At 58.9% G+C, this 114,494-nt stretch carries 103 protein-coding genes (1 of these 103 running past the window's edge); 49 read left to right on the top strand and 54 right to left on the bottom strand.

Features of this window, described 5'->3' with window-relative positions; translation table 11 throughout:
- The 3 genes in view from ACYJRZ_RS23880 to ACYJRZ_RS23870 are tightly spaced (each overlapping or abutting the next) and all read left to right on the top strand, a layout consistent with a single transcriptional unit that may run on beyond the window.
- On the top strand, positions 1-1,130 hold the 3' portion of the coding sequence (locus tag ACYJRZ_RS23880; RefSeq protein ID WP_459463196.1) for an ABC transporter ATP-binding protein. Its footprint begins 394 nt before the window's first position; the window shows 1,130 of its 1,524 coding nt (coding positions 395-1,524); the start codon falls outside the window, past its left edge; its stop codon occupies positions 1,128-1,130.
- Complete coding sequence (locus tag ACYJRZ_RS23875; RefSeq protein WP_459463194.1) at positions 1,127-2,227, top strand: ABC transporter permease; 1,101 nt, start codon at positions 1,127-1,129, stop codon at positions 2,225-2,227. Before ACYJRZ_RS23880 ends, ACYJRZ_RS23875 begins: the two co-directional genes overlap by 4 nt.
- Positions 2,224-3,135 (top strand): ABC transporter permease, encoded by a 912-nt coding sequence (locus tag ACYJRZ_RS23870; protein WP_459463192.1) that lies wholly within the window; start codon positions 2,224-2,226, stop codon positions 3,133-3,135. Before ACYJRZ_RS23875 ends, ACYJRZ_RS23870 begins: the two co-directional genes overlap by 4 nt.
- 166 nt (positions 3,136-3,301) lie before the next feature.
- Here the strand turns inward: ACYJRZ_RS23870 and ACYJRZ_RS23865 are convergent, their stop codons facing one another.
- The 4 genes from ACYJRZ_RS23865 to ACYJRZ_RS23850 all read right to left on the bottom strand — a co-directional run bounded on the left by ACYJRZ_RS23865 (position 3,302) and on the right by ACYJRZ_RS23850 (position 7,035).
- Positions 3,302-4,075: an ABC transporter permease gene (locus ACYJRZ_RS23865; RefSeq protein ID WP_459463190.1), complete on the bottom strand. Its 774-nt coding sequence runs from the start codon at positions 4,073-4,075 to the stop codon at positions 3,302-3,304.
- Entirely contained in the window at positions 4,059-4,829 is a 771-nt protein-coding gene (locus tag ACYJRZ_RS23860; RefSeq protein WP_459463353.1) for an ABC transporter ATP-binding protein, read from the bottom strand. Before ACYJRZ_RS23860 ends, ACYJRZ_RS23865 begins: the two co-directional genes overlap by 17 nt.
- Before the next feature lie 74 nt (positions 4,830-4,903).
- Positions 4,904-5,905 carry an ABC transporter substrate-binding protein gene (locus tag ACYJRZ_RS23855; protein ID WP_459463188.1) on the bottom strand — a complete coding sequence of 334 codons (1,002 nt, stop codon included), beginning with the start codon at positions 5,903-5,905 and terminating at the stop codon, positions 4,904-4,906.
- 47 nt (positions 5,906-5,952) lie between these two features.
- Entirely contained in the window at positions 5,953-7,035 is a 1,083-nt protein-coding gene (locus ACYJRZ_RS23850; protein ID WP_459463186.1) for a 4-oxalomesaconate tautomerase, read from the bottom strand.
- Positions 7,036-7,145: 110 nt separating this feature from the next.
- Between ACYJRZ_RS23850 and ACYJRZ_RS23845 the strand changes: the two genes are divergently transcribed.
- Complete coding sequence (locus ACYJRZ_RS23845) at positions 7,146-8,039, top strand: LysR family transcriptional regulator (protein ID WP_459463184.1); 894 nt, start codon at positions 7,146-7,148, stop codon at positions 8,037-8,039.
- A 63-nt stretch (positions 8,040-8,102) separates the two neighbouring features.
- Here the strand turns inward: ACYJRZ_RS23845 and ACYJRZ_RS23840 are convergent, their stop codons facing one another.
- From ACYJRZ_RS23840 to ACYJRZ_RS23830, 3 genes are all read right to left on the bottom strand, one after another.
- Positions 8,103-8,747: a glutathione S-transferase family protein gene (locus tag ACYJRZ_RS23840; RefSeq protein ID WP_459463182.1), complete on the bottom strand. Its 645-nt coding sequence runs from the start codon at positions 8,745-8,747 to the stop codon at positions 8,103-8,105.
- A 174-nt stretch (positions 8,748-8,921) separates the two neighbouring features.
- Positions 8,922-9,500: a flavodoxin family protein gene (locus tag ACYJRZ_RS23835; RefSeq protein ID WP_459463180.1), complete on the bottom strand. Its 579-nt coding sequence runs from the start codon at positions 9,498-9,500 to the stop codon at positions 8,922-8,924.
- A 186-nt stretch (positions 9,501-9,686) separates the two neighbouring features.
- A complete protein-coding gene (locus ACYJRZ_RS23830) occupies positions 9,687-10,052 on the bottom strand; it encodes a DoxX family protein (protein ID WP_459463178.1) in 366 nt (121 codons plus the stop codon).
- Between the two features lie 142 nt (positions 10,053-10,194).
- Between ACYJRZ_RS23830 and ACYJRZ_RS23825 the strand changes: the two genes are divergently transcribed.
- Positions 10,195-10,773 carry a TetR/AcrR family transcriptional regulator gene (locus ACYJRZ_RS23825; RefSeq protein WP_459463177.1) on the top strand — a complete coding sequence of 193 codons (579 nt, stop codon included), beginning with the start codon at positions 10,195-10,197 and terminating at the stop codon, positions 10,771-10,773.
- Between the two features lie 19 nt (positions 10,774-10,792).
- Here the strand turns inward: ACYJRZ_RS23825 and ACYJRZ_RS23820 are convergent, their stop codons facing one another.
- Complete coding sequence (locus ACYJRZ_RS23820) at positions 10,793-12,226, bottom strand: MFS transporter (protein WP_459463175.1); 1,434 nt, start codon at positions 12,224-12,226, stop codon at positions 10,793-10,795.
- Positions 12,227-12,326: 100 nt separating this feature from the next.
- On the opposite strand from ACYJRZ_RS23820, the gene ACYJRZ_RS23815 reads away from it, so the two are divergent.
- Positions 12,327-12,929 (top strand): TetR/AcrR family transcriptional regulator, encoded by a 603-nt coding sequence (locus tag ACYJRZ_RS23815; RefSeq protein WP_459463173.1) that lies wholly within the window; start codon positions 12,327-12,329, stop codon positions 12,927-12,929.
- Positions 12,930-12,979: 50 nt separating this feature from the next.
- On the opposite strand, the gene ACYJRZ_RS23810 is transcribed toward ACYJRZ_RS23815, so the two are convergent.
- Positions 12,980-13,960 carry an AraC family transcriptional regulator gene (locus ACYJRZ_RS23810; protein ID WP_459463171.1) on the bottom strand — a complete coding sequence of 327 codons (981 nt, stop codon included), beginning with the start codon at positions 13,958-13,960 and terminating at the stop codon, positions 12,980-12,982.
- Positions 13,961-14,059: 99 nt separating this feature from the next.
- Between ACYJRZ_RS23810 and ACYJRZ_RS23805 the strand changes: the two genes are divergently transcribed.
- Positions 14,060-15,283: an MFS transporter gene (locus ACYJRZ_RS23805; protein WP_459463169.1), complete on the top strand. Its 1,224-nt coding sequence runs from the start codon at positions 14,060-14,062 to the stop codon at positions 15,281-15,283.
- A 165-nt stretch (positions 15,284-15,448) separates the two neighbouring features.
- On the opposite strand, the gene ACYJRZ_RS23800 is transcribed toward ACYJRZ_RS23805, so the two are convergent.
- The gene (locus ACYJRZ_RS23800) at positions 15,449-16,339 is read right to left on the bottom strand and encodes a LysR family transcriptional regulator (protein WP_459463167.1); all 891 of its coding nucleotides are present in this window, start codon (positions 16,337-16,339) and stop codon (positions 15,449-15,451) included.
- A gap of 106 nt (positions 16,340-16,445) precedes the next feature.
- Here ACYJRZ_RS23800 and ACYJRZ_RS23795 point away from each other — a divergent pair, with 106 nt between their 5' ends.
- From ACYJRZ_RS23795 to ACYJRZ_RS23785, 3 genes are all read left to right on the top strand, one after another.
- On the top strand, positions 16,446-17,315 hold the full coding sequence (locus tag ACYJRZ_RS23795; RefSeq protein WP_459463165.1) for an SDR family oxidoreductase: 870 nt from the start codon (positions 16,446-16,448) through the stop codon (positions 17,313-17,315).
- A 458-nt stretch (positions 17,316-17,773) separates the two neighbouring features.
- Entirely contained in the window at positions 17,774-18,898 is a 1,125-nt protein-coding gene (locus ACYJRZ_RS23790; RefSeq protein ID WP_459463163.1) for a LysM peptidoglycan-binding domain-containing protein, read from the top strand.
- Entirely contained in the window at positions 18,895-19,719 is an 825-nt protein-coding gene (locus ACYJRZ_RS23785) for a hypothetical protein (RefSeq protein WP_459463161.1), read from the top strand. Before ACYJRZ_RS23790 ends, ACYJRZ_RS23785 begins: the two co-directional genes overlap by 4 nt.
- A 114-nt stretch (positions 19,720-19,833) precedes the next feature.
- Here the strand turns inward: ACYJRZ_RS23785 and ACYJRZ_RS23780 are convergent, their stop codons facing one another.
- The 10 genes from ACYJRZ_RS23780 to ACYJRZ_RS23735 all read right to left on the bottom strand — a co-directional run bounded on the left by ACYJRZ_RS23780 (position 19,834) and on the right by ACYJRZ_RS23735 (position 30,237).
- Positions 19,834-20,259, bottom strand: a complete 426-nt coding sequence (locus tag ACYJRZ_RS23780) for a DUF4168 domain-containing protein (protein WP_459463159.1) — start codon at positions 20,257-20,259, stop codon at positions 19,834-19,836.
- A gap of 388 nt (positions 20,260-20,647) precedes the next feature.
- Entirely contained in the window at positions 20,648-21,556 is a 909-nt protein-coding gene (kdgD, locus tag ACYJRZ_RS23775) for a 5-dehydro-4-deoxyglucarate dehydratase (protein WP_459463157.1), read from the bottom strand.
- A 38-nt stretch (positions 21,557-21,594) separates the two neighbouring features.
- Positions 21,595-22,569 (bottom strand): mannonate dehydratase, encoded by a 975-nt coding sequence (locus ACYJRZ_RS23770; RefSeq protein WP_459463155.1) that lies wholly within the window; start codon positions 22,567-22,569, stop codon positions 21,595-21,597.
- A gap of 391 nt (positions 22,570-22,960) precedes the next feature.
- Positions 22,961-23,758 carry a glycerophosphodiester phosphodiesterase gene (locus ACYJRZ_RS23765; protein WP_459463153.1) on the bottom strand — a complete coding sequence of 266 codons (798 nt, stop codon included), beginning with the start codon at positions 23,756-23,758 and terminating at the stop codon, positions 22,961-22,963.
- Between the two features lie 39 nt (positions 23,759-23,797).
- Entirely contained in the window at positions 23,798-24,688 is an 891-nt protein-coding gene (locus tag ACYJRZ_RS23760) for an ABC transporter permease (protein ID WP_459463151.1), read from the bottom strand.
- A 25-nt stretch (positions 24,689-24,713) separates the two neighbouring features.
- Positions 24,714-25,640, bottom strand: a complete 927-nt coding sequence (locus ACYJRZ_RS23755; protein ID WP_459463149.1) for an ABC transporter permease — start codon at positions 25,638-25,640, stop codon at positions 24,714-24,716.
- Positions 25,641-25,651: 11 nt separating this feature from the next.
- Positions 25,652-26,518: an ATP-binding cassette domain-containing protein gene (locus tag ACYJRZ_RS23750; RefSeq protein WP_459463147.1), complete on the bottom strand. Its 867-nt coding sequence runs from the start codon at positions 26,516-26,518 to the stop codon at positions 25,652-25,654.
- Positions 26,511-27,479 (bottom strand): ABC transporter ATP-binding protein, encoded by a 969-nt coding sequence (locus ACYJRZ_RS23745; protein ID WP_459463145.1) that lies wholly within the window; start codon positions 27,477-27,479, stop codon positions 26,511-26,513. The genes ACYJRZ_RS23750 and ACYJRZ_RS23745 overlap by 8 nt, the downstream gene beginning before the upstream one ends.
- A gap of 10 nt (positions 27,480-27,489) precedes the next feature.
- Positions 27,490-29,097, bottom strand: a complete 1,608-nt coding sequence (locus ACYJRZ_RS23740; RefSeq protein ID WP_459463143.1) for an ABC transporter substrate-binding protein — start codon at positions 29,095-29,097, stop codon at positions 27,490-27,492.
- A 93-nt stretch (positions 29,098-29,190) separates the two neighbouring features.
- Positions 29,191-30,237: a LacI family DNA-binding transcriptional regulator gene (locus ACYJRZ_RS23735; protein ID WP_459463142.1), complete on the bottom strand. Its 1,047-nt coding sequence runs from the start codon at positions 30,235-30,237 to the stop codon at positions 29,191-29,193.
- A 327-nt stretch (positions 30,238-30,564) separates the two neighbouring features.
- On the opposite strand from ACYJRZ_RS23735, the gene ACYJRZ_RS23730 reads away from it, so the two are divergent.
- Both ACYJRZ_RS23730 and ACYJRZ_RS23725 read left to right on the top strand, forming a co-directional pair.
- Positions 30,565-31,239 carry a DUF2278 family protein gene (locus tag ACYJRZ_RS23730; RefSeq protein ID WP_459463141.1) on the top strand — a complete coding sequence of 225 codons (675 nt, stop codon included), beginning with the start codon at positions 30,565-30,567 and terminating at the stop codon, positions 31,237-31,239.
- A 98-nt stretch (positions 31,240-31,337) separates the two neighbouring features.
- Positions 31,338-33,071 (top strand): phospholipase D-like domain-containing protein, encoded by a 1,734-nt coding sequence (locus tag ACYJRZ_RS23725; RefSeq protein WP_459463140.1) that lies wholly within the window; start codon positions 31,338-31,340, stop codon positions 33,069-33,071.
- A gap of 789 nt (positions 33,072-33,860) precedes the next feature.
- Here the strand turns inward: ACYJRZ_RS23725 and ACYJRZ_RS23720 are convergent.
- On the bottom strand, positions 33,861-35,501 hold the full coding sequence (locus ACYJRZ_RS23720) for an FAD-binding dehydrogenase (RefSeq protein ID WP_459463139.1): 1,641 nt from the start codon (positions 35,499-35,501) through the stop codon (positions 33,861-33,863).
- A gap of 288 nt (positions 35,502-35,789) precedes the next feature.
- Between ACYJRZ_RS23720 and ACYJRZ_RS23715 the strand changes: the two genes are divergently transcribed.
- From ACYJRZ_RS23715 to ACYJRZ_RS23700, 4 genes are all read left to right on the top strand, one after another.
- Positions 35,790-36,014, top strand: a complete 225-nt coding sequence (locus ACYJRZ_RS23715) for a hypothetical protein (RefSeq protein ID WP_459463137.1) — start codon at positions 35,790-35,792, stop codon at positions 36,012-36,014.
- A gap of 204 nt (positions 36,015-36,218) precedes the next feature.
- A complete protein-coding gene (locus tag ACYJRZ_RS23710) occupies positions 36,219-36,596 on the top strand; it encodes a hypothetical protein (protein ID WP_459463135.1) in 378 nt (125 codons plus the stop codon).
- A 113-nt stretch (positions 36,597-36,709) separates the two neighbouring features.
- Entirely contained in the window at positions 36,710-37,882 is a 1,173-nt protein-coding gene (locus ACYJRZ_RS23705; RefSeq protein ID WP_459463134.1) for an acetate/propionate family kinase, read from the top strand.
- 19 nt (positions 37,883-37,901) lie between these two features.
- Positions 37,902-40,277: a phosphoketolase family protein gene (locus ACYJRZ_RS23700; protein WP_459463132.1), complete on the top strand. Its 2,376-nt coding sequence runs from the start codon at positions 37,902-37,904 to the stop codon at positions 40,275-40,277.
- Between the two features lie 49 nt (positions 40,278-40,326).
- On the opposite strand, the gene ACYJRZ_RS23695 is transcribed toward ACYJRZ_RS23700, so the two are convergent.
- Positions 40,327-40,515 (bottom strand): DUF3008 family protein, encoded by a 189-nt coding sequence (locus ACYJRZ_RS23695; protein WP_459463130.1) that lies wholly within the window; start codon positions 40,513-40,515, stop codon positions 40,327-40,329.
- 23 nt (positions 40,516-40,538) lie between these two features.
- On the opposite strand from ACYJRZ_RS23695, the gene ACYJRZ_RS23690 reads away from it, so the two are divergent.
- Positions 40,539-40,790 (top strand): hypothetical protein, encoded by a 252-nt coding sequence (locus ACYJRZ_RS23690; RefSeq protein WP_459463128.1) that lies wholly within the window; start codon positions 40,539-40,541, stop codon positions 40,788-40,790.
- On the opposite strand, the gene ACYJRZ_RS23685 is transcribed toward ACYJRZ_RS23690, so the two are convergent.
- On the bottom strand, positions 40,778-41,239 hold the full coding sequence (locus ACYJRZ_RS23685) for a YbhB/YbcL family Raf kinase inhibitor-like protein (RefSeq protein ID WP_459463126.1): 462 nt from the start codon (positions 41,237-41,239) through the stop codon (positions 40,778-40,780). The two genes, ACYJRZ_RS23690 and ACYJRZ_RS23685, sit on opposite strands and share 13 nt — an antisense overlap.
- Positions 41,240-41,379: 140 nt before the next feature.
- Here ACYJRZ_RS23685 and ACYJRZ_RS23680 point away from each other — a divergent pair, with 140 nt between their 5' ends.
- Complete coding sequence (locus ACYJRZ_RS23680; RefSeq protein WP_459463124.1) at positions 41,380-41,637, top strand: DUF2934 domain-containing protein; 258 nt, start codon at positions 41,380-41,382, stop codon at positions 41,635-41,637.
- Between the two features lie 37 nt (positions 41,638-41,674).
- Here ACYJRZ_RS23680 and ACYJRZ_RS23675 read toward each other — a convergent pair whose 3' ends face one another.
- Positions 41,675-42,031 (bottom strand): hypothetical protein, encoded by a 357-nt coding sequence (locus tag ACYJRZ_RS23675; RefSeq protein ID WP_459463122.1) that lies wholly within the window; start codon positions 42,029-42,031, stop codon positions 41,675-41,677.
- Between the two features lie 271 nt (positions 42,032-42,302).
- On the opposite strand from ACYJRZ_RS23675, the gene ACYJRZ_RS23670 reads away from it, so the two are divergent.
- The gene (locus ACYJRZ_RS23670; RefSeq protein ID WP_459463120.1) at positions 42,303-42,731 is read left to right on the top strand and encodes a hypothetical protein; all 429 of its coding nucleotides are present in this window, start codon (positions 42,303-42,305) and stop codon (positions 42,729-42,731) included.
- 166 nt (positions 42,732-42,897) lie between these two features.
- Here the strand turns inward: ACYJRZ_RS23670 and ACYJRZ_RS23665 are convergent, their stop codons facing one another.
- The 3 genes from ACYJRZ_RS23665 to ACYJRZ_RS23655 form a co-directional block, all read right to left on the bottom strand.
- Positions 42,898-43,446 (bottom strand): BON domain-containing protein, encoded by a 549-nt coding sequence (locus ACYJRZ_RS23665; protein WP_459463118.1) that lies wholly within the window; start codon positions 43,444-43,446, stop codon positions 42,898-42,900.
- Between the two features lie 69 nt (positions 43,447-43,515).
- On the bottom strand, positions 43,516-44,244 hold the full coding sequence (locus tag ACYJRZ_RS23660; RefSeq protein ID WP_459463117.1) for an MgtC/SapB family protein: 729 nt from the start codon (positions 44,242-44,244) through the stop codon (positions 43,516-43,518).
- 242 nt (positions 44,245-44,486) lie between these two features.
- Positions 44,487-45,116, bottom strand: coding sequence for a hypothetical protein (locus ACYJRZ_RS23655; protein ID WP_459463115.1), 630 nt, complete (start codon positions 45,114-45,116; stop codon positions 44,487-44,489).
- Between the two features lie 612 nt (positions 45,117-45,728).
- On the opposite strand from ACYJRZ_RS23655, the gene ACYJRZ_RS23650 reads away from it, so the two are divergent.
- From ACYJRZ_RS23650 to ACYJRZ_RS23590, 13 genes are all read left to right on the top strand, one after another.
- Complete coding sequence (locus ACYJRZ_RS23650; protein ID WP_459463113.1) at positions 45,729-47,426, top strand: putative bifunctional diguanylate cyclase/phosphodiesterase; 1,698 nt, start codon at positions 45,729-45,731, stop codon at positions 47,424-47,426.
- Positions 47,427-47,474: 48 nt separating this feature from the next.
- Positions 47,475-47,975, top strand: coding sequence for a ubiquinone biosynthesis methyltransferase UbiE (locus tag ACYJRZ_RS23645; protein ID WP_459463351.1), 501 nt, complete (start codon positions 47,475-47,477; stop codon positions 47,973-47,975).
- A complete protein-coding gene (locus ACYJRZ_RS23640) occupies positions 47,972-49,147 on the top strand; it encodes a methyltransferase domain-containing protein (protein WP_459463111.1) in 1,176 nt (391 codons plus the stop codon). The genes ACYJRZ_RS23645 and ACYJRZ_RS23640 overlap by 4 nt, the downstream gene beginning before the upstream one ends.
- A complete protein-coding gene (locus tag ACYJRZ_RS23635) occupies positions 49,144-51,504 on the top strand; it encodes a SpoIIE family protein phosphatase (RefSeq protein WP_459463109.1) in 2,361 nt (786 codons plus the stop codon). The genes ACYJRZ_RS23640 and ACYJRZ_RS23635 overlap by 4 nt, the downstream gene beginning before the upstream one ends.
- Positions 51,505-51,507: 3 nt before the next feature.
- Positions 51,508-52,062, top strand: coding sequence for a slr1658 superfamily regulator (locus ACYJRZ_RS23630; protein ID WP_459463107.1), 555 nt, complete (start codon positions 51,508-51,510; stop codon positions 52,060-52,062).
- 18 nt (positions 52,063-52,080) lie between these two features.
- Positions 52,081-52,419 (top strand): slr1659 superfamily regulator, encoded by a 339-nt coding sequence (locus ACYJRZ_RS23625; protein WP_459463105.1) that lies wholly within the window; start codon positions 52,081-52,083, stop codon positions 52,417-52,419.
- A gap of 462 nt (positions 52,420-52,881) precedes the next feature.
- Entirely contained in the window at positions 52,882-53,895 is a 1,014-nt protein-coding gene (locus tag ACYJRZ_RS23620; RefSeq protein ID WP_459463103.1) for a UDP-glucuronic acid decarboxylase family protein, read from the top strand.
- A complete protein-coding gene (gene galE, locus ACYJRZ_RS23615) occupies positions 53,895-54,881 on the top strand; it encodes a UDP-glucose 4-epimerase GalE (RefSeq protein ID WP_459463101.1) in 987 nt (328 codons plus the stop codon). Before ACYJRZ_RS23620 ends, galE begins: the two co-directional genes overlap by 1 nt.
- A complete protein-coding gene (locus ACYJRZ_RS23610) occupies positions 54,878-56,710 on the top strand; it encodes a glycosyltransferase family 2 protein (RefSeq protein WP_459463099.1) in 1,833 nt (610 codons plus the stop codon). Before galE ends, ACYJRZ_RS23610 begins: the two co-directional genes overlap by 4 nt.
- Before the next feature lie 32 nt (positions 56,711-56,742).
- Complete coding sequence (locus ACYJRZ_RS23605) at positions 56,743-56,898, top strand: hypothetical protein (protein ID WP_459463097.1); 156 nt, start codon at positions 56,743-56,745, stop codon at positions 56,896-56,898.
- A 1-nt stretch (position 56,899) separates the two neighbouring features.
- On the top strand, positions 56,900-57,439 hold the full coding sequence (locus tag ACYJRZ_RS23600; protein ID WP_459463096.1) for a DUF995 domain-containing protein: 540 nt from the start codon (positions 56,900-56,902) through the stop codon (positions 57,437-57,439).
- A 17-nt stretch (positions 57,440-57,456) separates the two neighbouring features.
- Positions 57,457-58,404, top strand: a complete 948-nt coding sequence (locus tag ACYJRZ_RS23595) for a glycoside hydrolase family 26 protein (RefSeq protein ID WP_459463094.1) — start codon at positions 57,457-57,459, stop codon at positions 58,402-58,404.
- Positions 58,405-58,434: 30 nt separating this feature from the next.
- Positions 58,435-58,932 (top strand): DUF995 domain-containing protein, encoded by a 498-nt coding sequence (locus ACYJRZ_RS23590; protein ID WP_459463092.1) that lies wholly within the window; start codon positions 58,435-58,437, stop codon positions 58,930-58,932.
- 132 nt (positions 58,933-59,064) lie between these two features.
- On the opposite strand, the gene ACYJRZ_RS23585 is transcribed toward ACYJRZ_RS23590, so the two are convergent.
- Entirely contained in the window at positions 59,065-59,385 is a 321-nt protein-coding gene (locus ACYJRZ_RS23585) for a hypothetical protein (protein ID WP_459463090.1), read from the bottom strand.
- A gap of 504 nt (positions 59,386-59,889) precedes the next feature.
- Here ACYJRZ_RS23585 and ACYJRZ_RS23580 point away from each other — a divergent pair.
- The gene (locus ACYJRZ_RS23580; RefSeq protein WP_459463088.1) at positions 59,890-61,020 is read left to right on the top strand and encodes a helix-turn-helix domain-containing protein; all 1,131 of its coding nucleotides are present in this window, start codon (positions 59,890-59,892) and stop codon (positions 61,018-61,020) included.
- Between the two features lie 139 nt (positions 61,021-61,159).
- Here ACYJRZ_RS23580 and ACYJRZ_RS23575 read toward each other — a convergent pair whose 3' ends face one another.
- Positions 61,160-62,167, bottom strand: coding sequence for a LacI family DNA-binding transcriptional regulator (locus ACYJRZ_RS23575; RefSeq protein ID WP_459463086.1), 1,008 nt, complete (start codon positions 62,165-62,167; stop codon positions 61,160-61,162).
- 325 nt (positions 62,168-62,492) lie between these two features.
- On the opposite strand from ACYJRZ_RS23575, the gene ACYJRZ_RS23570 reads away from it, so the two are divergent.
- The 3 genes from ACYJRZ_RS23570 to ACYJRZ_RS23560 all read left to right on the top strand — a co-directional run bounded on the left by ACYJRZ_RS23570 (position 62,493) and on the right by ACYJRZ_RS23560 (position 66,172).
- Entirely contained in the window at positions 62,493-63,479 is a 987-nt protein-coding gene (locus ACYJRZ_RS23570; protein WP_459463084.1) for a substrate-binding domain-containing protein, read from the top strand.
- A gap of 160 nt (positions 63,480-63,639) precedes the next feature.
- Positions 63,640-65,166 carry a sugar ABC transporter ATP-binding protein gene (locus ACYJRZ_RS23565; RefSeq protein WP_459463349.1) on the top strand — a complete coding sequence of 509 codons (1,527 nt, stop codon included), beginning with the start codon at positions 63,640-63,642 and terminating at the stop codon, positions 65,164-65,166.
- Positions 65,150-66,172 (top strand): ABC transporter permease, encoded by a 1,023-nt coding sequence (locus ACYJRZ_RS23560; RefSeq protein ID WP_459463082.1) that lies wholly within the window; start codon positions 65,150-65,152, stop codon positions 66,170-66,172. The genes ACYJRZ_RS23565 and ACYJRZ_RS23560 overlap by 17 nt, the downstream gene beginning before the upstream one ends.
- A gap of 56 nt (positions 66,173-66,228) precedes the next feature.
- Here ACYJRZ_RS23560 and ACYJRZ_RS23555 read toward each other — a convergent pair whose 3' ends face one another.
- The 5 genes from ACYJRZ_RS23555 to ACYJRZ_RS23535 form a co-directional block, all read right to left on the bottom strand.
- On the bottom strand, positions 66,229-69,255 hold the full coding sequence (locus tag ACYJRZ_RS23555) for an alpha-mannosidase (protein WP_459463080.1): 3,027 nt from the start codon (positions 69,253-69,255) through the stop codon (positions 66,229-66,231).
- Between the two features lie 416 nt (positions 69,256-69,671).
- Positions 69,672-69,887 (bottom strand): hypothetical protein, encoded by a 216-nt coding sequence (locus tag ACYJRZ_RS23550; RefSeq protein WP_459463079.1) that lies wholly within the window; start codon positions 69,885-69,887, stop codon positions 69,672-69,674.
- A 175-nt stretch (positions 69,888-70,062) separates the two neighbouring features.
- A complete protein-coding gene (locus tag ACYJRZ_RS23545; RefSeq protein WP_459463347.1) occupies positions 70,063-70,959 on the bottom strand; it encodes a sensor domain-containing diguanylate cyclase in 897 nt (298 codons plus the stop codon).
- A 263-nt stretch (positions 70,960-71,222) separates the two neighbouring features.
- Positions 71,223-71,753: a chromate transporter gene (locus tag ACYJRZ_RS23540; protein WP_459463077.1), complete on the bottom strand. Its 531-nt coding sequence runs from the start codon at positions 71,751-71,753 to the stop codon at positions 71,223-71,225.
- On the bottom strand, positions 71,750-72,316 hold the full coding sequence (locus ACYJRZ_RS23535; protein ID WP_459463075.1) for a chromate transporter: 567 nt from the start codon (positions 72,314-72,316) through the stop codon (positions 71,750-71,752). The genes ACYJRZ_RS23540 and ACYJRZ_RS23535 overlap by 4 nt, the downstream gene beginning before the upstream one ends.
- A gap of 104 nt (positions 72,317-72,420) precedes the next feature.
- On the opposite strand from ACYJRZ_RS23535, the gene ACYJRZ_RS23530 reads away from it, so the two are divergent.
- On the top strand, positions 72,421-73,347 hold the full coding sequence (locus ACYJRZ_RS23530; RefSeq protein WP_459463073.1) for a LysR family transcriptional regulator: 927 nt from the start codon (positions 72,421-72,423) through the stop codon (positions 73,345-73,347).
- A 200-nt stretch (positions 73,348-73,547) separates the two neighbouring features.
- Entirely contained in the window at positions 73,548-74,426 is an 879-nt protein-coding gene (locus ACYJRZ_RS23525) for a hypothetical protein (protein ID WP_459463071.1), read from the top strand.
- A gap of 59 nt (positions 74,427-74,485) precedes the next feature.
- On the opposite strand, the gene ACYJRZ_RS23520 is transcribed toward ACYJRZ_RS23525, so the two are convergent.
- Together ACYJRZ_RS23520 and ACYJRZ_RS23515 are read right to left on the bottom strand one after the other, a co-directional pair.
- The gene (locus ACYJRZ_RS23520) at positions 74,486-75,226 is read right to left on the bottom strand and encodes an ROK family protein (RefSeq protein WP_459463069.1); all 741 of its coding nucleotides are present in this window, start codon (positions 75,224-75,226) and stop codon (positions 74,486-74,488) included.
- A 39-nt stretch (positions 75,227-75,265) separates the two neighbouring features.
- Complete coding sequence (locus tag ACYJRZ_RS23515) at positions 75,266-77,686, bottom strand: glucan 1,4-alpha-glucosidase (RefSeq protein WP_459463067.1); 2,421 nt, start codon at positions 77,684-77,686, stop codon at positions 75,266-75,268.
- 129 nt (positions 77,687-77,815) lie between these two features.
- Between ACYJRZ_RS23515 and ACYJRZ_RS23510 the strand changes: the two genes are divergently transcribed.
- From ACYJRZ_RS23510 to ACYJRZ_RS23495, 4 genes are all read left to right on the top strand, one after another.
- Positions 77,816-78,814: a LacI family DNA-binding transcriptional regulator gene (locus ACYJRZ_RS23510; RefSeq protein WP_459463065.1), complete on the top strand. Its 999-nt coding sequence runs from the start codon at positions 77,816-77,818 to the stop codon at positions 78,812-78,814.
- Positions 78,804-80,582, top strand: coding sequence for an adenine deaminase (locus tag ACYJRZ_RS23505; protein ID WP_459463063.1), 1,779 nt, complete (start codon positions 78,804-78,806; stop codon positions 80,580-80,582). Before ACYJRZ_RS23510 ends, ACYJRZ_RS23505 begins: the two co-directional genes overlap by 11 nt.
- A 131-nt stretch (positions 80,583-80,713) precedes the next feature.
- Positions 80,714-83,071: an Orn/Lys/Arg family decarboxylase gene (locus ACYJRZ_RS23500; protein WP_459463061.1), complete on the top strand. Its 2,358-nt coding sequence runs from the start codon at positions 80,714-80,716 to the stop codon at positions 83,069-83,071.
- Between the two features lie 21 nt (positions 83,072-83,092).
- The gene (locus ACYJRZ_RS23495; protein ID WP_459463059.1) at positions 83,093-83,653 is read left to right on the top strand and encodes an N-acetyltransferase family protein; all 561 of its coding nucleotides are present in this window, start codon (positions 83,093-83,095) and stop codon (positions 83,651-83,653) included.
- A 38-nt stretch (positions 83,654-83,691) separates the two neighbouring features.
- Here the strand turns inward: ACYJRZ_RS23495 and ACYJRZ_RS23490 are convergent, their stop codons facing one another.
- Complete coding sequence (locus tag ACYJRZ_RS23490) at positions 83,692-84,015, bottom strand: hypothetical protein (protein WP_459463057.1); 324 nt, start codon at positions 84,013-84,015, stop codon at positions 83,692-83,694.
- Between the two features lie 385 nt (positions 84,016-84,400).
- On the opposite strand from ACYJRZ_RS23490, the gene dinB reads away from it, so the two are divergent.
- Positions 84,401-85,498: a DNA polymerase IV gene (gene dinB / locus ACYJRZ_RS23485; RefSeq protein WP_459463055.1), complete on the top strand. Its 1,098-nt coding sequence runs from the start codon at positions 84,401-84,403 to the stop codon at positions 85,496-85,498.
- A 129-nt stretch (positions 85,499-85,627) separates the two neighbouring features.
- On the opposite strand, the gene ACYJRZ_RS23480 is transcribed toward dinB, so the two are convergent.
- Entirely contained in the window at positions 85,628-86,503 is an 876-nt protein-coding gene (locus ACYJRZ_RS23480) for a helix-turn-helix transcriptional regulator (protein ID WP_459463053.1), read from the bottom strand.
- Between the two features lie 112 nt (positions 86,504-86,615).
- On the opposite strand from ACYJRZ_RS23480, the gene ACYJRZ_RS23475 reads away from it, so the two are divergent.
- Positions 86,616-88,067, top strand: a complete 1,452-nt coding sequence (locus ACYJRZ_RS23475) for an MFS transporter (RefSeq protein ID WP_459463051.1) — start codon at positions 86,616-86,618, stop codon at positions 88,065-88,067.
- A gap of 93 nt (positions 88,068-88,160) precedes the next feature.
- On the opposite strand, the gene ACYJRZ_RS23470 is transcribed toward ACYJRZ_RS23475, so the two are convergent.
- The gene (locus ACYJRZ_RS23470; protein ID WP_459463049.1) at positions 88,161-89,945 is read right to left on the bottom strand and encodes an APC family permease; all 1,785 of its coding nucleotides are present in this window, start codon (positions 89,943-89,945) and stop codon (positions 88,161-88,163) included.
- A 240-nt stretch (positions 89,946-90,185) separates the two neighbouring features.
- On the opposite strand from ACYJRZ_RS23470, the gene ACYJRZ_RS23465 reads away from it, so the two are divergent.
- Positions 90,186-92,555: a DUF1989 domain-containing protein gene (locus ACYJRZ_RS23465; RefSeq protein WP_459463047.1), complete on the top strand. Its 2,370-nt coding sequence runs from the start codon at positions 90,186-90,188 to the stop codon at positions 92,553-92,555.
- Here the strand turns inward: ACYJRZ_RS23465 and ACYJRZ_RS23460 are convergent.
- From ACYJRZ_RS23460 to ACYJRZ_RS23395, 14 genes are all read right to left on the bottom strand, one after another.
- The gene (locus ACYJRZ_RS23460; RefSeq protein WP_459463045.1) at positions 92,552-93,151 is read right to left on the bottom strand and encodes a PAS domain-containing protein; all 600 of its coding nucleotides are present in this window, start codon (positions 93,149-93,151) and stop codon (positions 92,552-92,554) included. The genes ACYJRZ_RS23465 and ACYJRZ_RS23460 overlap by 4 nt on opposite strands.
- A 115-nt stretch (positions 93,152-93,266) precedes the next feature.
- Positions 93,267-94,604, bottom strand: coding sequence for an NAD(P)-binding domain-containing protein (locus ACYJRZ_RS23455; RefSeq protein ID WP_459463043.1), 1,338 nt, complete (start codon positions 94,602-94,604; stop codon positions 93,267-93,269).
- 67 nt (positions 94,605-94,671) lie between these two features.
- Positions 94,672-95,712 (bottom strand): heme-dependent oxidative N-demethylase family protein, encoded by a 1,041-nt coding sequence (locus ACYJRZ_RS23450; protein WP_459463041.1) that lies wholly within the window; start codon positions 95,710-95,712, stop codon positions 94,672-94,674.
- Between the two features lie 29 nt (positions 95,713-95,741).
- Entirely contained in the window at positions 95,742-96,707 is a 966-nt protein-coding gene (locus ACYJRZ_RS23445) for a PDR/VanB family oxidoreductase (RefSeq protein WP_459463039.1), read from the bottom strand.
- Positions 96,704-97,309: a dimethylamine monooxygenase subunit DmmA family protein gene (locus ACYJRZ_RS23440; protein ID WP_459463037.1), complete on the bottom strand. Its 606-nt coding sequence runs from the start codon at positions 97,307-97,309 to the stop codon at positions 96,704-96,706. Before ACYJRZ_RS23440 ends, ACYJRZ_RS23445 begins: the two co-directional genes overlap by 4 nt.
- A gap of 10 nt (positions 97,310-97,319) precedes the next feature.
- On the bottom strand, positions 97,320-98,453 hold the full coding sequence (locus ACYJRZ_RS23435; protein WP_459463035.1) for an aminomethyltransferase family protein: 1,134 nt from the start codon (positions 98,451-98,453) through the stop codon (positions 97,320-97,322).
- A 114-nt stretch (positions 98,454-98,567) separates the two neighbouring features.
- Positions 98,568-99,473 carry a bifunctional methylenetetrahydrofolate dehydrogenase/methenyltetrahydrofolate cyclohydrolase FolD gene (gene folD, locus ACYJRZ_RS23430; protein WP_459463033.1) on the bottom strand — a complete coding sequence of 302 codons (906 nt, stop codon included), beginning with the start codon at positions 99,471-99,473 and terminating at the stop codon, positions 98,568-98,570.
- A 3-nt stretch (positions 99,474-99,476) separates the two neighbouring features.
- Positions 99,477-100,361 carry a formyltetrahydrofolate deformylase gene (purU, locus tag ACYJRZ_RS23425; RefSeq protein ID WP_459457200.1) on the bottom strand — a complete coding sequence of 295 codons (885 nt, stop codon included), beginning with the start codon at positions 100,359-100,361 and terminating at the stop codon, positions 99,477-99,479.
- Positions 100,362-100,460: 99 nt separating this feature from the next.
- Positions 100,461-101,768: a type III glutamate--ammonia ligase gene (gene glnT, locus ACYJRZ_RS23420; protein ID WP_145645782.1), complete on the bottom strand. Its 1,308-nt coding sequence runs from the start codon at positions 101,766-101,768 to the stop codon at positions 100,461-100,463.
- Positions 101,769-101,846: 78 nt separating this feature from the next.
- Entirely contained in the window at positions 101,847-103,175 is a 1,329-nt protein-coding gene (locus tag ACYJRZ_RS23415; protein ID WP_112724650.1) for an FMN-binding glutamate synthase family protein, read from the bottom strand.
- A 15-nt stretch (positions 103,176-103,190) separates the two neighbouring features.
- Complete coding sequence (locus tag ACYJRZ_RS23410) at positions 103,191-103,877, bottom strand: GltB/FmdC/FwdC-like GXGXG domain-containing protein (protein WP_112724649.1); 687 nt, start codon at positions 103,875-103,877, stop codon at positions 103,191-103,193.
- Positions 103,878-103,908: 31 nt separating this feature from the next.
- A complete protein-coding gene (locus ACYJRZ_RS23405) occupies positions 103,909-104,817 on the bottom strand; it encodes a class II glutamine amidotransferase (protein WP_459463030.1) in 909 nt (302 codons plus the stop codon).
- A gap of 92 nt (positions 104,818-104,909) precedes the next feature.
- Positions 104,910-105,593: a helix-turn-helix domain-containing protein gene (locus ACYJRZ_RS23400; RefSeq protein ID WP_459463028.1), complete on the bottom strand. Its 684-nt coding sequence runs from the start codon at positions 105,591-105,593 to the stop codon at positions 104,910-104,912.
- Between the two features lie 79 nt (positions 105,594-105,672).
- Positions 105,673-106,632, bottom strand: a complete 960-nt coding sequence (locus ACYJRZ_RS23395) for a GlxA family transcriptional regulator (RefSeq protein WP_459463026.1) — start codon at positions 106,630-106,632, stop codon at positions 105,673-105,675.
- Positions 106,633-106,720: 88 nt separating this feature from the next.
- Here ACYJRZ_RS23395 and ACYJRZ_RS23390 point away from each other — a divergent pair, with 88 nt between their 5' ends.
- The 4 genes from ACYJRZ_RS23390 to ACYJRZ_RS23375 are packed head-to-tail and all read left to right on the top strand — an operon-like array spanning position 106,721 to position 111,745.
- Positions 106,721-107,971, top strand: coding sequence for a sarcosine oxidase subunit beta family protein (locus ACYJRZ_RS23390; protein WP_459463024.1), 1,251 nt, complete (start codon positions 106,721-106,723; stop codon positions 107,969-107,971).
- A 12-nt stretch (positions 107,972-107,983) separates the two neighbouring features.
- A complete protein-coding gene (locus ACYJRZ_RS23385; protein WP_459463022.1) occupies positions 107,984-108,262 on the top strand; it encodes a sarcosine oxidase subunit delta in 279 nt (92 codons plus the stop codon).
- On the top strand, positions 108,259-111,189 hold the full coding sequence (locus tag ACYJRZ_RS23380) for a sarcosine oxidase subunit alpha family protein (protein ID WP_459463020.1): 2,931 nt from the start codon (positions 108,259-108,261) through the stop codon (positions 111,187-111,189). The genes ACYJRZ_RS23385 and ACYJRZ_RS23380 overlap by 4 nt, the downstream gene beginning before the upstream one ends.
- The gene (locus ACYJRZ_RS23375) at positions 111,182-111,745 is read left to right on the top strand and encodes a sarcosine oxidase subunit gamma (RefSeq protein WP_459463018.1); all 564 of its coding nucleotides are present in this window, start codon (positions 111,182-111,184) and stop codon (positions 111,743-111,745) included. The genes ACYJRZ_RS23380 and ACYJRZ_RS23375 overlap by 8 nt, the downstream gene beginning before the upstream one ends.
- Positions 111,746-111,917: 172 nt before the next feature.
- Here the strand turns inward: ACYJRZ_RS23375 and ACYJRZ_RS23370 are convergent, their stop codons facing one another.
- Positions 111,918-113,693: a thiamine pyrophosphate-dependent enzyme gene (locus tag ACYJRZ_RS23370; RefSeq protein WP_459463016.1), complete on the bottom strand. Its 1,776-nt coding sequence runs from the start codon at positions 113,691-113,693 to the stop codon at positions 111,918-111,920.
- Between the last annotated feature and the right edge of the window lie 801 nt (positions 113,694-114,494).

The following is a 114,494-nucleotide window of genomic DNA, read 5'->3' as shown; positions in this document are numbered from 1 at the left end:
ATGTGCACGAACTGTCGGTCGGCGAGCGGCAGCGGGTGGAAATCATCCGCTGCCTGATGACCGATCCGAAGCTGTTGATCCTCGACGAGCCGACGTCGGTGCTGCCGCCGCAGGCTGTCGGGAAGCTGTTCGAGACGCTGCGCCGGCTGCGCGACGGCGGCGTCTCGATCCTCTTCATCTCGCACAAGCTGGAAGAGATCCAATCCCTGTGCGACCGCGCCACCATCCTGCGTGCCGGACATGTGACCGGGCATGTGGATCCGCGCGAGCATGACGCCCATGACCTCGCCCGCATGATGATCGGCCGCGACATGCCGGAAGCAATCCCTGCATTGCCCATGGCCGAAGGCGGAAAGCGCCTGGAACTCATCGGGCTCGACTACCGACCGGACGATCCTTTCGCAGTGCCACTCTCCACCATCAGCCTGAGCGTACGCAGCGGCGAGATTCTGGGCATTGCCGGTATTTCCGGCAACGGACAAAAGGAACTGGCAGCGCTGATTTCGGGGGAAACCACTCTGCCTCGGGACAAGCGCGATCAGATCTTCATGATGGGGCACGACGTGGGTAGTCTCGATGCGGCGAGCCGTCGGAAGCTCGGCTTTGCCTTCGTCCCGGAAGACCGGCTGGGGCATGGCGCGGTGCCGGAAATGTCGCTAACGCTGAACGGCCTGCTGACGGCTCATCCCTTGAAGCTCGTGCGACATGGCCTTCTCGACAGCGCGAAGGCGACCGCTTTCGCAAACGAATGCATCCGGGATTATGACGTGCGTACGCCCGGGCCAGATGCGGAGGCAGGCTCGCTTTCCGGCGGAAACCTGCAGAAGTTCATCGTCGGGCGCGAAATCATGCTGGCGCCAAAATTGCTGTTCCTTGCGCAACCAACTTGGGGAGTCGATGTCGGCGCGGCCTCCGCCATTCGCAAGCGGCTGATCGAACTGCGCAATCAAGGCATGGCCATTCTCGTCATATCGGAAGAACTCGAAGAGCTGTTCGAACTCAGCGATTTTATCCAGGTCCTATATCACGGCACGCTGAGCCCGCCGCTCGTCACGCGCGACACCCACCCGGAAGAGATCGGTCGATACATGATCGGCGTACAGCCCCAACGCGAGAAAGCGCCCGCATGAGCAGTTCCTTCTCAGCCGTCCTGCCCACCCTGGTCCGCAGGGAGCGAGCCTCGCTGACTGCGAAATTGCTCGCGCCGCCGATTGCTCTCATCGTTACCATCGCCCTCAATCTTGGCCTCTACATTGCGATAGGCCGCAACCCGGCAGCGGTGATCTACGCCATGCTCATCGAGCCGTTCGTCTCATGGGCATCCTTCTCGGAAGTGTTGCTGAAGACCGGTCCGCTGCTCCTGATCGCGCAGGGTCTGGCGATCGGCTTTCGAACGAAGGTCTTCAACATCGGTGCAGAGGGCCAGTTCATTCTCGGGGCAATCTTCGCGTCCTCCATACCCATCTGGATGCCGCAGGCAACGGGCCAATGGATCTGGCCGGCGATGCTGTTGCTCGGCACGCTCGGCGGCGCTCTATGGGCGTCTCTCACCGCCTTTTGGCGTGCCAGGCTCAATGCCAACGAGATCCTCGTCTCGCTGATGCTGAGCTTCGTCGCCGCGCAATTGCTCAACTATCTGCTTCTCGGGCCATGGAAAGATCCGAACGGCTTCAATTTCCCGCAGTCGGTCATGTTCCAGTACGACGCGATGGTGCCTATCCTTTTCGAGGGAACGCGCGTCAATGTTTCGTTCGTCTTTGCTGTCGCTCTATCGATCGCGGCTTGGATCTTCATGCAGAAGAGCTTCGCCGGCTATAAGTTGCAGGTCGGCGGACTGGCGCCCCGGGCGGCGAGCTATGCCGGCTTCAAGGAGAGCTGGGCAATCTGGCTCTCGCTGATCATTGGCGGAGCGGCAGCCGGTCTTGCCGGTGCTGCCGAGGTTGCCGGCCCGCTTGGCCAGCTGCAGCGTTCGATCTCGACCGGATATGGCTACGCCGCAATCATCGTCGCTTATCTTGGCGGTCTCAATCCGATCGGCATCGTCGTTTCCTCGATCGTCATGGCAGCGCTCTATATCGGCGGCGACAATGCCATGGTTTCCGCCAATCTGCCCATTGCTGCGGTTCGCGTATTCCAAGGCAGTCTGCTCCTTATCTATCTGATCGCGGTGGCCTTTGTGCGATATCGTATCGTATGGCGCCCGACATCCGCACGGAGCGCATCATGAGTGCCGTCGAATTCATTCTCGCGGGCATGCTGGCAGCTGCAACGCCCTTTCTGCTGGCGGCCCTCGGTGAACTCGTCGCGGAGCGCGCCGGCGTTCTCAACCTCGGTGTCGAAGGATTGATGGCGCTTGGTGCCGCCATCGCCTTCATTGTCGTTTATCACGGAGGCGGCCATTTTCTCGCCTTTCTCGCCGCAGGTGTCGGAAGCGCTCTCCTTTCGATGATCTTTGCCGGGATCATTCTAGGTTTAAACGCAAACCAGGTCGCGGCCGGCCTTGCTCTCGGGATTTTCGGCCAGGGCCTCTCGGCGCTGTTCGGCAAGAGCTATGAGAGTCTCACCGTCACGACGCTGCCGAAGATCGCGATCCCCGGGCTGTCGGGCATTCCGGTTATCGGCGGCCTCTTCAATCAGGATATCGTCGTCTGGATTTCGCTTGTCGTGACGATCGCCATATGGATGCTGTTTGCCTATAGCAAGGTTGGCCTCATCCTGCGCGCCGTCGGTGAAAACCCGAAGGCCGCGCATGCGATCGGCTATCCCATCATTGCAATCCGTTTCGCCGCGGTTGCCTTCGGCGGAATGATGGCAGGCTTCGCCGGCGCTTACGCCTCCACGATCTATACACCGCTCTGGGCGGACGGCATGATCGCCGGGCGCGGCTGGATTGCCATCGCTCTCGTCGTATTCGGAACCTGGTTGACCGGGAGAATATTCCTAGGCGCGTGCCTCTTTGGTGCCGTATCGCTTATGGGACTTGCCGCCCAGGCGACCGGATTTGCTGTCCCCTCGCAACTCCTGGCGTGCCTTCCCTATCTCGTGACGATCATCGTGCTCGGCATTATCTCGGCCGATCGTCGCCTGCTCAAGCTCAACGGTGTCGCCTCTCTCGGCGAGCCATTTGAGCGTTAACGAGATGATTGCTTGCGACTTTTATCCGATGTTCATGTCTCAGTAATTGGATGGCGAGCAACGTAGATCACGGCCGAGCCAGCCGAAACTTTATAAGCTGCAGAATTCGAAAGCCCCCGTTCTGCGACGGGGGCTTTTCAGAGCATCACAAGATTTGCAGGCGCAATCAGGTGGTCCGTTCCGCCGCGCGCGGACGCCACTTGATCAGACGAGCCTCGACGAAATCCAGGACGAGATCGATCAGCAGGACGAACACGGCCAGGATGAAGATCCCCGCGAAGACGCCCACGGCATCAAAGTTACCTTCAGCTTGCGCGATGAGATATCCAAGGCCCGCCGACGCACCCAGATATTCACCGATGATGGCGCCAACGACCGCAAAACCCACGGATGTCCGAAGCGAAGACAGAATCCAACTCGCCGCAGCCGGGAAATAGACGTGACGCAGCAGTTCGGACTTCTTCGCGCCGAGAATGCGGGCATTGGACAGTACCACGGGGTTGACTTCACGCACGCCCTGCATCGCGTTGAAGAAGGTTACGAAGAACACCAGCGTGACGGCGAGGGCAACCTTGGACCACAGACCCAGACCGAGCCACAGGACAAAGATCGGAGCAAGAACCACGCGCGGAATGGCGTTCAGGCCCTTGATGAACGGATCGAGGATTCGGGCCGCCGAGCGTGACAGTCCAAGCCATACGCCAGCAGCAACGCCGAGAGCGGTGCCGATAACATAGCCGAGCACCGTTTCGGTCAGGGTGATGGTCACATGCTTGAAGAAGCCTGGATCGGTGACCCATGTGAATACCTGTTTCAAAATATCGACAGGAGAGGGAAAGAAGAAGACATCGACCACGCCCAGGCTTACGCCGATCTCCCAACCGCCGACAATGACGAGCAGCAATACCAGTTGGGTAAGTCTCTCAGTCATGGCGTTCATAGCTTTTCTCCACTTCACCGCGCAGGGAAGCCCAAATATTGCGATAGAGGTCAGTAAAGCGGGGATCGAGCTTGATCTCCGCGACATCGCGAGGACGCTCCAGATCGACAGGGAAACTGTCGATGACGCGCGACCGGGGACCCGAGGCCAGAACCACAACACGATCCCCCAGAGCAATCGCTTCCTCAAGATCATGCGTAATCAGAACCACGGCCCGCTGCTCTTCCTGCCATAGGCGAAGCAGCTCATTCTGCATCAAATGCCGGGTGTGAATGTCGAGCGCGGAGAAAGGTTCATCCATGAGGATCACCTTCGGCCCCGTTATCAGTGCCTGCGCCATTTGCACACGCTTACGCTGACCGCCGGAAAGCTGGTGCGGATAGCGGTCCTCGAAACCTTTGAGGCCGACCTTCGCCAGCCATTTAAGAGCCCGCTCCCGGCGCTCGCCCGCGCCGACACCTTGGAACAAGGGGCCGAGTTCCACATTTTCGATCGCGGTTTTCCACGGGAGCAGGGCATCCTGCTGAAACAGATAGCCGATGTTATTTTGGATGCCGGAGACCGCGCTGCCGTCAATCGACACCGAACCCTTTGCCGGCTTCAAAAGGCCTGCGATCGCATTCAGGATCGTACTTTTGCCACAGCCGGTCGGCCCGACGATAGCGACGAATTCGCCATCGGCCACCGCCAGATTTACATCCTGGACCGCGACAAAGGAGCCAAAGGCCATGGTGACATTTTCGATTGCCACCATCGCCTTGGACGCCGCCGCTGCATGAGGTGTCTGTGTTGCCGGCTTTAAGGCTGTCACGGACATCTTAACCTCCCTCAGTTCGATGCCGTCCCCGGCACCTTAGCTACAAATTCGTTGGTATAGGTCTTGGAAAGGTCGATCTTGGCAGCCTTGACCTTGTCGTTGAACGACGTCAGGACATCGAGAGGCGTCTTGATATCTTTTTCGTCCAGCAGCCCATCCGTGGAAAAGATCTGCCGCGCGTTTTCGACTGCCTTGATATAGGTCTCCTTGTCGCCCGAAATGAATTCCGGCGGGAGCTTTTCAACGATCTCTGAGGCGCTGTGCGTCTTCATCCACTGAAGCGCCTTTACCGTTGCATTGGTGACCTTCTGAATGGTCTCCGGATTTTTGGAGATGTAGTCCTGCGTGGCGTAAAGCACCGATGTCGGATAGATGCCGCCATAGATTTCCTTGGCGCCATCATCGTTGCGGGCATCGACCAGGATCTTTCCGACACCCTTTTCGACCACGAACGTCGCCGCGGGATCGTAATTTACGAGCAGATCGATCTTGCCTTGCTGAAGAGCCGCCACTGCCGCGGCGCCCGATCCGACGCCGATGATCGAAACGTCGTTCGCCGAGAGCTTATGCCGCTGAAGATAGTAGCGAATGAAGAAGTCCGAGGATGAGCCCGGAGCGGTGATTCCGATCTTGGCGCCCTTGATCGTTTCAGGATTTTTCGGGTCGAATTTCGCGTCCTTGCCGCCGGCCAGAACGAGTCCGGAATTGCGCCCAAGCTCCACGAAGGCAACAACGTGCTTGTTCTGCGACTGCATCTGAATCGTATGGTCATAAAAGCCGACAGCAACGTCCGTCGAGCCGGCAACCAGCGCCTGCAAGGTCTTCGAGCCACCCGACGCGAAGTTTTCGACTGTGACCTCCAGCCCCTCTTTCTCATAAAGACCCAAACCCTGCGCGACCGGGAAAGGCAGGTTATTGAGGTTGTAGGAACCGACGCTTATGCGAACAGGTTCCGCCAAAGCCGTTCCGGACAGCGCTGCCGCTGCCGCGAATGCGAGAATAAGCTTTTTCATTTGATCTCCTCCATTTTGGCACCCTCCCGGCACCATAGGTTGATTGATTATGCTGCACAAACCAGCGTTTTAGCAGGCTTTGCAAAGACATGGCCCTCGAACAGCCTGCGCGCCGTGCGAAGAATCCCGGCGACGAGCTTCCCATCCCGCAACTGCAACTTCACGTCCAGATGGCCGCTCGGATGTTCAATGGAAAGCACAACAGGCGGTGTTTGAACGCCGATAAGGCGGGATGCCACAGTGTTTTCGCTCACACAGGCCGTTGCAATCCCGACAGCACCTGTCGTCGCCAGCGACGGATGGCATTCATTCGGCATGAAGTAGCGAACATTCAACGCGCCGCCTTGCCTGGCGGGAGAGATGAGAACCGGCTTCGGAGTGACTTGACTGCGAACGTCGCCCATTCCCATTTTCTCGCCGGCGAGGATGCGAAGATCCTCTAGCCGTTCGATCAACGAATGATTGCCGTTCAGTTCAGCAGCGCTCTCGTATCCGGTCACACCAAGCGAGGCGGCTTCGATCAGCAGCATCGGCATCGCGCAATCGATACAGGTCACATCGATGCCGGCAATCGTCTCTATCGATTTGCCGCTTGGAAAAAGCTGGCCCGTTCGCGCACCCGCCGCATCTTTGAACGTGAGCGCGATCGGAGCGGCCTGGCCGGGTACGCCATCAATTCTTGCGTCGCCGAGATAGGCGACCGCACCATTCGGCGTCGGCACCTCGGCTTCGATCATCTTGCCGGTGTTGACGTTGAAGATCTTGACGAGGGTGATGTCTCCGGCGACCGGCACAAGCCCCGCCTCTATCGCGAACGGCCCAACAGCCGCCAGCATGTTCCCGCAATTGGGTGAGGTATCGACAATCTGCCTGTCGACGCGAACCTGCGCGAACAGATAGTCCACATCCGCGCTGGGCACTGTTCCCGGACCACAGATGGCAACTTTGCTGGTAACCGGATTTCCCCCTCCGATACCATCGATCTGAAGCGGATGCCCTGAGCCCATCACGGACAAAAGCACCTGATCTCGCTCGGCCGGGTCCTGCGGCAGGTCCGACGCCAGAAAGAACGGGCCTTTCGAGGTGCCGCCCCGCATCAGTACACACGGTATGGAGAGTAAATCATTCATGCGTTTTTCTCGCCAGATGATGTGATTATCGTATTAATCCGCTTTGTTATTGCTATTATGGAATTAATGATTGATATGTGAAATGCTAAAATCGAGGACATTGATACGAAATGAACATCAATTGTGAAATCCTTGACCTTAGAGCCTTCCTCGCCGTGGTCGAGCTGCAAGGCTTTCATCGCGCCGCAGATCAGCTCAACATGTCGCAACCGGCGCTCAGCCGGCGCATCCAAAAGCTGGAGCAGGCGATCGGCGCGCCACTGCTGGAAAGAACGACGCGCCACGTCGCGGCCACAGCTCTTGGAACCGAACTCGTGCCCCTGGTGCAGCGTATGCTCGAAGAGTTCGACGGTTCGCTGTTTTCGATGCGGGAACTGGGAGCCAAGCGCGGGGGCTTGGTAACGATTGCCTGCCTGCCGACAGCAGCATTTTATTTCCTGCCGTCCGTCATTCGCCAGTTCAACCAGGAGTATCCGAATATTCGGCTTCGGATTCTCGACCTTACGGCCACAGATGCATTACAGGCTGTCGCGCGCGGCGAAGTCGAGTTCGGGATCAACATCATGGGAAGCTCCGACAGCGACCTAGTCTTCGAGAGGCTGGCCGAGGATCCCTTTGTCCTGGCAGCCAAGCGCGATCATCCGCTAGCGGAAAAGAGAGAGGTCCGATGGCAGGATCTCGAGCCCTATCCGCTGATCACGGTTCATCGCTCCAGCGCGAACAGGACATTGCTTGACGCGGCCCTCGCCAGGTCGAACATCAAGCTCAACTGGTTTTACGAAGTGACCCATCTTTCCACATCGCTCGGTCTTGTGGAAGCGGGGCTCGGAATCTCCGTGCTGCCGAAAATGGCGACCCCACAGGGGGAGCATCCCTTCCTGATCACACGCCCGATCCGAAACCCTGAAATCTCGCGCACCATCGGCGTTGTCCGCCGTCGCGGTGGGACATTGTCCCCCGCTGCCGAGCATTTCATGCGAATGCTGATCGGGGCGTGGACATAAAACTAAATGGTAGGCACAGCCACCGCCACGCTCCGGAGGGACAACGTCAGTTCAAAATCGCAATCAGCCGCCCGATACGGCTGTAAAGACCGCCAACTGCGCGTCAAAAGCACGCTTGAAGGCAGGCCGCGCCTCGCCGCGGCTGACATAGGCGTGAAGCTTTGGATATTCGTTCAAAATGCCCGATGCCTGCAACCTGCGCAGCACCGATACCATCATCAGGTCGCCGGCGCTGAATGCACCGTCGAGCCAGTCGGCGTCGCCAAGGCGAGCTGAAAGATCACCCAGTCGATCGCGGATGCCTTCTTCGATGAGCGGACGGCGCTGTTCGTACCAGGGCTCATGGACGCCGCGGTTGATGATTGGTGGCTCTACGGTACTGAGGGCAGCGAACATCCAGGCGATGGCGCGGGCACGACCGTTCGCGTCATCCGGCAGCAGGCCCGAGTGATGTTCTGCGATATGAAACACGATCGCCCCCGATTCGAAGAGAACGAGGTCGCCTCGCTCATAGGTCGGGATTTGCCCGAAGGGCTGACGCGCGCGATGTGCGGGCTCCTTCATCTCTTTGAACGACACAAGGCGAACCTCGTAAGGCTCTCCCACTTCTTCAAGTGCCCAGCGAACCGGCATATCTCGCGCCAGTCCCCGGCCACGGTCTGGCGATCGTTCAAAGACGGTGATGATGGTTTGTATCTCGTTGCTCATCGTCCTCTCCATTCATGGCGCGCTATTCCAGGGACGATTGAAGCCGGATCCATCCGACACCGGGTCGACAAAATTTTCCACCAGGGACGGGGGAAGAGGGTGTCGGCATGCAAGAAACGGCCGCCTGCCCATAGGATCCAGCGGCCGTTTACGCCTTGAGAACCGGCGCTGATATCAAGCCGCTTGAGCCGACGCGAGCCGCAGCGCAATCCGTGCGACGCGTTCGCCGTAAGCGCGGGCGGTTGCGAGATCGCCGACCGACATTTCGCTCGGGGCTGCATCGGCGTCGGACTGGGCCATGGGCGCGATATACGATCCCATCCTATTGGCATCGTCACGCTTGGACGCCTTCACGTTTGCCGGCTTCATACCCAGGCTGACCCACAGACCGCCGTGCTGTCCCGCCAGAAGGACGAAATATTCGAGGGTGTTGAGCTTGTCACCGTTCAAACTGGCGCTGTTGGTGAAGCCTCCGAAGACCTTGTCCTGCCATTTGTTGGCAAACCAGGCCTTCGAGGACGTGTCGGCAAATTTCTTAAACTGCCAGCTTGGACCACCCATGTAGGTCGGCGATCCGAAGATGATGGCGTCGGCAGCATCCAATGCAGCCCAGGCCTCGTCTGAAAGGTTGCCGTCGGCGTCAATAGCGTAAAGCGTACCGCCCGCCCCTTCTGCGACGGCCTCCGCCATCCTCTGAGTGTGGCCGTAGCCGGAATGATAGACGACGGCTGTATTTGCTATGCGATGTGACATGATGATCTGGCCTCCTTGGGGCCGTGGCTTTGCGCAGTCCGGAGGCGGTTTCGCTCCGTACGGCGGCTTCTTTCAGAAGAGGTTGATTGCGAGAGCTCGGGTGACGTCGAGCGCCTGGTGACGGAAGGTTTTTCGGCCAGTCACGCGGGAGCTCTCAGGGTGATGAACACTTGTGCCGCGAAATGCTCAAGCATGGCCGCTGGCGCCGGCCAGCATCAGCAGCAGCAGCAGGAACAGCATCGGCGGCGGTAGCTCGCGATAGTTCCGGATACGGACAATGGCCGCAACCGCCGCGAACATGATGCAGGCGCCCAACGCAACCCCGATATATCGACCGCCGGCTGTAACGAGCAGCACTGCGGTTAGGAGTTCGAGTGCGCCCGTGACCCAGCACCACCAGAATGGAAATCCGAGCTGCACGAAGCCCGCGCGGACTTTCGAATGGCCGCTCATATTGACCATGGCCCCGACGAGAAACGCGGCTGCGGACAGCCACACCAGGACGGTGTTGAGCACCGTTGTGCCCGTGAAAATTTGAACTGGAATATCCATCGCTATTCACTTCTCCAGCGAGCCATATCGCAACGAGTTCTTATAGCGATGTCATATAATCTAGCGTTGCTAGTTTGTCAATCGACGTTCCTTTTGATAGCTTCAACGTCAGAGAAATCGACGAATGAAAGCGGGAGCCAAGGTGGGTATCAGTGAACGCAAGGCCCGGGAAAGGGAGGAACGCGGCCGCAGGATCGTTGTCGCTGCGAGGACGATTGCCGAACGAGACGGCTGGGCTTCGGTCACGATCCGGCGCCTTGCCGACGAGATCGAATACAGCCAGCCGGTTCTCTATTCGCATTTCCAAAATCGCGATGAAATCGTCGGAGCAGTCGCGCTCGAAGGTTTCGGCGAGCTGGCGGGGATACTCCGAGCCGCGATCCGGCCGTCGTCCACGCCCGAGGAGGCCGTGGAGAGTGTCGCGACCGCCTATCTCGATTTCGCCTTCGCCCGACCGGCGATGTACGAGGCGATGTTTATCCTCCCCACCGGTTTGCGCTTCGCCAGATCCGATACACCACCGCAGCTCCGTGCGGGCTTTGGAGCCATGGCGACGGTGATCGCGCCATTCGCCCAGGATGTGGATACCGCTACAGAGACTTTCTGGGCTGCGCTCCACGGACTGGCAGAGCTCGAGCGCCACGGCAGAATAAGGCCCGCTTTTCGGTCCCCGCGCATCGCCCTTATCACGCGCATGGTGTCGGGTCAGTTCGAGCGATAGCTCCGTCATCTGCTAGCCGCTACTGCGATTGTCGCGGTCGGATCAACGCTGCCACGGCAATAGCCGTGGCGATGACGCCACCCGCCGCGCAAAGCCAAAAGGCGAGACGAACGCCACTCGCGAGGTCGTCGGCAGTCACCCTGCCTCCTGCGAAACCGGCATAAGCATTGGCAAAGCCCACAAGGACGGCAAGGCCAACAGCATTGCCGATGTTCATCGTGGTCGACGCCATCCCTGATGCAACGCCTTGTTCGTGATCGGGCACTCCGGAACCGGCAATTATCCACATCGCCGTCCACACGACACCCTGACCGATCCCCGAGACGAGCAGACCCGGAACGATGGCTGCATAGCTGCTTTCAGGCCACGCCCCGGCCACCATGATGACCGTACCCGCCGCCCCTACCAGCATTCCTGCGATCAGTGTCGATCGGGCCGAAAAGCGTGATGCATAACGCTCGCCGATTTGAGTGCCGGCAGCAATGGCGAGTGAGGGAACGAGGAAGGCAAGACCTGTCTCCGAGGCTGTGAAGTGATGGATGTCCTGAAAGAGCACCGTCAGGAAATACGGCAGGGCTCCAAACGTACCCATGCAGAGAAAGGTGATGGCCATGCTCGCCACCAGCATGCGGTTGCCGAACAGCCTGAGAGGCATCAATGGATCGCGACTTTTAGACTCGATGATCATGAATGCCAGGAGCAGAAGCGCCGATAGACCGAAGGCCCAGAGAATAGGTGCGGCATTCCACCCGAACACTGGCCCCTGGACGAGCGCAAACACCAGCAGAGTAGCGCCTCCGGTAACCGTCAGCGCTCCCGGCAAGTCGAAGGAGCGGCCATGAGACACACGAGGATCTCGCGGGATGACGAAAAAAGCTGCGACGATTGCAATCAAGGCAAGGAAGACATTGACGAAAAACACCGACGGCCAGCCGAAAGCGCTCGTTAGAAAACCGCCGGCAAGCGATCCGATCGTAAGACCGCTGGCACCCGCACCTCCCCAGACTGCTAAGGCCCGGTTTCGCGCTGCCCCCTCTGCAAACAGTCGGTTGACGAGGGAGAGCGTCGCAGGAAAGAGAAAAGCGCCGCCAATGCCTTGGATAGCTCGCGCCGCGATGATGATTGCGGGCTCCCAGGCCAATCCCCCCACCAATGAGGATGCCGCATAGAGCCCGAGCGCCGTGATAAACAACCGGCGTTGGCCGATAAGGTCCGCCGCACGCCCGCCGAATAGCAGAAAACCGCCACAAAAGACCGTGTAGGCACTGACGACCCACTGCAGCGTCTGACCCGAGAAGCTGAGGCCCTCGCCGATTTTAGGCAAGGCGACGAAGACGATGTTGATATCGAGCGAGATAATCAACTGTGCAAACGCGAGGAGCGCCAGCGCAGCCGTTCGGTTGAAATTCGCCGCGCCTGCCCCGACTGATGGTCTTTCTGCAATGTGGTCCATTACCCTCTCCGTCAATTCTTTGTCGATCAACAAATAATGTGAAGCTTGCATAGCCGAGTCAAGACTATTATTTGTTGAATGACAAAGATTGAGGTCAGGCATGGCTGGAAGACCGCGGGAATTCGATCGTGATGAGGCGCTGGCCAAAGCCCGCGACCTCTTCTGGGAACGAGGCTACGAAGGCGTCTCGATGGCCGACCTCGTCGACGCCATGGGCATAGCGTCGGCGCGCATCTACGCCGCTTTCGAATCGAAAGAGGCCTTGTTCCATGAAGCGGTCACGCTGTACGCCTCCGGCGACGGCGGATTTGCCACTCGTGCCCTCACTGAGGAACCGAATGTTCTCAATGCCTTCGAGCGGCTTCTGCGGGATGCAGTCTTGCTCTATACGCGCCCCAATCACCCACACGGCTGCATGATCGTGATGGCGGCCACCAACTATACGATCAATAACCGGGCCGTCCGTACGCGGCTCGGCCGATACCGGAGGGACCGCGCTGCGTCCCTATACGAGCGTCTGAAGAAGGCGTCGGAGGCCGGCGAGTTGAAACCCGATGCCGACCCCCGCGCATTGGCGGAATTCTACGCCGCTTTTCTTCACGGCCTATCGGTGCAGGCGGCCGATGGCGTGCCAAGAAACGTCCTGCTGTCTACATTGTCCCACGCGCTATTGCCGTTGAAGAGCGCGTTATCGGACGGCTGACGATCTCAGAACCGATTTCAGCCGCATCGCACTGTGCTGTGGTGAGAACTTCAATCCACAGGGAGCGAATTCGTTTCAACTCCGCTGCCCTTGCGAAACTGGCTTGGGGGAGCACCTATAATGCGCTTGAAGGCACGGCTGAACGATGCTTCTGCGTCATAGCCCAATCTCTGCGCAACCACGGACACACGCATTCCATTGCGCAGCCATTGAAGGGCTTGATACATGCGGACCCTCGCCACGTAGCGCGCCGGCGTTTCGCCCACGACTTTCAGGAACCGCTCCGCAAAGCCCGAGCGTGAGATGCCCATCAGGTTTGCAAGTGCCGCCAAGCTCCAGTCACGGTCCGGCTCGAGGTGAATTGCAGCCAGCACCCGGCCGATCTCCGGGTTACGCACCGCGGCAATCCAGCCGGTGGTATCGCCGCAGCCATGTTCAACCCAGGTCCTGATCAATGTTGCGGTCAAGACATCGGCAAGCCTCGCCAGTATGCCACCCGCGCCGACCCGATCCATCTGCACTTCACGCGTCATGGCGTCGAGCAAATGCGGAATCGCCGGCTCTTTCTTGGCCAGATCGCTGGTGAGCATGATGTCGGGCATTAACCGCAGCAGCGGATGAAGGTTGTCGATATTGAAGCGCATCGCCGCGGTCAAAGCCACCGTTCCCCCACACGCATCCTGGCACTGGAGATCGAAGACATCCCGGCAGACTTCCTTGCGGTCAAATTGCTCGAAAGGCACGGGCGGAATGCCTGGCTCGCTTGCAATCATATGCGCGTTGCCACGCGGCAGAAGCGCAGCATCGCCGGGTCCCAATGGAAGCCAATCGCCTGAAGGCGCCTGAAGCCAGGCGGAGCCGGATGAAATGAAATGCAATCTCGCCGACGACTGCGGCGCAAAATAGGTTGCCCACGGCTCTGAGAGCCGACAGCGCCCATATTCAACACCATCAAGCCGCAAGCCCCTCAGCATCTCGCTCAGAGCATCATGAGTCTCACCAGCATTGTCTTTGGACGAATAGTCAAGCATCTCGGATTTCCTAGCATGGAAAGTACAGACTGTCACCACTACCTTTTGCTCGATGGCAGCAACAGCAAGCCAAGACATCTTAATATAGGACCGCCCGCCATGGCAGACAGCGATTTCAAGCCAATTTCATCTCCTCACAGCCAGCCGGCGGTGGAGGCATCCCACCGACCCAGATGGGATGCCGTCGTCGCCCTGGCTCTCGGCGTGTTCGGTCTCGTTACGGCGGAATTTCTCCCTGCCAGTCTGCTAACCCCAATCTCTTCCGACTTAGGTCTCTCTGCCGGGGAAACCGGCCAAACAGTCACGGCAACGGCTGTCGTCGCCGCATTTGCAGGCCCGGGTATCGTCATAGCCACTCGAAGCTTCGACCGACGCCGTGTGCTCTTTGGCTTGACCGCTCTTCTGATTCTTTCCTGCATTCTGGCGGCAACCGCCAACAATTTGATTTCGCTCCTCGTATCACGAGTTCTGCTTGGTGTCGGGCTCGGCGGTTTCTGGGCAATGGCCGGTGCGCTTGCAATGCGGCTGGTCCCGATTGAACATCTTCCCCGGGCGATGGCAATGATCTTTACCGGCGTCTCCCTCGCCACCGTCACGGCAGCCCCGCTCGGCTCCTATGTGGGGTCGACCCTTGGATGGAGAGCGTCCTTCGTCCTGGCCGGAGCTGTCGGTGTGCTGGCATTGATTGCCCAGGCTGTCACCGTGCCGTCACTGCCACCGGCAGGTCACGCAGGTTTGTCAACGCTCGGAGCCGTTCTGACCCGGCCTAAGATCCGGGTGGGTCTGCTCACGACACTTCTCGTCGTTGCAGGCCATTTTGCAGGTTTCACTTATATCCGCCCCTATCTGGAGGGTATCGCCCACCTCAAGGTCGAGATGGTGTCGCTGGTGCTCCTCGCCTACGGCGTCAGTGGTTTCTTCGGCAATGTTGTCGGTGGCATGATCGCGGAGCGCAGTGCTGCTGTTGGTACCGTCTTCTCGTCGAGCCTGATCGCCGTTGCTGGCGCTATCTTCGTAACCGTGGGCGCGTCCGAGCTCGCGGCAATTGTCGGAGTTGCTATTTGGGGGTTTGCCTTCGGCGCATTTCCTGTCTCCATCCAGAGCTACATCACCCGTGCTGCTCCCGACGAAGCTGAAAGCGCAGGAGCATTGCTTCTGACCGCTTTCCAGGTCGCTATTTCGAGCGGAGCGGTCTTAGGCGGCGTATTGATCGATCTGCAGGGGCCGCTGGGCGTCATGTCGTTCCTCGGCGTCGCATGCCTTGCGGGAACCATCGTGATGGCAGCGCGAGGCGGCAAGCAGACCGCGCTCGCCCAGAGCTGAACGCCAAGGTTGCGCGGTTACCACCGAGAAACGAGGGTGGCTTCCGACCCGCAGATAGGCGGCGGTCGGAAGCAACCTTAGGTGCGCCGCGCAATCGAAGCACTCGCTCGCGCGGCAGCGATCGAGATAGCCCAGTCTGGGCCAACATCCTTTCGCAACACGCCATCATTCCATATAGGCCGCAAGCTCCTCAGGCGTTCCTGCGGGAAAAGCTTCCTTTAGATAGTCCAGAAAAGCAGACACACGGGCGCTGAGCAACCGCCGTGTCGGGTATAGCGCCCAAAGCGCAGTCTGAAATCCTTCCACCTCGCCCCAGCTCACCAGCCTGCCAGCGGCCAAATCCGGAATGGCGAGCGATAGGGGTAGACGCGCCGCTCCTGCTCCCGCTCGAACGGCATCGCGAACCATGATGAAGGACGAGACGCTCAGAACCGGCTGCGCCGCGACTAGCAATTTTCCCGACGACGACGTCACCTCCCACGATTCAGCCTGGTTCATCGGCCCACGGGTGACGGCGGGAACGGCATCGCTGCCTGCCGGGCGCGGCAGGTTGGGACTTGCCACGACGACCAGCCGATCGCGCAGGAAGACACGGCCGACAAGACTTTCATCCGGCTCCGGATTCACGCGAATAACTACATCATAGGCTTCTTCGATCATGTCGACGGCCCGGTCTTCCGTCGTGATCTCCAGCTGAACTTCGGGATATTTCCGAACGAATCCTGCTGCGAGCTTTCCCAATGCCGTCTGCGAGAAGAGCAAGGGTGCGCTGATCCGCAACCGGCCGCGGGGGCTGTGTCCACCTGAAGCGATCGCCTTCGCCGTCTCGTCGAGCTCGGTCAACAGTGCGCCGGTTCGCTCGAAGAGTGCCCGCCCCTCCTCCGTCAGCTTCAGTACCCGTGCGCCGCGCTCGAACAGCCGCAGGTCGAGACTTGCCTCCAGCTCGGCCACGCGCCGGGACAAGGTTGCCTTCGGTCTGCCGGCTGCGCGAGCGGCTTTGCCGAACCCGCCATGGCGGGCGACCAGATTGAAATCGGCGAGAGCAAGCAAATCCATGTGTTTCACCAGCGAGACAGTAAGTCCAAATACAGCGTCTACCGGGATAAATGTGGATCATTAAATTGATGACTGTCAACTGAACACCCCAACCGGAGTAACCACAATGACCATTCTCGTTACAGGCGCCACCGGCCGTGTCGGCCATCACGTCGTCGATCAACTCGTCAAGCGCGGCGCAAAGGTCCGCGTGCTGACCCGTAACCCTTCGAAGGCCAATGTCCCGGCTGGCGTCGAAGTCGCTCAGGGCGACCTGCTCGACATCGATGCCTTGCGCAGCGCCTTCCATGGCATAAGCACCCTCTTCCTGCTGAATGCCGTTACCGGCGATGAATTCACCCAGGCGATCATCACGCTCAACATCGCCCGCGAGGCAGGTGTCGAACGGGTCGTCTATCTCTCCGTGTTCGAAGCCGATCGCGCGGTGAACGTGCCGCATTTCGCCGTCAAGTTCGGCGCCGAGCGCATGCTCGTACAGATGGGCTTCAGCGCCACCATCTTGCGCCCGACCTACTTCATCGACAACGAGCTGATGATCAAGGACGTAATCCTCAATCACGGCGTCTATCCGATGCCGATCGGCAGCAAGGGAGTTGCCATGGTAGACGCCCGCGACATCGCCGAAGTCGCTACCATCGAGCTGATCCGCCGCGATGAGGCTCCCGGCAAGCTGCCGATCGAGACGATCAACCTTGTCGGCCCCGACACGCTGACCGGCCCGGATATAGCCAAGATCTGGTCGGACCTGCTCGGCAGGCCGGTTGTCTACGGCGGAGACGATCCCACCGGGTTCGAGCAGAACATGGCAAGCTTCATGCCGAAATGGACCGCCTATGAGATGCGCCTGATGGCGGAACGCTACGTCAGCGACGGCATGATCCCCGAGGCCGGCGACGTCGAACGGCTGACCACAATCCTCGGCCGCCCGCTGCACAGCTATCGTGACTTTGCAACGGCGATTGCGGACGCAGCATAGCGCTGGCCGCTCACCTCGATTTCGCCCTTGTGTATCGGTCCTGATTTATTCAGCTGCCACCGTGCCGGTTCACTCACGGACGAGGTTCCGCCGATGCCCGATAGTGAGCAACGTCCCATACAGCGCATCCAAAAGGTGCGCTGTATCATTATTCGATGCACATCACGTGTCACCAGGGCCTGTTTATCGGCCGTCACGCCGGTAATGAAAAGGCACTTGAGCCGGTGACGTAACGTCTTCTTTTTGCACGGCCGAGCCTTATGCGGCTTCGTCTCAGATAAACGTTCTGGATGCCCTTGAAAGGCTTTGCGAGGACGATAGGTAATCGAACCATCTCGGATAAGGTCCACTATGATTAGCAAACTTATTGTCACATGAGGATAGCGAAAAACTGATAGGGCGTTGACTGGTGTTTCAGCCAACTATCTATTGCGCTACGCAATCCATGGGGGAAATTGATGCTCGGCACACGATATCAAATCAAGGCGGGCGACACGCTCTGGTCTATCGCCCACGAACATCTTGGCCACGGCGCACAGTGGCCACGTATTTGGCGCTACAATAATCGCCGCGACGTCATCCGCGCTACAGGTCATGGAATTCCTGATCCGGATCTGATCCACGCCGGCAGCACAATTCTTATTCCTATTCTGCCGGGCCAGCGCGACCATCGCAGCAGTGTCCATCACGATACCCATCGCACCCCTCAGCATACTAATCCCTCGACCTCCGCCGCGCAGGCGCCGCATTCTCCATCGCCGCAGCCGCTGCGCGCCGGCAATCCGGCTACGGAGTTGAAAAGGGAATTGCCGCACATTTATTCGCCGATCTCGATCAAGTACCGCTTGAACGATCTGACAATGCCGGTCATCGAGACGCCGACCGCAACGATCGAGTTCCGCATGACGGGCGATATCGTGCTGATGACGGACAAGCGCTACCCGGCAACCTATGTCAGCAATGGCGGGCGGCTGGAGACGCAGATCTCGCAGCAGGCCAACGTTGCCTTCGGCCAGCTCATCGGCGACACGCGCTTCATCTATGATTCGAAGAAAAAAGAAGTGACGGTGCGCTCCATGCTCGTCAGCCAAAGCACGACGCCGAATGCGCCAGCAACCGCTGTTGGCGTCGAGTTCGGCTCCAGCAGCCCGGTTCCGAAGCTGCGCGCCGAGGTGCGTTTTCCCAAGCTTGAGGGCAGAATCGGCCCGTTCCACTACGTTGCAATGAGTGTAGCCTTCGTCATCCTGATCACGCCAAAGGCTCACATCCCTCCGTCGGCCCCCTCACCTCAGGCTGTGCGCGACGCGGTACGCGTCCGCGAGCCTGACGAGGGTACGAACTGGGGTCGTGTCATTGGCACCGGCCTGGTTATTGGCGCTGGCGTCATCGTTGTCGGGACCCTCGTAGAAGACTTCTTCTCCGGCGGTGTCGGCGTTGCCGATGATCCGGCCTCTTTTGCAGCCGCTGGCGCTTCGCTGACACGCGGCCTTGCTATGCTTCGCGGCGCGGCCACCACAGCCCTGCCACGCGCAGCGGTTCCAGCCGCCGTGCATGTCGGCGCCCGTGTTGGGCTTGCACATTGATCATTTCGAGGCGTCTTCTTCTTGGGGCAGCGGTGGTTCTGGCCGGGAGCGGTTCCTACCTTCTCGGCCGGTCCAAGCCGCAAGAGGAGACGATCGCCGATCCTGACGCATATGCGGCCGAGCTTGGCCGGCAACAAGGCGTGAAGATCGGCTTCGGCGATCCCTCGACCTTCTATGTGGCGCCTTATCTGCCCGCTGATGCACCGGTAGAGGGCGTGGCTTTGAGCTCGGCCGACCCCACGGTGGTGAAAGATGCACTGAGCGGCATCGCCAAGGCCTTCGAAGCCTATCCGGAACAATGTCTCGGGCGGATCATCAAGGCAATCTTCATCGCCGGCAAGATTTTGATCGACGGCGCCGAAGCGGGCGGCACCTATGGGCTCGACTGGATTTTCCTCGCCGCCCCCTCCAACGTCTCCGCCGAGACGCGGCGCCTCACCGCGGAGCTCGGCGTACACCACGAAACAAGCTCCTTCGTCTGGCTGCGCAACGATGCCCTGCAGCGAAATTTCGCCGCGCTCGAACCAGCCGGTTGGCAATTTCAGAACAGCGCTACCGATCAAATCGCTCAAAACGGCCAAACCGCGCCACCGGTGGAAACTGGCTTTCTTTCCGCCTATGGCGCAACAACCTCGGAAAATGATTTCAATACCTATGCCGAGATCGTCTTTTCCGATCCGGAGCGCCTGATAAAACTCGCCGAAACCGTACCACTGATCGCAAAGAAACTCGCGCTGACGCTCGATTCCTACATCGCCATTGACGAGCGGCTGCGGGAGACTTTCGCTCGAAACGGCCTGTTGAAAGCTGTGGGGCGGTAAGCCCGGACAAGCGCTTTCAAACAATCGTATAAAAGACAACCGCCGCCGCGCAAAGATCGAAGCTTCTTGGCGCAGCGGCGGCATAAACTCGATTCACCTGAAGATCGTGGCCGCCTATTGCTGTGCGGGCGCGGCTTTCTGAATCTTGTCCTGGACCTTTTTCACAAGCGCCGGATCGTTCTTTGCGGCTGTCAGAATGGCGTTATATTCGTTCACTGACATGCCCGGCGAGGTCTGAACGGCCTGCACCATCTGCTTGCTTGCCTCGGTTTTCAGCTGTTGCTTTGCAGTTGGATCCTGGGTCGCGCCGATCTTGGCCGAGTATTCCTGCCTGATCTTGTCCACCTGGAGATAAGCAACAGCAAAGGCCTCTATTTTCTGGTCGCTGACGGGTGCAGCCGCCGCATTGCTGTCGGGCTGCTGTGCTGGCGCAGGTGGCTGCTCCTGTGTGGCTTGCTGTGCGAAGGCCTGATTGCCGAGAAGCATCAAGCTCAAGACTGCGGCGGTCAACGATGCAGAGCGGATATGACGAACAATCATCTCAATTCCTCTTCAGTCGTGCTGGGGAAACACCTCTTTGATGGCGTAGAGCGAAGGGTGGCATATCGTTTCGATATCACCGCCGGTTAGGTTTCAGGAGGGATCCGGCGGCAATGTGGCCCTCAGACGTTTTCTATGGGGTCATAGAACGGCGACGCGTTGGCCATAGAGCGGCAGCTTTATGGCAGCAGTTCCGCTTCAGCGCGGGCTCCTGCGAAGGACACAAGTGCCACCGAGCCGCAGCCACTGTTGTTGAGCAACCATCCCGCCATGCAGGACGGCGGGATGGCAGCGATCTTTACTTTTCGTCAGGGAAGAATGACGACCTCAACCCCCTTCGCACTTCAATCGCCGAAATAACGGTCGCATGTACCGTTCACCTTGGGGTTCAAGCGGCCTTGGCTATCTCGATAATCTTGGCGAGTGCTGACAGCTCCTCCGGCGTCAGATCGGTCAGGGGCGGACGCACCGGGCCGGGGTCTTTGCCGAGAACCTGCAGACCGGCCTTTATGATCGAAACAGCATAACCTTTTTTTCGATTGCGTAGAGCGACGAAGGGGAAGAAAAAGCCGGTAAGGATTTCATCCACCGTTGCCTGGTCTGCGCTCCGCAACGCGCTGTAAAAGCGCTGGGCAAGTGCGGGAATGAAATTGAAGACGGCCGAGGAGTAGGTCGTGACGCCGGCAGCGAAATAGGCCTGGGCATAGACCTCGTGCGTCGGCATGCCGCCGACATAGACGAGGCGGTCCTTGAGGGTGGTCGTGATCTCGATCACCTTATCGACATCGCCAACGCCATCCTTGCAGCCGATAAGGTTGGGGCACTCATCGGCAAGCCGCGCGATGCTGTCGGCGCTGAGCACCGCATTGTCCCGATTATAGATAATGACACCGATCCCGATGGATTGGCAGACCGCCTTGACATGGGCGATCAGACCGGCCTGTTCCGAAGACATGAGGTAAGGCGGCAAAAGCAGCACCCCATCGGCTCCGGCCTTCTCAGCCGACTTGGCGATCTCGATGGCGAGCGACGTGCCGTAGCCTGTTCCGGAGATGATCGGCGTATTGCCGGCGGATGCCTTCGCGGCGCGGACAACCTGCGGAATTTCTGCCGGATTGAGGGAGAAGAATTCACCCGTTCCGCCGGCCGCAAAAAGGGCTGCAGCCTCATAGCCCGCCAGCCATTCGACGTGGCGGCGGTATTTCGCCTCGTCGAATTTAAGGTCGCTGTCGAAATGGGTGACGGGGAAGGACAGCAGGCCGCTGCCAACCGCCTCTTTCAGTTCAATGGGGTCCATCTTGGAATCCTATCGTCGATTGGCGTGAGCAACGGCTTTCAGGCGCCCTCGAGCGACTGAACGAGGGCGGCGATGTAGCCGTAGCAGAAGGCGAAGGCGACGCCGGTTGGGTCCCTGCCGCTGATCGTCGGCACATGATCGGGCATCAGCATGTATTGATAGCCGACTTCCTTGTAGATCTTTGCAGAGCGTACCATGTCCATGTCGCCCTCATCCGGGAAAGTCTCCATGAAGGAGAGCTTGCCGCCGCGAATGTTGCGGAAATGGACGTTGAAGAGTTTGCCCCGGGTGCCGAACCAGCGGATGATATCGTCGATCTCCTCCCTCGGATTGTCGAGCATCTCGCCGACCGATCCCTGGCAGAAGTTCAGCCCGTGATAAGGGCTTTCGCGCATCAGCACGAATTTCTTCAAGCCTTCGACTGAGCCGAGCACACGGGTAACGCCGCGATAGCCCGGCGGTGTATAAGGATCATGCGGATGGCAGGCGAGGCGGACGCGATTGCTCTCCGCCACGGGGACAACCCGCTCCAGGAAATAATCGATGCGCTCCCAATTCTCATCTTCCGACAGGACGCCGGCAAGGCCGGGGGCGACCTGATGGTCTGCCTTGTCCCAACGGAAGCTCGCATTCATCGAACCGCCGCGGCCGGGCTCTTCCGGCGTGCGTGGAATACCGATGAGATTGAGGTTGTATTTCGCCGCGGGAATGCCGGCAGCCGCGACATCTTCGATGAGCTTGCAGACTGCATCGATCTGGCGATCGCGATCCGGTCCGGCAAGCAGAATATCGGGATATGTCGCCTTCTCGATCGGCTGAGACGGCAAAGGAAGCTGGATCATGTCCAGAATCAGTCCGAAACTCTCGACCTTGTCACGTAAGCGCTCGAGATCGGACAGGGTCCAGCTCTCCGGCTTTCCCGGCGGGTCCGCGCATATATGTTTCACCCCCAATTGGGCGAAAACGCAATAGTCGTCATCATCCCGCGCCTCGACCTGCGTTCCTACATACACGGAGCGTCTCTCCCACGAGATTAATCAATGTCATATGACATAATATGAATTTCGGAGGGAGTCGAGCATTATTGCCCCGTGCAGCTGAACATCATATGTGCCCTCAAACTGCAGCGCAGCGAAGGCCAGTCAGGATCAGGGCCATTCCAAAAGAGTTCAAAATGAAGCCAATCCCTCCAACATCATAATATGACATCGATGTAGATTTTATGGTGGCCAGAGACGCCAACGGACCCTTCGAATTTCATGAGAATTGCGCGGGTGCCTTGACCTGCACAGACCCAAACACAAAAGCCGAAGCGGGGAACGGCACCACGATATGCCGCATCAGAAAGCAATAGAAGGCTACCCTTGTCTGAACGATAGCCACCTGCCTGCGACGCTCTCTTCCTTAGGCGCTCGCGCCCAGCATGCGGAGGAAATCGACGTCGTCGCCGATAAGAGCATCGAGCAACCGATCCCGAATGCAGCTTCGGATCATGGGAAGCAGATCCCGGCCGCCCTGCCAGAACATAGCGAGCTTTTCCGGTAGCGGCAGGCTCAAACGCACGGCAATGCCTGCTTCCTGCAGTGCTTCGGCATCGGCGCGATGAAAGCGGTTCAGTTCCAGCGAGACGCCATCAATGCCGCCGGCGCGCATCGAGGCGACAATGTCCACGGGGCGATGGTGGAGGATCGCTTCCGTCTGCAGGCGCGGCTCGAGCTCCTTCACGCGCAGCAGATCGAGATGATCGAAGGAGGATATGGCAACATGGTCGAAAGCATCGAGCTCCTGCAGTGTCGCAATCATGAGATCGATGAGGCGCTCGGCGCGCTCGGGCTCCTTCATCTCGATTGCGAGACGGGTATCCGTTTGCTTGGCCCACAGCAGGGTATCGGCAAGCGTCGGTACGCGGGTCCCTGCGAAGCGCGGATCGAATTTCGCGCCGGCATCGAGCGAAAGAATGTGCTTGAGATCGTGATCGGCAACGAAGCCGAAGCCGCTGGTCGTGCGATCAAGCGTTCTGTCGTGGATCACAACGATCTGTTCGTCACGCGTCAGCATGAGGTCGATTTCGCACTCGTTGGCGCCCGCGTTCACACCCTCCTGGAACGCGAGAATAGTGTTTTCCGGGAAGCGCCGGCTGAAGCCGCGATGAGCGGCAATGCGGAGCGAACCATGACGAGCGGCGTGAAGGGGCAGAGGCAAAGCAAGTCTCCTCGGAGTCGATTCTTTAGCGGGAGTAACCTAGTGAAGCGTCGGATCGAGAACGTCGCGCAGATAATCGCCGATCAGGCTGATCGACAGCGACAGGATGAAGATCACGATGCCGGGGAGGATCGCGATCCACCACTCGGTCATCACATAGTCGCGGCCCGCTCCCACCATGCTGCCAAGGCTGACGAGCGGCGGTTGGATGCCGAGGCCCAAAAAGCTCAGCGCCGATTCCTGCAGCAGGATTTCCGGCAGGACGATCGTCAGATTGACGAGGACGACGGAAAGCGTGTTGGGCAAAACATGCAGGAAGGCGATGCGCGCCGTTCCAGCGCCGTTGCGCCTCAGTGCTGCGACGTAGCCTCGCTCCAGTTCCAGCCCCGCCATGGCTCGCACCAGCCGCGCGTAGCGTTCCCAGCCATAGAGGCCGAGCAATGCCATGAACAGCCAGAGATTGTCACCAAAGAAGGCGAGAACGGCGAGTGCGATGATGAGGAAAGGCATCGAAGCCTGAAAATCGACGGCGACGCGGATCAGCATATCGGCAAACCCGCGGCCGAAAGCGGCAAGCAGCCCCAGCACGGTGCCCAGCGCCAGGCTGATCGCCGACGCGCCGAGCGCGATCAGCAGGCTGGTGCGCAAGCCATAGAAGATGCGGCTCAGAATATCGCGGCCAAGCTCGTCCGTGCCGAGAATATGCTTGAAGGAGCCGCCAAACAGGATCGGCGGCGCCTTGCGGGCATGAAGATCGATCTGTGCGAAGCCATGGGGCGCAAGCACATTTGCAAAGATCGCAACTATGATGAAGGCCACAAGGATAATGGCGCAAATGGCCGTCATCAGATCGAACCGAAACCCCGACCGAGAAAATCGCTCCGATCTGGTCTTCAAGGGAGCATCGACACCGGTCGCTGCATTCGCCATGGCTTTTACCTTTCGAGACGGCCGATCAGGCCGATGCGCGATGCCGCAGACGCGGATCGGCGAGAATATAGAGACAATCGATGAGGAGATTGGCCGTCACCATCGTCGCCGTGATGAGCAGGACGATGGTCTGCACGATGTTCAGATCGCGCTGCGCCACAGAGGAGACGAGAAAGCGGCCGACACCCGGCCAGGCATAGACGCTCTCGACCACGGCCGCGCCGCCAATCATGCCGCCGACGAGGAAGCCAAGCATGGTCAGAAGCGGCAAGGCCGCATTCGGCATGATATGCCGCCACAGAAGGGCACTTTCGCCGATGCGTTTGGCGCGCGCTGCCAATATGAAACGCTGGCCCAGGACCTCCAGCACGCTCGAGCGGACGAAGCGGGCGATGATGCCGGCATTGTAAAGGCCAATGACCAGAACGGGCATAACGAGATGCGCCATCGTCGATCCCCCACCGCTCGGCAATATCCGCAGGGAAACGGCGAAAAGCTGGATGAGCAGGATGCCGATCAGGAAGTTGGGAAGCGAATGCATCAGCACCGCAAGCGCCATGACAAAGCGGTCGATCAGGCCGCCGCGGTTGCGTGCAGCCAGAATGCCGAAGGGAACGCCGGCGCCGAACGCCAATATCAAGGCAGCGCCCATCAATTCCAACGTCGCGGGAACCTTCGATAGAACCAGCGCCAGAGCATCCTGACCGTTCAGCAGCGACGTGCCGAAATCACCGCGCAGAAGATGGCCGAGATAGGCGAAATACTGGATGTACAGCGGCTGATCGAGACCCCATTGCTGGCGCATCAGCGCCACCACTTCCGGCGGCGTCTCAATGGGCAACAGCGAATGCAGCGGGTCGCCGCTGACGCGCAGGATGACGAAGGTGAAGGTCATTGCCAGGAACAGAGTCACAAGCGCCCTCAGAAACGCCCGCAGGATGGATTGAAGCATTGCCTGTTCCTTCACAGCGTTTCAAGCATGGCCGCTGCCTGCCGAACTCTACTGCGCCGCCCGCGAGGGACAGCCGATAGGAGCTTGGCGGTATAGGGGTGGACCGGGTTTGCAAAGACATCCTCGGTCTGGCCGGTTTCCACGATCTGGCCAGCCTCCATGATGGCGACGCGGTGCGAGACATGCCGAACCACCCGCACGTCGTGGCTGATGAAAAGCAGCGACAGTCCGCGGGCTCGCTGCAATTCGAGCAAGAGGTTCAGCACCTGCGCCTGCACGGAAACGTCGAGTGCCGAGACCGGCTCGTCGCAGAGCAGGATTTGCGGTTCGACCACGAGAGCACGGGCGATGGCAACGCGTTGGCGCTGGCCGCCGGAGAGCTGATGGGGAAATTTCTGCAAGGCGGAGATTGGCAGGCTGACTGCCTTGAATGCCTCCGCAGCACGATCGAGCCGGCTTGCCGGATAGCCTATGCCGTGGATCGTCAGCGTTTCCACCATCTGATGACCGACGCTCCGGCGCGGGTCGAGCGCGCCCATCGTGTCCTGCGAAATGACCTGCAGATGTTTTGCGAGACCACGCCGGTTCGGCTTCATCAAGTTTTTGAAAGGCTGGCCGAACAACGTAATTTCGCCTGAGGTCGGCTCACGATCACCGCAGAGCAGCGAGGCGAGCGTGGATTTGCCGCAACCGGACTCGCCGACAAGACCCAATGTTTCGCCAGGCCTCAGTTCCAGGCTCACATCCTTAATGGCGTGAAATCCCTTCGCGCGTCCCGGCCAAAGGGAAAAGCCCGGCGCATAGGAAAATTGCAGATCGCAGGCGGCAAGTGCCGCGCCGGCAATTTGTGCATCGGTTGGCATCTGCTTGTCAGGCATTTTGAGGGCTCCATGGATTGAAGCAGGCAAGGGCTGCCGTACCGGCAATCAACGGCGGAACCATCGTCGCGCAATTCGGCTCCGCCCGCGGACAACGGGGTGCGAAGGCGCAGGCCTGCGGCCGGTCATCATGCAGCTTCAGCTCGCCAGGAATGTCGGCAAGCTTCTCCAGCGGCTTACCCCGTCCTGGCATGGCCTCCAGCAACAGGCGCGTGTAGGGATGGCGGGGATTGTCGTAGAGATCGTCCGTGCGATTGATCTCGACCAGCGAGCCCGCATACATGACCGCGATACGGTCGCAGACCTCCGAGACGAGATCGAGATCGTGGCTGATGAAGATCATGGGGATGCCACGCTCGCGCACCGCCTTGACCAGAAGAGCGACGACCTGCGCCTGCACCGTCACATCAAGAGCCGTGGTCGGCTCGTCGGCGATGATCAATCGCGGCTGCATGGCAAGCGCCGTGGCAATCATCACGCGCTGGCACATGCCGCCGGAAAATTGTGCGGGATAGGCGTCGTAGCGCGTCTCGGGTTGCGGGATAGCGACTTCCGCCAGAAGCCGTAGTGCTTCGTCCCTGGCTTCCTTTGCCGACATGCCGGCACTGACGGCCGCCTCGGCGATCTGGGAGCCGATCGTGCGGACCGGATCGAGGCAGGAGACGGGCTCCTGAAAGATCAGCCCGATGGGCGGCAGCTTTACCCGCGACCGCGGGCCGAGCTCAGCCGCGTCATACATGGCATCCTGGAAGGAGATATAGCCCGTGGCACTGGCGCTCGGCCCGAGAAGACCCGCAAGCGCCAGGCAGGTGAGGCTCTTTCCCGAGCCGCTCTCGCCGACGATGCCAAGGATTTCGCCCTCGGCAAGGTCGAAAGATACGTTGTTGACTGGATGAAACCGGCCGGCGCCCGTTCTGAACGAGATACTCAAATTGTCGACCGAAAGAACGGGCGTCATCATGACCAGCCACTCAGCTCTTCTGCTCTTCGAAGGAAAGGCTACCGGCGCCGAGATCCATCTGGAAGGCCGGCAGCGGCTGCCACTTGATACCCTTGCGGATGCCGAAGAAGACGGCATTCTGATGCAGGACGGTGACGCCCGGATCTTCCCATTCGATCAGATGCAGCATGTCGCGGAAGATCTTGGCGCGGTCGGCCGGATCGACCGCCTGCTCCATCTTGGCGCCAAGCGCATCGAAATCGGCATTCTGCCAGATCTTGAACGAACTCAGATTGCCGGCCGAACTGAACTGCGTGAAGAAGGAGATATAGGGGTCGGGGACTTGGCCGGTGCTGGACCAGTTGCCGGTCGCGCGGGTCGACGAGGCCTCAAACAATTTGCCTGATTCCACGAACTTCATCTTGGCATTGACGCCGACGGCCTGCCACATGGCGACAACGGCCTGGGTGACCGGATTTTCCGCCGTGTAGTAATTATTCTGCGAACGGACCTCGATCTCCTCGCCATTATAGCCGGCATCCTTCAGGAGTTGCATGGCCTGATCCGGATCATATTTGTAAGCAGGATAATCCTTGAGATACACCGGACCGTAGAGCTCGAACTGCAGGCCGTTCGGTACCTTCGTGCGACCGTTCCAGATCGTGTCGACGATCGCCTGGCGATCGATGGCGAGGATGAGTGCCTGGCGGACGCGCGGATCCTTCAGCGCCGGATTGTTCTTGTCGAAGAACAGAATGCGGTTGTTCGGAACCGGACCGCCGACGATCTCGTGATCGGTGCTGGCGGTAACGACCGAGAGCTGATCCGGCGGCAGGTCCGTCGCAATGTCGTAATCGCCGGCCAGCAGGCCGGCAATGCGCGAGGAAACCTCCGGCACGATGCGCAAGGTTACGCGCTTGGCGGCGGGCTTGCCGCGATAGGCCTGATCATGAGCGGCGAGAACGACGCTCTCATTCGCCGTATAGCTTTCGACCTTATAGGGACCCGCGCCGACCGGCTTTTGCCGCCAGGTCGTCCAGTTGCCGCCATTCTTCTGCCAGGCATCCTTGCTGATGACGACAGCCGCGTAAGATGCAAGGCGCTGCAGGAAAATCGGGTCCTGGAACTTGGTGACGAAGCGAACCGTCAGCGGATCGACTACTTCGACGTGGTCGAGGCTGGTGAAATTGGTGCGATAGGTCGGATAGCCCGGCGCGTCCTTGTTAAGGAGCCGCTCAGGCCCGAAGGAGAAGGCGACATCATCGGCGGTCATCTCGCGGCCGTCATGGAAGATCACGCCGGGGCGCAGCTTCATTTCGAGGACGGTCGGCGAAATCCACGTCCAGGACGTCGCGAGATTGGGCTTGACGGAAAAATCGCCGCGCATGTCGAGCGCAAGCACAGTCTCGTGGATGGAAAAGTTATTGCGAAAGGCGACATTGCTGGCGGCATCGACCGGCTCCTGCGACACCGGATTCATCTGAACGGCGATGCGCAGTTCAGTCCGCTTGTCGGCGCCATCAGCGGCCGAGGCGGACAACGCCGGGACAAAAGCCGAGAGGCCGGCTGCGGCTCCCATCAGAAGGGTTGTGCGGCGGGTTACCGGGCTATTAAAGCCGCTGGTCAGATAATCGGACATCGGCACACTTCCTGTTAAAATAATTTATAAATCGCTGCACAAACGTTTGCGCATATGAAAAACGACCACTTGCGCTCAAGACCGTCTCTTCTTTTACGCAAGGGAAAGTGGCCGCAAACTAGGCGCGCTCGATGACGCACGTATGACAAGTTCGGGGGTAACGAACCGTATCGGACGCTTTGCAACGCGTGCGTCCATCTGAAGGTTCGATAGCTCAACCAGAAGATCGAGCGAGGCTTCGCATAGCGCATCCGTCGGCTGTGCGACTGTCGTCAGCGGTGGCGCCCAATAGGCGGTGTCGGGCACGTTGTCATAGCCGACGACGGAAATATCTGTGGGGATCTGCAGGCCGAGATCACGCAGGAAGGCGACAACCTCGATGGCAATACCGTCACTGCCGCAGATAAGAGCCGTCGGGCGTTCCGGCGATGCCAGGAGATCGGCAAGGAGCTTGCGGTCGTGCTCGCCCCTCTCAAAGGAAATGACATCGCCGGCAATCAAGCCGGCACTGCCGGCAACCGCGTCCTGAAAAATCGACATCCGGTCGCGAAGCGCGCTGCGGCTGACGCGGTAGACGAAGGAAATGCGGCGGTGGCCGAGCTCTACAAGGTGATCGAACAGCAGTCCAATGCCAAGCCGATCATCGGTCAGAACCGCAGGAAGCGGGCCCGTCAACCCTGCACCAAGTGTCACATGGGCCTTACCCATGAGATCGAGATGATCGCAGAGCGCCTGCTGGCCCGGAAGGTCGCTCACCATAATGACGCCGTCAAAAAAATCCTGCTGAAACAGGCGCAACTGGCCAGCGATTTCGCCAGCCTCGCCCTTGGCCTGCGCGACCAGCAATTCCACGCCACGCCGTTGCGCCACGATTTGAAGGCGGCTTGTCAGATGCGGCTGATAATGGCCGGAGAGGCTATTGACGATCGCCCCGAACACACCGGTCTTATGTGTTCTAAGCGACGTTGCCAGACGGTTGACAACATAGCCGAGGTTGCTCGCCGCCGCCCTGACACGATCCTGCGTCTCCAGGCTGATGCGGCTGTCGGCCTGGCCATTCAGGACACGCGAAACCGTCGTAGCCGACACGCCAGCCAGCCGAGCGACGTCCAGAATCCCGATTCTTTTGGGTATTTTCATAGAGCCTGCCGAAATTTCCGCGCCGCGCCGCTCGGGCATCGAGAGGCCCCGGAACTCTTGCCTCACTTGCTTTCGGACGCAAGATCACAATCCAGTCCTGAGGAAAATTTTCATAGGCGGCTATGGACACATAACTCCTTAGCGATTTCGGAAAGTTGTAAAGCCCAAATCGCGCCGCGCCCGTCCTGCGTGTGCAAGGCAATTCATGAGATCGTCATGGCCATGACGCAAAGTGCAATAAAGCTACTTAGCTGGCAGCTCAAAGTCGCACTCGTTATTGGCGAATAAGCAGGCAAGCATTTTTCCAGCTCCACTAAGGGTCCTTTCATGACACGCGAACGTCGCAAACCCAAGAATACCAAGCGCACCTACGGAGTCCTGGTCGGAAAGGTCGCCGATGGCACGATAAAACCGTCTGGATCTTCGCCGCATTATGAGATCTGGGTCAAAGCAGGCGACGAGGATTTCCGGATCGCCGTCAATGTCCAATCCGTCGATGGCAGCGAGGTGATGGTTCATTACGATCCGGATTTCAAGGACAATAGCGGCCACGATATTGCCGGCCTTGCCCAAAGCCCAGCAGGCTTCAAGGCCCTGCAGACCGGACCGGAGGGCGAAGGTCTCGACTATATTCGCGACACGCTTTTCCCGATCGATGACATGACCGCGATTCCGGCAGAAGGCGCACAGTTATCGCTCGCCAACATGCTCGACGGACAGATCGAGCGCGCGAAAGCGGACGCGAGCGCTGTCATTATCGCCTTTGGAGAGTATTTTCAGGATCCGGGAAGCGACGAAACTTTTCATTTCAGTCCGGAACGGGGCGTGCACGATATCCACTTCATGCAAGGCAACTCCGGCAGTTTCTCCGACGACAATCGCGTCCATGGCGATGGCGGGCTGTTCATCCGTTTTATCGGCGGCGAGACCATAGCCTTATTCGTGCGCTTCAGCGTCCAGGCGCTAAAGACCGACGACCAGACAGGAGCGCCGCTTAGCTGACACGCTCGACCAAGGCTTAGCAGAGTCAGCGTATCGGCGCAAATCCGATACGCCGCCGCAATGAGAGGAACGGAAGCAATAATCCAGGGAGAGGGCAAATGAACATTAGTCTGATCGTGCATCCCGGTGTCGATAGTGCTCTTATCGCGTGGCGCAGCGATTTCATCGCCCAGTGCCGTGGCTTTGCTTTGCGGCGGAAGATCAAGCGGGCGGCCGGAAGCCCGCAAAGCCCGAATACGGTTTCCGATGTCGATGCCGAAGGTTTTCATGAGGAGATCGTCGCAAGCTGGGTCGGCTTCGCCGACGGACCGCCCGTGGAGGAAGGCACGCGCAAGCCGACGACGGAATGGCCGATCCAGAAATATCTCTGGTCCGATTTCGCCGTCAATCCGGGCGATATCGTCGCTTACCGGGTGTCCGCCATGGTCGGGACCGAGACGGCACTGCAGGAATCGGCCGATCATGTATCGGACTGGAGCGATGCCATGCAAATCGGAGCTGAAACCAGCGGCCATGTCAGCTGCTATTTCAACCGGGGCATCGTCGCCAGCCAATGGCTTGCCCGCCTATTGCCGGAAGAGGCACCTACCACCAAACTCAAGAAGGCAATTGCCAATCCGGAAGACCCGATCCGCCAATTCCTTGCGGGGCCGATTCGCGACAAGCTGGTATCGCTCTTCAAGGATGCTCGCTCGAATGGCGGACATATCTATGCCGCCCTGTTCGAGTTGGACGATCCTGAGCTCATTCCCCTGTTGCAGAGCTTCAAGAAACGCGCCCATATCGTGCTTGGCAATGGTAGCGTCAAGAAAAAGGGCGATGATGAAAACGAAGACGCCCGATCCGAGCTATCCTCCTGCGATGTCAGGGATCGCATGAGCGCGCCGCGGGCGCTGGCGCACAACAAATTCCTGGTCATATGCGACGCAGGCAAATCGCCACAGGCCGTTTGGACCGGCAGCACGAACTGGACGATGACCGGCCTTTGCACGCAGGCCAACAATGCGCTTCTGATCGACAACCCGGCCGTCGCGCAATTCTACCTTGATCAGTGGAAGACGCTTGCTGCCGACGGCAACGATTCTCCGCCCGCCCTCTATCAAAGCAATGCCGAGCCCAGAACAACGTCCAAGGCCAAGAATACGACGGTCTGGTTCACGCCCATGCACGAAGGGCTTGATCTCGAACAGGCCGGCGAGCTGATCCGCGGTGCGCAGCAAGGCATCCTGTTCGCCATGTTCAATCCGGGTCCTCGCGGTACGCTTCTCAACGACATCATCGAGCTTGCCTCTCCCTCGAGCCCTTCGTTCAAGCCCGATCTCTACATCCAGGGCGTAGTCAACCAGAACCCCGGCACGGCAAAAAACCCTGTCGTGCTATTCAACAGAGGTGAACGGATCGACGCCAATGCCGATGTCGTGCTGCCCGCCGCAATCCCCGGCCGTTTTTCCTATTGGCAGAAGGAAGTTCTGAAGCTGCCGACGGCCCACGCCATGGTCCATAGCAAGGTGGTTATCGTCGATCCATATGGTCCCAATCCCGTTGTGATGACGGGCTCCCACAATATGGGTCCGAAGGCGAGCGGCGTGAACGACGAGAACCTGGTGATCATCACCGGCAATGGCGATCTTGCCAGCCAATATGCCGGCAAGATCATGGAAATCTATGCCCAGTACCGTTGGCGGCAGTCCGTCCAAAGACAGGGCGGCGCGCCGAAGTGGACCGGCCTAGCCGATGATGACAGTTGGCAGATCAAATCGCCGGACCAGCCCTATGACAAGCGCCGCATACGCGAGCTCGACTTCTGGTTCGGCAAGAATGACAGCGTCTAATGCCTGCCCAGGCATCGCGTAGAGGTCGATCCGCGATCGCAGATAACCTCCTGTCATCCTCATTGCGGGCACGGCTCGACTTGCTTGTGCATGTGTAATGCCAACGCAATCTTCAGCTTCTAGTGGCTTGGCAACAATCTGGATTCCCGAATGTTGCCTCGCTGCCCTCTTTCCATGCTTCTCTTTCTCGGCGCTTTGGCGCTTACAGTGTGGGCTTCCTTCGTGGTCACAACCCATATGGACGGGTCAAGCGAGATGGTTGGGCAATATCACGGGAGGCTCGCTGGTGTGCATCGCCCCATCCCCGCCGGGCAGTTCACTTCAGGGCACGAGATTGCCGGCAACGCCGAGCCGCCCGGCTTCGCCAGCGAGCTCGGTCAGGTTTCATTGCACGACGATAGCAGCTCGCCTCCGACGCGCGGCTATTTCGAAAGGGCGAGGATGCTTCTATACCTTCTGCGTTTGCGCCACTGGCGGAAAGCGGCTCATAACGACACTTCGCAAGCCAACTACCGGACATGAATAATTCCGCGGCGTTTGCTGGGATGAGATGACGCCGATAGGGGAGCGCCGATTGTTCTTCATGCGCACAAGCTGCTGGTTTCCTCGCCGCCAAGGTTTCCAGCCGTCCATTCGGGTAGGTTAAATAAACCTCTGGTAGATGCTATGACTTACTCTACCGGCTTGGATGCCACCCCCGAGCCGGCCATTACAGCGTCCGACGAGACTGCATGCCCTCGCAGTGTCGTCGGACACCCTCTCCTAAGAATAGTGTCCATTTCGACCGGTTCATGCTGCCCGTCCCGCTTGGCGGCCGGAGAAAATGCATCCTCCGAGGAATGTGCCCTCCAACGCGTTGTAACCGTGATATCCACCACCGCCAAAGCCTGCCGCCTCACCGCAGGCATACAATCCCGGTATGAGCGCGCCGCTCTGCCCAAGCGCCTGACTATTCAGATCGGTTTCAAGCCCGCCCAGAGATTTGCGTGTGAGAATGTTGAGGCGCACTGCAATCAATGGTCCGGCTTTCGCATCCAATATGCGATGCGGTGGGGCCGTGCGCATGAATCGATCGCCGAGATAGCCGCGCGCCTGTCGTAAGGCAACGATCTGGGCATCTTTGGCAAAGGGATTGTCCAACTCGCGGTCGCGAGCTTCGATCTGGGTACGTAGATGTGCAAGATCGAGCGGGTGGTCGCCGATACGGTTCATGCCGGCGACCAGCTCTTCCAGCGTTTCGGCAACAACGAAATCCTTGCCATTCGCCTTGAAGGCTTCCACCGGAGGCGGAGCCGACCGCCCCAGGCGGCTGCGCAGAAGGAGCCCCATGTCGCGCCCCGTAAGATCCGGATTCTGCTCGGAACCCGAAAGAGCGAACTCCTTCTTGACGATCTTCTGTGTGGTTACGAACCAGCTGTAACTATGACCGAGCTTGCAGATATGCTGCAGCGTCGCAAGACTGTCGAAGCCCGGCATGTAAGGTGCGGGCATGCGATTGCCATTGGCGTCGAACCAGAGCGACGACGGGCCTGGCAGGATGCGGATACCGTGGTTCGGCCAAATCGGGTCCCAGTTGGCAATCCCTTCGGTATAGTGCCACATTCGGTCGCCATTGATCGGCCGAGCGCCGGCTGCTTCGGCATGACCGATCATTAAGCCATCCACGTGATGGGGCACGCCGCTCAGCATCCGCTCCGGTGGTGCGCCAAGACGTTCGACGGGCCAGGCGCGGCGAACCAGTTCCGGATTGCCGCCGATGCCGCCGCTCGCCACGATCACGGCGCCCTCGATGCAGAAGTCCCCGACGACATCACGGTTCGATTGCTGACCACGAGGGATATCATCCTCCTCCAGAAGCTCGCCCTCCACGCCGGTTATGCCATTGTGATCGCCGATCAGCCGCGTCACCCGCCGACGGAACAACAGCTCGAGCTTACCTTCCCTCTCCGCCGCCAGAACTCGCTTTAGGAATGGATCGAGAACGCCAGGACCCGTACCCCAGGTCACATGGAAGCGCGGTACGGAATTGCCGTGCCCGTCGGCAAGGCCTCCGCCGCGTTCTGCCCAGCCGACAACGGGAAACCAGCGCATGCCAAGCCCATGCAGCCAGCTGCGCATCTCGCCGGCGGCAAAATTGAGATAGGCGTCCGCCCAGGCACGTGGCCAGAAATCTTCGGCACGGTCGAAACCTGCCGCCCCCAACCAATCCTGACGAGCGAGATCGAAACTGTCGCGAATTCGCATCCGCCTCTGTTCCGGCGTATCGATCATGAACAGGCCGCCGAGCGACCAGAAGGCCTGACCACCGAGACTAGCGCGGGGCTCCTGATCGACAAGGATCACTCGCCGTCCGCGCTCTATCAGTTCGCAGGCGGCAACAAGGCCCGAGAGGCCGGCTCCGACGATGACGACATCTGCACGATCGCTCATTCCTTCTCCCCAAGCGAACAGCATATTCAAACGAAGCTTAATGAAGCTTACGTAAAAGTAAAATAGATAACGGACCTAAAGATGTCAGGAACCGGTCCACCAAGCCTGCATCTCGCCTCCACAAAATCTGCATGAAACTCATGTTGTCTTCCGCTGCTGACGGCGACCCATCATCCATTTTGCTGATGAGACAGCCGCTGTCGCCACGAAAGGACTCTCAGGCGGGCAGCGGCTCGGAGGGAACGGGGATGGTAACGAACGACGTCACCAGCCCTCAAAGGAAACATCATGTATAAACAGAAGACGCCCACACTTATCGATTGGCTTTCGATGTTGGCACGTCTGGCACCGATCATCATGGTTTACCTATGGCCGACAATCCTCCGCTTTATTCTAGGCGCTGTCTTTTTTGTCGCGCTTGCTGCGCTCATGTATCACTTGGTTGACTTGGAACCGGCCTTTTTGGTGCAGGATTCACCTCAACTAGCGGCTCCGCTTACTAGCGAGCGATAACCTTTACCTTCGGAGCAGAGAACTCTCCCCATTGTCGCGCCAGGATGGCATCCCTTCGGCAAAACGAAAGCCTCGTTTCACAATTGACTGCTAGAGAGAAATCACGACAGAGTAGACGCCTACACGGCCTTCTCCCTCGCATCGGCTTGCCTGACATCGGAAAAGGCAAACAACCGATTGCTTAACAGGAGAAGAGCAGCAGCCATGGGCAAGCTTCCCGACATGACGAAACATCGCGGCTTTCCTTCCGGCATGCCGGGTACAGGCGTGCAGTTCACCATTCGCCGCGCCAATCCCAAAGGCGTGACACCGATCAAGAAACTGCCGCGCCGCGCGCGGCCGGGAACGCAGGAACACCGGATCGATGCCGCATTCCTGCACGCGCTCTGGCATCATTTCGGAGCCGAGCCCTTCGAGCGCGGCAATCTGGATGCTGCGCGGCTGAACCTCCTCTTTGGGCGCGAGGTGCTGCCCGCAGACAAGGATTTCGATCCGCTGTCCTACGAAGCCATGCTCGTCATCAACGAGAAAGTGGCGCGCGAAAGCTTCCCCGAGGCGTTCGAGGATGTGATGGAGATCTGACGACGCACGGAAGTGCACAGCCCTATCGATAAGGATGGCATGCGGCCTATACCCGGTTGCCTCCGAGGACAAGCGCGCTAGCTAACGGTAGTCGACACCCTCCAGAGGCTGACATGACCGACGATGTCTTGCTGACATTCAACGCCGGCTCCTCGACCTTGAAAATCGGGGTCTTCGAGCTGACGGCAAAGGAACCGAGAAATGTCGGCCGCGGCAAGATCGATTTCGATCAGAGCCCGTTGATGCTTCGCTATTCGATAGGCGAGGATCGTTACGAGAAGGCGATCCGGGGGGACAACGACGCGCAATTCACTTCCGTCATTTCCGAAACGCTGGATCATTTGCTGACCCATCTTCCCGGCAGGCTCCGCGCGGTTGCTCATCGCGTCGTCCATGGCGGCATGACGTTTCAAGAGGCTACTCTCTTGAATGACGCTGCAATCGAGCGGATCGAGAAGCTTGTGCCCCTTGCGCCTCTGCACCAGCCCCAGGCCCTGCGCGCCATTCGGTCGATGCAAACGCTGCGGCCGGACATCACGCAGGCCGCCTCATTCGACACAGCCTTCCATTCGTCGCAAGCCGACATCGTGCGGCGGCTGGCGATACCGCGCGCCCTGCATGACGACGGCGTGCGCCGCTACGGCTTTCACGGGCTCTCCTACAAATACATCGCCGCGAAGCTTCGAGAGATTGATCCGGAAGCAGCAAAGGGCAAGGTCGTCGCCTGCCATCTCGGCAGCGGCGCCAGCCTGTGCGCAATGGAAAATGGCATCAGCCGCGACACGAGCATGGGTTTCTCAGCGCTTGACGGCATCCCGATGGCGACGCGTCCCGGCTGGCTGGATCCCGGCGCCCTGCTCTATCTCATGAGGACGGGAATGCCGCAGCCCGAACGGATCGAGGATTTCCTCTACCATAAATGCGGCCTGCTCGGCGTCTCCGGCATCAGTGGCGACACACGGGTTCTGCTTGAAGACAAGAGCCCGGAAGCGGCCGAGGCCATAGACCTGTTCTGCCTGCGCATATCGGGCGAGATCGGGCGATTATGCGCGACACTCGGCGGCATCGACGTCGTCGTCTTCACCGCCGGCATCGGCGAGAACCAGCCTGAGATCAGGGCGCGCGTCGCACGAAGATTGCAGTGGCTGGGTATCGAGATCGATGAAGATTCTAACGACGGCAATTTGACCTCGATCAACGCGGCATCCAGCCGCGTGAAGCTATTCGTGATCCCGACCGATGAGGAACGGGCGATCGCCGAGGAGGCGGTCGCCCTCATCGCCTGACGAAAACGAGGAGACGCAGATGAATGCCGTGACCACACCGCTTTCGCCCGAGGACCTCTCCCTGATCGACCGCTACTGGAAAGCGGCCAATTATCTATCGGTCGGCCAGATCTATCTGATGGACAATCCGCTGCTGCGCGAACCGCTGAAACCGGAGCATATCAAGCCGAGGCTGCTCGGCCACTGGGGCACGACGCCGGGACTGAACTTCATCTACGCCCATCTCAACCGCATCATCAAGGCGCGTGATCTCGACGTCATCTATATATGCGGCCCCGGACATGGCGGCCCCGGCATGGTCGCCAACACCTATCTCGAGGGCACCTATAGCGAGATCTATCCGAATATTGCCGAGACGACGGAGGGGATGCAAAGGCTGTTTAAGCAGTTTTCCTTCCCCGGCGGCATTCCGAGTCATGCCGCTCCCGAGACGCCGGGTTCCATCCATGAGGGCGGTGAACTGGGCTATGCACTGGTGCATGCCTATGGCGCCGCCTTCGACAATCCCGATCTTATCGTTGCCTGCGTCGTCGGCGATGGCGAGGCCGAAACCGGGCCTCTGGCGGCAAGCTGGCATTCCAACAAGTTCTTCAATCCGGCGCGCGATGGCGCGGTCCTGCCCATCCTCCACCTCAACGGCTACAAGATCGCCAATCCGACGATCCTTGGCCGGACAAGCGACGACGATCTCCGCAAGCTGTTCTGGGGCTATGGCTATGAACCCTTCTTTGTCGAAGGGCATGAGCCGAGCGCCATGCATCAGGCAATGGCCGAGACATTCGACCGCGTCTTTGATCGCATCCGCGACATCCAGAAAACCGCCCGCGAAAAGACCTCGCCAGACCCGATGCCGCGCTGGCCCATGATCGTGCTGCGAAGCCCCAAGGGCTGGACCGGCCCCAAGCAGGTCGATGGCAAGAAGGTCGAAGGTTTCTGGCGAGCGCATCAGGTGCCGGTCGCCAATTGCCGCGGCGACGAGGGTCATCGCAAGATTCTGGAAGACTGGATGCGCAGCTATGATCCGGATGATCTCTTCGATCGCGAAGGGCGGCTGAAACCCGAGCTGCAGGCGCTGGCGCCGCGCGGCGACAGGCGCATGGGCGCCAATCCGCATGCCAATGGCGGCCTGCTGCGCCGGGAGCTTCTGGTGCCCTCCATCAAGGACTATGCCATTGAAATCGGCGAGCGCGGCAGCAACCAGGTGCAGTCCACCGAAATCCTCGGCCACTATCTCCGCGACACGCTGAAGCTCAATGATGCCAAGCAGAGTTTCCGCATCTTCGGTCCCGACGAGACGGAATCGAACCGGCTCGGCAGCGTCTTTGAGGCTACGGATCGCGTTTGGATGGAGGAGATCGAAGACTACGACGTCCATCTGGCCCGCGACGGGCGAGTGATGGAGGTGCTCAGCGAACATCTATGCCAGGGCTGGCTGGAAGGCTATCTGCTCACGGGGCGGCATGGTCTCTTTTCGTGCTATGAAGCCTTCATCCATATCGTCGATTCTATGTTCAACCAGCATGCCAAATGGCTGAAGGTTTCGCGCGAATTGCCATGGCGCAAACCGATCTCGTCGCTTAACTATCTCTTGACGTCGCATGTCTGGCGACAGGATCATAATGGCTTTTCCCACCAGGATCCGGGCTTTGTCGATCTCGTCGCCAACAAGAAGGCCGATATCGTGCGCATCTATCTGCCGCCGGACGCCAATACGCTGCTGTGGGTCGGTGATCATTGCCTCAGAACCTATGACCGGATCAATGTCATCGTTGCCGGCAAGCAGCCGGAATCGCAGTGGCTCACCATCGATGAAGCGGCCGCCCATTGCAAGGCGGGCGTCGGCATTTGGGATTGGGCGAGCTACGAAGACGATACGATTGCTCCCGATGTCGTCATGGCCTGCGCCGGCGATGTTCCCACCATGGAGACGCTCGCCGCCGTCATGCTGCTGCACGAGGCGATCCCCGATCTCAAGATTCGCACGGTCAACGTGGTCGATCTCCTGGCTCTGCAGGACCCGCAGCAGCATCCGCACGGCCTGGATCATCAGGCATTCGACCAGATCTTCACCACGGATAAACCTGTGATCTTCGCCTATCACGGCTATCCCTATCTGATCCACCGCCTGACCTATCGGCGGACCAACCACGAGAACATCCATGTTCGCGGCTTCATCGAAGAGGGCACGACGACCACGCCATTCGACATGGCCGTGCTGAACGAGCTGGACCGCTATCATCTTGCCTTGGAGGCAATCAACCGCATTCCCGGCCTATCGGAAAATGTGCCGGAGGTCGTGGATGGCCTGAAGGTAAAGCTTATCAGGCATCATGACTATGTCCGGCAGCACGGCGAGGATATGCCGGAAGTCGCAAATTGGCGGTGGAAGCGATAGAGCCGACGGCGAAATTCAGCTGGAAGCACCGCCGTGCAGCGACCAAACCTCAGGATTTGGACGCGTGTTTCGGCTTTCCCTTTTGCTTGGTTGACGCCATGTCGTGAAGCTCCTTCTCACTCATGGAATCGACCATGCTCTTCGACGCACCCTTCAGTTCGCTCTTCTTTCTTTCGCCGCGTTTGGCGGCGAGCGCCGCACCGGCGGCCATTTGCTGTGATTTCGATTTTGCTGGCATGATGACGCCTCCTTTGGACTGCATTGAAATTTGCCGCTCTATCCGGCAAACCGCACCAGCAGGATCAGGAGCACCATCGCGGCGAGCCCGCCGATGAATACGAGGCGCTGCCACCGCCGCCTCAGGATGATTTCGCCCTGACGCGCGTCTTCTGCGGAAAAGGTGCGCGGCTCCTGTTTGTGCGATCCGTCTCGGTCTCGTCTGCTGATTGCAACCATCCCTCGGCGGCGGCCGCCGATCGTGTCTGCTTGCAAGGCGCGGCTTACGACTGGTAGCTGCCGGTAAGGCTTGCTTCTGCAAGCGTATGTTTCTTCACTTTCTGCCACATGGCTTCGGCGCCAGCGGCCTCGGGAAGCGTCACCCTCGGTACATCAAGGGCGGCAAGCCGGAAAATATACCGATGGGGTGGATCGCCGGCCGGCGGCCGCGGACCGTCATAACGGGCATTGCCGAAATCGTTCTTGTAGAAACGCAGCGCCTGCTCCTGCCTAGCGTCTACGTTTTCAACAAGGCCGCTCCATTGCGCCGGGATATTGGCGATGCCGCAGTGACAGAATGTGCCGCTCGGCGCATCCGGATCCTCGATGATCAGCGCAAAGCTTTGGGTTTTCTCCGGTGCGCCACCCCAGACGAGAGGCGGGAATATATTTTCCCCCTCCAGGGCATATTTGCTCGGTATGGGCGCGCCCTCGGCAAAGGCCTTGCTGATCAATGTCAAAGCCATTTCATCCTCCTCTCCTTGTTACGAATTCATGAGTTTGTGAACTTCCGAATTTAAGGTGGAACACATCAGAATCACTATTGTTCCCCGATGGGAACCATCGCTCGTCCCAGTTGTTCGAAGCATCTACGAAGGAGGAAAAGATGGCGGATGAACGGTTCGAGTGGATCAGCAGGCGGGCCTATGCCATATGGGAAGCGGCCGGACGCCCTTGGGGCTGCAGCGAGCATCATTGGGAGCAGGCAGTCAAGGAACGTGAGATCATGGAGAGAACGCGAGCATCGGCAGATGGCGCGGAAATCCTCGCAAGATTCAGAAAAACCCCTGCGAAGCACCAGGCTGATGACGACGGTCAGGAACCTGAGGAAAAAACGCAGTCCGAGGCCCGCCGTTTCGGATAGAAGACATCCGCAATTTCGAAAGCCGCCCTTAATTCTGCTAATTCTGCGTTCCATCGCGGTTCGGCTGGGCCGGCGTGCTCTTCGTGCCCTGCTGATTGTTTTCGGTGCGATCGGTCGGAGCTGGCTGGGCCGTTTGACCGGCTGACGGCGTGTTGTCTACAGTGCCGGCCTGCGGTCGCCCGCTGGAAGAGCTAATCGTCGGCGAGGGATTCTGAGGTTTGCCTGGTTCGATATAGCGACCCCAGATTTCCACGCCAGCCCATACGATTGCCGCCAGAACCAATGCTGTTACCAGGACGGTGAACAGATGCGTCCCGCGGACACCCTGGCGGGCCTCTGTCGCGGATAATGGTTTCCGCTCCTCCCGCGGCTTATTCCGTTCGTCGAACGCCATGGCAGCCTCCATCTATTTCAAATCCCACATGGGTCTAACCGATCACCGGAGCGATGGTTCCATTGATGAACGCCAATGGGATGGGGATTGGATCGGAACAACAGGCAGAGCCCGGCGTTAGCCTTATGAGGTTGCAGACCGTGCCAAGCGGACGCGATGGTGCTGAAGAATATGGAGATTTTTCCGCTTTCTCTCCATAGCCAACGAAACGGCAGTTGAGCTTCCTATCCATCCGATCTGCAACCCCTCCAACACTTAAGGAGGGTGAACAATGCCCAGGAATATCGTCAACGCGGTGACGCCGCAGAAATTGCCGACCCTCGCGGTGTACTCTCGCCTGAGGGCCGATCGACCGCGCCAGTGGAGCGGTCACGCCCTGACTGAAAGCGGTCGCTTGCTGTTGATTGCGACGATAACGGCTGCCATGTCCTGGAATGTTGCCGTCGCGCAGCAATCGAATGATGATGGCTGCAAAGCGGAAGAAACCAACCGGCAGACTGAGGGCAAGCAGGTGCAAGGCGAACAGGCGCCGCCAGCTAAGAATAATCCCAGCCGGAAACTATCCGACTGTGGCGGCGTCCTGAAACCGCCGACAGTCGGCGACAGCAAGATGGAAAAGCCAGCGCCGCAAGTCGGCAACACTCCCGTCATCAAGCCCGGCGATACGCAACAGCAGAATAATCAAGAGCCGGGCAAATGATGCTGATCCGTCAGGGTTTGGGTTCGGGCTGCTCAATAGGACCGTTCTTGACGGCGCCGCTATCTCGGCCGTCACTTGACGTAAACGGCTTAATGACAAGAATTCCCAGAACGGACGCGACCATCAGACCGAAAATAACGAGCAACAGCATCCGCATCTGGAAGCCTCAGCCCCGATCCGTTTTGCGAACAGCAAGGTTGCTGTCGTGCCCGATAATGCCTCCAGCCTGCCGGGAGATCGCTTCTGCACGCTGCTTGGCCTCGTGATTTTCTACGGAACCGTCAATAACGACGCGCCCGTGACTGACGGCCACGAAGATGCTGGTCTCGTCGAGCAGGTGATCGGCTTTTAGCCTACTCTCGATTTCCGTTCGTATTTCGACGTCCGTTCTCTCCGGCGTCGATGCGTAAGGGGCTTCGGACTGTGTAGCTCCGTCGATCACTTCTGATCCGGAAGCGCCCTTCACGTTTGAGATTTTACCGGAAATTTCATCAGCCATCTCTTTGCGCAATACATCATAGGTAGCCGAATCTTCACAGCGCGCATCGTCAGTACCATTTTCGGGCCGTAAATCCGTCAGCGAGACCTCCCCTGTCCGCTGTTCGGATCCGATATCCCCGGACCCTCCGGCTGCCTGATCGAGTGCCTGAACCGTGCGTGTGTCGCCACGATGCGGGGAGCCTCTTGGATTTGTCCTATCGCTGATTTTGGTCATGGTTTTTCTCCCTGTTCGATGAGGGCTTAACCTTTCCCACTCCGGAATGTTCCGCTCTCCAGGCTTGCATCAAGCTCCTGTTGTCAGCATGTCGAAGGACACCACCTTGTAACGCTCCTCAAGGGACGCAAGCAGTTCCGCACCGCCACTTTCAGGCCCAGCCTGGCGCCATCGGACCTCGTACGAAATATGCGCCGTCGCGTCGTTAGGCCCGGTCGCCCTCCCCACAAACGAGAAGGCATATCCGAGCGGTTCCAGCGCTGCTTGTACATCGGCGATCGCAACGCCGGCATCGCGAGGCAGTTCGATCACGACACGCGCCTTCTGCCGGCGTGGTATCAGCCTGTCGAATTGTTTGAACGGCGACAGCACGATGAACGCGATAATGGCTCCGGCTGAACCCACGATCACCTGACCGCCACCAATACACAGGCCGACTGCTGTCATAATCCACAAGGTCGCCGCCGTCGTGACCCCGGTGATCAGGTCGCCACGCTTGAGAATGGCGCCACCTCCGATGAAACCGACACCCGTCAGCACGCCGAGCGGAAAGCGCAGCACATCCATCGAAGCGAATGATTGTGACGTCTTCCCTAGCGTGGATAGAAGCAGATTGGCCTGTATCATGGACAGGCATGCGACAAGTCCGACCAGGATCGTCGTACGAAACCCGGCGGCATGACCGCCCATTTCCCGATTGATCCCGATCAGCCCTCCGGCTGCGACGACCAGCAGCAAACGAAGGGCAATATCCAGCCAATCCGCATCTATTGGCATAGTGTCGGTCAGGTCAGGCACGATGTCCTCCCCAAAGGAGTGTCACCAGCAGGATTCAGTTGGGGAACATCGCAAACGGCGTTTCGTTCCATCTTCGATGGAGTTGCTTGTGAAAAATATAATGGAAGCAGTACGATACTCTACTGCTCCCTTGTTACCTCGGGAGAAGCACTTGAGGCAGAAGGCGGCTTATGGCGTTGCACCGCCAATCCTTCCCGCACGTCAGTCCTTTGCTTTTCCGCCCTAACGCATCGCGAAATATATTACATTATCCGTGAAGACCGGCGAGCAGCACGCTGCCTGCGGTTCGCTTCCAACGCGCGCCGAAAATCCAGGTCGGTTCGCGCGTGGTGACCGAGGTCATCGAGAAAACGAGAGATATCGTCGAGCGTATCGACAACGACATATCGCAGACCACCGCCGGCATCGATCAGATCGTGGCCGATGCTGACACCGAAGCCGCCGGCGGCCCTGCGAAACCAGGCCGAACGCCAGCGCCTGAAACCATCGGGGTTCTGCTGAAACTCCGCAAGCAGCATCTTTTGCTGATCAAGCCGTGCAAGGAATGTCTCAACCACATCCTGTGAGCCGACCTTCGGCCTTTCCGCCTTCCTTGCCAACCATTTTTCAAGAAGCTGAGAGCTGGGCTGCGGCAATGTCGCCTCATCACGATCCATGAGAGTTGCGGCATCAACATTCGGGCACTCCGCTCCATCCTTTTGCGAGGCCTCATGCGGCAGCGAACCTGTCTGTGTCTCCTGCTCCATAGCCAAGGTCTGCTTGAGGTCGGCGGCAAGCTCTCCCCAGATGGATCTCGGTGCTTCGGATGATCTTGCTTTCATCCGGCGGGCGGCTTTGATTTCGATGATAAAGGGCTTTGTCTGTTTAACCATGATACTTCGATGTGTGCCCGATGACGGAGCGCAGTTAATGGACGATCAATATGGATGAGAGGCTGGCATTCTCTGAGAGCTACGACCGCGACATGGCGATCGTCCGCGGATATTGTAGTCGAGGCCCTACACCAAACCGCTTGATGAAGCAATCTCGCCGGCCCTTTCGTTCAAAATAGGCATCGATACTTTGCGCCCAGCTCTACATCACGAGGTGGAAAGGCATTGGCGCTGTTCAAGACGATCACCGCGCAGAAGCCTCGGCGGCAGACATGCAGTGCGAATCAGTGATCGAACGATCGCGACGACTCAACGCGCGCCACAACCACCGCAGCTTTTCCACTAGAGCAATACAATCTGCCTGCATTCAAAATGAAACAGATTACGCTGCGGCGGTCCATTTTATCTGCATATGTCTTAGCAATCATTGCTAAATATGAAGATCTCGTAATATATTCACTTAAAGCGGCTGCCACGCTCTGGTAAGTTACGACTTGCGCGCGTGCTCGATGAGATTGCGATCCTTGACACGTGTGCCCCGATGCGAACGAACCAGTTTAAGCTGCACAATGGCCGGATATTGCACGGCCAGCTTGGGGAGGACGAGGCCATATGCCCGAAAACCGAGTGGATCGGCCGCAGCAAACTCTCTATGGGGCCGAATCCGACAACGGTTCAGAGACGACGGTTTCGCTTTGGGATATCGATTTCAAGCTGCTCGATTCCTCGAAGCGATTCAAAGAGCATATAGGTCTGTCGTCCCGGCACGAGGTATCATTGTGGGAGGCTTATCCCGCGTTTGCAAAACCGGCCCTTGCCGAGCTCGTTCGCCACGTCATCGATACGAGTGAACCTCGCACGATCCAACTCGACGATCCAATGCAGGGAAAACGCAATTTCCTCCTCTCCCGTATTCGCGTGGGGCTCCTGATCGTCGAAACCAATGGAGCAGATGAAGCCCTTTCGCCCGAAGATAATGAAAAAGCGCGGCTCATCCATCAGGCAACGCACGATGCCCTGACCGGACTTCCCAATCGTCGCCAATTCAGCGCGGCTCTGATGAAACTGCTTCCGGCAACCGGCAAGATCGGACCGGCGCTGATGCAGCTCGACCTCGATGACTTCAAGCCCGTCAACGACACACTCGGCCACGGCGCCGGCGACATCGTCCTGAAACTCGCCGCCGAGAGAATCACGGGAGCACTCGGCCGCGGCGGAACGGCCTACCGTCTCGCCGGCGACGAATTCGCCATCATCCAGGTTGGGCCGCAGCGGGCTTTGGAGGCAGAGCGGCTGGCAGAAGCGTTGGTGGCCGAATTTAAAAAGCCGTTCACGGTCAACGGCATCTCCCTCTTCGTTGGCGTCAGCGTAGGAATCGCAATTGCGCCTCGCGACGGAAATGAGGGAGAACAACTGATGAAGGCTGCCGATGTCGCCCTTTATGCCGCTAAGAAAGAAGGGCGACGACGGGCGCGGACGTTCGATCCAGCCATGCTGATCGTGGTCGAGCAAAGGGAACTGCTGCGGCGCAGCCTGCGCGTGGCACTGCAGCGCGACGAGTTCTTCATCGAATATCAGCCGCTGGCGGAACCTCCGTCCAATGTGGTTGGTTTCGAGGCGCTGCTGCGCTGGCAGCATCCGACCCTCGGGATCATTCCGCCGGCCGCTTTCATTCCGATGGCCGAAGCCGACGGTCTGATGCGTGAGATCGGCCAGTGGATGCTCGAAGAAGCCTGTCGGGAGGCCTTGACGTGGCCAGAGCATTATACGCTTGCCGTCAATCTTTCTCCGGCGGAGTTCCTGACACCGGGCCTCACCGATCGCATCTCTCAAACACTCGATATCGTCGGATTTCCAGCCGAGCGCCTGGAATTGGAAATCACCGAAGGCGTGCTTCTTGAGCGGACGATTAACAATCTCGATACGCTGAATACGCTGAACGTGCTCGGCATCCAGATTTCCCTCGATGATTTCGGCACGGAATATTCCTCGCTCAGCTACCTCAAGAATTTCCCCTTCGATACGATCAAGATCGATCGTTATTTCATCAGGGATCTTTTGCAGGACGACAAAAGCCAAGCTATTGTGCGCTCCGTCATTGGCCTTGCCCATGGCCTGGGCATGCGAGTGACCGCAGAGGGCGTAGAAACGCAGCAGCAGGCGTCCTGGCTCCAGCAGGAAGGCTGCGATCGCCTGCAGGGCTACTGCATCAGTCCTCCGCTCAGCACAGACAAGCTTGAAGGTTTCATAAGGCAGGGTGCCCGCACTCAATCCGCCGGGACATTCGATGAATTTCACGCCAGCCAATGACTTCTGAAGCGCATTTCGTCGGGAATTTCTCGAGAAGGTACCATGCAGATGCAAGTAGACACGGCTTTCGAGCCATTGCTTGAACTGGAGATGGAGATGGCGACGCTGGTGGCGGACTGGGCGCATTGCGACCAATGTGCTGCTTACGTCGCACGCATGATCAGCCACGATCGCCACGATCCCATCCGCCATGCCAATCTGCTTTCGGCGGCCCTGAACGAGCTTTTCGAGATGTCGTTCCACACCAGGGAAAGCGGCGGTGCCCTTACCTTCCGCGTCTATCGGAATGCCTCGATCGAACGGATCGAACTGACCTTTCCCTGCTCGGCCGAGCAGCGCAATTCATATGAGGCCATCGTTAAGCGCATTAGAAACGGCCAGGCGCTCGCAAACTATCTCGATGTCATCACCGATGATGCCGCGCGTGCAGAGCACGCGATCCTTCTCGGCCTTGCCGTTAATTACGACGCCAACATCGAGCTGTCCGTTCAGGATAAGGGAACAACGACTTTCGTGGTCGACCTCGCGCTCGAAAGGCTACTCAATTGAGCAATCCCTCCCCTGGCCGCTTCACGGCGCAATTCGATGCCAACAATCAGGAATTCTCCCTTTTCGGAGTCCTGAGACCGCGTTCGGTCACGGAACTCGCCGATGATCTCGCCCTGCTGCGCAACGGTATCGAGACGGTGAGCGGCGTCTGCTACATCAATCTCAAGCGCGTCACCCACATGAACAATACGGCGTTCCGCGCCCTGACGCATGTCCTGCTCGATGCCACGCGATCAAGGCCGGATCTCAAACTGACGGTCGTCGCTTCGAGCGTCGTTGCATGGGCGTCGCGATTGTTTCGGCATTTGAGCGATCTGTCACCCAACATCATCGTCGAGATCTATGATTCCGCCTTCTATCCCGGGCAGACATTCGTGGAGAATCAGAGCTTCATTCCGATCCTCCGAACCCAGACGAAAATGACCTGGCGGCACGAGCGCGAGATATTGCCGCGGCACGGCCTTCGCGAGGGCTTGCATATCGCCGACATCTGCTGCGGCATCGGCGATTTCGCCATGCTGCTTCGAAAGGATTTCAAACCGGCGCGGATTGTTGCCCTCGACCATTCTATCCCCAGCCTGGAATATGCCCGCAAGGTCGCAGAAGACTTCGATGTCCACGACATCGAATATACCTATGGCGATGCATCCCAGATGCTGTTCGAGAGCGACCAGTTCGATTTCGTAACCTGCAGGCACTCGCTGCAGATCTTCGACCGCCCGGATGTTCTGCTTCGCGAGCTCTATCGCATATGCAGGCCGGGCGGCAGGGTCTACATCACCAACGAGAAGAACTCCCATTGTCTCGGCGAGCCCAGAGCCGACAGTATCCAATGGACCTATAACGAAGTCGCCAAACTGTTCGCTCATTTCGATATGGATGTCGAAATGGGCCCGAAGGGACGTCGCATGCTGCTGGATGCCGGTTTCAAGGATGTGCGGATGGAAAGCTTCATGGTCACGAATCTCGACGGCGATCCTCAGGATTTTGCCGACATCATCACGGCATGGCAGAATGTCTATGCCGATGAAATGGCGGTCAGAAGAGGGGATTCGGCCGCATTCATCGAGCGATTCAAGCAAGGTTTCGCCGATCATATCTTTGCCGCGCTCCATCCAAGAGGCTATGCCGGCTGGCCAATCTGGGCTTCTTCGGGACAGAAACCGCTATGACAGACGCGCCAATCGCCAAGCAACGGCTGGGACTGCGCTCATTTCGCGCCAAATTTCTCCTCGTCGTCGGCGGAGCCGTTCTCTTCGACCTGCTCGTCAGCGGCGGCCTTGCTTTATGGAATGTCCAGCGCCTATCGCGCAACGCCACGACGGAAGTGGGACTAGGCCTGGAGAAAGCGAGCCAGGATTATATCGGCTCCTATGCGGATTCGACCGCCGCAGAGGTCGGTTTGCTGCTCAACCAGGTCCATTCCGATGTGAAAGCGCTGGCGGGCGTGCTGCAGGGACAGATTGACAATCCGGCGCGGAGCGTCGATGTCGGTGCTGCCATGAGCAGAGCGTCTCCAGGCGCCGTAACGGTGACCTACGACCCGGCTGGCCAGTGGTCGCAAAATCTGCCTGGCACGCCTTCGGTCGTTAGCGTATGGGGTTACTTGCTCGATAAGGATCACCATCCATTGCCTCAGGTGCAGGCAGACATAGAATGGAGCGCTGTGCTCGATCTGGTTGCTCCTTCCTTGTTGCATAACGGCGCGTCGAAGCTGCAGATGTACTATATCGGCCCGCGGGAGCGTCCCATTTTTCGCACTGCTCCCTATACGACGCAGGCGCAGACCTTTGATCGCCTCTATCCGGGCCACAACAGTTCGGATTTTTGGACATTCTTCTTTCCTGGCCTATACGAATCCTGGCAGCAATGGGCCGCCAACCCCTCATCTCGCCCCGTTGCCGATTACATCACTCAGACGGCCCCCTATACCGACGCCATTACCGGCAAGCTGATCGTCAGCTTTTTCCATCCGCTCTGGACACCCGATCGGCATCAGGTGGCCGGTGCGGCCGGTGCGGATATTACACTCACACAACTTGCCGAAATCGTCGAACATGTGAAAGTCGCCCAAACCGGCTTCGGCTTCCTCGCCATGTCGAATGGAAACGTCGTCGCAATCAACCCCGTGGGCGAGAAGATCATCGGCTTGCGCGCCGCCAACGATGCCGCCGCCAAGGGAGTTACGGGTCTCGACCGATCCTTACGCAACAGCACGCAAGCCGCCGTCACCAAACTACCGCTCGATGCCGACGGCGTGATCCAGCACATCAGTCTCCGCGAACAGGGGGAAGACGTTCCCTATCTCGCGGTCGTCAAGCAATTGCGCCCGACCAATCTCTGGGTGGACGGACCGGTCAAGAGCGAGGTCATGTCGCTCGGGATCGTGGTGCCCGAGCGCGAGATCTATGCCTCGCTCATCGCCGCCAAGGACGAGATATCGCGGGCGACCAACCGCATCTTGCTCTATCAGATCATGGCGGTTCTCGTGTCCCTGATGATCGTCACGGCTGCGGTCTTTGCCGCCTCGAAACGCGTTACCAGCGGCATCAGCGCTCTGGCCAGCGCTGCCAAGCGCATACAGGCGAAGGATTATTCGGTCAGGGTCGATATTTCGACCAGGGACGAGGTGGCGGATGCCGGCCTCGCATTCAACAGGATGGCGGAGGATATCAGCTTCCACACCGAAAACCTCGAAAAGCTCGTGTCGGACCGGACTAGGGAGATCGAGGCGGCCAAGGAGGAGATATCAACCCTCAATAGTCAATTGAAGAACGAAAACCTGCGGCTGGCCGCGGAGCTCAATGTCGCCAGGCAGATCCAGCTCATGGTTCTGCCACGGGCCAAGGAACTGACGGCATTCAAGAATCTGGAGATCGCCGCCTACATGCGCCCGGCCGATGAAGTCGGCGGCGACTACTATGATGTTCTGCAGAACGGAAACAACCTGAAGATCGGCATCGGCGACGTGACTGGCCATGGGCTTGAGAGCGGTGTGCTGATGCTGATGGTGCAATCCATTGCCCGCGCCCTGCAAGAGGCGGGTGAGATGGACCCGGCAAAATTCCTGACCGATCTCAACCGCGCGATCTTCAAGAACATCGAACGGACCCGGACCGACAAGCATCTTACCTTGTCGTTTCTCGATTATGACGGCGAGAGGTTGACGATATCCGGTCAACACGAGGATATGATCATTATTCGCCAAGATGGCAAAGTGGAACGCATAGATACGGGCGATCTAGGCCTTCCGGTCGGTCTCGAGCCCGATATCGCTCCCTTTATCGATACACGGCAGATATCCTTCGAGAAAGGCGACATGGTTGTCCTACACACCGATGGAGTCACGGAAGCGGAGAATTCAAAGGGCGAATTGTTCGGCTTCGATAGGCTTTTGGAGGATGCCCGCCGCCTGCATGGCGGAACCGCGGAAGAAGTCGTCGAGGGCATACTCGACGATTTGATGGCTTACATCGGGACCCACAAGATCCATGACGACATTACCCTTGTGGTGATGCGGCACAGGTGACAAATGACGACAGCAATTTTCGGCGAGGAACGTCTGGTTTCCTTCGACGCCACAAACGCCCTTCGCATACGCCTATACGATGGGCCGCTTCATCTGGCGTGGCGCCACTCGGCCATGACATCCGACTTCATTGCGGAGACGATAGCACTCGATTTCCGCCCTTCCGAGCGCCAATACAAGACAGTGCGGCACGACATCGGTTATCTGACCAACGAACTCATCGAAAATTCCATCAAATTCCGCGCCTCGGGCGAGATCCTTATCGAGGCATTGAGGGATGGACATTGTTTCCGGATGCGGACCGTAAACTTAATCGACCGCGAGGCGATGACGCGCTTCCAACAATTATTATTGAAAGTTACCGCTGGCGATCCCGGCGATCTCCTCATAGAACACATCGAAGCAAGCGTTCTTGCCGGCGACAATGCGTCCGGGCTCGGACTGTTGACATTGATGAGCGACTACCAGGTTCAATTGGCCTGGCATTTCGATGAGAGTGATCCGCAAAAGCGGATCAAGCTCCAAACCTATGCCGCCATGGCGATTTCATCGGCGTGAACCCGCGAGAGGCCCTTTATGGAAATCAAGGAAGAAGCATTCCGCGTCTGGTCCGAAGGCAATACCCTATATTTTGACGGCACCATGCGCCTGGCTGGTCCCGATGCCTATGCGCCGGTCTATGAGCTGGCCAGGTCAGTCCTTCATGGGAGCGGAGGCAAAGCGACTTTCGATCTGACCGGCCTGCAGTTCTTGAATTCTTCGGGCATCAACCTGCTCGCCAAACTGACGATAGAAGCACGCAAGCATCCGGATATTCATCTTACCGTATGCGGTTCCTCGCAAATTCCCTGGCAGATGAAATCGTTGCCGAACCTGAAAAAACTGCATCCGCGCCTAGATTTGCGCCTGACCTAGCATATGCGACACGCTTTAGCGATCAAGCCTCGCTACCGGGCGTTCTAAGGCGGGGTTCGAATGCGCGCTGCGACGAGCCGCGCCATCACAGAAATATTGCGAGGCTCTGTTAGCAGGCGAACTCGGTTAGCTCTCCCTTACGCCTACGGACTTTTTCATCTATGCAATAAAATAGAAACTTGAAGCCAATGGTAAATCATTAAGTAAATATCAACTAAAATAATACCTTAAGCAATAACGCGCGGTATCTTAGTTAATCTTCGCATTTATTTTCCGTGTCATAAAAATGTACAGAATGCAAAGCTTCTGCATTCGGTGATAACGACAGCATTGTTAATTATCGGTAAAATATAACCGTAAATTGTAGCAATAATTCCTTGTTGTAAGAAGCCTTGCGCAAGGGAAAAGGCTTTGCTTTTTCCTGAATACTTGGCTGCGTGTCTAGTTTACCGGGAGGGTTTGATGGGCATAGCGTTCAAATCTACAAGTATATCGTTGAAAAATACAAAGAGGCGTACAATCCTTGTCGCGGGAGGCGCAGGATTCCTCGGCTCACATCTTTGCGACCGACTTCTGCAGGATGGTCACGAAGTCATTTGTGTGGACGATTTTTCAACCGGACGGATGGACAATCTCTGGCATCTGCTTCGTTACGAGACGTTCAGCTTCATCCGTCACGACGTCATCTCATCGCTCGATCTGCCTGTCGATGAAATCTACAATTTGGCCTGCCCGGCGTCGCCGCCGCATTATCAGGCCGATCCGATCCGTACGATGAAAACATGTGTTTTCGGCGCGCTCAACTTGCTGGAGCTTGCCACATATCATCAAGCGCGCATTTTCCAAGCCTCGACCTCGGAGATCTATGGCGACCCCCAGGTGCATCCGCAGCCGGAAAACTATTGGGGTAACGTCAATTCCTTCGGCCCTCGCTCGTGCTACGATGAAGGCAAACGCTCCGCCGAAACGCTTTTCCGTGACTTTCACGCCCGTCATGGCGTCGATATCAGGATCGCGCGCATCTTCAACACCTATGGACCGCGCATGCGTCCCGACGACGGCCGCGTTGTTTCCAATTTCATCGTACAGGCGCTCAAGGGTGAGGATATCACCGTCTATGGCGACGGTTCTCAGACGCGCTCCTTCTGCTATGTCGCCGACCTGATCGAAGGCTTCATTCGCCTGATGGCCGACAAAACGACGATCCATACGCCCGTCAATCTCGGCAATCCGGCGGAGTTTACCGTGCGCGATCTTGCCGAGCAGGTCATCGCGATTACCGCCTCCAAGTCGAAGATAATCCATAAACCCTTGCCGATCGACGATCCCCGCCAGCGCCGGCCCGATATCACGGTCGCGAAACGCGAACTGGGTTGGGAACCGTCCATCGCCCTGGCGGATGGATTGAAGTCCACCATCGCGTACTTCGAACGTCAGTTGGTACGTGCGAGCAGCGAGCTTTTCGAGGTTGCGTGATGGGCAAGCAAAAAATACTCGTCGTGGGTGGCGCCGGCTTCATCGGCAGCCACACCGCGAAGCTCCTGCATCGACAAGGCTTCGAGCCGGTCGTCTATGACAACCTCTCGACGGGCCATCAGACCTCCGTGCGCTGGGGACCTTTTGTGGAAGGAGATATTCTCGACACATCCCGCCTTGCCGGGGCGATCGAGGAACACGGGCCTGCGGCAATCATACATTTCGCCGCCTCGGCCTATGTCGGCGAGTCCGTTGAAAATCCTGCTAAATATTATGCCAACAATGTCAGTGGCACGCTGTCGGTTCTGGAGGCATGCCGCCGCACGGAAGCGGATAAGCTGATCTTTTCATCGAGCTGCGCGATATACGGAATTCCCGCGCATCTGCCGATCCGCGAATGCGAGACGCCTCAGCCGATAAATCCCTACGGCAGAACCAAGCTGATTGCCGAACATATGCTGGCCGACTATTCGGCGGCCTATGGCCTTTCCTATGTGGCGCTGCGTTACTTCAACGCCTCCGGCGCCGATCCAGAACAGGAACTCGGCGAATGGCATGACCCCGAAACACATCTCATTCCCCGCGCATTGCTGGCGGCGGCCGGCACGACCGAGACCCTGGAAGTCTACGGCGACGATTACGACACGCCGGACGGCACCTGTGTGCGCGACTATATCCATGTGCTGGATCTTGCCAAGGCGCATGTCCTGGCGGTCGAGTATCTGCTGGCCGGCGGAAACAATCTCGCAGTCAATCTGGGAAGCGGCCGCGGCACGTCGATCAAGGAGATCGTCGGCGCGATCGAGCGCGTTTGCGGCCGTCGGGTTCCTGTTGCCATGCATAGCCGGCGGCCGGGCGATCCGCCTGCCCTTTATGCCGCTTCGGATCTCGCTGCCGAGAAACTCGGCTTCCGCGCTCTGCACTCGGACATCGAAACGATTATCCGGACCGCAGCTCCCTTCTTCGGGCTGGAGATGCGGGGATGACATCGATCCGGACACGAGCTGAAACAATGAGGGCCCGGGCGTTGATGACGCCGGTGCTGCAAGGCCGTAAACGCGCGGAATATGTCGTTTGTGCCGCGTTGTGGCTTGCAGCACTCGGCTATTTCTGGAGCTGGTGGTTCGCGCCAGCGCACCATGTGGACGCGATGGGATCGATCTTGGTGACCTTGGTGCTCGGCTGGGTGACGATCATCCCAGCCTATTTCATCGTCGTCTTCTTCCGCGCCGAAAAGCCGACAGGGGAATTGCGGCTTCCTGCCGGCAGCCGCATCGCAATGGTGGTGACCAAAGCACCGTCGGAGCCCTTCTCGGTGGTGGCCCGGACGTTGGATGCCATGCTGGCGCAGGAGGTGACGCACGACACCTGGCTTGCAGATGAAGATCCATCACCCTCGACGCAAGATTGGTGCCGCAAATATGGCGTCCGGATTTCCACCCGGAAGGGGCGCGAAGATTATCACCGCCAGACGTGGCCGCGGCGCACCCGTTGCAAGGAAGGCAACCTCGCCTTCTTCTACGATCACTACGGCTATGAAGGCTATGATTTCGTCGTGCAGCTCGATGCCGACCATGTGCCCGAACAAGGTTATCTTTTCCAGATGCTTCGGCCCTTTGCCGATCCAGCGGTCGGCTATGTGTCAGCGCCGAGCATTTGCGACCAGAATGCAAATGAGAGCTGGGCAGCTCGCGGCCGCCTCTATGCGGAAGCCAGCATGCACGGATCGCTTCAGGTTGGGTTCAATCATGGACTGTCGCCGCTTTGCATCGGTTCGCACTATGCCGTTCGTACCAAGGCCCTCAGGAGCGTTGGCGGGTTGGGGCCTGAACTGGCGGAAGACCACTCAACCACACTGATGATGAATGCATATGGCTGGCGCGGCATTCATGCGCTCGACGCCATCGCCCATGGCGACGGTCCGCGCACGTTCGCCGATCTCGTCACCCAGGAGTTTCAATGGTCACGCAGCCTGATGATGATCCTGCTGCAATATTCGCCAAGTTTAATCAAACGGCTGCCGCCACGCCTCAAGATCCAGTTCTTGTTTTCGCAGCTCTGGTATTCTCTCTTTTCGCTCTTCATGGCGCTTATGTTCATTATGCCGATCATCGCGCTTATCAGAGGGAAGACCTTCGTCGATGTATCTTATCCCGACTTTCTAATGCATTTCGCGCCACAATCTATCCTACTGATCCTATTTGCCTATCGCTGGCGCAGTACACATACGTTCAGACCAGTCGATGCGAGTATCTTGAGCTGGGAGATGACGCTGTTCCTGTTTGCTCGCTGGCCATGGGCACTCATGGGTTCGCTGGCTGCCATTCGCGATTGGACGGCTGGAACATTCGTGGACTTCCGTGTCACTCCGAAGGGAACGTCGGAGGTCGACCCTCTGCCATTCAGAGTTCTCGCACCTTATGCAATACTCTCTTTTATCTCCATCTTACCGGTTCTGTCCGTCACAGCTGCGGAAGAGAGCAGCGGTTTCTATATCTTCGCAACGATGAATGCCGCCATCTACACTTTGCTGCTGCTGGTTATCATCGTTCAGCATGCGCGTGAGAATACGCTCAGCACGAGCAGCCGCTTTTACCGGCCGGCGCTCGCCAGCGGCCTGATTGCTCTGACTGCCCTGCCATTTGTCGGCATCATGGAGCACGGCCGCGCCGGAGCACAATCACTGATTTGGGACACCGACGGCTACGTATTGTTCGATACGCGCTTTTCGGTGGCAGGTGCTGGAATTGGCGGTCGCGGATTACACAGAATGGTGCTCAATCCGCACTGGCACGTGAGCGACACAGACGATTGAGTTGCATACAGGGACGCTATGGCGGAACGCAGATGAAGATGACTGTGATGGAAACCGAGCAGGATCTCAACGCGCTGGCGGAACGACGCCATGCACGCCAGATCGGCGCTCGCATCTGCGCCATAGGTAAGTCGGTAAGCACACATGGTAGCGGCGCCAAAGCGCCAATCACGATACGGGAGAAATAATATGAAACCATCAAAGAGACAGACCTCCCCGCTTGCCGCAGCATCGCTGGCATGTGCGATCGTTCTGGGGCTTGCGACGGCAAGCAATGCGGCCGTAACCGCGACCACGACCAAGGTGCCGGATGGCGCAAGGCCTATGACGGCAGCTGAACTTTACATGCTCTATCACGACAAGAGCTGGCGCTGGCCTGATGGCGCCGGCCGAATGCAGAATACCGACCGCCGGTTTTCAGCCTGGGTCGACGGAACGGGCGGGCAATCCTGGGCTGAGGGCCGCTGGGCTGTAACGGACACCGGCCGGCTGTGTCTGGAGGCAACCTGGCATGCCGCAAACGGCCAGTTTCCGGCGAAGACCTGTTTTGTCCATCGCATCTTCGATGGAACGATCTATCAGAAACGCGAGACTGGCGGAGCATGGATTGTGTTTCGCCATCCCACTACAGAGAAAACCGATGAGGCGACAAACCTCATCGCCGATGATCTGGTTTCACAACGACTGGAGGCCTTGAAGACCTCTTTAACCGTCCGCAAGACCGAATAGAGGAAGGAGGCAATGCGATGAAAACTCTATCGAAACTAACGACGGCTTTGCTTGCGGCTGGCGCCCTCTGCGGGGGCGTCTATGCTGCCAGCAACGGCTTGGATGCAAGGGCCGAGACCCGGCCGCTCTTCAACGACAAGAGACCGATCATCACTCCCCAATCGTTGCCAGGGGGTGCCTATGATCCCAACGGGGACTTTTCCAATGACCCCAATCCGAAGATCGAGCATCTCTTCCTACCCTGGGAGGATGTCGATCTGTCGACGCTGAGCACGGCAGACGATTATGCCCGCAAGCGCGGGCGCGCGCTGCTGATTACGATCGAGCCTTGGTCATGGGCCCGTAACTGGCGGGTCACGCCAACCGATCTCCTCAATGGAATTCTGGCGGGTCACTATGATTCCAACATGACGGCGATCTGCTCCGCGGCCGCCAAACTCAATGCACCCGTTACCATTCGCTGGGCTCAGGAAATGGACGAGAAGAACGGGCAGTTCACCTGGGCCTACTGGAACGCGCAGGAATATGTGAAGGCCTACAGACACGCCGTCACCGTCTGCCGCAAGAGCCTTCCCACGGCAAAGTACATGTGGTCGCCGATGGGTAAGGAGGGGCTCGAAGCCTACTATCCCGGTGACTCATTCGTTGATGTCGTAGGTTTGTCGGTGTTCGGTTACCAACCGTTCGATCTGCGAAAACTCGGGCGGGATTCGACCTTCGTGGAGGCGACCAAACCCGGATACGACCGTGTGAAGCGCTTCAAGAAGCCGATCGTGATCGCGGAATTGGGCTATCAGGGCAACGAAGCCTATGTTCACGCATGGGCCGAGGAAGCCAATAAGCCTCACTCCGAATTCCCCGACCTGCAATCGGTGGTTTATTTCAACGATCGTGAAGTCTACCCCTGGCCGGACGGTCTGGGCAGGCCGGACTGGCGGGTCGCCACACCGCCCCTGCTAAACTGACCGCGATGATGAAGGGTGGAGGAGAAATATATGTCCTGGTTCCGTTTCATCATTCTGAACACCATGTTCGCGATGCTGCTGGCCGGCACCGCGAACGCGGCAACGCATCGTCATATCGATCGAATGACGGCGCATGCGGCCCACCAAGCCATGCCGATGAGTGCTAAGGAGCTCAAAAGGCTCTACGCGGGACACTCCTGGATATGGAAAGACGGGGCCGGTTTCTTCTCCCGCCACCACCGCCGATTTACGGCCTGGTCGCACACGGGCGCACAAAAATCTTATGCAAAGGGCACCTGGTATGCGACCGATCGCGGTAGACTCTGCATGAGCGCTATCTGGCACAGCAAGAAAAGTGCAGCACCCAATGTATCCTGCTTCCTGCATCGCGAGAAGGCCGGGATCATCTATCAGAAACGAGCATCAGGCGGCAAATGGTATGTGTTCCGTCATAATCCGATCAAACATGATGACGAAGTTCTGAAACTGCGACCGGGCGACTATGTTCGCAAGCATCTGCCCGGTTGAAGTCGAATACTCACATAGGGGCTTTTTCTTGGACAGCGGACGGCACGCGTCCCCACTTGTTCCGTCGAACCGCAATCCAGGGAATGCCCCTATTCTTTCTCGCACGCGCCGCGCGACATTTACTGGGTCGCCTTAAAATGCACCGCGGTTGTAGCAATGCGACGTTTTTCCAAATCCGCTTGGCGTGCAGATATAGGGGGAACCTTTGAAGTACTCCTCAGCAGAAACCGAGGTCGTCTTGGCAAGCGATCTTCCGCTGTAGAAGACGACGTCGTTCTTCTGATACTTCTTCATATACAGCTGGACGGTCTTATTCTTCACGTGCTGACCATCGGCTGCGTTTGCGTTCGCAGCCATACCTGCAGAAAATGCAATTGCAAGTATTACCGAAATTGAAATACCAATTCTTGGATTACTGTTGGTGATATTGTAGGACTTTTTCCCAAAACGCATAAGTTCACTCTCCTTTGCAAGTTTCGTTCGTGTATTACAGCGGAAAACATTTAAGCAACTTCTATAAATATCTTGAAAAGATTAATGAAATCTGCTTAATTTTCCCTACGGCCTTTCGGCGGGGAACTGCAACAATGCTGCCTGCAATGAATATAACTTGGCGCGATATTCGATGGATGCACAGAGCCTTGACTGAGACATCCACAGACTTCTTTGGTTCGCTGATCAAGCCGCATCGCAGCACAGAATCGTTCTCTCAAGACATGATGCAATCATGTCTCTTACGTCAGTCCGCCAACCGGCGGACGCTCGGATGGACTGAAATTCGGGCTGTTTTGCGACGATCGGGGAAATCTTGGATATACAAGGCCTCCATTACCCCCGTGGTCCATTTCGGCCCATCATCGTTCGCCTCTATGGACATCAATCCTTTCATTCGCCTGCGACAAGGACAGTGCGGCGATCGCCAGCCGATCTGGCAAGCTCCTTCGAAAGGTTAGCGCGATGATACAGGATAAAACCGAAACTACCTCCGAACAGCCAAGCCTTATCGAAAGACGCCGCTGGCCTCGCATTTCCGAAGTTCCCCTGCGCGGCAGTACCGAAGACCAGCCAACACTCGTGTCGCTGCCGTTTTCCACCGCCAATGAAGCTCCTCCCCAGCAATTCCTGGCATGGCGGAAACATATGGAGCCGTTGATCGATGCTTATCTTCCCGAAGGCGCTCAGCCCGCCGATGGTTTTGCTGCAAGCCAGACCATCTGGAATCTGGAAGGGGCACTTCTCATCCAGCAAAAAACGCCAGCCTACCGTTACGAGCGCCCTGCAGAAAAAGTACGCTTCAGCGCCATAGATCATTGGCAGATCACCTTCCTGCGCACGGGCAGGACATGGACCAGCGTCAACGGCCATGTGGTCGAAAACGAGCCTGGCATGATGGAAATTCGAGCACTTGGCTGCCCGTTTTACGGCCGCACTATAAGCGCGCAATCCGTCGCTCTCATCCTGCCGTGCGATCTATTTGCCGACCACGGCGGGCTGCCTGGAGCAAGCAACAACATTGTTCTGGGAGGGGCGCGCGTCAAGCTGCTGGCTGACTACATTGCTTTTCTCGAAGCAAACCTCGACGGCTTGACAAAAGACGACCTGCACGGCGTACGCAACCAACTGCAGGAGATGATATTTCATAGTGTCGCACCGCTGGTTGAGGGCCATACGACCGGTGACCGCAGCTCCGAGATCGGCCTGATGACGAAAGCTCGTCGCTTTATCCAGAACAATCTCGGATCAGCGGACCTAACTCCGGAAGCATTGAGCCGGGAATTGGCAATCTCGCGAACCCGGCTTTATGGGCTGTTCCAGACATCGGGCGGTGTCTTGAACTACGTTCGTAGAAGACGGCTTCTGGCAGCACGTGCGGCACTTGCCGATCTGAGCAATGGTCAGAAAATCGCAGATATAGCCGGTAATCTCGGCTTTGAATCTGCAGCTAACTTCAGCCGGGCCTTCGCACACGAATTCGGCTACAGCCCAAGCGAGGTGCGCAGGCATTCAGGCGAATGCAAGATAGAGCATCAACCGCAGATGACGGAGACATCTACCTTCAGCGACTGGCTTAACACGCTTGGTATTTGATCGGTATAAAGCTACACAGTAACACCTAAGTTCCGCCATAGAAGTTCAGATATTACTGCAGATAATCCGCCGAACGACACAAATTCAGTTGATCAATATGCAGCTGTAACGCCAGCTGCGATCGCGGCATCACCAGATTTCAATCCGGCTGCGGTGAAGATGTCGTTTCACCCTCGGAGATTTCGCAAGGCAACAAGAGGGGTTTGCCGAGTTCCGGGGCACCCTGCCTGTTCAATAAGACCGCGACCGCTGCCGCTGCTATTTCCTGAATAGGCTGCTTCACGGTGGTCAGGCGTGGGATCGTCATGCTTGCAAGCGGAATGCCATCAAAGCCGACGATGGAAAGGGCCGCCGGGATCGGTATTCCCAGATCATGTGCTGCCCGCATGCAGCCGATCGCCTGCTGGTCGGAGCTTGCGAATATAGCGGTTGGGCGCTCATGGCGAGCGCGTGCGAGAAGATAGTTTCCGGCAGACCTTCCGCTTTCATAGTCGAAAGCGGCTTCGGCGATCAGCGGCGCTACATTCTGCCTGCCTTCGCCGACGAGCTCCATCGCCTCGATATAGCCCTTGAGACGATCGTTCGCAGGAACAGAGCCTTTGGGGCCGGAAATGAAGCCGATACGACGATGACCCAGCTTCACAAGATGTTCGACACCGAGGCGCACCCCGCTGCGATGATCGGCAGCAATGCCGGAATATCCCGGCAGCAGACGGTCGACGATGACGATCGGCAGCCCCTTCGGCAGCTTGAGCGTATGGAAATCATTGCTCGGAACAAGGATGATGCCATCCACCTTCCGGCTTGTGAGCTGGCCGATCCGATCGGCTTCCTTGGCCGCGTGATCGAAGGAGGTCATGACGATAATGTTATAGCCATGCCGTGCCGCCGCCTGTTCGGCGGATTGCACAAGTTCCGAAAAGAAAGGGTTGGTCAGGTCGGGAATGACGATGCCGATGAGACGGCTGACCTTGCTGCGCATGCTTCTGGCAGACGGATCGGGCATATAGCCGAGCTGCTCGATAATGCCCCTGACCCGCACCCTCAATTCATCCGTCACGGAGGGATGATCATTCAAAACCCTTGAAACGGTTCCGGTAGAAACTCCGGCCAGCTTGGCAACGTCTCGAATTCCGACCTTTGGCATAACGGAACCAACATCCCTTCATTTAACCCAAGACACCTTGGAGGCGCCTCATCCGGGCTCTCAGCTAATGGTCTCTCCCGCCTTGGTCAAAGGGCTTCATGTCAAGCCTATCCTCCACGACGCAAGGAGAATATCGCGCAAGATGGAAACGGTTCATCATACCTATCTTACAAGTCTCGTAAAGTTGCAATTTCAGCCGATTTTCAGCACCAGATTTGGCGCCTTGACAATTCTCAATGGCATGCTACCCAATATGCGTGGAAACGGTTCATTGTCGCAGACAACTCAGATGGAGCTGAGCCCAGGACCGTTCGGGAGGAGAGAAATGTCCAATTCTACAAAGCGTGAATCCGTCTTCATCAATGCGCAGCGGCGCTCTGCGCTGAAACTCGGGCTGGCCGGCACTCTCGTGCTTGCGCTGTCCTGCGGGGTGTCGCCCGCCTTTGCGGCCGGCAAGCCGAAGGTCGGCCTGATCATGAAATCCCTGTCCAATGAATTCTTCAAGCAGATGAAGGCCGGAGCGGACAAATATGCCGCCGAAAACAAGGACAAGTTCGACTTCAAGGCCGTAGGCATGAAGGACGAGCGGGACTTCGCAGCCCAAGTCGATGCCGTCGAGAATTTCGTGACCCAGAAATACGACATCATCGTCGTCGCGCCGGCTGATTCCAAGGCCATGGCCACGCCGCTTGCCAAGGCAGTGAAAGCCGGGGTCAAGGTCATCAACATCGACGTACCGCTCGATGCCGACGCCAAGAAAGCAGCAGGTATCGACCTCGCCTTCTTCGGTCCTGACAACGCTGCAGGCGCCAAGCTTGCCGGCGATGCGCTTGCCAAGGATCTGGGTCCCGGCGCAAAGGTCGTGATCCTCGAAGGCAATCCCGAAGCCGACAACGCCAAGGAGCGCAAGGCAGGCTTCATGGACTCCATCAAGAACGGCAAGCTCGAGCTTCTCGACAGCAAGACCGCACATTGGGAGACCGAAGAAGCCAACACCGTCATGACGAATTTCCTGACCAAGTATAAGGATATTCAGGGCGTCATGGCTGCGAACGACTCCATGGCCCTCGGCGTGGTCAAGGCTCTGGACGCATCTGGCCAGGCGGGCAAGATCAAGGTCGTCGGCTTCGACAACATCCCCTCCGTCAAGCCGTTGATCAAGGACGGCAAGATGCTTGCCACGGTCGAACAATATGGCGCGGAAATGGCTGCCATGGGCATCAAGTATGGCCTTCGCGAATATGCCGGCGAAAAATTCACCGGCTGGGTGAAGACGGATGTGACGCTCGTCACCGCCAAGGATCTGAAATAGACGATAAACAAAGGTCTTATGGGCGAGGATGCGCCGGCAGCTTACCGGCGCATCCGCTTCGCGGTCGATCTTCCATTCACTTAGCGTGAAATCTTGAAGCGTGCCGGCGAGGCAGTGCGAGAAGATCGCAATAAGCAGTTCAAAGTTGAAACACGCAGAGGTGGACGTGCCAGAGACAGTAGATGATGCCATCCTGAAGCTGGAAGGAATAGGCAAGCGCTTCCCGGGCGTCGTGGCCCTGAAGGATGTCTCGATAGAGATCGGTCGCGGCAAGGGTCACATTCTTCTCGGCGAAAATGGCGCCGGCAAATCGACCCTGATCAATTTGCTCGGCGGCGTCTTCAAGCCGGATGATGGCCGCATTCTGTTCGACGGCAAAGCCTATCATCCGTCCTCTCCGCTGGAAGCGTTCCAGGCGGGCATCCGGGTCATTCACCAGGAGCTGCACCCGCTTTCCAATCTTACCGTCGCCGAAAATCTGCTCTTTGAGCATCTGCCACGCCGATATGGCTTGGTAAATTATAAGCAGATGAACGCCAGGGCGGCGGAACTGCTGGCGGAAGTCGGCCTTAACGTGGCACCGACGACGCTTGCCAGCAGCTTGAGCGTCGCCCAGCTTCAGTTGCTCGAAATCGCCAAGGCGCTTTCCAACGAAAGCAAGCTTCTCGTCCTCGATGAACCGACGGCGACCCTAACCTCCAAGGAAGTCGACCGTCTTTTTGAGATTCTGAAGCGGCTGAAGGCGCGAGGCGTCACCACGCTCTACATATCGCATAGGCTCGAAGAGATCTTCGAGGTGGGCGACGACGTGACCATCCTGCGCGACGGGCAGCATGTGATTACGCGGCCACTCGAAGGGCTTGGAATTCCGAAAATTGTCGAACTCATGGTCGGGCGCGAACTTGCGCAACACGACGCCTTCCGCGGCGACAGCACCATCTCCGGCGAGGCGCTCGGCGTCTCCGGCCTCAAAGTGACGAGCCATAGCCCGGAGCTGTCATTTTCCGTCGCCAAGGGAGAAATCGTCGGCATTGCCGGGCTTGTGGGCAGCGGCCGCACCGAGGCGGTCCGGGCCATATTCGGCGCCGACGCCAAGGTCGCAGGCGAAATCCGCATAGATGGCCAGCCGGTTGAGATCAACTCGCCCAAGGACGCTGTGACCGCCGGACTATGTCTCGCGACCGAAGACCGCAAGATTCAAGGTCTCATGCTCGATATGAGCTGTGCGCAAAACACCACCATCACCAATCTTACCAAGGTCTCCCGCAACGGATTGATCTTGCGCAAGGCGGAGGACGATTCCGCACAGCGCCTCGTACGTGAATTGCGGATAAAGACACCATCCATCCATCAAGCCGTCAGGACATTTTCGGGTGGCAACCAGCAGAAGGTCGTCATCGCCAAATGGCTGTTTCGCGGCCCTAAGGTGCTGATCTTCGACGAGCCGACCCGCGGCATCGATGTCGGTGCCAAGGCGGAAATCTACGAGCTTCTCTGGAAATTTGCCGCTGAGGGAAAAGGCGTTCTTGTCGTGTCTTCGGACCTGCCGGAACTCATGAGCATTTGCCATCGCATCATCGTCTTCTCGGACGGCAAGATAGCCGGCGAAATACCCCGGGATCAATTTGACGAGAGCAGGATCCTCTCGCTCGCTTACAAGGAGTACAGTCGTGTCCGGCAACATTGAAAAGAGGATCGACGCGAAAGAGGCCACCGTCTGGGACAAGCTCATCCGGATCTCGATGAAAGAGGCCGGCGTTGCCATCGCCCTCGTCCTGATCTTGATTTTCTTCTCGCTGACGGCGCCCTATTTCGCGACGCCGGAGAACTTCCTGAAGATCTTCGTGCAGATCGCCATCAATACGGTGCTCGCCGCCGGCATGACCTTCGTCATTCTCACGGGCGGCATCGACCTTTCCGTCGGATCGCTGCTTGCGCTTTGCACTGTCATCGGCGCAACGATCATGATCGACCCAAGGTTTTCTCCCTGGCAGGCGATTGCCCTCGCATCGCTCGCCTCGATGGGGGCCGGCGCGATCCTGGGCGCCATCAATGGATGGATCTGCGAGAAGTGGAAACTTCCATCCTTCATCGTCACGCTCGGCATGCTCAACGTCGCAAGCGGCCTTGCCCGCGTCGTCAGTGACAACTCCACCATTACCGGCCTGCCGCAGCCCTTCGTCGATTTCGGCAATCTGATTTTCTGGGGCGTTCTTCCATCGATCTTTCTGATTGCGATCGTCGTCGTCCTCATCGGCTGGTTCGTGCTGCGCTACACCGTATTCGGACGTTTCGTCTTCGCGATCGGCACCAACGAGGAGGCGGTGCGCCTCTCAGGCCATGAGCCGAAGAAATACAAGATTGCGGTCTTCACCATCTCCGGACTGACCGCCGGCATTGCCGCCATGGTCTATCTGCTCCGCCTCAATGTCGGCAGTCCGGTTGCCGGCATCGGCTATGAATTGAACGCGATCGCGGCCGTCATCATCGGCGGAACCAGCCTTTCGGGCGGCAAAGGATCGATTATCGGAACGCTGGTTGGAGCCTGTATTCTGCAGGTGCTATCCACCGGGCTGCAGCTCCTGGGTGCCGATGACAACATCAAGCCGATCGTCATCGGCGCCGTTATCGTGCTGGCAGTCATTCTCGACAGCTATCGCGGCCGGCTGATGCGGATATTGGAGAGCCGCTGACAAGGCGGCTCTCTTGACTGGAGCGAGACGGCAGTCTGTCGAAACCGGATTTGCCTTCAGGCCCGTTGCAACTTCCAGGTACGGATTTCAAACGGCATGATGTCGGCAGAGCCCGAGCGCTCCATCGGCTCTTCGAGGATATTCAGCGGCCCCGATGCCTGCCATCCCGACGGCAGGGTCAGCGACAGACGGCCGCGCCGGCCGGCCGGTTCGTAAAGCCGCAAGATGAGCCCCTCCCCTTCCTCGGCCAGCTTCAAGCCGGAGAAGGCGACTGGTGTGCCTTCGATGCCAAGCGGCGATAAGGAGCCGACCGCAAGACCACTTGCTTCCATGCTGACCAGCGGCTGATTGAGATCGATCGCCTCCGATAAGACGCCGCCTTCATACCAGGCGCCCTCATGCGGCATCAGCGCATAGGTGAAACTCTGCTGCCCTTCATCGGCGAGCGGGTCGGGATAGATCGGCGAGCGCACGAGGCTCATGCCGATGACATTGCCGCGGGCGCTATGACCATATTTAGCGTTATTGAGCAACGCAACGCCGAAGCCGGGTTCACTGAGATCGACGAACCGATGCGCCGCCGCCTCGAACATCGCCTGCTCCCAAGAGGTGTTGGTATGCGTCTGCCGCTCCACGACACCGAAGGCGCATTCGAAAGTGGCGGTGCGCGACCGCACGGCGACCGGATTGAGGGTTCTGAGTAGCGTTCGCCGATCATGCCAGTCGACGGTCGTTTCGATATCCAGCCTCCGGGTATTGGCCGTCAGAACATACAACAGGGTCACGGTCGAGTTGCGATATCGATAGACAACTTGGATCGCGGCGCGGTGCGGCCCCTCCTCGACCAGGCGGATGCTCTCGGGCCGATCCAGGCGGATGCCTTTCTCGGCATAATCGGCATCCACATCCCAGGCATCCCAGTTGCGCGGCTTGTCGGCGGGATAGACCCAGAGCTGGTTGGCAGCGCCTTCGATCGCTTCTCGTCCCGTCGCCTTGTGGATAAGGCTTGATACTGCTCCATCCTTGCCGATGACGACAGACAAATGCTCGTTTTCGAGATGATGGCTATCGGCTTTCAGAAGCCCGGCCGGCCTAATCGCCTTTCGATCGAAGACCGCGACGGAAAGAGGTGCGACGGAATCGGCGGAGGCTAATACCGTTCCATCTGATAGGGTTGCGGTGAGCGGGCGCGACGAAAGGCAGGGGTTGACGACAACAAGCGCATCCGTGACCCCGCCGGCCGGAAGACGGGCCGACAACGCCTTCAAAGCGCTTGCCTGCTCTGCCTTGGCATTACCGATCACCCCGTCAAGCTCCCGCTCGGCATCGACATAGACCTCGCGGATACTCGATCCCGGCAGGATGTCGTGAAACTCGTTCTTCAGGACGACGCGCCAATCTGTCTCCAGGTTCCGAGGTTTGCCGGCGCCCAGCATATGGGCAAGCGAAGCCAGCGTCTCCGCCGTTATCAGGGCGCGTTCGGCCTGACGGTGCTTGCGCTTGACACCGCTTTGCGTGGTCAGCGTCGCGCGGTGCAGTTCGAGGTAAATTTCTCCATCCCAGACCGGGAGTTCCTTTGCCGCCGCAGTGCGGTGCGCCCTTTCGTAAAAGCCTTTCACGGTGCCCCAGCGTGCCCTCGGAATTGCCGGGAAGTCCCGCAGCTGCACTTCGCGCTCGACCATTTCCGGCGTGACGCCGCCGCCGCCGTCGCCATAGCCAACCGCTAGCAGCGACGTATCATGCTGCGTCTTGCCGCGGAAATTCCTCCAGGTCGGTACGAAGCAATCCGGCTGCACGAAGCCGTTATAACCTTGCATGGGATTGTCGAAAGTGTGGGTCAGAACCTTGCTGCCGTCGAGCCCCTTCCACCAGAAGAGATCGGACGGAATGTGATTGCTTTCACTCCAGTTCACCTTGATCGTAAAAAAGCTATCGATGCCTCCAAGCCGCAGGATCTGCGGCAGGGCGCCTGAAAAGCCGAAACAATCGGGCAGCCAGCAGACGCCATGACGCAGGCCGAAATGCTTTTCGAAATAGCGCTGGCCATAGAGAACCTGACGCACGAGGCTCTCGCCGGTCGGCATGTTGGTATCAGGCTCGACCCACATGCCGCCGACCGTTTCCCACTTGCCTTCGGCAACCTTCTTCTTGATCCGCTCGAGCAGTTCCGGATCATCTTCCTCCATTTGCGCATAGTATTGTGCGGTCGATTGGTTGAAGCGGAAGTCGTCGGAGCGTTCCATCAACGAGAGCGCAGTGTTGAAGGTGCGGCGCATCTTGCGACGCGTCTCGGCATAGGGCCAAAGCCATGCCAGATCGATGTGGGCATGGCCGGTCAGCAGCAGTTCACCATTCTGGGGGAAGCGCTTTTGAAGTTCTTTCAGTTGCGCTAGCAATTCGTCATAGGCAGCTGCGGCGGAAACACTCTGCGCTTCGCTGAGACCTGCCGGATTGTCCTGAAGCTCCGGCAGTTCCCAGATCTTCTGCTGCATCGCCGCCCCTGAGATGCGCGAGATATAGGCCGATGTGTCGGACGGCCAGTCGAGGCTTCGCAACGCCCGTTCGGCCGCATCGATCAGATGCGGCACGACTTCATGGCCCTCAAGAATATCGGCCGCCTCGCCAATCTGCCGCAACAGGAGCTGCAGCCGGTGGACGGCCTCATCCAGCCAGATCAATCGTGCCTTGTTCAGCTTCGGTGCCCGGTTCGGCTCCCCGAACGGAAAACGCGCGACACTTTCGGTCGCGATCTGGAAGTCGCGACCCTTGATCGGAAATTCCTGGTGATAGGGGTCGAGACCGAAGGTCTCAGCTTCGCCATCAGGATAACGCAGCGTCAGCAAGCTTTCGCCGCCAAGATCGAGCTGCAGGCGGATCTGCTCGAGCGGCCAGTCCCGCGGCGCTGTTGCCTTGGCGGCGAAGCGAACCGTCCCGTTGCGATGCGGCCAGTCCTGATGATGTACGATTGGCTCTCCATCGAAGGTCCAGCCGTCGATCGCATGGTTTTGCCTGTCGCGCCAATGCACAAGCTCTGCAGTGCGGACTTTCAGGCGATCAAGGCGTTGGGCAATAGTGAGAGGCATGGCGAATCCTATCGGAAAATCGGCAACTGATGGCGGAGGAGAAAATATATCAGCGCGAATGGGTCGCCGGCCCCGCGCCCCATCTCCTCCTAACGGACCGCACAGCGAGAATTTAGATTAGGTACGTTTGTTTTGGCGTCAAGGCGCACAGGAATAAGTTGCGAGAGCTTTGTCCATGATACACAAGCGTGAAGATATACAAGGAAATCGAAGATCCAATGCGTGAGGAAGGGTCGCCCTGACGTCTTACGGCGCTCGACGGAAACGATCTCCTGCGTGTTTCGTGAACGGATCAGAGCCGCCCCGGGTGCTTTGCTGCAACATCGCACCTGTCGATGAGTCCTTTCATCTGTTTGATGAAAGCGGACAGTGCATCGCTGGCACACGCTCGAAATTCATTTGAGGTGAGATGTTTATTACCTGTGCGAAGCCGTTCGTAGCGGTGCAACAGAAGCCGTCTTGCGAATGGTAATTTCAATGCCGCCCATGGACTTGCCGTCATCGGTTACATCCGGTACGCGAATGTAAAGGACCTCTGAATAGTTGCGGAACGTGCCGCCGATTAGCTCATATATTGCTAGCGCGGTATTCTCGGGAAGCTCTTCGACCGATACGCTTTTTCGCTGCTGCATGGGATGCTCTTCCAAAAGTCGGGGCGCCTTCAAATAGGAAGTCGACTACCGATACATTAGCCCTGATTTGTCGCAAAGATATCCCAGGAATCACGAAAGCTCTCACAAATGCGTGAGGTTCGTTTTCAGGAAATCACTGCGGCACGATGCTCGGCGGCCGAATGGCGGGCTCAATCTAAAGAGCGGCCTCGCATGAAGACCATGAACGTGGTGCGATACGGAAGCCATTCTTTCCCGACGATTTCACTTCATACAAACCACGATCCGCTTTCGCGAATATGTCCTTGGACGAATGCCCGGGCACGATTATCGCCGCGCCGACGGAGGTTGCGATGCGAATGCTCTTCGTCGGTGTGGAGACGGTCCAGTTCAATTCGCGGACAATGCGATTGGCGATTTTTGCAAGATCCTCGGTCGAAAGGCATTCGTGAATGACGGCGAACTCGTCGCCACCAATTCGCGCTACCATATTGGCCTGCGGGACGGCGCGCGAAAGCCGGCGCCCTGCCGCCTTGAGACAATCATCCCCCGCCTGATGTCCGAGACTATCGTTCACGGATTTGAAGCCGTCGAGATCCACGAGAAGGAGCGCTCTGCCGGTTCGGCCCCCGGCTGTGCATATTTCATTGAAAAATGCCTCGAATCTGGTGCGGGACGTCAGCCCGGTAAGCATATCGTACTCGGCCAACTGACGAAGCTGCTCGACCATCGTCTTCTCGGCGGTGACATCCTGCTTCATCCCGAAAATTCTGGTTGCAGCTCCGTTCGCGAATTCGACGCAGGCAGTTATTCTGATCCATCGCCGATTGCCCGTTGCGGTAATAATCTCAGCATCCAAGCTGAAACCCTCGCCGGTGCGAATTGCCTTCTCGCGCACCTCATCGAGACACTTTCGGGCCTCTGGGGTATAAAGCTTAAGGATCTCCTCCCTCGTGAGCGGCGTTTGCGGCGCAAGATCAAAGAGCTCGTAGACCGTATCCGTCCAGCTGAGCGTCTGGTCGGGAAGGCTGCATTCCCATACCCCGATGCGGGCGGCCTTGAACGATCGATCAAACAATTCACGCAAATGCATGAACTGGCGGGAGGCGATTGCCTGAGGATCGAGTATTCCATTTCCATCGCAGGACACTGGGGCCTCACCAGCTGATCAAAAGAACCTCACCAGCTTTATCGCCGGTAATCTTTCCCAGTGGAATGATTACATTGATTGTTTGCATATTGGTTTCCAAATGCAAGAGCGCTGCGATTATCGTTCATCTCAACGGCGTTATTTGGAGACCGGCCTCAAGGGCAAGAAGGGTGTCTGCCCCAAACCTGATACTGAACAACTCCGGCTCACGCCTGGCCGATGCCGCTCAAGCCGATCAACGCGCCGATGCCCAGAACGATGAGCGGATGTACGCGCGTCGTCGAAAGGACAAGCGCACCCGCGGCAGCAATTGCCGCCAGAATCCACCCTTGCGTTGATGCCTCGGTGATGACGGCCGCACTTGCGGTGACAAGCCCGGCGGTCATCGGCACCAATCCCGCCTGGACGATCTTTCGCCATGGCTTATCCTTGAAACGGTTCCACAGATGGAGCACCAGATAGGTCAGGACCGAAGAAGGCCCGAACTTTGCAGCTGATGTGACCAGCATACCCGCCCATCCGGCAACGTGCCAGCCAACCAGGGGCACGACCATCAGGTTCGGACCGGGAGCCGCCTGCGCCAAGGCGAACAGCGCGCCGAATTGCTGTGCCGTCATCCAATGCTGCACATCAACGACTTGCCGGTGCATTTCGGGAAGAATGGAGTTGCCGCCGCCGAAGGCCAGCAGCGAAAGCTGAGTGAAGATGATTGCGAGAGAAATGAGGGTCGCGGTCATGCTTCCAGCTTCCAGGTGGCGATAATGCTGAGCGGCGCCAGAACCAGCATGGTCGGCAGCAAGGGCAGCCCGGCTATGGCGATGGCCGCAAAGCAGATGGCTGCAATGACAAGGGTGACCGGCTTGCGGCGCAGCGGTAGGACGATCTTGATAGCCATCGAGATGAGCAGGCCGGCCGCGGCTGCAGCAAGGCCTGCAAACATATGCTGGATATGCGGATCGCTGTTGAACTGATCGTAAATGACGCCGAGGCCGATGACGATCGCCGTTGGCGCGACAATCAGGCCGAGAAGAGCCGAAAATGCCCCCGCCACGCCCTGAAACTTCGAGCCGATCGCAACCGCCATATTGATGATGTTGCCTCCCGGTAGAAACTGACAGAGCCCGAGCAGTTCGGTGAATTCCTCCCCCGTCAGCCATTTGCAATCCTCGACCACCATGCGGCGTGCGAGCGGCAGAACCCCGCCAAAACCGATGATGCCGAGTCTGAAAAAACCGAAAAAGAGCTCCGCGACCGTTGGTCCTTCGCGTTGAGCAGCACTGGAATGAGAAATGGCATCCATATCGTGGCCCGTGTGTTTATGTCGAACAGGCCGTTAAAATAAGCTTTTAGCGATTATGCGTCCAATATATGGATTAAGCGTTATTCATATTTTTAGGATATGCCATGATCGAGCTCCGACATCTCCGTTATGCTGTAACCGTTGCCGATGAGGGCCATATGACCCGCGCTGCCGAAAGGCTCGGCATCCAGCAACCGCCGCTTAGCCAGCAGATAGCCAAGCTGGAGGCCATCGTCGGTGCGTCGCTCTTCAAACGCCTGCCGAGAGGCGTCGAGCTGACGGATGCCGGGCGAACCTTCGTGGAGAGGGCGAGGACCATTCTCCATGATGTCGATCTTGCTATAGAGGCGACAAAGCGCAATGCCCGCGGCGAGGAAGGAAGCCTCGCCATCGGCTTTACCAGTTCAGCGGCGTTTCATCCGCTGGTCAGCTCAGCCGTCCGCTCGCTCGGCGAGATATCGCCGGATGTGGCGCTCAAGCTTGAGGAAGCCAGTACACCCGATTTGATCGCCATGCTGCGTTCCGGCTTTCTCGACGTTGCGCTCGTGCGCTCACCCGTCGCACAGTCGGGCGGCCTTGTGATTTCCCGAATTCTCGATGAGGAGATGCTGGTCGCTCTTCCGGATCGTCATCCCTTTGCGATGACAAAAGGAGAGAAGCCTCGGCCCATTCAATTGTCGGAGCTCGCCAACGAGGCCTTCATACTTTACCGTCGTCCGTCGGGACCGGGGCTATATGACAGTATCATAGCGGCGTGCCTTGGGGCGGGCTTCAGCCCGAAAATACGGCATGAAGCTCCCCGGTTGCTGTCGACGCTCAGCCTGGTCGCCGCCGGCCTCGGAATCTCCATCATTCCAGGATCCATCGCCCGGCTGGAGACCAACGGCATCACTTATCTGAGGCTTCACCCAAGCGCCAATCTCGTGGCGCCGCTTTATCTGGCGCAAAAAAATGAGCAGCCTAGCGGAGCGCTGCGGCTTTTTGCCGACATCGTTGATCAGGAGAAAGTAACATTGAAATACAGTCCGTGAGCCGGCTACCCACATTTGCGAGAGCACGAGGATCGCGCGGCCTATGAAACTTCGCGCTACACTCTTGAACTGGAAGATGCGCCGATGAAATGGCGAAAAAGTCGGGTTGCAACGAAAGGAAACCGAATGCGATATGGTACGCGTAGTCCGTCGTTGTGAATGCTTTCGATTCCGTCGATATGAATCCTGAGGAGACCGGAATGAATTCGATGCGGCGCGGCATTCTTGCTTTCTTCGGTAGCCTCATTCTGAGTAGACCATCTCCCAGCCGGGCCGTGAGCCAGCCGCCGGCGTTTGCAGCCTCTCGCTCCAGCTACAAACCGCGGCATGTGCTCTGCTTTCTCGGCGAAGACAATGGTCTTGCAAAGCTCCTGCAGAGCGCCCGTGCCGCCATCGCCCAGTTCGGCGATGGTTTCACCGCCGATGAAGACAGTTCGCAGAATGAACCGGACGACCGGATGGTCCGTTCGTTCAATATCTGCTGGGACCGTGTGAACCCCGATGCCTATGAAGAGGCCGACGAGGATGCCGTCGCCACGCATGGGTCTGTCCTTTACGTCCTCAGCCCGCCCATGACCGCCGAAACGGCAGTTGCAACATCCGCAAAGGCCTTGATGTTCGTGCAATATATGCTCGATCATGGTGCGGTCGCCGTGAAGGGCGAGACCGCGGGGGTGGCTCACGGGGTACGGCGATGGAAAGAGCTTTGCGCGCAAGGGCGCGGCGCGGGGGATTCCGATGATCTCCTGGTACTTGCCAAGACCTGCCGCCTCGCCTTTGCGCGCCGGCCCATTGGCGACGATACAGAGGGCATGGCAAGCGTAGGGAACCATCTAGTCGGATTGCCGGACGTGCTCGTTACCTTTGTCCGGAAAGACGAGCAGCAGCCGTCGACCAATGACGAACAGCTTGAAATTGCCGCTCTGATTGACGAGATCGGCGATCAGATGACACGCGAGGGTGTCGACGCAGCAGCAGCGGCTCGTCACGCCACCCTTTCCGACGACACTCGCTATGACGAAGATGAGTATAAGTTCAATCCGTTCGGGGTCGTGACCATTCGCGACAAGAAACTTTGATGACAACTCCCGTCAAAGCGATGGTTGCGGCGCCCGAAGACAGATTGGATACGGACAATCTAGAAGCTCAGCATTGAATCCTTCCAGAGGCGAAATCCTCCGAGGAACGCATTTTCGTTCTCGCCGATACGGCAGCCGGGTGGCAATTCTTTGAGCTTTTCGGCATTGCCACCGCCAATGACGATTTCATGCGGCAGCAAGGCTGCCTTCAATCTTTCGACGATCTCCTCAACCGACTGGCGCCACTTTTTCTTGCCGTATTTTTCAAGGCCCCGCTCGCCGATGAAGTCTTCGAAGGTACCCCGCTTCTTGTAGGGCAAATGGGCGAGTTCCATGGGCAGGCAAACGTGATTGGCAATCATCGCTGAACCCAATCCGGTGCCAAGGCCGAGAAACAGCATGTTGCCATCTTTGTAGTTGCCGATTGCCTGCATCACGGCGTCGTTGACAAGCTTGACGGGCTTGCCGAAAGCAGCGGAAAAGTCGAAATCCTGCCAGCCGCTTCCGAGGTTGTGCGGTTCCATAGCGGGTTTATTGTTCGAAACAGGCCCAGGATATCCCATGCCGATAACGTCATATCGCCAGTCTCCTGTCAGATCCTTGACGGCCTGGACCATCTCTTTTGCAGACATAGAAGGACCCGAGACGGCTGCCCGGCGGTCGCTGCCGGAGCTGAGACGCATTTTGACATGCGAACCGCCGAGATCGATGGCCAAGACGGCAAGCTCTTCTGTCGCAGCCTGCGCCACGGCTTTCTTCAGTTTTACGTTTGTTTTGCGGCTCTCAATTACCTCAATCATATTCGTCCACACTTTCTATCCGCGACGGCACAAATCGCACTATGACGCTTCAACGACCGGGACGGAGAAATCCTCTCCCTCCCAATGATCGGTGTCAGGCCAGTAAAAGGTAAAGGCAATAGACCCGCCTTTGGGCAGGCGTTCGCATGAAAGCTCGGCCACATGTATCCCGAAACCGTTCTGGCTCGTTTCGGTATCGCTGGCGCTGGCCCAACCGTCGAAACTCCAGCGAATGATCGCTGGCTCCATGACCTCGATTCGCAGACGTTTGCCGACGGAAAGCTGTGACAGCTTGTTGTTGAAACGCCACGGCACGAAGGATGCCGTAATCTTGTCTCTCACGTAGCGCTCGACACCTTGCGGCGGCATGTCGAAAACGGTCCCGTCTCTCAGCGAGCGCAGGAGCTTGATGTGCTCGGCATGCGCCCAGACGAGCGGCATGGCGCTGCCGGAAGGTTTTCCGAGGACGAGCTCTAGTTCCGGGATATCGGGCTGGTCCCACACCTGTTCCGGCAGCAATCCGCCCTGCCCGGCAGACTGCTCGAGTGTCTTGAGCAGCTCAAGAGCCGCTGCCGGCCGGCCGGCCGCAAGCTCATAATGAGCGCGCTCGCCTGCCAGCAACGGCCATGGCCGCCCGATGCCTGTGCCGTCGAACGGGCCGCCGTCTTCATGCTCGCCATAGCCATCGCCGGTATAACGATACCACAATGACCCTTGCGGCAGATGGCATTTGAGCTGTGCGTCTATTACCTTCACGGTGTCGAGGATGCGAGGATCGTTGGCGGCTCGCAATCCGAACCGCACCAGCGCCAGGGCATCGGGGCTGACGACACGAGCGGTTGGCAAAAAGGATTCGGCAGGCGGCCTGTTCTTGATCGGCACGAAACCATCGGCAGGCGAGCTTCCGTCGGCAATCTCAGGCGGCGCAATGCGGACATAATAGCCCTTGACTCCGAGAGCGGCGCTTTCCGCATCGCTGCTGACATAGGTCCAGCGCTCGATCTGATCGTTCCAGGCATCTGCGGTCTGCCGCAGATAATCCGCATTGTGCGTCTGATCGGCAATTTCCAGAATATCGGCCGCCGCCAGCAGAGCGGCAATCTCAACCGCCAAGGTGAATGGAGAAAAGCCGCCATCCTCCTCCCAGCGGTCCTCACCCGTAACGGGGCCGTTGACAACGACATAGCGGGCTGCACTCTCGACCATCGGCACGTAGGACAGCAGAAGATCGCCTGTGAGTATCCCTTCGCGGCGCAGGGCATCGGCAAGCAGGATCGGGAAGGCACATTCGTCCATCTGTATTCCGGTCCAATAGGGCTCGCCGTCCAGCCAGCAATTCTGCGGCCAATGCCCATCCGCTTCCTGGATGACGCGCAGATAGGCCAGAATGCGTAACGCATCCTGCGAGGCACCTGCAGCCAAGAAGCCGCCGGCGGTCTCGACCAGATCGCGCGGCCAGACCAGATGATAGCCGCCGAGGTCTTCGTCGCCCTTAGCAAAGCCCCACGGAATGGAGAGAGAAGCAACGGCCGGCCCCTCGAAAGAAAGAGGCCGGTGCGTTGCCAGAACGGCTGTCGATATCCGATAACGATTGACTTCGGGCGGCGGCGCTCTCGGTTCGTCCAAAGCCAATAGTCCGTCTTGCCATGCCCGCCAGTCGGCAACATGGCTGCGTTCGGCGCTGACATAGCCGGCTTGCAAGCTGGCAAGCGCATTGTAGCCGGCCTCTTTGGGGTGGCTTCCAAAGCCGAGCGATACGGTGGCGGTGTCGCTGCCGCCAGTGAGATCGATCTCACCGGTCAGCGCAATATTGCCGTCGGCGGCACGCGCAAAGGCCGGGTCCAAGCGGCCCTCTTTCTGCAATTGCTGCCATCCGTCGGAAATACCGACATAGCCGGCAGATGCCGTCCGCCAGCCGCCACTGACGGCAAGGGCCATCGAGACGCCGCCCGTACCCGTCGCAAAAAGCATCGGGGTGCCCTTATAGTCTCCCACCCAGCCCGTATTGCCGTAGCCGGCATTGACCAGATGCGGAGCTGCCAGCAGGTAAAGGCGATAATCGTGGATCCTGCCTTCCAGCGGCTCGAACGATATCTGCTGAAGCAAGCTGCTGCGCATCGGATCGACGATGATGCGCTTGATGATCCGATAACGGCCGTCGATTGCGGTATTCGTCAACCGATAGGCCGGAACGCCATCCTCGACCGTGGTGACGACGCTCTTCGTATCGCGCTTTTCCTCCGAAAAATAGCCATCGGGACCGGTGACGATCAATCCGATGTCGCGCGTGCAGGCGCTATCGACCCGGGGATAGTAGATTTCGTTCAGGATACCGTGGCTGAGAGTGAACCAGATGCGGCAGGCCGGCGAAAGCGCCGTGCCAACTCCGTTCTTTGCACTGGACGTCCAGCGAGGTTCGATACCATTCACATTGGGGCCGGAAGCATCGTAAAGCGCCATGCACTATCTCCTCCATCGCTGCAATCTGCTCCAATCAACGTGTTTCGGCAAGACGGAACCCAGGACGCTCTTGCAAAAGCGCACCGCTTTGCTTAATCGTTTAATCAAGAAACCGGAGCGCACTCTTGGATGGGTCAGACCCGCCCTTCTTCGATTCGAAAAATCGCAACCAAGCTGGGTGTCTCCACGGCAACGGTCTCGAATGCTCTGCGTGGCACTGGGCGGGTATCATCAGCCCTTGCGGAGCAGATTCGCCTCGAAGCGGACAGGCTCGGCTATGTGCCTGACCATGCGGCCCGCGCTCTGCGCACCGGCAAGAGCGATACGGTCGGCCTGCTGGTTCCGAATATCGGCCAACCCTTGTTTCCCGCTTTTGCCCAGGCCATCGAATGCGCCGCCAAGCGGCGCGGTATTGCCGTTCTGATCGGCGATAGCCAGGGCGATCCACAGCAGCAGGAGTTCGAAATCAGGACCATGATCGCCCGCGGCGTCGATGCACTGATTGTGATACCGACGCGCGGCACGACCATTGCACCCACGGATGTCCCGGTGCCGGTCGCCGTCATCGACAGCGCCGCCACGGTCGGCAACATCGCCGCCAGCGACCACCGTGAGGGTGGACGTCTCATCGCCCGCCACCTGCTCGAGCTTGGTCATGACCGGCTTCTCATCCTCGCCGGCCCAGAGAATTCGCTAGTGGCGCGCGAGCGCGTCGAAGGAATGAGCGAAGTCTTCCGCCAGACCGGCGTCGAACCGGCATTGCGACACAGCGATGCAACGTTCGAAGCCGGCAGCGCCCTCGGACGCGAGCTTGATCTACGGGATTTTACCGCCTGCGCCGCCGCTTATGATACCCTGGCCATTGGCTTTGCCATTGCGGTCAGAGACCGAGGCTACAGCATTCCTCACGACATATCGCTCACGGGCTTTGATGATCTGATGTGGGCTCAAATCGTCTCTCCGCCGCTCACGACCGTCCGGCAGGATCTGGAAGCGGTGGCAAACCACGCGCTCGCGTTCGTTGCCGGAGAAACCGAGACCAGCGGAATATTCCCGACAGAACTCGTCTTGCGGCGATCCACCGCGCGCCCATCCGCTTTTGCCAAGGGAGGCAGACATGCCGAATGAACCCCACGACCTCCATTCACCTGAGCTGCGCGATCGCGCCGTCCGGGCGGCATTGGGCCTTGAGCCGTTCGATGTGCTGATTGTCGGCGGAAGGCTCGTCGATGTCGCGACCTCGGAAATGAGGCCGGCCGATATCGGCCTTGTCGGCCCCTTGATCGCAAGCGTTCATGCCTCCGGGACAAGGAAGGACGCAAGGCAGACCATCGACGCTTCGGGACGATTCATCACACCCGGATTTATCGACACGCATATGCACGTCGAAAGCTCGATGGTGACGCCAAGGCGATACGCGGAAACGGTCGTCCCCCAGGGCACGACAACGGTCTGCTGGGATCCACATGAAATCGGCAACGTCGCCGGCCTCGACGGCATTCGATGGGCGCTCGAAGAAACACGGCAATTGCCGCTGCGCTTCCTGACACTGGCACCATCCTGCGTCCCCTCGGCACCTGGCCTTGAGCTTGCTGGTGCGGAGTTCCGTTCCGACGAAATGGCGACCATGATCAGCTGGCCGGAAATTTCCGGCGTTGCCGAAGTGATGAACATGCGCGGGGTCCTGGAGCGAAGCGAGCCAATGCGCGGCATTGTCGAAGCCGGACTTGCAAGCGGCAAGCGTGTTTGCGGCCATGCCCGCGGGCTCGAAGGCGCGGAATTGCAGGCCTTTGTTGCCGCAGGCATCCAATCCGATCACGAGCTTACCTCGGGTGAGGACTTGCTGGCGAAATTGCGGGCAGGCGTTACCATCGAATTGCGCGGTTCCCATGACTATCTCCTGCCCGGCGCCGTCGAGGCATTGAAAAAGCTGCCACATCTGCCGCAGACATTGACGATCTGCACCGATGACGTCTTCCCAGACGACCTCGTGAATGACGGCGGGATATCATCCGTTTTGAGACGTCTCATCAGCTATGGAATGAAGCCGGTCGATGCCATCCGCGCCGCGACGCTCAACGCCGCCATGTGGCTGAACCGCTATGATCTGGGATTGGTGGTACCCGGTCGCCGTGCCGACATCGTCATTCTGTCCGATCTCGAAAAGTTCGTCGTCGAGCGCGTTTATGCATCGGGGCGTGAGGTCGCGAGAAGCGGCAGCCTCGTTGGAGCCAGCGAGTGCATGCCCTCGGATGCCTATCGCGACACCGTAAGGCTCGAGAAGCTTTCCGCCGCCGATTTCGAGATCGAGCTGCCGGGCATGACTGATGCTCGCGTCAACACGATTGTCAGCCCACGATTCACGAAATGGGGAGAGGCAATCGTCAAAATCGAAAATGACAAGCTCGTTCTGCCTCACGATATGCTGCTGATGGCCGTCATCCATCGTCATGGTAGAAAAGAGCCTAAACCCGTCATCGGCATCCTGGAAGACTGGGGCCATTGGCGTGGTGCTTTGGCGACGACGATATCGCATGACAGCCATAATCTCACCGTCTTCGGCCGCGACCCCGCAGATATGGCTGCGGCAGCCAATGCCGTCATCGAGGCTGGCGGCGGCATGGCAACGGCGGCCGATGGCGAGGTAACGGCATTGCTTCCCCTGCCCGTCTGCGGCTTGCTGTCGGATGCACCCGCAATGGAGGTGGCCGATGATTTCGCCAGGCTGCGCGCCGCAGCTGATGCAATTGCGGACTGGATGCCGCCAATTCGCACCTTCAAGGCCGTCGTCGGAGCAAGCCTTGCTTGCAACCCCGGCCCGCATGTCACCGATCTCGGGCTGACCGACGGAACCACCCGGGACATAAGACCGCTTCTTGCTGCAAGCCGAATTTGAAGCCACGCGACACACGGCAGCCTTTGCCGATTTGGGAGAACATCCGAACCATGGTGGACCTCCTCTATTCTGTCACATCCATGTCATGAAATACGCCGACACCTCATGCGAAATCAGGAGCGGGTACCGACATGGATTATTTCAGACGTTTCAACTTTCTGTTCGCGACGCCAACATTCGACAATGAGGATCTGGAAGGCGCCCGCTACAATCAGATCGTCGAGGAGATCGAACGCTCCGGCTTCGAGGTAGTACGCGCGCGCAATCTCGAAGATGCCGAGATCGCCGTGCAGACGGATGCGGCCATCGGCTGCATGCTGGTCGACTGGGGCAAGAAGGGCCTCGAAGGAAAGACGGCCGCCCTCATCAACCTCATGCGCCGGCGCGGCCTCGAGTTCCCGATCATCCTGCTGATCCGCCGCAAGCGCTTCGAGGATGTGCCGGTGGAAGTCCTCGATTTCATCGACGGCTACGTCTTCCTATCGGAAGAAACGCCCGCCTTCATCGCGAAAAGCCTGATCAGCAGGCTCAAGCAATATGCCGAGACGCTGAAGACGCCATTCTTCGGTGCGCTTGTCGATTATGCCGAGGAAGGCAACCACCTCTGGACTTGCCCGGGGCACAACGGCGGCATCTTCTATAGCCGCAGCCCCATCGGCCGGGTCTTCATGGAGCATCTGGGTGAAGCGGTCTTCCGCGACGATCTCGACAATTCCGTGCTCGATCTCGGCGACCTCCTGACCCACGAGGGACCAGCGCTTGCCGCGCAAAAGGAAGCAGCGAAGATTTTCGGCGCTGAGAAGACCTATTTCGTGCTGAACGGCACCTCCACGTCCAACAAGGTCGCGCTCTCGGCGCTCGTGACCGACGGCGATCTCGTGCTGTTCGACCGCAACAACCACAAGGCCGCCCATCACGGCGCCTTGATGATCTCGGGCGGCATTCCGATCTATCTGCCGACCAGACGCAATGTCTATGGCCTGATCGGCCCTATGGATTTCGCTGACATGGACGAGGAGGCGCTGCGCGAGCGTATCCGCACCCATCCGCTGGTGAAAGATCCAGAAGCCTACAAGAAGCCGCGGCCGTTCCGCGTCGCGGTCGTGGAACAATGCACCTATGACGGCACCATCCACAATGCCGAGATGATCCTCAAGCGGATCGGCCACCTGTGCGATTACATCCTTTTCGACGAGGCATGGGCGGGCTTTATGAAATTTCATCCGCTTTATGCCGGGCGCTTTGCCATGGGTCTTTCCGATCTTGGCCCGGATGCGCCCGGCATCATCGCCACCCAATCCACTCATAAGCAGCTGGCAAGCTTCTCGCAGGCCTCGCAGATCCACATGAAGGATAGGCACATCACCGGCCAGAAACGCCGCGTGGAGCACCGGCGCTTCAACGAAAGCTTCATGCAGCACGCGTCGACCTCGCCCTTCTATCCGCTCTTCGCCTCGCTCGACGTCGGCGCGCAGATGATGAAGGGTCGCTCGGGCGAAGTGCTTTGGGACGACACGATCCGCCTCGGCATCGAACTGCGCAAGAAAATCCGCGCCGTTCGCCGCGAATTCGAGGAGAAGGAGCATCGCCCGGAACGCCGCTGGTTCTTCGAGCCTTTCGTGCCGGATCGGGTGGCGATCCCGGATGTGTCGAGCCCCGGCGCCGTGCATGACGTGCCGTGGGAAAGTGTCGCGACCGACCAGCTCGCAACCAATCCTGCCTTCTGGCACCTGACGCCCGATGCCTCATGGCACGGCTTTTCCGGCATGGAGCCGGGTTTTGCCATGACGGACCCGAACAAGCTCACCTTACTTACCCCCGGCTTCGACCGAGCGAGCGGGAAATACACCGAGCATGGGATTCCAGCGCCTGTGGTCGCACAATATCTGCGCGAAAACCGTATCGTCGCGGAAAAGAACGACCTCAATTCGCTGCTGTTCCTTCTGACGCCCGGTGTCGAGGCCAGCAAGGCCGGCACTCTGATCAGCGGCCTTGTTGCCTTCAAGAAGCTTCATGACGACAATGCGCTGCTGGAAGAGGCAATTCCGGAATTCTACCGTCGCCGTCCGGTTCGCTACGCGGGCGTGCGCCTGCGCGATCTCTGCGCTGAGATGCACAATTTCTTCCGCCAGGCCGATGTAAGCGCCCTGCAGACGAAGCAGTTTTCCGCCGAGCATCTGCCGCCGATCGCCATGTCGCCGCACGATGCCGCGCGCTGCCTGGTGCGCAACGATGTCGACTATCTGCCGATCGACGCCATTGCCGGCCGCATCGCGACGACGCCTTTCGTCGTCTATCCTCCGGGGATTGCGACCATCGTGCCGGGCGAGCGCCTGACGGAGCAGGCAAAGCCCATGATCGACTATCTCAAAATGTTTGAAACCTGCTTCAACACCTTCCCCGGCTTCGAAGTGGAGATTCAAGGCCTCTATCGCGAGATTGATGCATCCGGCAAAATCCGGCTCTATACCTACGTCGTCGCGGAATAGGTTGGAAAATTCGGATTGGTCATGAAGCAGGGTAAACCAATCGTCGTTCGCCCGTCCCGGGAGAGCGACGTCGACGCCATGTTGGCTATCTATCGCCGCCATATTCACCGCGGCGTCGAGGCCGGGGTTGATGACAGCGACACCCCGCAGCCGGACGATCTGCGCGAACGGCGCAAGAATTTGAAGGACAAACGCTTCCCGCATGTCGTTGCGATCGACGGAGAGAAGGTCGTCGGCTATGCCTATGTGGTGCTGTTCCGCAAGCGCCCGGCCTATCGCTATACCGTCAAGCATTCGATCTATGTGCATCACGATCATGTCGGCCAGGGCGTCGGCAGCCTGCTGATGCGCGGACTGATCGACGCCTGCGCCGCGGCTGGCTTCCGGCAGATGATCGGCTATATCGACGCGGACAATGTCGCTTCGCTCGCCTTGCACGAACGCTTCGGCTTCGTTCGCGTCGGCCTTCTGCCAGCCGTTGCTTATCGCTACGGTCGCTGGGCCGACACCGTGATGGTCCAGCGCTCGCTCGGTCCCGGCTCCACCACGCAACCGCCTCCGCCACCACTCTCGACCCGCTGAAGCAGAGCGGATTGCGGCTGCCGCGGCAAACTTGGCGCCTATGCCTGATGCTGCGTTTGAGCTGGTCTGAAGCCCAAGACGAAATTCACGACCTTCGATGAGGACATTTCGCAGGGCTTGAGAGAGAGGTTTCCTCCGGAGAGCATATACAGATTAAAGCTGACGATATCGGTCCCGCCAAGCTCTTCGCCATAGAGCCAGATCCGTTTCCCGTCGGTAGATCGCTTGACTGTGACACCCCAGGGGCGATCCTGAAAACGCCCCTCCGAATAGCCGTCAGGCAGCTTAGCAAGCGCATCTTCGAAGCCCGACAATTCGGCGGGCAGCGGCTGCGGAACGTCGTCGATCATGGTGCCAGGCATTCGTCACATATGCCGCAACCGTCTTCGTCCATCTTCCTCGCCGATCGCAGCCTTCGGCAGCATAGACATGCGGTGCCATCGGCTCGGGATTCCTCATCACGCTCGGGCGGAAGGATCTCCATAAGCAGGTCGGAAGGCGGATTGGTGGCGATTTGGCCCATCTTGAGGCTCCGTATTGGGGGGACGGACAAGAGATAAGAAGCCCTGAGCGCATCTCAAGGTGGCGTTTGCGGCATGGCTGGCCTGCGGCAATTTCCTCGCCTCTCCCTAGCAAACCAACAGAGCCGGTTTGATATCGTCATCGGGGATGATATGTTCTGCATTTGTTTCAGCCCCTGTAGTTGATGGGCCGCGCTGAACCTACTATGTGATGACCGAGACCTCCATGAACGACACGAGCTCGAGCCCAGTCCGAAAGATCATCCATGTGGATATGGATGCATTCTATGCGTCGGTCGAACAGCGAGACAATCCCGAGCTGCGCGGCAAACCGCTTGCGGTCGGAGGGTCGGCTGCGCGCGGCGTCGTGGCGGCAGCAAGCTACGAGGCCCGCGCCTTCGGCGTTCACTCGGCGATGCCTTCGGTTACCGCCAAACGCAAATGTCCGGAGCTGATTTTTGTGCCGCCGCGCTTCGACGTCTACAGGGCGGTGTCGCAGCAGATCCGCGAGATCTTTGCCGAATATACTTCGATGATCGAGCCGTTGTCGCTCGACGAGGCCTATCTCGACGTCACCCAGAACCACAACGGGATGGAAATCGCCACCGAGATCGCGCTGGAGATCCGGATCAAGATCAAGCAGACCACCGGCCTCAATGCTTCGGCCGGCATTTCCTACAATAAGTTCCTCGCCAAAATGGCAAGCGACCTCAACAAGCCGAACGGCCAGGCGGTCATTACACCGAAAAACGGGCCGGCCTTCGTCGAAACGCTTCCTGTCAAGAAATTCCACGGCGTCGGGCCGGCAACCGCCGAGCGCATGCATAAATACGGGATCGAAACCGGGCTGGATCTGAAATCGAAATCGCTCGCTTTCCTGCGGGAGCATTTTGGAAAGGCAGGCCCATATTTCTACGGTATCGCCCGCGGCATCGACGAGCGCCAGGTAAAGCCGGACCGGATCCGCAAATCTATCGGGGCGGAAGACACGTTCGTTGAAGATATCGACGATCTCGAACTGGCGAGGGCCGAGTTGCGGCCGCTGGCACAGAAGGTCTGGCGCTACTGCGAAGCAGGCGGTTTCAGCGCCAAAACGGTGACCGTGAAGATCAAATATTCGGACTTTACCCAGGCGACACGCAGTCGGACAGGCTCCTTGCCGGTCGCGGACGTTGGCGCCGTTCTTGAAATAGCGTCGGCGCTTCTGGCAACCGTCCATCCGTTCACGCGGCCGATCCGGCTGCTCGGCATCACGCTTTCGTCTTTGACGAACGAAGAGGACGATGATGGGAGCTCACAACCCCAGCTCGATCTCGGCATCTGAGGGATGATAATCTCCCATCCGCCATTTTGGGACGTGCTCGGCATTCCCTTGGTCGAGGGACCGAAGAGCCGATTGAGGCTCAGCGAGGGCGGTACGGGCCGTGGCTGATACCACTGCCGGCACTACCGCTCAGCAAGATCGCTTGCGCTTCATCATTGCGTTCAGCTTCTCAGCCCCGGCTTCATCGAGAGGTGTGTAGACGATCATGCGGTCCTCATTGCTGGGCCTTGACCACCAGTTATTGGATTGCAGCGGCAGGATGCTGCCATCCGCCAGCCGGAAACGCTTCACGGTATTCTCGATGCCTTTGAGCTGATAGCGATCCCATACGATGCGGAACTGATCCGAAGCGCTCATATAGCGTTCCAATTGCCGCTCCCAGCTCGGATCGTCGAGATGCTCGGCCATCGAGGCGCGAAACAGCGCTGCCATATTGGCCAGCATCTCATCGGGATCGGCCTGGCTTGCGCGCCAGGCAGGATTGACGAGGGATAGGTAGATGCAGTTCCGGTCCTCGGGCGGAAGGGCATCGAGATCGACGCCGACAAGGCGGCGATATGCCTCGTTGAAGCCGCGTATATTGTAGCGCTTCGTCTGAACAAGAGCCGGATAGGGACAGAGATGATCGAGAATGCGCTGGCTGGCCTCGGTGAGCGGCTCGCAAACGCGCGGATTCTCGAGCCGGGGCGGAACCGGCAGATTGGCCAATCTGAAAAGGTGTTCCGTCTCGACTTCATTGAATTCCAAAGCATGCGCGACAGAGAGCAGTACGCGCGGCGACACGCGGATCGGGCGGCCTTGCTCCAGCTTGGTGTACCAGGTGATGCCTATATCGGCACGTGACGCCACTTCTTCCCGCCGCAATCCGGGTGTACGAATCCGCCCTGCCCGACCGAGTCCCAATCTTTGCGGGTCAAGGGATTCCCGCCGTCTTCGTAACATCTCGCCGAGTTCCTGTGCCCGTGAAAGCATTTGATTGGGAACGATATCGAGCGTGCCGTGCATTTTCCTTCTCCAGCCTGACACTTCTTATACCAGTCTAAACAGGTATCTTGTACCAGTTTAACATGGGTGTAGAACGCTGTGGACTCAGTTTTGAAAATACTTTGAGGTCCCCATGTCATCCGCACCAATCCGGCTTGGCCAGTTCGGCCTGCTGATCCTGCTGGCCGGGCAATTGCTGCTGCAGCTCGATTTTTCCATCATCAATGTCGGCCTCGCCGCCATCTCCGCCTCGCTGCACGCCGGCGAGACCGAACTTGAACTTTTCGTCGCCGCCTATGGCGTCGCCTTTGCCGTCTGCCTGGCCATGGGTGCGCGCCTCGGCGACAATTTCGGCCGCAGGCGCATGTTTGGCCTGGCAGTCCTATTGTTCTGCCTCGCCTCCCTCCTATGCGGCGTGGCGACATCAGTCACCTTCCTCATCGTTGCGCGCGCACTGCAGGGAATTGCGGCGGCACTCATGGTGCCGCAGGTGCTGGCGACCATCCATGTCAGCCTGACAGGGCGCGATCACGCCCGCGCCGTCTCGCTCTATAGCGCGATCGGCGGTATCGCTTTCATCATCGGCCAGGTTCTCGGCGGTTTCCTGATCTCGGCTGATATTGCCGGCTCCGGCTGGCGCAGCATCTTCCTCATCAATCTGCCTGTTTGCATCCTGATCCTGCTCAGCGTGTGGCGACATGTCCCCGAAACGCGGGGCCAAGGCAAAGTTCCCGTCGACTGGTCAGGCATGATCACGCTGGCACTTCTGACTTTATCGATCTTGCTGCCGACCGCGCTCGGCCCGTCGCTCCACTGGAACTGGCTTTGCCTGCTCGGCTTCGTGCCGATCCTGCCGCTGGTGGCACTCCTCTGGCGCATCGAGCGCGCCAAGGAAGCGCGTGGCGCCTTCCCGATCTTGCCGCCGTCGCTCACGCGCATCTCCAGCATGCGCTTCGGAGGGCTGATCGCCATACTCTTCTTCACCTGCTGGAGCGGCTTCATGTTCGTCTTCGCCCTTACCTTGCAGGCGGGCGCCGGGCTGACACCGCTGCAATCAGGCAATGCCTTGATTGCGCTCGGCGGCTCCTATTTCATCTCGGCCGCTTTCGTGACACCTCGCCTTGCAAACATACGCCGGGAACTCATGTTGGCGATGGGCTGCGTGATCCAGATGAGCGGCCTTGCTCTGCTCATCGTGACGCTCGAAGCCGTCTGGCCGCAGCCTGGCGTCATCAACCTCATTCCGTCCACAGTCCTGATCGGTTTCGGCCAGGCGTTGATCGTCAACACCTTCTACCGGCTTGGACTGGCGGACGTGCCGCATGAACATGCCGGTGCCGGCAGCGCCATGCTCGCAACCATGCAGCAGGTGTCGCTGGGTCTCGGGCCGGCGATCCTTGGGGCCGTATTTGCCCAGGTGCTGCAATATTCGAGCGCCTATCTCTCCGCCGGGGTCACGGCGATCGCCGTCGAGCTCGGGCTGATGGCTATCCTGTTGGCGGCCACGCTTCTGCGGCTGGCACGGCAGCGCAGCCGACCTGAAGAAGCCGAGATCGACGACGCCCTTATCGTCGCGCCCGAATGATCGGAAGGTCAGGATCAGTTGATCCCATAGCGAAGTCCGGCCCGTGACCAGGCCGGACTTGCAAGCATAAACCTCGTTTTGGATCAGATGCCGTTATGCCGGCAGCTGGAAGAACCAATTGGCGATCAGCACGATGGCGAGGCCACCGGCAAGTGCCAGATAGGGCAGAATACCCGCCTTCCTGACACCCAGATCCTGGCCGACCAGACCAAGATCATCCATGGCGCCAGCCGGGAACTTGCCGCCATCGCGAACATAATGCCTGTAGGCAAAGACCGGCAGGATGAGAGCCGCGAAGGCAAAGCCGATCCAGAGCGCATTGGCGTAGCCCCAGACCTTGGCACCGGCACCAAGGAAGAGCGCGTTGACGAAGGCAAGCACCGTGTTTAGGCCGATGAGCCAAGACGGCGCCTTCCACGGGCGCTCGACATGGCCAGAGTCCATGCGGTGGATCCAGCCCGAATTGAGATTGAGGAAGTTGAAGATGATGTATCCGACGTTGGAAACGGCAAGCACGAAGAAATAACCGCTCGTGTCCGACGCAATGGCTAGAAGAAAGAGATTGAAGGCGAAATCCGTCCACATCGCTCTCGTCGGCGCGCCGTTCTCGTTCACATGGTCGAGATATTTCGGCAGCCAGCCGTCCTTCGAGCCCTGATAGAGGGTGCGCGAAGAACCCGCCATTGCCGTCATGATCGCCAGGAACAGCGCGAGGATCATCAGGATGACGAGCAGCTGTGTGACCACGCGGCCGGCGCCGATCAGGCCGCCGAGCGCTTCGCCGACGCCGGTGCCGTCGACGATGCCGGGCGCCAGCATGCCGGCATGACCGAGCACGCCCTGGAAAGCGAAGGGCACCAGGAAGAAGAAGACGCAGCAGGCAAGGCCCGAGTAGAAGATTGCCTTGAACGTATCCGTCTTCGGGTTCTTCAGTTCACGCGTATAGCAGACCGCCGTTTCGAAGCCATAGGTCGACCAGGCGGCGATATAGAGGCCGCCGAGGAAAAGCGTCCAGCCGCCATTGCTCCAAGTGCCGTCAGTCGCAGCATAGGCAGCTGTCGGTGGCAGCAGGCCGGTCACGTTGGCGGAGAGGATTTGGCCGCTAACGATCGGATAGACACCGATGATCAGAAGCGGCACGAGCACGATGATAGCCAGCCACTTCTGCACGCTCGCCGTCTCGGAAATGCCGCGATGCTGGATCGCAAAAATGATCAGCATCAGAATGCCGCCGATGAAGAAGGTAGCATTGATATTGGCGGTTGCGAGGAAAGGAATATTGAAGCTGACGAGAGACCAGTTGCGGATGGCAGGTGTAAAAGCGGCAACGCCATCGGCACTGAGCAGCGCTTTTACCGCATCGTCGGGCGATGTACCGGCATGTGCCGCAATGTATTCGGCAACGCGCGGGCTATCGGCGGTTATCGATGTCGCATGCGCACTGATCCAGCTCAAGACGGCCTGCGAATCCGCCGCCGGAATTGGGTAGAAGGCATTGAGGATATAGCCGGCTGCAATCGCGCAGCCGAGGGACAACACCGGCGACCAGGCAAACCAGTTGCACCAGACGGAAAGCGGCGCGATGAATTTCGAGTAGCGCAGCCATGCCGTCGCGCCATAAACCGAGGCGCCGCCGGACTTGTTGCCGAACATGCCGGCGATTTCCGCATAGGTAAAGGATTGCAGGAAGCCCATGATCATCGAGATGATCCACACGACGAAGGCAAGCTTGCCCGTCGTGCCGGCGATACCGCCGATGGAGAAGAGAACAAGCGGCGGCACGCCCGCAGCCACCCAGAACGCGCCCTTCCAGTCCAGCGCGCGTATAAGCTTACCTTCGGTGCCGGCAGGAGCGCCGGCGTCCACGATGTCAGTCATTGGTGATATTCCCCATTTTGTTCCGGACGTATCTCTCGTACGTCTCCCTGAACGTGCCTCCCATGGCATTGCGGGGCTTGCTGGAGGTTTTCATGAGCCGAGTCTGTGCGCGGTTTCCAGATGCTGCCCTTTATGCATAGTGAAGATATTTTCTTTTTAGTCAATATCCCTTTACTTTCGGACGGCATTTTGTCAGCATGAATCCGGTGCCTCGATGCACCTATTTCCCGAGAGGGCTTAATGCGAGAACTCCATCCGCCAAGCGCCGGAATACGGCCGATCTCGGCGAGCATCATTCGCTATCCAGGCATTCCGGCCTTGCCGCAAGATACCGAACGCTATCGCTGCAAAGGCGGTGGGTCGCTGGTCGTACGCGTCGAGCCCGGCGACCGGATTTCGGTGACGGACAGCGAAGGCGGGCAGGTCTGCGAGCTCACCTTCCTTGACGAGAAGGGCCGCTTTCAATCCGCAGGCTTGGGGGCCGCATTCACTGGCGAAGCGACAGGTCTCAAAGCCATTCTTTCCTCTGGTGATGAAAGTGCGGTTCGCGTCAGGACAGCGCTGGAGCGTCGCGGGGCCGATCTGGCCTCTGCGGCAGCGCTTCGCCTCTTCGGCGCATCGTCACCAGCCGGCAGCACCGCGCATTTCACCGTCGCGGTCAGGGGCCTGCTGATCGCCTGCGCACCGGGAACGGCCATGTCACCTGAGACGCAAGATACGGCAACGCCCATCGAAGTCAGGATACGTCGCACGACCATCCTGCGAGACTATACCTCCGCGTTACCCGAACCGCTCGCCGATCCGATCGAGGACATCCGCATCCAGGCGGCAACCGCTTCGGCCTATTTCGTCCGCGCCGGCGAATATATTCAGATCATCGACGTCTACGGCCGGCAATGCACAGATTTCCAGGCCTTCTCCGCCCGTAAGGTCGACAAAGGCCTCGACCTTGCGCTCGATTCGACGGTCACGCGCACGCTGCTCGGCCGCAGCTATCCAGCGCCCGGCCTTCCCTCCAAGGCTTTCGACCGTGATTTCGAGCCGCTGGTGGAAATCGTGCAGGACACGGTTGGCCGCCACGACGCCTTCGCCACGGCCTGCAACTCCCGCTACTACGACGACATGGGCTATCCCGGTCACGTGAACTGCACCGACAATTTCAATGCGGCGCTCGCGCCCTATGGAATTGCCAACCGAAAGGGCTGGGAGGCCCTCAACTATTTCTACAACACCAATGTCGATCACAATAACCAGCTCTATCTCGACGAACCTTGGTCGAGACCGGGCGATTACGTCCTGATGCGCGCCCTGACGGATCTTGTCTGTGTTTCCTCATCCTGCCCCGATGACATCGACGCGGCCAATGGCTGGGACCCGACCGATATCCACGTGCGCACCTTTTCCGGCAAAGAAAAATTCACACGAGCGGTGGCCTATCGCATGACCCCTGACGCCGACCCCGAACTGACGCGGGAAACCGCGTTTCACCCGCGCCTTTCCGCCATGACACGCGACTACACCGAATATCGCGGCTTCTGGCTACCCAACCGCTTCTCCTCGGAAGGACCGGTGGAGGAATACTGGGCCTGTCGCGAACGTGCCGTCGTCATCGACCTTTCGCCGCTGCGCAAGTTCGAGGTGACTGGGCCGGATGCGGAGGAATTGCTGCAATATTGCCTGACGCGCGACGTGCGCAAGCTCTCGACCGGCCAGGTCGTCTATTCCGCCATGTGCTACGAACACGGCGGCATGATCGACGACGGCACGCTGTTTCGCCTCGGCGACAAGAACTTTCGCTGGATCGGCGGCGATGACTATAGCGGCATCTGGCTGCGCGAGCAGGCCGAGAAGAAAGGCTTCAAAGCCTGGGTGCGCTCCTCCACCGACCAGATGCACAATATCGCCCTGCAAGGCCCGAAGAGCCGCGACATCCTCAAGGAGATCATCTGGACGGCACCGCGCCAATCAACCATTGGCGAGCTGGAGTGGTTCCGCTTCACCGTCGGCCGCATCGGTCATTTCGAAGGAGCACCGGTCGTCGTCTCGCGCACGGGCTATACCGGCGAGCTCGGCTACGAAATCTTCTGCCATCCGAAGGATGCGGTAACAGTCTTTGACGCTGTCTGGAAAGCCGGCGAGCCTTACGGGCTGAAGCCGATGGGTCTCGAGGCGCTCGATATGGTGCGCATCGAGGCGGGCCTGATCTTTGCCCATCATGAATTCGACGATCAGACAGATCCTTTCGAGGCCGGTATCGGCTTCACTGTTCCGCTGAAATCAAAGCAGGACGATTTCATCGGGCGCGAGGCGCTGGTCAGGCGAAAGGAAAACCCACGGCATCTGATGGTCGGACTTGATATCGAGGCCAACGAGGCCGTCGGACATGGCGATTGCATCCATATCGGCCGCGCGCAGATCGGCGTGGTCACCAGCGGCACCCGTTCACCGATCCTCGGCAAAACCATCGCGCTCGCCCGTGTCGACGTCACGCATGCCGCTATTGGAACCAAGGTCGAGATCGGCAAACTCGATGGTCAGCAAAAGCGGCTTCCAGCCGTCATCGTGCCGCTTTCTCACTACGATCCGCAAAAGACGCGGCCGCGATCCTAATCCGAGTTCTTCTGCGCGGCCGAGATCGCACGTGCCGCCTCTTCCGAGGAATTGGCAAGCGTACGCATCTCTGCCGCCAGGACCGCAAAACCCGATCCGGCCGTACCCGCTCTTGCCGCCTCGATGCCGGCATTGACGGCTAGCAGTTTCAGATAGCGCAGCGACTGCAGAATTTCGTTGGTCTTCGATGCCGTGACCCGCATGTCCGCGGTCTGCTCGTCGAGGCGCTGGTAGAGCGATTCGATATTCAGGATACTGCCTTCGAGATAGAGAAGCTCCCCGGCCACGTCCCATACGCCGCCGCCGGTCTCCGTCACCCAGAGGAAATGGCCGTCGCGATGACGGATGCGATACTCCATCGTCCAGTCGGTGCGGCTTTCCAAAGCCTTGCCGACAAGCTCATCCATGAGCGGGATATCATCCTCGCACATGATCGAAGTAAAGGTCCGCGTGCGGTTGCCGATGATCTCATCGGCGGGATAGCCGAAAATGCGCTCGATGCCGTCGGTCATCTCAAGCATCGTATAGTTTTCGTCAGCGCGGCAGCGATAGAGAAAACCCGCCATACGGCCAAGAACGCTTGTCTGAAAATCCATGGAAGCCATGCCCGAAGAGAAGGTTGCGGATGAACTCGTTTCGTCTCAACGCATAAAAATCCGGCAAAGGCTGCTTTCGCCTCCCTTGCCGGTTAGGTGGGGAAATGGTCAAGGATCAATTGCGCAGATATTCCTCCATGGAATCATCGAGCGCATCGATCCAGGGCGTATGATGTTTCGGCGACATATTGCCGGTCATCAGTGAGCGGTAGGCGTTGTCGCGGAAGCCCATGATGTTTTCCGCCTTGTGATGCTCCCATTCCATGAAGGTCCTGTTCGTGCCTTCGATATCGAAGCTCGGATAATCGGTCTCGGAAAGCAATTCCTTCACATAGTCGCCCTGATACCAGATCATCTGCTCGGCATCCTCGAGCGTCTCCTCGCGGGCACGCCATTTGTCGAAGTTTGCCTGCAGCTCCTCTTCCGGCGGCAGCTTGATGCGCCCCATCATGACATCGCGCGCCCACCAGGCCTGCACGTCGAACATGTTGAAGGTGTAGAACTGGTCCTGCATGCCGATGTAGAAAAGCTGCGGGTTCTGGTCGAAGATCACCCCCTTGTAGAGGTGGTCGGCCCAGAGCCGGTTGGCAGTCTTCAGCCGCAGGTCGTCAGGCAGGAACGGGAAGTGATGCTGATAGCCGGTGCATAGGATCAGCGCATCGACATCTTTCGATGAGCCGTCGAGGAAATAGGCAGTCTTGTTCTCAAGGCGCGTCAACAGCGGCCGCTCTTCGAAATTCTCGGGCCATTTGAAACCCATCGGCTTGGAGCGATAGCTCGTCGTCACCGACTTAGCGCCATATTTCCAGCATTGCGAACCGATATCCTCGGCGGAATAGCTGCGGCCGACAAGGAGTACGTCTTTGCCCTTGAACTCTAGGGCATCGCGGAAATCGTGCGCATGCAGCACGCGGCCGTTGAAAGTCTTTACCCCTTCGAAATAGGGCACGTTCGGTGTCGAGAAGTGGCCAGAGGCCACGACGACATAATCGAACTCCTCGTCATACATCCGGTCCTGAGGGCGATCATGCGCGGTTACCGTGAACTTCTTCGTCTCTTCATCGAAGCGCACCATGCGAACCGGCGTGCTAAAGCGCACCCATTTGCGCACGTCGGCCTTCTCGACGCGGCCCTTGATATAGTCCCAGAGCACGGCGCGCGGCGGATAGGAGGCGATCGGCTTGCCGAAATGCTCCTCGAAGGAATAATCGGCAAATTCCAGGCATTCCTTCGGGCCGTTCGACCAGAGATAGCGATACATGCTGCCATGCACCGGCTCGCCATATTCATCGAGGCCCGTGCGCCAGGTATAGTTCCAAAGGCCGCCCCAATCCGCCTGCTTTTCGAAGCAGACGACTTCCGGGATATCAGCACCCTTCTTTGCGGCCGATTGAAAGGCCCTTAGCTGGGCAAGGCCCGAAGGGCCGGCACCGATAACGGCAACTCGTGTCATGTGGCATTCCCCTTCTCGATTATGTCGAAGTTCTTATTGCATGCAGTCGTTTCGCGCCGAATTGGCATCAATCCGGAAAAATGCCGGGACTGGTCGGGGCGCCGTCGTCATATTTCGACAGCCAGTCGATCGTGGTCTGGCGGAAGCGCGTCAGGCCCTTGTAGTCGATGAGCTCCGGCGGCAGGGTTTTCAGCACGCGCGGGAAGCGGCGCGCCCATTTCGGCACGGTCACCAGTTCATTCATGTTCATCAGATAGCAGCGGATGACGAAGAGAATGGCGTTGGAGCGCGGCAGGCGCCACAGGCTCTGCAGCTCGACGCGCAGGTGTACCTTCTCGCCGACATTCTCGGGCGTCACCGTGGTGCGATCCGGACCCCATTTCGGATAGTTTTCGGGGCTCGTATCGAGCCGCGGATTGATCGTCATCGTCCAGTTGAACCGGCGTGTCGGCTTGCCCAGCTGCAGGTTCAAGAGGAACTTAAGCGCGCGGTCGAAGACGCCGATCTGATGGGCGAGCGGCACCGGCCCGTGCCATTCCATGAAGTTCATGCCGATATCGAAATCGAGCGACCAATCGGCCTGGGTGGTGACCATGCCGGCATCCATCCAGAGATTGCTGTCACGCTGGTCGACGATGCAGAAATCACCCTGTGCCTGTCGGGTGATGTATTCGAAGGGTTCGTAAGGTAGGGTCGACGCATCACCGAATGTAAACGTGTCGTCGATGCCAAGGGGACGGTTGATCCAGCGCCACTGGTCGCCATTCTTGGTGAGCGTGAAATGTTCGGGATAGCCGGCCGCCTGCTCTTCCATTAGCAGTTCCAGCGTGTCCCATTGCGCTGTCATCATATGCGGCAGCGCCTGATAGCGTAAGGGATCTTCCTTCAACACCAGAGCCCGGTCATGCATCTCGGCGACATAGTGCTCGTCGACGTCGATGAGGCTTTCGTAGACCGTGTTCTTCCGCCCTTTTACATGCGGCTCCATGTTGACCGAATACATGTATTCGTCGCGATCGAAGGGGAACGGAAAACGCCGGATGTTTTCCGGACTGTTGCGGTAGGTAAAGTCGTCCCGAAACGTTTCCTGCTTGAAGGCGATTGCCATGACTATTCTCCTGGATATCGGCCGGATGCTTAGAGGTCGAGATGCAGCGCGCTTCCCTCGAAGCGGGAGACGCAGATCATCACCTTTCGGCCGGCGGCCTTTTCTTCGTCGCTCAGATAGACGTCATTGTGCAGAAGTTTGCCGTCGCAGACGGCAACACCCGTCTCGCACTGCCCACAGGCGCCGCCGCGACAGAGGAAAGGCGCATCGATGCCGACAGCCTCGATCGCCTCCAGCATGCTCTCGTGATGGCCGACGTGAACGGTCTTGCCCGATCGCGTCAGCATGATGGAGAAGGGCTTGCCGGGCTGCGACGACAGGAAGCGTTCCGAATGCAGGTTCTGCTCCGGCCAGCCGGCCTCCATGCCCGTTTTCAATACGCCATCGATCATGCCGGCAGGTCCGCAGACATACAGATGCGTGCCAAGCGGCTGGCTTTCGAGCAGACGGGCCACAGGGATGAAATTGCGATCGGCGTCGCAATAGATCTTCACGCGCTGCGAGCCATATTGCTCGACAAGTTCCCGGCAATAGGCGCCGCGATCGAGCGAACGCACGGCATAGTGCAGCTCGAAATTCGCGCCCTCGCGCGAGAACTGCTGCATCATGGCGATGAAGGGCGTAATGCCGATGCCGCCGGCAATCAGCAGATGCTTGCGCCCGCGCCAGTCCGGCTGGAACAGATTGACGGGATAGCTGACCTTGAGCTCGTCACCCTCCCGCACCTTCTCATGCATGAAGGCGGAACCGCCACGCGAGTCCTCGACACGCAGCACGCTGATCTCATAGGCCGAGCAATCATGCGGCGGCGACATCAGCGAATAGGCGTTGCGGCGCACATGACCCTCATCGTTCATTGAGACGATGACATGGGCGCCGCCAGAGAAATAAGGCATCGGCGCGCCATCGAGACGCTCGAAGCGGAAACGCTTGATGCGATCGGCGACGGGCGTCACCTTCGCGACACGAACCGGAATTTCCGTACCACCGCTCACAGGAACAACTCCTCGGGATCAGGCGCCGTGCCCGGCTCTTCCGCATCGATGTTGACGCCCTGGAAGGCGCCGAGCCGGCGCGAATAATGGTCGCGCACCAATAGCGGAAGCCCGCAATGGCTGCAGGCAAAAGGACTATGCGTGACATCGTCGGTGATGCCCTTGCAGTGGACGCATTGCACCCGTCTTGCAAGCGAGCCGCGATGCTCCGTGATGATCGAGGCGTGATCCATGCCGTAGTCGAGCGCCACCATCATCGCCTGGCCGATAAAGCCTTCCGTGCCGGCGATATAGAGCCGCGTGCCCATATGCGCCGTTGCAAGCGATCCTTTCAGCCGGAAGAGCAATGTCGCAATCGTCGGGGCCGTGAAGAACATGTCGCTGCCGAGCCCGCGCAGGGCCTCGTCATGACCCCTGCCCTGCGAGCCGCGCGCGACATAGAGAATCTCGCTGCGCGACAGGATGGTATCGTCAAGCCCGGCCATCTGGTCGAGGAGGGCATTGGCCCCCTCGCCTTCCAGCGCGAACAGATGCCGCCGGGCATGCGGCTGAATGGAGAGGCCCTTGTACACCGGTCGGCTCTTGATGCCTTCGACAAGCATGGGCGCCTCCTTAGCCGACGGCCGTCCTCTTCTTCTTTTCAGGGTCGTCGAACGGCAGCGTATGGGCAATCGCGCTCGCCTTCAGGCTCTTGCCGCGTACTTCCAGTTTCGTGCCCTGTACGGCCTTGTCGACATCGAGGCGGGCGATCGCCATCGATTTCTTCGTCAAGGTCGAATAGCAGGGGCAGGTGATGACACCGACCTTTTTGCCCTCGGCATAGACCTCGTCGCCGAGATCGGCCGGACCGTCTGCATCGATCAGCATACCGAAGATCTTGAAACGCTCCTTGCCCTTGAGGCGCGCATGTTCCTCGGCGCCGCGGAAGCCGGTCTTTCCGGGGCTGACGGTGAAGTCGAGGCCGAGCTCCCAGAGGCTGTCGCCGGGCGGCTGGTCCGCGAAAGGATACATCTGCGAGTTATCGTAGGGATAAAAGAGCAGATAGCTTTCGACGCGCAGCATGTCGAGGACGCTGAAGCAGCAGGGAATGATCCCCATCTCCTCGCCTTCCGCGACGATGCGATCCCAGACCATCGGTGCATCCTGGCCGCGCACGAAGATTTCATAACCGCGCTCGCCGGTATAGCCGGTGCGCGAGATCATCACGGGCGCGCCGAATAGGGTCGTCTGCATGTGATGGAAGTATTTGAGATCGCGGATGCCGGGTACATATTTGGCCAGATAATCGACGGCGACCGGGCCTTGCAGCGACAGATCATGCAGATCGTCGTCGAAGAGGACAGCGCAGTTCCGGCCAGCCGCCTGCTTGAGCACTTCCTCGTGGCCGGAGCCCGAACCATGCACCAGCATCCAGGAATTCGGACCGGTGCGGTAGACGATGCAGTCATCGGTGAAGTAGCCGCGATCGTTGAGCATCGCGGCATAAACCGAGCGGCCGGGATAGATCTTCGACATGTCGCGGGTGGTGATATAGTCGAGCACGGCAATGGCGTGCGGGCCGACCAGATGCACCTTCTTGAGGCCGGAAACGTCCATGATGCCGGCCTTGGTACGGATCGCAACATGCTCCTGCGACATGTCCTTCTCGTAGGTCCAGGCGGTTCCCATGCCGCTCCAGTCTTCGAGTTTCGATCCGAGAGCACGGTGCCGGTCCGCCAAGGCGGAGAAACGCCATGATAATGCCATTTCGTTCCCTCTTTTTCTTCTATGGAATATTTATTTCCTGACTATAATCGTCTTTCACGCCTTGGCAAGCCGATCCGGAGGGTTTTTCTTGGCCGTCCGGATGGTATTTCGCTCTTAAAACTTCGGTGGCTTCTTACCGGCGGCGCGATGGGCAGCGATGACGGTATTGGCCATCAGCATGGCGATTGTCATCGGGCCGACACCTCCGGGAACCGGCGTGATGGCAGCGGCGACTTCGGAGGCTTCACCATAGGCGACATCGCCCACCAGCCGGCTCTTGCCCTCGCCGCGCTCCGGTGCATCGATACGGTTGATGCCGACATCGATGACGGTCGCACCCGGCTTCACCCAATCCGCCTTGACCATCTCCGGACGGCCGACGGCCGCCACCAGGATATCGGCACCCTTTGCGACGGAGGCGAGATCCTTCGTGCGCGAATGCGCCGTCGTGACCGTCGCATTGGCAGAAAGCAGCAATTGCGCCATCGGCTTGCCGAACAGGTTGGAGCGACCGATGACCACCGCATTCAGACCCGATAGGTCCTCGCCATGCACCTGGCGCACCAAAAGCATGGCGCCGGCCGGCGTGCAGGAGATCAGCCCGGTCTCGAGATCGCCGGTGGCAAGCTTGCCGGCGTTGACGACATGTAATCCGTCGACATCCTTCTCAGGACGGATCGACTGGATGATCGCATCCGAATCGAGATGCTTCGGCAGCGGCAGCTGCACGAGGATGCCGTGGATGGAAGGGTCGTCGTTCAGCGACTGGACGAGCCTTGCCAGTTCTTCCTGCGTCGTTTCGGCCGGCAGCGTGTGCTGGATCGACTTGAAGCCGCATTCCTTGGCCATCTTGCTCTTGGAACTCACATAGGCGTGACTGGCCGGATCGTCGCCGACGATGACGACGGCAAGCCCGGTCTTCACACCGGCCTCCGCCTCAAGCCCAGCCGCCGCAGCCTTCACGGCCTCGATCACCGAAGCTGCTGCTTTCTTACCGTCGATCACCGTTGCAAGCGCCATCACTCACCCCATGCGCTCGGAGGCATAGGAGCCCGGGCTTGCCGGGAAGACGACGGTGCGGTTGCCGTTGAGGAAAGTGCGATAGTGGATATGCGCATGGATAGCGCGGGCCAGCACCTGGCTCTCCACATCGCGGCCGATCGACACATAGTCCTCGGCAGACTGCGCATGCGTGATGCGCGCCGTGTCCTGCTCGATGATCGGACCTTCGTCGAGATCGGCCGTGACATAATGCGCCGTCGCCCCGATCAGTTTCACCCCGCGTTCATAGGCCTGCTTGTAGGGGTTCGCTCCCTTGAAGGACGGCAGGAAGGAATGGTGGATGTTGATGATGCGGCCCGACATCTTCCGGCAGAGAGCATCCGACAGAACCTGCATGTAGCGGGCGAGCACGACGAGTTCGGTGCCGGTCTGCTCGACCAGTTCCAAAAGCTGGGCTTCGGCCTGCGGCTTGTTGTCCTTCGTCACCTTGATGTGGTGGAAGGGGATGTCGTGATTGACGACCACTTTCTGGTAGTCGAAATGGTTGGAGACGACGCCGACGATGTCGATCGGCAGCGCGCCGATCTTCCAGCGATAGAGCAGGTCGTTCAGGCAATGGCCGAAGCGCGAGACCATGAGCAGCACCTTCATGCGCTTCTTGGCATCATGGATCTCCGCATCCATGGCGAACTTTTCGGCGATCGGCTTGAAGCCTCCGGCAAGCGCCGGTCCGCCGACACCTTCCTCGGAAATGAAGGAGACGCGCATGAAGAACTTGCCGGTATCGAGATCGTCGAACTGACTGGAATCGACGATGTTGCAGCCCTGCTCGGCCAGATAGTTCGAGATCGCCGCAACGATCCCACGCGTCGATTTGCACGTCACTGTCAATACATAGCTCGTCATGCTGATCTTCCTCCGCCGTCCGCGGCCAAAATTTCGCCGTCGTGCCGGGGGATCGCACCCCGGCACCCGAGCCCTTAAGGGCATCTTTTCACTCTGCACTCAGATATCGAGCGTGCTGTCGCGTTCCCACTGCGTGAAATGCGAGCAGTAGGCGTTCCATTCCTGATGCTTGAGTTTCAGATAGGCTTCGGAGAATTCCGAACCGATCGCCTGCTTCAGCCCCTCGTCCTCGTCATAGGCACGCAGCGCATCGAGCAGATTGAGCGGCAGGCGCGGCGCATCCTTCACGAGATGACCCTCCGCATACATGTCGATATCGTGATGAGGGCCAGGATCGGCCTTGCTGCGCAGACCATCGAGGCCCGCCGCGATGATGACCGCCTGCAGCAGGTAGGGATTGACGGCACCATCGGGCAGGCGCAGCTCGAAGCGGCCGGGACCAGGCACGCGCACCATATGGGTGCGGTTGTTGCCGGTCCATGTCACGGTATTGGGGGACCAAGTGGCACCCGATGTCGTGCGCGGGGCATTGATACGCTTGTAGGAATTGACCGTTGGATTGGTGATCGCCGCCAGCGACGAGGCATGTTTCATGATGCCGCCGAGGAAATGCTTGCCCTCGGCCGACAGGCCGAATTCGGCCTCTCTGTCGGCAAAGACATTGGTCCTGCCATCATTGCTCCATACGGAAATATGGCAATGGCAGCCGTTGCCCGTCAGCCCCTTGAAGGGCTTCGGCATGAATGTCGCCCTGAGGCCATGCTTTTCGGCGATCGACTTGACCATGAACTTGAAGAACGAGTGCTTGTCCGCAGTTTTCAGAGCATCGTCGAATTCCCAGTTCATCTCGAACTGGCCGTTCGCGTCCTCATGGTCATTCTGATAGGCGCCCCAGCCGAGCTCCAGCATATAGTCGCAGATCTCGGAAATGACGTCGTAGCGCCGCATGACGGCTTGTTGGTCGTAGCAGGGTTTTTCCGCCGTGTCGTATTCGTCGGAAATCTTGGAGCCATCGGCGGTGATCAGGAAGAACTCTGCTTCAACGCCGGTCTTGACGCGCTTGCCTGCGGCCTCCGCTTCCTTCACGAGTTTCTTCAGCACGTTGCGCGGCGCCTGGGCGACGAGTTCGCCTTCCATCATGCAATCGGCCGCGACCCAGGCAACATCCTTCTTCCATGGGAGTTGGATGACGGAGGAAGCATCGGGCACGGCAAAAAGATCGGGATGGGCGGGCGTCATGTCGAGCCAGGTGGCAAAACCGGCAAAGCCGGCGCCCTCCTCCTGCATCCCGGCAATGGCCTGCGCCGGCACCAGCTTGGCGCGCTGGCCGGAAAAAAGATCCGTGTAACTGATCATGAAATATTTGATGCCTTTGTCCTTTGCAAAGGCAGCAAGATCCAGTGTCATTCTCGTTCCCCTTTGGATTTCTTCGAGACACTTCGATGATGCATGCAGCGGCCGGACCTTTCGGGCCCGGCCGGTATCTTAAAAGCCTCCCTTGCCCGGGTACCAGTTGGTGCCGGCGAGCGGAATCTGCGCCATGGCGGCGGCTTCCATCGTCAGCGCGCAGAGGTCCTCCGGCTCCAGATTGTGCAGGTGATTCTTGCCGCAAGCGCGCGCGATCGTCTGCGCTTCCAGCGTCATCACCTTGAGATAATTGGCGAGCCGCCGGCCGGCTGCAATTGGGTCGAGCCGGCTTGCGAGCTCCGGATCCTGCGTCGTGATGCCCGCCGGGTCCTTACCTTCGTGCCAGTCGTCATAGGCGCCGGCCGTCGTACCGAGTTTCTGGTACTCTTCTTCCCACTTGGGATCGTTGTCGCCGATCGCAACCAACGCCGCCGTACCGATGGCAACTGCATCCGCGCCCAGCGCCAAGGCCTTGGCCACATCGGCGCCGGAACGAATGCCGCCTGAAATGATGAGCTGCACTTTGCGATGCATGCCGAGATCCTGCAGCGCCTGGACCGCAGGGCGAATGCAAGCGAGCGTCGGCATGCCGACATTCTCGATGAAGACATCCTGGGTCGCGGCCGTGCCGCCCTGCATGCCGTCAAGCACGACGACATCGGCACCCGCCTTCACGGCAAGAGCCGTATCGTAATAGGGGCGTGCGCCGCCGACCTTTACATAGATCGGCTTTTCCCAATCGGTGATCTCGCGCAATTCCATGATCTTGATTTCGAGATCGTCCGGACCGGTCCAATCCGGATGGCGGCAAGCCGAACGCTGATCAATGCCCTTCGGAAGGTTGCGCATGTTGGCGACACGATCGGAAATCTTCTGGCCGAGCAGCATGCCGCCGCCGCCGGGCTTGGCGCCTTGGCCCACAACGACTTCGATCGCATCGGCCCGGCGCAGATCCCTAGGGTTCATACCGTAGCGCGAGGGAAGGTACTGGTAGACTAGCGTCTGCGAATGGCCACGCTCCTCGTCCGTCATGCCGCCGTCGCCTGTTGTCGTCGACGTGCCTGCGATCGTCGCGCCGCGGCCAAGTGCTTCCTTGGCGTTGCCCGAAAGCGCGCCGAAGCTCATGCCGGCAATGGTGATCGGGGTCTTCAGCGTGATCGGCTTCTTGGCGAAGCGGCTGCCGAGGACGACGGTCGTATCGCACTTTTCGCGATAGCCTTCGAGCGGATAGCGCGATATCGACGCACCGAGGAACAACAGGTCGTCGAAATGCGGCACCTTGCGCTTCGTGCCGGCGCCGCGGATGTCATAGATACCGGTCGCCGCCGCACGGCGGATTTCGGCGAGCGTATGATCGTCGAAGGTAGCGGACTTGCGAGGCGGCGTGTGCGGATTGTGGTAGCTCATGAGGTCCCCTTCGCCTTAGTACGCGTCGGCATTGTCGATATTGAAATTATAGAGCTTGCGCGCCGATCCATAGCGCTTGAATTCCTCCGGCCTGACGCCGCGCACGCCGGCCTTTTCCAGAAGCTCGGAGAGCTTTTGCAGGTGTTCCGGGCGCATCTCCTTTTCGATGCAATCGGAGCCGAGGCTTTTCACCGAACCGCGAACGAAGAGCTTGGCCTCATAGAGGCTGTCCCCCAGCGCATCGCCGGCGTCACCGAGCACGACCAGATGGCCGGATTGCCCCATGAAGGCCGACATATGGCCGATATTGCCGTAGACGACGATGTCGATGCCCTTCATCGAGATGCCGCAGCGCGAGGCGGCATTGCCCTTGATGACAAGCAGGCCACCCTGCCCGGTCGCCCCGGCATACTGGCTGGCATCGCCTTCGATGACGACGGTGCCGGACATCATGTTTTCCGCAACGCCTGGGCCGGCCGAACCGTGGATGGTGACGTTGCCGCCATCGTTCATGCCGGCGCAGTAATAGCCGACGGAGCCCTTGATATCGACGGTGACAGGTGCGTCGATACCTGCGGCCACCGCATGATGGCCGCGCGGATTGACGACTTCGAAAGCCGTATCGTTGGTGCCGGCGGCGAGGCCATGAAGAGCGCTATTGAGTTCGCGCAGCGGCGTGACGGATAGGTCGAAAACTGGCATGTAAGATCTCTCTCGATTGCAGCACTTCTGATCAGGCAGCCTTTTCGTGATCCCAGAAATAAACGGTCGCCGGCTCCGGCTCCCAGATGCGGGCATCCTCGATGCCCGGGAGATTGACGAGCGCGCGATATTCGGAGCCGAAGGCGACATACTGGTCCGTCTCGGCCATGACCGCCGGCTTGCAGGCGATGGGATCGCGAACGACGCCGAAACCGGACTTGGTGCCGACGACGAAGGTGAAGAAGCCGTCGAGATCGTCGACCGCGCTTTCGAGCGCCGCGCCGAGATCCTTGCCTTTCGCCATCTCGGCCGTGAGATAGGCGGCCGCCACCTCGGTATCGTTTTCGGTTTCGAAGACCATGCCCTCGCGCTTCAGCTCTCGGCGCAGGTTGTTGTGGTTCGAGAGCGACCCGTTGTGAACCAGGCACTGATCCGACCCGGTGGAGAAGGGATGCGCGCCGAGCGTCGTGACGGCCGACTCGGTTGCCATGCGGGTATGGCCGATGCCGTGCGTACCGGACATGGCGGTGACACCGAAGCGTGAGACCACATCCTTCGGCAGGCCGACCTCCTTGTAAATCTCGACGGTATCGCCGCTGCTCATGACCCGAATATTCGGGCGCAGAGCCGCCAGTGCTACCCTACCCTCGTCGAGCTTGTCCTTGGCAAGAGTGATGACCGCATGTGTGCTCTTGACCACTACGGCCACGGGAATGTCGAGCGCGCGCCGGAGTTCATATTCCAGCCCGTCGAAATCCTTGACCGGATCGGGCGACTGAACAGTGATTTTAGCCGTACTGCCATTATCGCTGCCGTAGATCGCGATACCCGCACTATCAGGTCCGCGATCGGTCATCGTGATCAGCATGGAAGACAGAAGCGCGCCGAGTTTCGGCTCCAGCGCCTTATCTTTCAGGAAAAGACCGACAATTCCGCACATGCCCAAAGCCTCCATTTTCGCATCTGCAAAATGGCTATCAGGTCTATTACGGTTTTTCAACTCAAAAGAATAAATTTTTCTTTTTAGGCAAGTCAGTCGGTCTTGCCCCGCTGCGGATAGCTGATGATCGACAGGTATTTTGCCGGCAGTTTGACCAGCACCTCCGGGCCATGCGGCGCATCGGCATCGAAGAAGAGACTGTCGCCCGGCTGCATGGGATAAAGCTGGTCCCCATGGCGGTACATGACTTCGCCCTCGAGCATATAGAGGAACTCCATGCCCTCGTGCTGGAACGTGGGGAAGACATCGGAATCGGCCGTCAGCGTAATGAGATAGGGCTCGACGATGACGCCGCTCGAATTGTTGTCGATATGGCCGAGGAGATTATACTGATGGCCGGCACGCGTGCCACGGCGTTCCAGCTCGACACCTTGGCCGGCCTTGACGAAGACGGCGTTGCGCGGTTCTTCATAGCGACGGAAGAATGCGGTCAAGGGCACACCGAGCGCGCGCGATAGCGATTGCAACGTCGTCAGCGACGGCGAGATATTGCCGTTCTCGATCTTCGACAGCATGCCGAGCGAGATCCCCGTCGCAGCGGCAAGATCCGTCACGGTGATGCCGAGCTTCTTGCGATAGGCGCGAACCTCGTGGCCGATCGCCATTTCGAGATTGTTTTCCTTCGGCTCGCGCACCGCGTGCGGGTCTTGGGAGAAGGCCGACCGTCCAGCATGGGATTGATCGTCGGCCGATATTTTATCTGCCTTGGTTTTCATTCTGTATCCTTTTTTGCCGGCAGGGCTTGCTGGGAAGAACTCTATCCTCCCAGTGAAATTTTCTCAACTACGACGAAAATCAGCCGCGGCGGGTTTTGCCGGGTGCCATGCCATAAAGTGAGCGATAGGCTCTGGAGAAATGGGCGCCGCTGGAAAAGCCGGTGGCGATGGCGATTTCAGAGATCGAAAGCGGGCTCTGCTCCAGCAGTCGCCGGGCATGCTGCAACCTTATCCGTCGATATTGATCGAGGAATGTCGAGTCGAGGTGAGCGGCAAACAGCCGGTCGAGATGACGCGGCGTGACACCGGCAATGCGCGCCATGGCTGTACGGTCGAGCGGCATCTCGATCGTCTCCTCCATTTTTTCGAGCACGCTCAGCAAACCCGGGTGATGAACGCCATAGCGTTCGGCAAGCGAACCGCGTTGCGGCGCCGCAGGCTCGCCGACTTCGGTGTGCAGATACCAGTCGCTGACGCGCCGTGCGAAATCGGCGCCCATGCGCTCCGATATCAAGACATGCATCATGTCCAGCGGCGCGATGCCGCCGCCGCAGGTGATGCGATTACCGTCGATGACGAAGCGGGCCTGGCGCGGCGCAAGCGCTGGAAAGGCTTCGAGCAGGGCTGGCGCATGCTCCCAATGAATGGTGAAATCGCGCTCCGCCAGAAGCCCGGCAGCGGCAAGCAGATAGGGGCCGCCGGAAATGCCACCGATGCGAACGCCCTCACGTGCGAGCTGGCGGAGGCAGGCTAGAACCGTGGGGTAGTGCCAATCGCGCGGCGAGCCGCCAGCACAGACGAAGACCGTGGCAAGACCCGAGCCTCGACCGGGAAGAGGCCCGGCCGGCACGGGCACGCCGCCCGAAGAGACCGCCGGGGTGCCGTCCGGCGAAAAGATCGGCAATCGGTAGATTTCACGCCCGGCCAGGAGATTGGCGGCGCGCAACGGTTCGCTTGCCGAAGCATAGGACATCAGCGCGAATCCGGGGATCAGGATGAAGCCGATGGACTGACCATTTCTTGCATCGATGGAAGCCATGTCCCTTTTCTATCGAAAGAGGTCCTAATTGGGCAAGTCAGCATTTGCCGCTCTGTCATCATAAGCGCAATTTACAGCGGACCTGACCATGCGCTATTCGGCTTTCTCTGTTTTCCTTAACGGTCTTCGCGGCAATACCGGCTGGGCGCCCGCTTGGCGCCAGCCGCAACCGAAACCGCATTATGACGTCATCATCGTTGGTGGCGGCGGCCATGGGCTGGCAACCGCATATTATCTGGCCAAGACCTTCGGCATCACCAATGTCGCCGTTCTGGAAAAGGGCTACCTCGGTTCGGGCAATATCGGCCGCAACACCACGATCATCCGCTCCAATTACCTGCTGCCCGGCAACAATCCCTTCTACGAGCTCTCCATGAAGCTTTGGGAAGGGCTTGAGCAGGATTTCAATTTCAACGCCATGGTCTCACAGCGTGGCGTGCTCAACCTTTTTCATTCGGATGCGCAGCGCGACGCCTATACCCGTCGGGGCAACGCGATGCGCCTGCACGGCGTCGATGCTGAGCTGCTCGACCGCGAAGCCGTTCGCAAGAAGCTGCCATTCCTGGATTTCGAAAACGCGCGCTTCCCAATCATGGGCGGCCTATTACAGCAGCGCGGCGGCACGGTGCGCCATGACGCCGTTGCCTGGGGCTATGCCCGCGGCGCCGATAGTCGTGGCGTCGACATCATCACCGGCTGTGAAGTGACGGGTATTCGTTCCGACAATGGTAGGGTCCTTGGCGTCGAGACGACGAAGGGCTTCATTGGCTGCGGCAAGCTGGCGCTGGCGGCCGCGGGCAATTCCACGGTCGTCGCTGACATGGCTGGCCTGCGCCTGCCGATCGAAAGCCATGTGCTTCAGGCTTTCGTCTCCGAAGGCCTGAAGCCGTTCATCGATTGCGTCGTCACCTTCGGCGCCGGACACTTCTATGTCTCGCAGTCCGACAAGGGCGGTCTCGTCTTCGGCGGCGATATCGACGGCTATAATTCCTACGCTCAGCGTGGCAACCTCGCAACCGTCGAGCATGTCGCCGAAGCCGGTGTGGCGATGATCCCGGCGCTGACACGCGTGCGCTATCTGCGCACATGGGGCGGTGTCATGGATATGAGCATGGACGGCTCCCCGATCATCGACCGGACCCACCTCGACAATCTCTACCTGAACGCCGGCTGGTGTTACGGCGGCTTCAAGGCGACGCCAGCGTCGGGCTATTGCTACGCGCATTTGATTGCCCGCAACGAGCCGCATGAAACGGCGACGCAGTTGCGCCTCGACCGGTTCCGGCGTGGCTATCAGATCGATGAAAAGGGCGTCGGCGCCCAACCGAACCTGCATTGAGGACATGACACGATGGCAAGCCTGATTTCCTGCCCTCACTGCGGCGCCCGGCCCAAGGAAGAGTTCACCATCAAGGGCGATGCGAACCTCAGCCGCCCGAAAGCCGACGCCAGCGCGGAAGATTGGTACGACTACGTCTATTTGCGCGATAACCCCAAGGGGCGGCACAGGGAATATTGGCATCATTCATCCGGCTGCCGCCGCTGGCTGATCGTCGAGCGCGACACTGTTACCCACAAAGTCCATGGTGTCAGCGACGCGGCGCTTGCCAAGCTCGGAGGCGGCTCATGAGCAGCTATCGCCTCTCCTCCGGCGGCCGGATCGATCGCTCCAAAACTATTGCCTTCAGTTTCGACGGCAGGAGTCTGACCGGTCATCCCGGCGACACGCTTGCCTCCGCCCTGCTCGCCAACGGTATCCAGCTTGTCGGCCGCAGCTTCAAATATCATCGCCCACGCGGTATCCTGACAGCCGGTGCCGCAGAGCCCAATGCGCTTGTCACAACCGGCACGGGCGGACGAACTGAAGCCAATACCCGTGCAACGATGATCGAGCTTCATGACGGACTGATCGCCCGCAGCCAGAACCGCTGGCCCTCGCTCGCCTTCGATGTCGGCGCCGTCAACGGCCTGTTGTCGCCTTTCCTCAGCGCCGGCTTCTACTACAAGACCTTCATGTGGCCCGCCGCCTTCTGGGAGAAGGTCTACGAGCCGCTGATCCGCAAGGCCGCCGGTCTCGGCAAGGCGTCCTATGAGGCCGATCCCGATTCCTATGAGAAGTGCTGGGCGCATTGCGACCTGCTCGTGATCGGCGCCGGGCCTGCAGGCCTTGCCGCGGCGCTGACGGCCGGACGCGCCGGAGCGCGTGTCATTCTCGCGGACGAAGGCTTCGCTCTCGGCGGCAGTTTGCTCTTGGAGCGCAACTCGCCGCGCAAGGACATGTTGGATGAGCTCGATAGCTTGCCGAACGTGCAATGCCTGCCGCGTACGACCGTTATCGGCTGGTATGATGACAATGTCTTCGGCGCGGTTGAGCGCGTCCAGAAACATGTGGCAAGGCCCGATCCGCGTCAGCCGGTCGAACGCCTTTGGCGCATCATCGCCAAGCAGGCGATCCTTGCCACGGGAGCAGAAGAGCGGCCGCTCGTATTCGGCGGCAACGACGTTCCAGGCGTGATGATATCAGGCGCCATGCGCAGCTATCTGAATCGTCAGGCCGTCGCTCCCGGTAAGCGCACCGTGGTCTTCACGACCAACAGCTCCGGATATCGCACCGCTGCTGACCTTGAGGCCGCGGGCGTCGACGTCGCCGCCATCGTCGATACGCGCGCCGCTGGTGAACACTGGGGCGGCAAGGCGCGGGTGCTGACTGGTGCCTGCGTCCTCGATGCGCTTGGCACCAGGCAGGTCCACCGGGTCAAGATTGCGAGCGGTTTGGGCACACAGGAGATCGAAGCTGACGCGCTTGCCATGTCCGGCGGCTGGAGCCCGATCATCCATCTTGCCTGCCATCGCGGCGCCAAGCCGGTCTGGTCCGAAAAGCATGCGGCCTTCCTCGCGCCGGAAAGACAGGATGGCCTGCTGATTGCCGGCTCCGCGGCCGGCCTTTTCTCCACGGATAGCTGTCTTGGCGACGGAGCAATCAAAGCTGCCGAGGCGCTGGAGGCAATCGGCTTCGGAAAGATCGCCACCGCCTTCGCGTCAGCAGAAGAAGCATCGACCGTTGCCGCGCGGCTCTGGCATGTCAGAGGGAGCAAGAGTAAGGCCTTCGTCGACTATCAGAACGACGTGCACCTCAAGGATCTAGGCCTTGCCGCGCGCGAAGGCTATGGTGATGTGGAACTCGCCAAACGCTATACGACGAACGGCATGGCGACCGATCAGGGCAAGCTTTCGAATATCAATGCCATCGGCATCCTGGCCGAGGCCCGCGGCGTATCGCCGGCCGAGGTCGGCACCACGACGTTCAGGCCCTTCTACACGCCGGTTTCCTTCGGTGCTTTGACAGGTACTTCACGGGCTAAGCATTTTCAGCCGGCGCGAAAATCCCCCTTGCACGAATGGGCAAAGAAGAACGGTGCGGTCTTCGTGGAAACCGGGCTTTGGTACCGCTCCTCCTGGTTCCCGCGCGAGGGTGAGAGGACCTGGCGCGAAAGCGTCGATCGCGAAGTGCTGAACATTCGAAAAAATGCCGGCATCTGCGATGTCTCGACGCTCGGCAAGATCGAGATCTTCGGCAAGGATGCCGCCACCTTCCTCGACCGCATCTATTGCAACGGGTTCGCCAAGCTGCCGGTTGGCAAGGCACGCTATGGCATCATGCTGCGCGAAGACGGCATGATCTATGATGACGGCACCACCAGCCGCTTGAGCGAAGACCATTTCTTCATGACCACGACGACGGCGCTTGCCGCCGGCGTGCTGACCCATCTGGAATTCTATGCCCAGACGCTCTGGCCCGAGCTGGAGGTCTATTTCGCGTCGTCAACCGATCAATGGGCGCAGATGGCGGTTGCCGGACCGAAATCGCGGACGATCCTCTCCGAGATCGTCGACGAGGACATTTCCGACGCGGCTTTCCCGTTCATGAGCGCGCGCGCAGTCTCATTGTTCGGCGGCAAGCTTGAGGGCCGCCTCTTCCGCATCTCCTTTTCCGGCGAGCTTGCCTACGAGCTTGGCGTGCCCGCGGCCTATGGCGAATTCGTCGCCGATGCCATCATGGAGACGGGTCAAAAACATGAAATTTGCGCCTATGGCGCCGAGGCGCTTGGCGTCATGCGTATCGAGAAGGGCCATGTCACCCATGCGGAGATCAACGGCACGGTAACACCAGGCGATCTCGGCTTTGGCCGCATGGTTTCGACCACAAAACCGGATTTCATCGGCAAGGCCATGCTCGCTCGCGAGGGGCTTCAGGCCGTCGATCGCCCGCGCCTCGTTGGCGTCAAACCAGTCAACCCGGCGACCAGTTTCCGCACCGGGGCCCACATCCTGGCGGAAGGCGCTGCCGCAACGCTCGAAAACGATCAAGGCTATGTCACCTCGAGCGCCTTTTCGCCGAGCCTTGGCCACACGATCGGCCTCGCGCTCATCAAGAACGGACCGGAGCGCATCGGCGAGAAGATCGTCGTCTGGAACGGCCTCAGAAATGAATGCACGGATGCGGTGATCTGCAGCCCCGTCTTCATCGACCCTCAGAACGAGAAACTCCATGCTTGATTTGCCGACATCGAAGCCGGTTCTTGCCGACAAATCCGTCTTGGAGGGAGAAATCATTCGGCTGGAAGCACTGCCTGAAGGCCATCTGCTGCATGTCATGGGCGCGACCACGAGCGAGGAGCTTGCGACGCATCTTCCAGCGGCCGGCCTTAAGGACAGTTCCGTGCGGCCGTCCGGATACCGGCAATGGTTCATCGCCGGCAACGAGCAGCTTACCGGCTCCCAAGAGCAAGCCCTTGCAGACGCTCTGGCGGGCAGAGCTTTCGTCTCCGATCAAAGCCACGGACGCATCCGTATCCGCATCTCAGGATCGCGTGCTGCCCGGATGCTCAACAAGGGTACGGCTATCGACCTGCATCCAGCGAGCTTCCCGGAGGGAAGTAGCGCCATGACGCTCTTCGGCCATACCTCCGTGCAGCTCACGCGCACCGGCATGGAAGATTTCGAGCTGACCGTGCTGCGCAGCTTTGCGGAATCGCTGTATGAGGAGCTCGAAACGCTTGTCCTGTCCCAAGGGGCTGGCTCTTGCGATGCCGATGGTGTCCGATTTGAATGATCCTGTAACGGGTGTTTATGACATCCGGAAGTGAAAAGAGATTACCCGCCGCCACACGGCCGCCAAGTCCTCCCAATCGGAGGAAGCCCAAGCTGTCAGCGCCGATCGAGCAGCTGGTCACTCATTTCGCCCCGCATGCGCTGCTGCCCTTATTGGGGATGGCCTTGTGGCGCTACAGATTGTTAGCTCGCGGATTTTGTCCGACCACCTGTTCTGCATCCACCGGCACCTCAACCAAGATGGATGGATGACCGGGACTGTAGCTTTCCCGCATGATCTCGGCCAGGTTGCTGAGATCCGGCATCAGCTTGCGGCTTTCCCAGCCGCATGCGCGCGCCATGGATCCAAAGTCGATGCGGTGCAGATCGCTGTGGTAGCGGCTGGATGAATAGTCGGGAATGACCACGGGCAGGCCCTGCATCACGATGCCGAACGCGCCGTTGTCCAGTATGAACAGGACTAGCCCCAATGATCGTGCTTCGGCCAAGCAACCAGCAATCAACCGGAAGCATCCATCGCCCATGAAAGCGAAGACTGCCGCATCCGGCTTTGCAAGCTTTGCACCGATTGCCGCGCCGAATGCTCCTCCCATTGCCGAACCGCGATAGAGCGAATGGAAACGGACGTTCGGATGCGGACGTTGCGTGACATACTGACGATCCTTGTAGGCAAGGCAGACATCGTCGAATGCAATGCTTCCAGGCTGCCATTGACGATCTAGCTCCTGATAAAATCGAGCAATATCGATTGTCCCCGCGCGTGGCGGCATGATCTCGCGATCATTGAGATCGGCCACAAAGTCTGGTGCCGGAGGGCGCGGCAGCTGAAGGCTCTCGAGCCGGCCGATCGCTTCGCTCAGAACCTGATCGATCGGGCCTCGAACATCGAAATATTCGCCGCGCACACGATGTCGAAACTCGCCCCCAACGCTGCCATATGGCGCGGCCAGATTGGTGAAATTCCATGTCGTATGGGCAGGTATGTCGGAGAAATTAAGGGTATATTCGTCAGGGCAAAAGCCGAGGGTAATGACGATATCGTCAGGGCCGAGGCTTCTCCAGAGCTGCATTGCGCGATCATTGCCGCCAAATCCCAGATAGCCGAAACCGAAGCTATTGTTGCGCGCCACCGCATTCGCCCCGTTTATGCTCCAGACGATCGGTGCCTGTAATGCTTTGCACAAACGTGTGGTGAGGACCGGGATGTGCGGGTACATGGCTGCCTCTTCTCCAGCGAGCACGATCACCCGACGCCCAGCTGATTGCCGCGGAAATTCAGCCAAAAAATGGGCGAGCGATGCTTGGTCGATCCTGTTCGGTTTACGGATGCCGTCGCGGTGCCAAGGCGCATAGGCCGGTTCAGGCATCGTCTTACCGAGAGCCTCCGGTGGCATCAGAAGTGCTATGGGCGAGCCTTGAGCGAGATGTTCCCGGGCCTCTTCAAGTTGTTCTTCCATAGTGTCCGGATCGTTCAAGACGAATGTGCCTGATGGCAGCTCGGCCTTCAGCTGAGCCACGACATCGGCCCCGTCCGGGCTCGTATCCTGCAGCGGTGCCCGGTATCGCGTATCCGCCGGGCTGAGGGGAATGAGGTAAACTGCAGGAATATTGTGTAATTTCGCATCGCTCAGGCCGCAGGTCAGCAGTCGCGTGGCGGCGCCCGTCGTTGCGACAGCCGCACTGATTTTCCCGCTCGCCAGATAGTATCCCAGAGGAATGAAGCCGGCGACATACTCTCCGATATTGTAGAAAACCGGGCGCTCGGCATCATCGCCGAGAGAGACCATCGGCTCGATATGTTTGAGCAAATGGATGACCCCTCCCCCCGTGACGCCGGCATAGTGGCGCACGTGCCAGGTCTCGAGCACATCGATCAGGAATTCATATCCCGTTTTCGGCTTGACTACCTGAACATCACCTGCCGTTTCGACTGTAAGATACACCGTCATTGGCTCGCCTTTCCGCTATGACCTTTTCCTGAATTCAGCAAAATATTGACGTTCTCTCCCGGACCGGTCAGGCCCGGAGGAGGCGCGGTTCTGACGTCAAGCCGATCTCGATTACATCCGGCACATTCATGCCGGCGGCGACATCGATCATGTCATGCTATTTCTGTTAGATCTGATCCTGTTTGCCCGGGTTTGCTGCTGGAAAGCGGACAAACTATATCGCCAAACTCGGACGACATTTTTCAATTCAACATGTGTGAGACCGAAAGGGACCTTCATCTCCCCGAGGATGCGGCAAGCAAGTAGATTCCGAGTTCCTCAACAGTCAGGTGGCTGGCAAATTGCGCACCGCAATGCAACCTGGACCATCTCGATTTTCGGAGCCAAAATTTCAAGGTCGGAGAATTGAATTTCCATAACGCACCGAATGGTTACGATCGGAGCATGCCTCCATTCTCGACGGCCGTATTTTAGAAAACTATGGATTATTTTTAGGAAGTTACGGCTTTTTGCTCCGCCCGCGAGGAGTGTATCGACTTTGCCACACTTGCTTTAAGCCGCTGGTATTTTAGGGCTATAGTGGGACTACACCGTCGCCGGCTCGCGAGCAGAATAGGACAGCCCGGTCGTGAATGCCGCTGACGTTGATTGGGTTAGTGACAGCGTTGCTACGGAGCCTACATCGGCGGAACGGCAATGCGATTGCGGAGAGTGACGCTTTTCAAAGTAGAGCGTGTGAATACTTCGGACATGCTGCCTCTGGTTGGGTAATTCGATGCTCGGCTTGGGCTGTCTAAGCCT

The sequence above is a fragment of the Rhizobium sp. No.120 genome (genome assembly GCF_054558365.1).
This window is presented reverse-complemented; position numbering and strand designations above follow the sequence as displayed.

What these genes read in the sequence shown, in the direction of transcription:
- ACYJRZ_RS23875 (WP_459463194.1), top strand. Translation starts at nt 1,127, where the DNA reads ATGAGCAGTTCCTTCTCAGCCGTCCTGCCCACCCTGGTCCGCAGGGAG.
- ACYJRZ_RS23870 (WP_459463192.1), top strand. Translation starts at nt 2,224, where the DNA reads ATGAGTGCCGTCGAATTCATTCTCGCGGGCATGCTGGCAGCTGCAACG.
- ACYJRZ_RS23865 (WP_459463190.1), bottom strand. Translation starts at nt 4,075, where the DNA reads ATGAACGCCATGACTGAGAGACTTACCCAACTGGTATTGCTGCTCGTC.
- ACYJRZ_RS23860 (WP_459463353.1), bottom strand. Translation starts at nt 4,829, where the DNA reads ATGGTGGCAATCGAAAATGTCACCATGGCCTTTGGCTCCTTTGTCGCG.
- ACYJRZ_RS23855 (WP_459463188.1), bottom strand. Translation starts at nt 5,905, where the DNA reads ATGAAAAAGCTTATTCTCGCATTCGCGGCAGCGGCAGCGCTGTCCGGA.
- ACYJRZ_RS23850 (WP_459463186.1), bottom strand. Translation starts at nt 7,035, where the DNA reads ATGAATGATTTACTCTCCATACCGTGTGTACTGATGCGGGGCGGCACC.
- ACYJRZ_RS23845 (WP_459463184.1), top strand. Translation starts at nt 7,146, where the DNA reads ATGAACATCAATTGTGAAATCCTTGACCTTAGAGCCTTCCTCGCCGTG.
- ACYJRZ_RS23840 (WP_459463182.1), bottom strand. Translation starts at nt 8,747, where the DNA reads ATGAGCAACGAGATACAAACCATCATCACCGTCTTTGAACGATCGCCA.
- ACYJRZ_RS23835 (WP_459463180.1), bottom strand. Translation starts at nt 9,500, where the DNA reads ATGTCACATCGCATAGCAAATACAGCCGTCGTCTATCATTCCGGCTAC.
- ACYJRZ_RS23830 (WP_459463178.1), bottom strand. Translation starts at nt 10,052, where the DNA reads ATGGATATTCCAGTTCAAATTTTCACGGGCACAACGGTGCTCAACACC.
- ACYJRZ_RS23820 (WP_459463175.1), bottom strand. Translation starts at nt 12,226, where the DNA reads ATGGACCACATTGCAGAAAGACCATCAGTCGGGGCAGGCGCGGCGAAT.
- ACYJRZ_RS23815 (WP_459463173.1), top strand. Translation starts at nt 12,327, where the DNA reads ATGGCTGGAAGACCGCGGGAATTCGATCGTGATGAGGCGCTGGCCAAA.
- ACYJRZ_RS23810 (WP_459463171.1), bottom strand. Translation starts at nt 13,960, where the DNA reads ATGCTTGACTATTCGTCCAAAGACAATGCTGGTGAGACTCATGATGCT.
- ACYJRZ_RS23805 (WP_459463169.1), top strand. Translation starts at nt 14,060, where the DNA reads ATGGCAGACAGCGATTTCAAGCCAATTTCATCTCCTCACAGCCAGCCG.
- ACYJRZ_RS23800 (WP_459463167.1), bottom strand. Translation starts at nt 16,339, where the DNA reads ATGGATTTGCTTGCTCTCGCCGATTTCAATCTGGTCGCCCGCCATGGC.
- ACYJRZ_RS23795 (WP_459463165.1), top strand. Translation starts at nt 16,446, where the DNA reads ATGACCATTCTCGTTACAGGCGCCACCGGCCGTGTCGGCCATCACGTC.
- ACYJRZ_RS23790 (WP_459463163.1), top strand. Translation starts at nt 17,774, where the DNA reads ATGCTCGGCACACGATATCAAATCAAGGCGGGCGACACGCTCTGGTCT.
- ACYJRZ_RS23780 (WP_459463159.1), bottom strand. Translation starts at nt 20,259, where the DNA reads ATGATTGTTCGTCATATCCGCTCTGCATCGTTGACCGCCGCAGTCTTG.
- kdgD (WP_459463157.1), bottom strand. Translation starts at nt 21,556, where the DNA reads ATGGACCCCATTGAACTGAAAGAGGCGGTTGGCAGCGGCCTGCTGTCC.
- ACYJRZ_RS23760 (WP_459463151.1), bottom strand. Translation starts at nt 24,688, where the DNA reads ATGGCGAATGCAGCGACCGGTGTCGATGCTCCCTTGAAGACCAGATCG.
- ACYJRZ_RS23755 (WP_459463149.1), bottom strand. Translation starts at nt 25,640, where the DNA reads ATGCTTCAATCCATCCTGCGGGCGTTTCTGAGGGCGCTTGTGACTCTG.
- ACYJRZ_RS23750 (WP_459463147.1), bottom strand. Translation starts at nt 26,518, where the DNA reads ATGCCTGACAAGCAGATGCCAACCGATGCACAAATTGCCGGCGCGGCA.
- ACYJRZ_RS23745 (WP_459463145.1), bottom strand. Translation starts at nt 27,479, where the DNA reads ATGATGACGCCCGTTCTTTCGGTCGACAATTTGAGTATCTCGTTCAGA.
- ACYJRZ_RS23740 (WP_459463143.1), bottom strand. Translation starts at nt 29,097, where the DNA reads ATGTCCGATTATCTGACCAGCGGCTTTAATAGCCCGGTAACCCGCCGC.
- ACYJRZ_RS23735 (WP_459463142.1), bottom strand. Translation starts at nt 30,237, where the DNA reads ATGAAAATACCCAAAAGAATCGGGATTCTGGACGTCGCTCGGCTGGCT.
- ACYJRZ_RS23730 (WP_459463141.1), top strand. Translation starts at nt 30,565, where the DNA reads ATGACACGCGAACGTCGCAAACCCAAGAATACCAAGCGCACCTACGGA.
- ACYJRZ_RS23725 (WP_459463140.1), top strand. Translation starts at nt 31,338, where the DNA reads ATGAACATTAGTCTGATCGTGCATCCCGGTGTCGATAGTGCTCTTATC.
- ACYJRZ_RS23720 (WP_459463139.1), bottom strand. Translation starts at nt 35,501, where the DNA reads ATGAGCGATCGTGCAGATGTCGTCATCGTCGGAGCCGGCCTCTCGGGC.
- ACYJRZ_RS23715 (WP_459463137.1), top strand. Translation starts at nt 35,790, where the DNA reads ATGTATAAACAGAAGACGCCCACACTTATCGATTGGCTTTCGATGTTG.
- ACYJRZ_RS23710 (WP_459463135.1), top strand. Translation starts at nt 36,219, where the DNA reads ATGGGCAAGCTTCCCGACATGACGAAACATCGCGGCTTTCCTTCCGGC.
- ACYJRZ_RS23705 (WP_459463134.1), top strand. Translation starts at nt 36,710, where the DNA reads ATGACCGACGATGTCTTGCTGACATTCAACGCCGGCTCCTCGACCTTG.
- ACYJRZ_RS23700 (WP_459463132.1), top strand. Translation starts at nt 37,902, where the DNA reads ATGAATGCCGTGACCACACCGCTTTCGCCCGAGGACCTCTCCCTGATC.
- ACYJRZ_RS23695 (WP_459463130.1), bottom strand. Translation starts at nt 40,515, where the DNA reads ATGCCAGCAAAATCGAAATCACAGCAAATGGCCGCCGGTGCGGCGCTC.
- ACYJRZ_RS23685 (WP_459463126.1), bottom strand. Translation starts at nt 41,239, where the DNA reads ATGGCTTTGACATTGATCAGCAAGGCCTTTGCCGAGGGCGCGCCCATA.
- ACYJRZ_RS23680 (WP_459463124.1), top strand. Translation starts at nt 41,380, where the DNA reads ATGGCGGATGAACGGTTCGAGTGGATCAGCAGGCGGGCCTATGCCATA.
- ACYJRZ_RS23675 (WP_459463122.1), bottom strand. Translation starts at nt 42,031, where the DNA reads ATGGCGTTCGACGAACGGAATAAGCCGCGGGAGGAGCGGAAACCATTA.
- ACYJRZ_RS23670 (WP_459463120.1), top strand. Translation starts at nt 42,303, where the DNA reads ATGCCCAGGAATATCGTCAACGCGGTGACGCCGCAGAAATTGCCGACC.
- ACYJRZ_RS23665 (WP_459463118.1), bottom strand. Translation starts at nt 43,446, where the DNA reads ATGACCAAAATCAGCGATAGGACAAATCCAAGAGGCTCCCCGCATCGT.
- ACYJRZ_RS23655 (WP_459463115.1), bottom strand. Translation starts at nt 45,116, where the DNA reads ATGGTTAAACAGACAAAGCCCTTTATCATCGAAATCAAAGCCGCCCGC.
- ACYJRZ_RS23650 (WP_459463113.1), top strand. Translation starts at nt 45,729, where the DNA reads ATGCCCGAAAACCGAGTGGATCGGCCGCAGCAAACTCTCTATGGGGCC.
- ACYJRZ_RS23645 (WP_459463351.1), top strand. Translation starts at nt 47,475, where the DNA reads ATGCAAGTAGACACGGCTTTCGAGCCATTGCTTGAACTGGAGATGGAG.
- ACYJRZ_RS23635 (WP_459463109.1), top strand. Translation starts at nt 49,144, where the DNA reads ATGACAGACGCGCCAATCGCCAAGCAACGGCTGGGACTGCGCTCATTT.
- ACYJRZ_RS23630 (WP_459463107.1), top strand. Translation starts at nt 51,508, where the DNA reads ATGACGACAGCAATTTTCGGCGAGGAACGTCTGGTTTCCTTCGACGCC.
- ACYJRZ_RS23625 (WP_459463105.1), top strand. Translation starts at nt 52,081, where the DNA reads ATGGAAATCAAGGAAGAAGCATTCCGCGTCTGGTCCGAAGGCAATACC.
- ACYJRZ_RS23620 (WP_459463103.1), top strand. Translation starts at nt 52,882, where the DNA reads ATGGGCATAGCGTTCAAATCTACAAGTATATCGTTGAAAAATACAAAG.
- galE (WP_459463101.1), top strand. Translation starts at nt 53,895, where the DNA reads ATGGGCAAGCAAAAAATACTCGTCGTGGGTGGCGCCGGCTTCATCGGC.
- ACYJRZ_RS23610 (WP_459463099.1), top strand. Translation starts at nt 54,878, where the DNA reads ATGACATCGATCCGGACACGAGCTGAAACAATGAGGGCCCGGGCGTTG.
- ACYJRZ_RS23605 (WP_459463097.1), top strand. Translation starts at nt 56,743, where the DNA reads ATGAAGATGACTGTGATGGAAACCGAGCAGGATCTCAACGCGCTGGCG.
- ACYJRZ_RS23600 (WP_459463096.1), top strand. Translation starts at nt 56,900, where the DNA reads ATGAAACCATCAAAGAGACAGACCTCCCCGCTTGCCGCAGCATCGCTG.
- ACYJRZ_RS23595 (WP_459463094.1), top strand. Translation starts at nt 57,457, where the DNA reads ATGAAAACTCTATCGAAACTAACGACGGCTTTGCTTGCGGCTGGCGCC.
- ACYJRZ_RS23590 (WP_459463092.1), top strand. Translation starts at nt 58,435, where the DNA reads ATGTCCTGGTTCCGTTTCATCATTCTGAACACCATGTTCGCGATGCTG.
- ACYJRZ_RS23585 (WP_459463090.1), bottom strand. Translation starts at nt 59,385, where the DNA reads ATGCGTTTTGGGAAAAAGTCCTACAATATCACCAACAGTAATCCAAGA.
- ACYJRZ_RS23580 (WP_459463088.1), top strand. Translation starts at nt 59,890, where the DNA reads ATGATACAGGATAAAACCGAAACTACCTCCGAACAGCCAAGCCTTATC.
- ACYJRZ_RS23575 (WP_459463086.1), bottom strand. Translation starts at nt 62,167, where the DNA reads ATGCCAAAGGTCGGAATTCGAGACGTTGCCAAGCTGGCCGGAGTTTCT.
- ACYJRZ_RS23570 (WP_459463084.1), top strand. Translation starts at nt 62,493, where the DNA reads ATGTCCAATTCTACAAAGCGTGAATCCGTCTTCATCAATGCGCAGCGG.
- ACYJRZ_RS23555 (WP_459463080.1), bottom strand. Translation starts at nt 69,255, where the DNA reads ATGCCTCTCACTATTGCCCAACGCCTTGATCGCCTGAAAGTCCGCACT.
- ACYJRZ_RS23550 (WP_459463079.1), bottom strand. Translation starts at nt 69,887, where the DNA reads ATGCAGCAGCGAAAAAGCGTATCGGTCGAAGAGCTTCCCGAGAATACC.
- ACYJRZ_RS23545 (WP_459463347.1), bottom strand. Translation starts at nt 70,959, where the DNA reads ATGCATTTGCGTGAATTGTTTGATCGATCGTTCAAGGCCGCCCGCATC.
- ACYJRZ_RS23540 (WP_459463077.1), bottom strand. Translation starts at nt 71,753, where the DNA reads ATGACCGCGACCCTCATTTCTCTCGCAATCATCTTCACTCAGCTTTCG.
- ACYJRZ_RS23535 (WP_459463075.1), bottom strand. Translation starts at nt 72,316, where the DNA reads ATGGATGCCATTTCTCATTCCAGTGCTGCTCAACGCGAAGGACCAACG.
- ACYJRZ_RS23530 (WP_459463073.1), top strand. Translation starts at nt 72,421, where the DNA reads ATGATCGAGCTCCGACATCTCCGTTATGCTGTAACCGTTGCCGATGAG.
- ACYJRZ_RS23525 (WP_459463071.1), top strand. Translation starts at nt 73,548, where the DNA reads ATGAATTCGATGCGGCGCGGCATTCTTGCTTTCTTCGGTAGCCTCATT.
- ACYJRZ_RS23520 (WP_459463069.1), bottom strand. Translation starts at nt 75,226, where the DNA reads ATGATTGAGGTAATTGAGAGCCGCAAAACAAACGTAAAACTGAAGAAA.
- ACYJRZ_RS23515 (WP_459463067.1), bottom strand. Translation starts at nt 77,686, where the DNA reads ATGGCGCTTTACGATGCTTCCGGCCCCAATGTGAATGGTATCGAACCT.
- ACYJRZ_RS23510 (WP_459463065.1), top strand. Translation starts at nt 77,816, where the DNA reads ATGGGTCAGACCCGCCCTTCTTCGATTCGAAAAATCGCAACCAAGCTG.
- ACYJRZ_RS23505 (WP_459463063.1), top strand. Translation starts at nt 78,804, where the DNA reads ATGCCGAATGAACCCCACGACCTCCATTCACCTGAGCTGCGCGATCGC.
- ACYJRZ_RS23500 (WP_459463061.1), top strand. Translation starts at nt 80,714, where the DNA reads ATGGATTATTTCAGACGTTTCAACTTTCTGTTCGCGACGCCAACATTC.
- ACYJRZ_RS23495 (WP_459463059.1), top strand. Translation starts at nt 83,093, where the DNA reads ATGAAGCAGGGTAAACCAATCGTCGTTCGCCCGTCCCGGGAGAGCGAC.
- ACYJRZ_RS23490 (WP_459463057.1), bottom strand. Translation starts at nt 84,015, where the DNA reads ATGCCTGGCACCATGATCGACGACGTTCCGCAGCCGCTGCCCGCCGAA.
- dinB (WP_459463055.1), top strand. Translation starts at nt 84,401, where the DNA reads ATGAACGACACGAGCTCGAGCCCAGTCCGAAAGATCATCCATGTGGAT.
- ACYJRZ_RS23480 (WP_459463053.1), bottom strand. Translation starts at nt 86,503, where the DNA reads ATGCACGGCACGCTCGATATCGTTCCCAATCAAATGCTTTCACGGGCA.
- ACYJRZ_RS23475 (WP_459463051.1), top strand. Translation starts at nt 86,616, where the DNA reads ATGTCATCCGCACCAATCCGGCTTGGCCAGTTCGGCCTGCTGATCCTG.
- ACYJRZ_RS23470 (WP_459463049.1), bottom strand. Translation starts at nt 89,945, where the DNA reads ATGACTGACATCGTGGACGCCGGCGCTCCTGCCGGCACCGAAGGTAAG.
- ACYJRZ_RS23465 (WP_459463047.1), top strand. Translation starts at nt 90,186, where the DNA reads ATGCGAGAACTCCATCCGCCAAGCGCCGGAATACGGCCGATCTCGGCG.
- ACYJRZ_RS23460 (WP_459463045.1), bottom strand. Translation starts at nt 93,151, where the DNA reads ATGGATTTTCAGACAAGCGTTCTTGGCCGTATGGCGGGTTTTCTCTAT.
- ACYJRZ_RS23455 (WP_459463043.1), bottom strand. Translation starts at nt 94,604, where the DNA reads ATGACACGAGTTGCCGTTATCGGTGCCGGCCCTTCGGGCCTTGCCCAG.
- ACYJRZ_RS23450 (WP_459463041.1), bottom strand. Translation starts at nt 95,712, where the DNA reads ATGGCAATCGCCTTCAAGCAGGAAACGTTTCGGGACGACTTTACCTAC.
- ACYJRZ_RS23440 (WP_459463037.1), bottom strand. Translation starts at nt 97,309, where the DNA reads ATGCTTGTCGAAGGCATCAAGAGCCGACCGGTGTACAAGGGCCTCTCC.
- ACYJRZ_RS23435 (WP_459463035.1), bottom strand. Translation starts at nt 98,453, where the DNA reads ATGGCATTATCATGGCGTTTCTCCGCCTTGGCGGACCGGCACCGTGCT.
- folD (WP_459463033.1), bottom strand. Translation starts at nt 99,473, where the DNA reads ATGGCGCTTGCAACGGTGATCGACGGTAAGAAAGCAGCAGCTTCGGTG.
- purU (WP_459457200.1), bottom strand. Translation starts at nt 100,361, where the DNA reads ATGACGAGCTATGTATTGACAGTGACGTGCAAATCGACGCGTGGGATC.
- glnT (WP_145645782.1), bottom strand. Translation starts at nt 101,768, where the DNA reads ATGACACTGGATCTTGCTGCCTTTGCAAAGGACAAAGGCATCAAATAT.
- ACYJRZ_RS23415 (WP_112724650.1), bottom strand. Translation starts at nt 103,175, where the DNA reads ATGAGCTACCACAATCCGCACACGCCGCCTCGCAAGTCCGCTACCTTC.
- ACYJRZ_RS23410 (WP_112724649.1), bottom strand. Translation starts at nt 103,877, where the DNA reads ATGCCAGTTTTCGACCTATCCGTCACGCCGCTGCGCGAACTCAATAGC.
- ACYJRZ_RS23405 (WP_459463030.1), bottom strand. Translation starts at nt 104,817, where the DNA reads ATGTGCGGAATTGTCGGTCTTTTCCTGAAAGATAAGGCGCTGGAGCCG.
- ACYJRZ_RS23400 (WP_459463028.1), bottom strand. Translation starts at nt 105,593, where the DNA reads ATGAAAACCAAGGCAGATAAAATATCGGCCGACGATCAATCCCATGCT.
- ACYJRZ_RS23395 (WP_459463026.1), bottom strand. Translation starts at nt 106,632, where the DNA reads ATGGCTTCCATCGATGCAAGAAATGGTCAGTCCATCGGCTTCATCCTG.
- ACYJRZ_RS23390 (WP_459463024.1), top strand. Translation starts at nt 106,721, where the DNA reads ATGCGCTATTCGGCTTTCTCTGTTTTCCTTAACGGTCTTCGCGGCAAT.
- ACYJRZ_RS23385 (WP_459463022.1), top strand. Translation starts at nt 107,984, where the DNA reads ATGGCAAGCCTGATTTCCTGCCCTCACTGCGGCGCCCGGCCCAAGGAA.
- ACYJRZ_RS23380 (WP_459463020.1), top strand. Translation starts at nt 108,259, where the DNA reads ATGAGCAGCTATCGCCTCTCCTCCGGCGGCCGGATCGATCGCTCCAAA.
- ACYJRZ_RS23375 (WP_459463018.1), top strand. Translation starts at nt 111,182, where the DNA reads ATGCTTGATTTGCCGACATCGAAGCCGGTTCTTGCCGACAAATCCGTC.
- ACYJRZ_RS23370 (WP_459463016.1), bottom strand. Translation starts at nt 113,693, where the DNA reads ATGACGGTGTATCTTACAGTCGAAACGGCAGGTGATGTTCAGGTAGTC.